The sequence below is a fragment of the Pseudomonas sp. RW407 genome (assembly GCF_003176655.1).
Taxonomy (GTDB): Bacteria; Pseudomonadota; Gammaproteobacteria; order Pseudomonadales; family Pseudomonadaceae; genus Pseudomonas; species Pseudomonas delhiensis.
This window is the reverse complement of the sequence record NZ_QGSL01000088.1, coordinates 164138-257348: the sequence shown is the minus strand read 5'-3', so window position 1 is coordinate 257348 and position 93211 is coordinate 164138. Positions and strand designations below refer to the sequence as shown.

At 66.8% G+C, this 93211-nt stretch carries 81 protein-coding genes, 5 tRNA genes and 1 pseudogene; 74 read left to right on the top strand and 13 right to left on the bottom strand.

What is annotated here, in order from left to right; translation table 11 throughout:
- Both DK254_RS07750 and DK254_RS07745 read left to right on the top strand, forming a co-directional pair.
- The coding region (locus DK254_RS07750) for a carbohydrate porin (RefSeq protein ID WP_177412034.1) at positions 1-436 on the top strand (436 nt) is incomplete at its 5' end.
- Positions 437-825: 389 nt separating this feature from the next.
- Positions 826-1671, top strand: a complete 846-nt coding sequence (locus tag DK254_RS07745) for a D-hexose-6-phosphate mutarotase (RefSeq protein ID WP_109933311.1) — start codon at positions 826-828, stop codon at positions 1669-1671.
- Between the two features lie 354 nt (positions 1672-2025).
- Here the strand turns inward: DK254_RS07745 and DK254_RS07740 are convergent, their stop codons facing one another.
- Positions 2026-2883, bottom strand: a complete 858-nt coding sequence (locus DK254_RS07740) for a MurR/RpiR family transcriptional regulator (RefSeq protein ID WP_089393826.1) — start codon at positions 2881-2883, stop codon at positions 2026-2028.
- Between the two features lie 200 nt (positions 2884-3083).
- Here DK254_RS07740 and zwf point away from each other — a divergent pair, with 200 nt between their 5' ends.
- Genes zwf through DK254_RS07725 form a run of 3 tightly spaced genes read left to right on the top strand, consistent with a single transcriptional unit; the run spans position 3084 to position 5926 of the window.
- Positions 3084-4553, top strand: coding sequence for a glucose-6-phosphate dehydrogenase (gene zwf / locus DK254_RS07735; protein WP_109933310.1), 1470 nt, complete (start codon positions 3084-3086; stop codon positions 4551-4553).
- A complete protein-coding gene (gene pgl, locus DK254_RS07730; protein ID WP_109933309.1) occupies positions 4540-5256 on the top strand; it encodes a 6-phosphogluconolactonase in 717 nt (238 codons plus the stop codon). Before zwf ends, pgl begins: the two co-directional genes overlap by 14 nt.
- Positions 5257-5275: 19 nt before the next feature.
- Positions 5276-5926, top strand: coding sequence for a bifunctional 4-hydroxy-2-oxoglutarate aldolase/2-dehydro-3-deoxy-phosphogluconate aldolase (locus DK254_RS07725; protein ID WP_109933308.1), 651 nt, complete (start codon positions 5276-5278; stop codon positions 5924-5926).
- 280 nt (positions 5927-6206) lie between these two features.
- Here the strand turns inward: DK254_RS07725 and DK254_RS07720 are convergent, their stop codons facing one another.
- On the bottom strand, positions 6207-6677 hold the full coding sequence (locus DK254_RS07720; RefSeq protein ID WP_109933307.1) for an NUDIX hydrolase: 471 nt from the start codon (positions 6675-6677) through the stop codon (positions 6207-6209).
- Between the two features lie 138 nt (positions 6678-6815).
- On the opposite strand from DK254_RS07720, the pseudogene rluB reads away from it, so the two are divergent.
- A pseudogene (gene rluB / locus DK254_RS07715) lies at positions 6816-8003 on the top strand (23S rRNA pseudouridine(2605) synthase RluB); the annotation flags it as partial.
- A gap of 342 nt (positions 8004-8345) precedes the next feature.
- Here rluB and DK254_RS07710 read toward each other — a convergent pair.
- The 5 genes from DK254_RS07710 to DK254_RS07690 all read right to left on the bottom strand — a co-directional run bounded on the left by DK254_RS07710 (position 8346) and on the right by DK254_RS07690 (position 13191).
- Positions 8346-9275, bottom strand: coding sequence for a GGDEF domain-containing protein (locus DK254_RS07710; RefSeq protein WP_109933305.1), 930 nt, complete (start codon positions 9273-9275; stop codon positions 8346-8348).
- A 246-nt stretch (positions 9276-9521) separates the two neighbouring features.
- Positions 9522-10265, bottom strand: coding sequence for a YciK family oxidoreductase (locus DK254_RS07705; RefSeq protein ID WP_074976243.1), 744 nt, complete (start codon positions 10263-10265; stop codon positions 9522-9524).
- Positions 10266-10373: 108 nt separating this feature from the next.
- On the bottom strand, positions 10374-11054 hold the full coding sequence (gene mupP / locus DK254_RS07700) for an N-acetylmuramic acid 6-phosphate phosphatase MupP (protein WP_109933304.1): 681 nt from the start codon (positions 11052-11054) through the stop codon (positions 10374-10376).
- Complete coding sequence (ubiG, locus tag DK254_RS07695; RefSeq protein ID WP_109933303.1) at positions 11051-11749, bottom strand: bifunctional 2-polyprenyl-6-hydroxyphenol methylase/3-demethylubiquinol 3-O-methyltransferase UbiG; 699 nt, start codon at positions 11747-11749, stop codon at positions 11051-11053. Before ubiG ends, mupP begins: the two co-directional genes overlap by 4 nt.
- 116 nt (positions 11750-11865) lie before the next feature.
- Positions 11866-13191 carry a TRZ/ATZ family hydrolase gene (locus tag DK254_RS07690; RefSeq protein WP_109933302.1) on the bottom strand — a complete coding sequence of 442 codons (1326 nt, stop codon included), beginning with the start codon at positions 13189-13191 and terminating at the stop codon, positions 11866-11868.
- A gap of 157 nt (positions 13192-13348) precedes the next feature.
- On the opposite strand from DK254_RS07690, the gene mtnA reads away from it, so the two are divergent.
- The 39 genes from mtnA to DK254_RS07495 all read left to right on the top strand — a co-directional run bounded on the left by mtnA (position 13349) and on the right by DK254_RS07495 (position 57803).
- Positions 13349-14425: an S-methyl-5-thioribose-1-phosphate isomerase gene (mtnA, locus tag DK254_RS07685; RefSeq protein WP_109933301.1), complete on the top strand. Its 1077-nt coding sequence runs from the start codon at positions 13349-13351 to the stop codon at positions 14423-14425.
- A 212-nt stretch (positions 14426-14637) separates the two neighbouring features.
- Positions 14638-17397: a DNA gyrase subunit A gene (gene gyrA / locus DK254_RS07680; RefSeq protein WP_109933300.1), complete on the top strand. Its 2760-nt coding sequence runs from the start codon at positions 14638-14640 to the stop codon at positions 17395-17397.
- A gap of 15 nt (positions 17398-17412) precedes the next feature.
- Positions 17413-18498, top strand: a complete 1086-nt coding sequence (gene serC / locus DK254_RS07675; protein WP_109933950.1) for a 3-phosphoserine/phosphohydroxythreonine transaminase — start codon at positions 17413-17415, stop codon at positions 18496-18498.
- Positions 18498-19595 carry a prephenate dehydratase gene (gene pheA / locus DK254_RS07670; protein ID WP_109933299.1) on the top strand — a complete coding sequence of 366 codons (1098 nt, stop codon included), beginning with the start codon at positions 18498-18500 and terminating at the stop codon, positions 19593-19595. Before serC ends, pheA begins: the two co-directional genes overlap by 1 nt.
- Before the next feature lie 88 nt (positions 19596-19683).
- Entirely contained in the window at positions 19684-20796 is a 1113-nt protein-coding gene (hisC, locus tag DK254_RS07665; RefSeq protein WP_109933298.1) for a histidinol-phosphate transaminase, read from the top strand.
- A gap of 4 nt (positions 20797-20800) precedes the next feature.
- A complete protein-coding gene (locus DK254_RS07660) occupies positions 20801-23014 on the top strand; it encodes a bifunctional prephenate dehydrogenase/3-phosphoshikimate 1-carboxyvinyltransferase (protein WP_109933949.1) in 2214 nt (737 codons plus the stop codon).
- On the top strand, positions 23014-23718 hold the full coding sequence (cmk, locus tag DK254_RS07655; protein WP_109933297.1) for a (d)CMP kinase: 705 nt from the start codon (positions 23014-23016) through the stop codon (positions 23716-23718). Before DK254_RS07660 ends, cmk begins: the two co-directional genes overlap by 1 nt.
- A gap of 183 nt (positions 23719-23901) precedes the next feature.
- On the top strand, positions 23902-24714 hold the full coding sequence (locus DK254_RS07650) for an ABC transporter permease (RefSeq protein WP_109933296.1): 813 nt from the start codon (positions 23902-23904) through the stop codon (positions 24712-24714).
- The gene (locus DK254_RS07645; RefSeq protein ID WP_109933295.1) at positions 24704-26440 is read left to right on the top strand and encodes a GspE/PulE family protein; all 1737 of its coding nucleotides are present in this window, start codon (positions 24704-24706) and stop codon (positions 26438-26440) included. The genes DK254_RS07650 and DK254_RS07645 overlap by 11 nt, the downstream gene beginning before the upstream one ends.
- A gap of 4 nt (positions 26441-26444) precedes the next feature.
- The gene (locus DK254_RS07640; RefSeq protein WP_109933294.1) at positions 26445-27635 is read left to right on the top strand and encodes a type II secretion system F family protein; all 1191 of its coding nucleotides are present in this window, start codon (positions 26445-26447) and stop codon (positions 27633-27635) included.
- Positions 27636-27707: 72 nt separating this feature from the next.
- On the top strand, positions 27708-28145 hold the full coding sequence (gene gspG, locus DK254_RS07635) for a type II secretion system major pseudopilin GspG (protein ID WP_109933293.1): 438 nt from the start codon (positions 27708-27710) through the stop codon (positions 28143-28145).
- Positions 28114-28527 carry a prepilin-type N-terminal cleavage/methylation domain-containing protein gene (locus DK254_RS07630; RefSeq protein ID WP_109933292.1) on the top strand — a complete coding sequence of 138 codons (414 nt, stop codon included), beginning with the start codon at positions 28114-28116 and terminating at the stop codon, positions 28525-28527. The genes gspG and DK254_RS07630 overlap by 32 nt, the downstream gene beginning before the upstream one ends.
- Complete coding sequence (locus DK254_RS07625; protein WP_256595826.1) at positions 28503-28961, top strand: type II secretion system protein J; 459 nt, start codon at positions 28503-28505, stop codon at positions 28959-28961. The genes DK254_RS07630 and DK254_RS07625 overlap by 25 nt, the downstream gene beginning before the upstream one ends.
- On the top strand, positions 28958-29560 hold the full coding sequence (locus DK254_RS07620; protein WP_109933290.1) for a prepilin-type N-terminal cleavage/methylation domain-containing protein: 603 nt from the start codon (positions 28958-28960) through the stop codon (positions 29558-29560). The genes DK254_RS07625 and DK254_RS07620 overlap by 4 nt, the downstream gene beginning before the upstream one ends.
- Complete coding sequence (locus tag DK254_RS07615; protein ID WP_109933289.1) at positions 29550-30569, top strand: hypothetical protein; 1020 nt, start codon at positions 29550-29552, stop codon at positions 30567-30569. The genes DK254_RS07620 and DK254_RS07615 overlap by 11 nt, the downstream gene beginning before the upstream one ends.
- 19 nt (positions 30570-30588) lie before the next feature.
- On the top strand, positions 30589-31587 hold the full coding sequence (locus DK254_RS34310) for a hypothetical protein (RefSeq protein ID WP_177412033.1): 999 nt from the start codon (positions 30589-30591) through the stop codon (positions 31585-31587).
- A 12-nt stretch (positions 31588-31599) separates the two neighbouring features.
- Positions 31600-32181: a hypothetical protein gene (locus tag DK254_RS07605; protein ID WP_256595825.1), complete on the top strand. Its 582-nt coding sequence runs from the start codon at positions 31600-31602 to the stop codon at positions 32179-32181.
- 175 nt (positions 32182-32356) lie between these two features.
- Positions 32357-32842: a hypothetical protein gene (locus DK254_RS34305; protein ID WP_177412032.1), complete on the top strand. Its 486-nt coding sequence runs from the start codon at positions 32357-32359 to the stop codon at positions 32840-32842.
- Entirely contained in the window at positions 32826-35138 is a 2313-nt protein-coding gene (locus tag DK254_RS07595; RefSeq protein WP_109933287.1) for a type II secretion system protein GspD, read from the top strand. The genes DK254_RS34305 and DK254_RS07595 overlap by 17 nt, the downstream gene beginning before the upstream one ends.
- 681 nt (positions 35139-35819) lie before the next feature.
- Positions 35820-37628 carry a hypothetical protein gene (locus tag DK254_RS07590; RefSeq protein WP_109933286.1) on the top strand — a complete coding sequence of 603 codons (1809 nt, stop codon included), beginning with the start codon at positions 35820-35822 and terminating at the stop codon, positions 37626-37628.
- An 88-nt stretch (positions 37629-37716) separates the two neighbouring features.
- On the top strand, positions 37717-38724 hold the full coding sequence (gene galE / locus DK254_RS07585) for a UDP-glucose 4-epimerase GalE (RefSeq protein ID WP_109933946.1): 1008 nt from the start codon (positions 37717-37719) through the stop codon (positions 38722-38724).
- Entirely contained in the window at positions 38721-39878 is a 1158-nt protein-coding gene (locus DK254_RS07580; RefSeq protein ID WP_109933285.1) for a glycosyltransferase family 4 protein, read from the top strand. Before galE ends, DK254_RS07580 begins: the two co-directional genes overlap by 4 nt.
- 42 nt (positions 39879-39920) lie before the next feature.
- Positions 39921-41144 (top strand): ABC transporter ATP-binding protein, encoded by a 1224-nt coding sequence (locus tag DK254_RS07575; RefSeq protein ID WP_109933284.1) that lies wholly within the window; start codon positions 39921-39923, stop codon positions 41142-41144.
- A complete protein-coding gene (locus tag DK254_RS07570) occupies positions 41141-42859 on the top strand; it encodes a sulfotransferase (RefSeq protein WP_109933283.1) in 1719 nt (572 codons plus the stop codon). Before DK254_RS07575 ends, DK254_RS07570 begins: the two co-directional genes overlap by 4 nt.
- Positions 42849-43640, top strand: coding sequence for a glycosyltransferase family A protein (locus tag DK254_RS07565; protein WP_109933945.1), 792 nt, complete (start codon positions 42849-42851; stop codon positions 43638-43640). Before DK254_RS07570 ends, DK254_RS07565 begins: the two co-directional genes overlap by 11 nt.
- Before the next feature lie 25 nt (positions 43641-43665).
- Positions 43666-44373, top strand: coding sequence for a glycosyltransferase family A protein (locus tag DK254_RS07560; protein ID WP_158546405.1), 708 nt, complete (start codon positions 43666-43668; stop codon positions 44371-44373).
- Positions 44374-44382: 9 nt separating this feature from the next.
- Positions 44383-45834: a glycosyltransferase family 4 protein gene (locus tag DK254_RS07555; protein ID WP_109933281.1), complete on the top strand. Its 1452-nt coding sequence runs from the start codon at positions 44383-44385 to the stop codon at positions 45832-45834.
- A 201-nt stretch (positions 45835-46035) separates the two neighbouring features.
- Positions 46036-47157, top strand: coding sequence for a glycosyltransferase family A protein (locus tag DK254_RS07550; RefSeq protein WP_256595849.1), 1122 nt, complete (start codon positions 46036-46038; stop codon positions 47155-47157).
- Positions 47114-48400 carry a sulfotransferase family protein gene (locus tag DK254_RS07545; RefSeq protein WP_146219581.1) on the top strand — a complete coding sequence of 429 codons (1287 nt, stop codon included), beginning with the start codon at positions 47114-47116 and terminating at the stop codon, positions 48398-48400. The genes DK254_RS07550 and DK254_RS07545 overlap by 44 nt, the downstream gene beginning before the upstream one ends.
- 229 nt (positions 48401-48629) lie before the next feature.
- Positions 48630-50312: a 30S ribosomal protein S1 gene (gene rpsA, locus DK254_RS07540; protein ID WP_109933278.1), complete on the top strand. Its 1683-nt coding sequence runs from the start codon at positions 48630-48632 to the stop codon at positions 50310-50312.
- Between the two features lie 135 nt (positions 50313-50447).
- Positions 50448-50732 (top strand): integration host factor subunit beta, encoded by a 285-nt coding sequence (ihfB, locus tag DK254_RS07535; protein WP_009621012.1) that lies wholly within the window; start codon positions 50448-50450, stop codon positions 50730-50732.
- Positions 50733-50760: 28 nt separating this feature from the next.
- On the top strand, positions 50761-51063 hold the full coding sequence (locus DK254_RS07530) for a lipopolysaccharide assembly LapA domain-containing protein (RefSeq protein WP_089393788.1): 303 nt from the start codon (positions 50761-50763) through the stop codon (positions 51061-51063).
- 6 nt (positions 51064-51069) lie between these two features.
- The gene (locus DK254_RS07525) at positions 51070-52224 is read left to right on the top strand and encodes a tetratricopeptide repeat protein (RefSeq protein ID WP_256595824.1); all 1155 of its coding nucleotides are present in this window, start codon (positions 51070-51072) and stop codon (positions 52222-52224) included.
- 57 nt (positions 52225-52281) lie between these two features.
- Entirely contained in the window at positions 52282-53241 is a 960-nt protein-coding gene (locus DK254_RS07520) for an SDR family oxidoreductase (RefSeq protein WP_109933277.1), read from the top strand.
- Positions 53238-54260, top strand: a complete 1023-nt coding sequence (locus tag DK254_RS07515; protein WP_109933276.1) for a glycosyltransferase family 4 protein — start codon at positions 53238-53240, stop codon at positions 54258-54260. The genes DK254_RS07520 and DK254_RS07515 overlap by 4 nt, the downstream gene beginning before the upstream one ends.
- 61 nt (positions 54261-54321) lie before the next feature.
- A complete protein-coding gene (locus DK254_RS07510; RefSeq protein WP_109933275.1) occupies positions 54322-56316 on the top strand; it encodes a nucleoside-diphosphate sugar epimerase/dehydratase in 1995 nt (664 codons plus the stop codon).
- A 189-nt stretch (positions 56317-56505) separates the two neighbouring features.
- The gene (locus tag DK254_RS07505) at positions 56506-56829 is read left to right on the top strand and encodes a helix-hairpin-helix domain-containing protein (protein WP_109933274.1); all 324 of its coding nucleotides are present in this window, start codon (positions 56506-56508) and stop codon (positions 56827-56829) included.
- Positions 56830-57145: 316 nt separating this feature from the next.
- The gene (locus DK254_RS07500; protein WP_109933273.1) at positions 57146-57454 is read left to right on the top strand and encodes a type II toxin-antitoxin system HigB family toxin; all 309 of its coding nucleotides are present in this window, start codon (positions 57146-57148) and stop codon (positions 57452-57454) included.
- Positions 57444-57803, top strand: coding sequence for a type II toxin-antitoxin system HigA family antitoxin (locus DK254_RS07495; protein WP_109933272.1), 360 nt, complete (start codon positions 57444-57446; stop codon positions 57801-57803). The genes DK254_RS07500 and DK254_RS07495 overlap by 11 nt, the downstream gene beginning before the upstream one ends.
- 151 nt (positions 57804-57954) lie before the next feature.
- Here the strand turns inward: DK254_RS07495 and DK254_RS07490 are convergent.
- Together DK254_RS07490 and DK254_RS07485 are read right to left on the bottom strand one after the other, a co-directional pair.
- Positions 57955-58030 (bottom strand) — tRNA-Asn (locus tag DK254_RS07490).
- 69 nt (positions 58031-58099) lie between these two features.
- Positions 58100-59296, bottom strand: a complete 1197-nt coding sequence (locus DK254_RS07485) for an amino acid aminotransferase (RefSeq protein WP_109933271.1) — start codon at positions 59294-59296, stop codon at positions 58100-58102.
- Positions 59297-59479: 183 nt separating this feature from the next.
- Between DK254_RS07485 and uvrB the strand changes: the two genes are divergently transcribed.
- Entirely contained in the window at positions 59480-61495 is a 2016-nt protein-coding gene (uvrB, locus tag DK254_RS07480; protein ID WP_109933270.1) for an excinuclease ABC subunit UvrB, read from the top strand.
- A gap of 18 nt (positions 61496-61513) precedes the next feature.
- On the opposite strand, the gene DK254_RS07475 is transcribed toward uvrB, so the two are convergent.
- Positions 61514-63019, bottom strand: a complete 1506-nt coding sequence (locus DK254_RS07475) for an MDR family MFS transporter (protein WP_256595848.1) — start codon at positions 63017-63019, stop codon at positions 61514-61516.
- 43 nt (positions 63020-63062) lie between these two features.
- On the bottom strand, positions 63063-64097 hold the full coding sequence (locus DK254_RS07470) for an HlyD family secretion protein (protein WP_109933269.1): 1035 nt from the start codon (positions 64095-64097) through the stop codon (positions 63063-63065).
- Positions 64098-64204: 107 nt separating this feature from the next.
- On the opposite strand from DK254_RS07470, the gene DK254_RS07465 reads away from it, so the two are divergent.
- From DK254_RS07465 to DK254_RS07420, 10 genes are all read left to right on the top strand, one after another.
- Positions 64205-65125, top strand: coding sequence for a LysR family transcriptional regulator (locus tag DK254_RS07465; protein ID WP_109933268.1), 921 nt, complete (start codon positions 64205-64207; stop codon positions 65123-65125).
- A gap of 49 nt (positions 65126-65174) precedes the next feature.
- Positions 65175-66659 (top strand): glutamate--tRNA ligase, encoded by a 1485-nt coding sequence (gltX, locus tag DK254_RS07460; protein WP_109933267.1) that lies wholly within the window; start codon positions 65175-65177, stop codon positions 66657-66659.
- Between the two features lie 277 nt (positions 66660-66936).
- Positions 66937-67012 (top strand) — tRNA-Ala (locus DK254_RS07455).
- A gap of 53 nt (positions 67013-67065) precedes the next feature.
- Positions 67066-67141, top strand: a tRNA-Glu gene (locus DK254_RS07450).
- A gap of 45 nt (positions 67142-67186) precedes the next feature.
- Positions 67187-67262 (top strand) — tRNA-Ala (locus DK254_RS07445).
- 42 nt (positions 67263-67304) lie between these two features.
- Positions 67305-67380: transfer RNA gene (locus DK254_RS07440), tRNA-Glu, on the top strand.
- 195 nt (positions 67381-67575) lie between these two features.
- Positions 67576-68115, top strand: a complete 540-nt coding sequence (locus DK254_RS07435) for a TetR/AcrR family transcriptional regulator (RefSeq protein ID WP_109933942.1) — start codon at positions 67576-67578, stop codon at positions 68113-68115.
- Positions 68116-68137: 22 nt separating this feature from the next.
- Entirely contained in the window at positions 68138-68983 is an 846-nt protein-coding gene (locus DK254_RS07430; protein WP_109933266.1) for an alpha/beta hydrolase, read from the top strand.
- 97 nt (positions 68984-69080) lie between these two features.
- Positions 69081-69524, top strand: a complete 444-nt coding sequence (locus DK254_RS07425) for a thioesterase family protein (RefSeq protein WP_089393777.1) — start codon at positions 69081-69083, stop codon at positions 69522-69524.
- 66 nt (positions 69525-69590) lie between these two features.
- Positions 69591-70550 carry a tRNA-dihydrouridine synthase gene (locus DK254_RS07420; RefSeq protein WP_109933265.1) on the top strand — a complete coding sequence of 320 codons (960 nt, stop codon included), beginning with the start codon at positions 69591-69593 and terminating at the stop codon, positions 70548-70550.
- Positions 70551-70975: 425 nt separating this feature from the next.
- Here the strand turns inward: DK254_RS07420 and DK254_RS07415 are convergent, their stop codons facing one another.
- A complete protein-coding gene (locus DK254_RS07415) occupies positions 70976-71722 on the bottom strand; it encodes an SDR family oxidoreductase (protein WP_109933264.1) in 747 nt (248 codons plus the stop codon).
- 145 nt (positions 71723-71867) lie between these two features.
- On the opposite strand from DK254_RS07415, the gene DK254_RS07410 reads away from it, so the two are divergent.
- On the top strand, positions 71868-72314 hold the full coding sequence (locus DK254_RS07410) for an Hsp20 family protein (protein WP_109933263.1): 447 nt from the start codon (positions 71868-71870) through the stop codon (positions 72312-72314).
- A 53-nt stretch (positions 72315-72367) separates the two neighbouring features.
- On the opposite strand, the gene DK254_RS07405 is transcribed toward DK254_RS07410, so the two are convergent.
- Complete coding sequence (locus DK254_RS07405; protein ID WP_074984799.1) at positions 72368-73261, bottom strand: LysR family transcriptional regulator; 894 nt, start codon at positions 73259-73261, stop codon at positions 72368-72370.
- 206 nt (positions 73262-73467) lie between these two features.
- Here DK254_RS07405 and leuC point away from each other — a divergent pair, with 206 nt between their 5' ends.
- The 17 genes from leuC to DK254_RS07320 all read left to right on the top strand — a co-directional run bounded on the left by leuC (position 73468) and on the right by DK254_RS07320 (position 93203).
- Positions 73468-74895: a 3-isopropylmalate dehydratase large subunit gene (gene leuC / locus DK254_RS07400; protein ID WP_109933262.1), complete on the top strand. Its 1428-nt coding sequence runs from the start codon at positions 73468-73470 to the stop codon at positions 74893-74895.
- Between the two features lie 11 nt (positions 74896-74906).
- The gene (gene leuD, locus DK254_RS07395) at positions 74907-75551 is read left to right on the top strand and encodes a 3-isopropylmalate dehydratase small subunit (protein WP_109933261.1); all 645 of its coding nucleotides are present in this window, start codon (positions 74907-74909) and stop codon (positions 75549-75551) included.
- A gap of 27 nt (positions 75552-75578) precedes the next feature.
- Positions 75579-76343, top strand: a complete 765-nt coding sequence (locus tag DK254_RS07390) for a class I SAM-dependent methyltransferase (RefSeq protein ID WP_109933260.1) — start codon at positions 75579-75581, stop codon at positions 76341-76343.
- Between the two features lie 88 nt (positions 76344-76431).
- Positions 76432-77514 carry a 3-isopropylmalate dehydrogenase gene (gene leuB / locus DK254_RS07385; RefSeq protein WP_109933259.1) on the top strand — a complete coding sequence of 361 codons (1083 nt, stop codon included), beginning with the start codon at positions 76432-76434 and terminating at the stop codon, positions 77512-77514.
- A gap of 83 nt (positions 77515-77597) precedes the next feature.
- A complete protein-coding gene (gene asd / locus DK254_RS07380) occupies positions 77598-78710 on the top strand; it encodes an aspartate-semialdehyde dehydrogenase (protein ID WP_109933258.1) in 1113 nt (370 codons plus the stop codon).
- Between the two features lie 228 nt (positions 78711-78938).
- Positions 78939-80093 (top strand): FimV family protein, encoded by a 1155-nt coding sequence (locus DK254_RS07375; RefSeq protein ID WP_256595823.1) that lies wholly within the window; start codon positions 78939-78941, stop codon positions 80091-80093.
- A gap of 104 nt (positions 80094-80197) precedes the next feature.
- Complete coding sequence (locus tag DK254_RS07370; RefSeq protein WP_109933257.1) at positions 80198-81190, top strand: aspartate-semialdehyde dehydrogenase; 993 nt, start codon at positions 80198-80200, stop codon at positions 81188-81190.
- Positions 81191-81358: 168 nt separating this feature from the next.
- On the top strand, positions 81359-84175 hold the full coding sequence (locus DK254_RS07365; protein WP_109933256.1) for a FimV/HubP family polar landmark protein: 2817 nt from the start codon (positions 81359-81361) through the stop codon (positions 84173-84175).
- Between the two features lie 162 nt (positions 84176-84337).
- On the top strand, positions 84338-85192 hold the full coding sequence (truA, locus tag DK254_RS07360) for a tRNA pseudouridine(38-40) synthase TruA (protein ID WP_109933255.1): 855 nt from the start codon (positions 84338-84340) through the stop codon (positions 85190-85192).
- Positions 85193-85250: 58 nt separating this feature from the next.
- Positions 85251-85880, top strand: a complete 630-nt coding sequence (locus DK254_RS07355) for a phosphoribosylanthranilate isomerase (protein ID WP_109933254.1) — start codon at positions 85251-85253, stop codon at positions 85878-85880.
- A 225-nt stretch (positions 85881-86105) separates the two neighbouring features.
- Entirely contained in the window at positions 86106-86981 is an 876-nt protein-coding gene (accD, locus tag DK254_RS07350) for an acetyl-CoA carboxylase, carboxyltransferase subunit beta (RefSeq protein WP_089393764.1), read from the top strand.
- Entirely contained in the window at positions 86978-88258 is a 1281-nt protein-coding gene (gene folC / locus DK254_RS07345; protein WP_109933253.1) for a bifunctional tetrahydrofolate synthase/dihydrofolate synthase, read from the top strand. The genes accD and folC overlap by 4 nt, the downstream gene beginning before the upstream one ends.
- 28 nt (positions 88259-88286) lie before the next feature.
- Positions 88287-88970 carry an SPOR domain-containing protein gene (locus tag DK254_RS07340; protein WP_109933252.1) on the top strand — a complete coding sequence of 228 codons (684 nt, stop codon included), beginning with the start codon at positions 88287-88289 and terminating at the stop codon, positions 88968-88970.
- 91 nt (positions 88971-89061) lie between these two features.
- Positions 89062-89604, top strand: coding sequence for a CvpA family protein (locus tag DK254_RS07335; RefSeq protein WP_109933251.1), 543 nt, complete (start codon positions 89062-89064; stop codon positions 89602-89604).
- A gap of 101 nt (positions 89605-89705) precedes the next feature.
- On the top strand, positions 89706-91211 hold the full coding sequence (gene purF / locus DK254_RS07330) for an amidophosphoribosyltransferase (protein WP_109933250.1): 1506 nt from the start codon (positions 89706-89708) through the stop codon (positions 91209-91211).
- 13 nt (positions 91212-91224) lie between these two features.
- Complete coding sequence (locus DK254_RS07325; RefSeq protein WP_109933249.1) at positions 91225-92436, top strand: O-succinylhomoserine sulfhydrylase; 1212 nt, start codon at positions 91225-91227, stop codon at positions 92434-92436.
- A gap of 5 nt (positions 92437-92441) precedes the next feature.
- Positions 92442-93203 carry an SDR family oxidoreductase gene (locus DK254_RS07320; protein ID WP_089393829.1) on the top strand — a complete coding sequence of 254 codons (762 nt, stop codon included), beginning with the start codon at positions 92442-92444 and terminating at the stop codon, positions 93201-93203.
- Positions 93204-93211: the final 8 nt, after the last annotated feature.

The following is a 93211-nucleotide window of genomic DNA, read 5'->3' as shown; positions in this document are numbered from 1 at the left end:
GGTGGTGGCGCAGCAGCAGGTGACCGCCCACGACGGCGACGCCTCGCGCGGCCTGAGCCTGTTCGCCAACTTCACCGTGCATGACCAGGCGACCAACACGGTGGACAACTACCAGCAGGTCGGCGCCGTCTACAAAGGCCTGTTCGACGCCCGGCCCAAGGACGACATCGGCCTGGCGGTGGCGCGCATCCACATCAACGACGATGTGACCAAACACCAGAAGCAGGTCAATACGGTCTCCGGCATCGACGACTACGACAACCCGCTGTTCCAGCCGGTGCAGCACAGCGAGTACGACGCCGAGCTGTACTACGGCGTGCACGTCACCAACTGGCTGACCGTGCGGCCGAACCTGCAGTACATCAAGCATCCCGGCGGCGTCTACGAGGTGGACAACGCCCTGGTCGCCGGGCTGAAGATCCAGTCCAGCTTCTGACGCGCGCATCGACCCGCTCCTGAGGTGCTGCTGTACTTGGCCCGCCCGCCATCATCGGGGCGGGCTTTTTGTTCGTAGGGTGGATAACCGTTCGCGGTTATCCGCCGATACGCCGGCGTCACAGCCAACGCCCAGGTCAACCTCGGAGCCACCGGGCACCGAGGCTAAACGCCGGATAACGCTTGGGGCGTTATGCGCCCTACGTGGCTGGCGCCCTCATTGCCTCTACAGGGGCTATTGCGCCCCGGGACGAAAAAATCCGCACATGTGACTGGGGTTCTATGCTTTTCAGGTAGAATCTGCGCTTTTTTCACCGACGTGTAGTAAAACTACATAGATGTCATGCCCCGGGAGTGTCCGGGAAGGGATTGATTCAGGACCTCCGGACAATGCTCGAGCATCCGCTGCAGCGCTTCTTCCATTCCATGCGTGCCAAGCGCCCCTTCGACTGGGTGCGCTTCCAGCGCCGCGACCTGCTGCTGATCGATCACCCCCTGTGCCAGGCGGTCTTCAGCCGCCAGGGCGCGCAACTGCTGCACTTCCGCCCCCAGGGCGAGCGCTCCATGCTGTGGTGCGCCAGCCAGTGGCCGGCCCTGAGCACGGCGCCCATCCGCGGCGGCATCCCGGTGTGCTGGCCGTGGTTCGGCAGCCACCCCAGCGAGCCCGACTGGCCGCCCCACGGCTGGGCCCGCCAGCGCGAATGGCGCCTGCTCGACGCCCATGCCGACGAGAGCCTGGTGCAGGTGAGCTGGCAACTGGACATCGAGGACTGGCACGTGCGCCTGGACGCGCGCCTGGGCCGCGAACTGGAGATGGAGCTGTCCAGCTACCACGAGGACGACGGCGACTGCCTGTTCAGCTTCGCCCTGCAGCCCTACTGGCGCATCGGCTCGCTGCGCCGTAGCGTGGTCCACGGCATGGAACTGGAGGGTGCCCAGCGCCCGGCGCCGCCGCTGCCCAATACCTGGACGCCGCGGGGCGCGGTCAAGCAGGTGCTGTACAACACCGGTTCGCTGGTGCTGGAGGACGCTGGCTGGCAGCGCCGCCTGCGCATCGACAAGAACGCCGCCGCCGGCAGCGTCATCTGGCACCCCGGCAGCCGCGCGGTGGAGCAGGTGGAGCCGGGCGAGGCCGACCGCTTCCTGTGCATCGGCGCCGCCGGCTACCGCCCCGGCGGGCTGATCCTGGCCCAGGGCGAGCGCATGCGCCTGCGGCTGAAGGCCGGGTTGGTCTGACGATTTCCGCTGCACGGGTTCGAGCAATCGCGGACGGAGTCCGCTCCTACGCCACATCATCCGCACCATTTCGATGTAGGAGCGCGCCCTGCGCGCGAATCGCGGGCAGGGCCCGCTCCTACAGCTCCAAGGAGGCTCGATCGTAGGAGCAACTGTCTTGCCGGCTGCGCCGATGTGCTCTTCGTAGGAGTGAGCTTGCTCGCGAATAAGCCCCGCAGCGGAGCCTGTTCGCGAGCAAGCTCGCTCCTACGAGAAGCAGTGCCCCCGGCAGGGTAGGACTCCGTCCGCGATCGGTCGATCCCTGCGCCGAAATCGCGGATGAATCCGTTCCTACGAAATCACTGTGGCGGGGCGTCAGTCTTCCTCGTCCAGCTGGTACCGCGTCGGCACCAGGCTCTCCTTGATCTTGCGCAGGTGCGGCTGGAAGTCCACGCCGCGGCGCAGGGTCACGCCGGTGGCCAGCACGTCGAGCACCGTCAGCTGGATGATCCGCGAGGTCATCGGCATGTAGATGTCGGTGTCTTCCGGCAGCGGGATGTCCAGGGTGAGGGTGCAGACCTTGGCCAGCGGCGAGTCGGCCGCGGTCAGGCCGAGCACCGAGGCGCCGTTGTCCCGCGCCAGGCGCGCCACGTCCACCAGCTCGCGGGTGCGGCCGGTGTAGGAGATCACCACGAACAGGTCGCCGGTGTGCGCCACCGAGGCGATCATCCGCTGCATCAGCACGTCGCTCTGCGCCGACACCGCCAGGTTGAAGCGGAAGAACTTGTGCTGCGCATCCAGCGCCACCGAGCTGGAGGCGCCGAGGCCGAAGAAGTGGATCTGCCGGGCCTGGATCAGCAGGTCCACGGCGCGGTCCACGGCGCGTGCGTCGATCAGCTTGTAGGCGGCGTCCAGCGAGGCGATGGTGCTGCCGAAGATCTTCCGCGTGTACGCCTCGGGGCCGTCGTCCGCGGCCACCGCCTGGGTGACGAAGGCCGCGCCGCTGGCCAGGCTCTGCGCCAGCTGGATCTTCAGCTCCGGGTAGCCGCTCATGCCGAAGGAGCGGCAGAAGCGGTTCACCGTCGGTTCGCTGACGCTCGCGGCCTGGGCCAGCGCGGCGATGCTGAAGCGGGTGGCCTGCTGCGGGTTCTGCAGGATCACCTCGGCGACCTTGCGTTCGGCCTTGTTCAAGTCTTCCAGGCGCGTCTGGATCTGCTCCAGCAGGTTCTTCATCCGTTCTCCTTGGTGGCCCCTGTGGGGCAATCGACGGCCGGGGACGTGCCCGCGGCCAGCGGCGCTATCCTAACGTCAGGTCGGCAGACGACCAACCGGACCGTGCCTTGGGAAAAATATGTTGTTTAATTACTACATTTTTGCCTTAATGGCGCGGTGTATTCGGCAAATGTTCCTCAAAATCTGTTTGGTAACAACAAATGCCTGATGTCCGCGTTCTGCCTTGCACCCTGGCGCTGTTCGGCGCGCTGGGCGACCTCGCCCTGCGCAAGCTGATCCCCGCCCTCTACCAGCTCGACCGCGAAGGCCTGCTGCACGGCGACACCCGCATCCTCGCCCTGGCCCGCGAGGACGGCGACCCCGCCGCCCACCTGGCCACCCTCGAGAAGCGCCTGCGTCTGGCCGTGCCGGCGCGCGAATGGGACGACGCCGTGTGGGTGCGCTTCCAGCAGCGCCTCAGCTACCTGAGCATGGACTTCCTCGACGCCGCTTCCTACCCGGCGTTGCGCGACGCGGTACCGGCCGGCCTGCCGCTGGTGGCCTACTTCGCCACCCCGGCGGCGGTCTACGGCGGTATCTGCGAGAACCTCGCCGCCCTCGGCCTGGCCGAACGCACCCGGGTGGTGCTGGAGAAACCCATCGGCCACGACCTGGCGTCCTCCCGCGCGGTCAACGAGGCGGTGGCGAAATTCTTCCCGGAGAACCGCATCTACCGGATCGACCACTACCTGGGCAAGGAAACCGTACAGAACCTCATCGCCCTGCGCTTCGCCAACAGCCTGTTCGAGACGCAGTGGAACCAGAACCACATCTCCCACGTGGAGATCACCGTGGCCGAGAAGGTCGGTATCGAGGGCCGCTGGGGCTACTTCGATCAGGCCGGCCAGCTGCGCGACATGGTGCAGAACCACCTGCTGCAGCTGCTCTGCCTGATCGCCATGGACCCGCCCAGCGACCTTTCCGCCGACAGCATCCGCGACGAGAAGGTCAAGGTGCTGCGCGCCCTGGAGCCGATCCCGCCGGAGCAACTGGCCAGCCGCGTGGTGCGTGGCCAGTACACCGCCGGCTTCATCGACGGCAAGGCGGTGCCCGGCTACCTGGAAGAGGAGCACGCCAACCGCATGAGCGGCGCCGAGACCTTCGTCGCCCTGCGCGTGGACATCCGCAACTGGCGCTGGTCCGGCGTGCCCTTCTACCTGCGCACCGGCAAGCGCATGCCGCAGAAGCTGTCGCAGATCGTCATCCACTTCAAGAACCCGCCGCACTACATCTTCGCCCCGGAGCAGCGCTCGCTGATCAGCAACCGCCTGATCATCCGCCTGCAGCCGGACGAGGGCATCTCCCTGCAGGTGATGACCAAGGACCAGGGCCTGGGCAAGGGCATGCAACTGCGCACCGGGCCGCTGCAGCTGAGCTTCTCCGAGGCGTACCAGGCCGCGCGCGTGCCGGACGCCTACGAACGGCTATTGCTGGAGGTGATGCAGGGCAACCAGTACCTGTTCGTGCGCAAGGACGAGGTGGAGTTCGCCTGGAAGTGGTGCGACCACCTGATCGCCGGCTGGGAACGCCTGGGCGATGCCCCCAAACCCTATGCCGCGGGCACCTGGGGACCCCAGGCGGCCGTGGCGCTGATCGCGAGAGACGGGAAGGACTGGTATGGCGACCATTGATCCGAATCTGCCGGCCGGCGTGCGCTGGACGGCCTGGGAAAGTCCGATGGCGCAGGCCCGCGGCCTGGCCGCCAGCGTGGCCGAGCAACTGCGCGGGGCCATCGCCGAGCGTGGCCGCGCGCTGCTGGCGGTGTCCGGCGGGCGCAGCCCGGTGGCCTTTCTCGAAGCCCTGAGCGGCGAAGCCCTCGACTGGGGCAAGGTGACCGTGACCCTCGCCGACGAGCGCTGGGTGCCGGAAGTCCATCCAGACAGCAACGCCGGCCTGGTGCGCCGCCACCTGCTCAAGGGCGCGGCGGCCAGGGCACTGTTCTGCGGCCTGTACCACTCGGCGCCGAGCCTGGAAGAGGCGGCAGCCATCGCCGACCGCCAGGTCGCCGAGCTGGCCCTGCCCATCGATGTGCTGGTGCTGGGCATGGGCGACGACGGCCACACCGCCTCGTTGTTCCCGGCCAGCCCGGGCCTGGCCGAGGCCCTCGACCCTGCCGGCGCGCGCCATTGCCTGCCGGCCTGGGCGCCGAGCGTGCCGCACCAGCGCCTGACCCTCAGCCGCGCGCTGCTGGCCGCCGCGCGGGTGCAACTGCTGGCGATCCAGGGCGAGGCCAAGCTGGCCACCCTGAAGGCCGCGCTGGCCGTCGAAGACGAAGCAAGCATGCCGGTGAGCGCCTTCCTCCGCGCTCCCCTGTCGATCCACTGGTGCCCCTGAGGCACGGAGTTACCGCAACATGAGCCTTGATTCCCACATCCAGCGCATCGACGCCCTCGCCGAGCGCGCCCGCATCCTGCCGGTGATCACCATCGAGCGCGAGCAGGACATCCTGCCCATGGCCGACGCCCTGGCCGCCGGCGGCATCACGGTGCTGGAAGTGACCCTGCGCACCCCGTTGGGCCTGACCGCCATCCGCACCCTGGCCGCGCAGCGCCCGCAACTGTGCGTGGGCGCCGGCACCGTGCTGGACCCGCAAACCTTCCGCCAGGCGGAAGAGGCCGGCGCGCAGTTCATCGTCACCCCCGGCTGTACCGAGGAACTGCTGCAGCACGCGGTGAGCCGCCCGGTGCCGCTACTGCCCGGCGTAGCCACCGCCTCCGAGATCATGGCCGCCTACCGCCACGGCCTGCGCCGCTTCAAGCTGTTCCCGGCCAAGGTGTGCGGCGGTGTCGAGGCGCTCAAGGCCTTCGCCGGCCCCTTCCCGGAGGTGCGCTTCTGCCCCACCGGCGGGGTAGGGCCGGACAACCTGAACGACTACTACCGCCTGGACAACGTGATGTGCGTGGGGGGCACCTGGATGCTGCCCAAGGCCGCCGTCGCCAGCGGTGACTGGGCCACGGTCGAGCGCCTGTCGCGCGAGGCCCTGGCGCTGCTCGAATCACACTGAGCTGTCCCACGATCGGACGTGCCCGGCCTTGTGCCGGGCTTTTTTATGGAGGCGTATCCGCCCTGCGGGATGCCGCCGAGCGTAGGGCGAATAACCGTTCGCGGTTATCCGCCGCTACACCTTTCTTGTCGGCAACTTCGTGGTTGAGCTTGGTGTGGTTTTGAGGGCGGCTCCGTGCTCGGCAGCGAGTGGCATGTGGCCGAGGTCAAACGGCGGATAACGCGGAGCGTTATTCGCCCTACGCCAAGCCCACCATGGTAGGGCGCATAACCGTTCGCGGTTATCCGCCGTCGGCCGGAACACCGGTGCCCAAGGAAAACGGCGGATGGTCTTCGAGGTAATGCTGCAGGCGCTCCTGCAGATAGGGCACCGCTTCGTTGTGGTCCAGGCCCAGGTACTCCTCCACCGCCATCAGCCGCCAGTACTGCCCCTCGTCGCCGAAGCGGATCGCCGTGAACTCCGCTGCCCGCAGCCGCGCCACCAGGAACCAGGCCCAGGGCGCCGGGCCGTGGGTGGCGCGGTAGCGGCGCTGCCATTCGATACGCTCCTGGCCCAGGCGGATGGAGAATTCCTCCTCCAGCTCGCGCAGCGCGCATTCGGCTGGCGTTTCCGCGCCTTCGCGGCCGCCGCCGGGAAAGTCCCAGCAGCCGGGGAAGGGGATGCCGGGCTTTTCGTCGCGGAGGTAGACCACCAGGTGGCCATCGTGGAACAGCGCCAGCTTGGCGCCGGTGAAGGCAGATTCGTCGTTCAACCCGGTTTTCCCCCTGAAAACGGCGCGAATGCCAAAAGCGGCTAGGCTTTCCCGATCACGGACGGTGCTTTGCCGCGCCCAAGCGCGTATGATGCGCGACCTTTTTCTTCGTTGCATGACACACCGGGAGGTGCCCAGATGAACGACACGCACGAAACTCCAGAAATTTCCCCCGCCGGCGAGAAGCTGCAGAAGGTCCTGGCCCGTCTGGGCGTCGGCTCGCGCCGTGACGTCGAGGCCTGGATCGAGGAAGGCCGGGTCAAGGTCAACGGCGTGGTCGCCAGCCTCGGCCAGCGTGTGGAGGGCCACGACGCCATCGCCGTCGACGAGCACCTGATCCGCCGTGAGCAGGCCGAAGAGCACGTACGCCGCGTGCTGATCTACAACAAGCCCGAGGGCGAGGTCTGCACCCGCGACGACCCGGAAGGCCGCCCGACCGTGTTCGACCGCCTGCCGCGCCTGCGCAGCGGCCGCTGGATCAACGTCGGCCGCCTGGACATCAACACCACCGGCCTGCTGCTGTTCACCACCGACGGCGAACTGGCCAACCGCCTGATGCACCCGTCCTACGAGATGGACCGCGAGTACGCCGTGCGCGTGCGTGGCGAGGTCGACGAGGACATGATCGAGCGCCTGAAAGCCGGCGTGATGCTGGAAGACGGCCCGGCCAAGTTCAGCGACATCCAGCAGGCGCCGGGCGGCGAAGGCTTCAACCACTGGTACCACGTGGTGGTGATGGAAGGCCGCAACCGCGAGGTACGCCGCCTGTGGGAATCCCAGGGCGTGGTGGTGAGCCGCCTGAAGCGCGTGCGCTTCGGCCCGGTGTTCCTCACCTCCGAACTGACCATGGGCCGCTACCGCGAGATGGACCAGCGCGAACTGGACATCCTCAGCGAGGAAGTCGGCCTGAAGCCGGTGAAACTGCCGGAGATGACCACCAAGGCCAAGGACAAGCTCGAACGCCAGCAGCGCAAGCTGGCCAAACCGCTGGCGCGCAGCGAGCGCCCGGATGCCGGTCGTGGCAACCGCCAACGCAAGGCGTCCTTCGAGGGCGAGCGTCCGGCCCGTGGCCAGCGTCCGGCGGCCGACCGCCCGGCCCGTGGTCCGCGCCAGGATACCGATCGTCCGGCCCGCGGTCCGCGCCAGGACTCCGACCGCCCGGCCCGTGGTCCGCGCCAGGACTCCGAGCGCCCGGCCCGTGGTCCGCGCCAGGACTCCGAGCGTCCAGCCCGTGGCCCGCGCCAGGATTCCGACCGCCCGGCCCGTGGCCCGCGCCAGGACTCCGAGCGTCCAGCCCGTGGCCCGCGCCAGGATTCCGACCGCCCGGCCCGTGGTCCGCGCCAGGACTCCGATCGTCCCGCCCGCGGTCCGCGCAAGGACTCCGATCGTCCGGCCCGTGGTCCGCGTCAGGACTCCGACCGTCCGGCCCGCGCGCCGCGACCGGAAGGCCGTGGCAAGGCGCCGGCCGGCGAGGCACCGCGTTCGCGTCCGGCCAAGCCGAGCGCCGAGCGTGACGAGCGCCCGTCCAAGCCGGTGGTGCGCAAGCCGCTGAACAAGCGCCGCCCGCAGCCGGCCGGCGACGGCATGCGCCCGGGCTTCAAGCGCTAAGCGCCAGGCATGAAAAAAGGGCTCCTCGGAGCCCTTTTCTTCGCCTGCGCAAATGTCCGCTCAGCCGGCGCAGGCCAGGCGGTTGCGGCCGTTGCGCTTGGCCGCGTAGAGCGCGGCGTCGGCCCGGTGCAGCAGGTCGTCGACGCGCTCGCCGGCGATCAGGGTGGCGCAGCCGAGGCTGATGGACAGCGGCACGTGCTGGCCGTCGACGGCAAAGTCCAGCTCCTGGATGGCCTGCCGCAGCCTCTCGCCGACCTGGGCGGCGCTGCTGCCCGGGGTGTTGGACAGCAGCACGAGGAACTCCTCGCCGCCGAAGCGGAAGACCATGTCGACGTTGCGCAGGCTGGCCTTGATGGCCCGGGCCACGCAGCGCAGGGCCTCGTCGCCGTGGCTGTGGCCGTGCTGGTCGTTGATGCGCTTGAAGTGGTCCAGGTCGAGCATCAGCACCGACAGCGGCTGCAGGCTGCGCCGCGCCAGCTCGACCTCGCGGCCCAGGGCCTGGTCCATGGCGATGCGGTTGCCGGTGCCGGTCAGCGCGTCGCGCAGGGCTGCCTGGATGGCCGCGCGGTAGAGCAGGGCGTTGCGCAGCGGGTAGAGCAGGCTGGCGATCAGGCTTTCCAGCTGGCCCAGCTCGGCCTCGTCGAAGGGGTGGCGGCGGCGGAAGGCCAGCTCGCCCAGGTATTCCCCGGCATGGTTGAGGTGGTAGGTGGCGCCGTGGCTGGCCACTTCGCCGAACTCCAGGCGCAGGTCGGCGCTGCCGTTCTGGTAGCTCAGGTAATCCAGCGGCAGCAGCGCCTGGATCTCCTGGAAGAACAGGCCCAGGACGCGTTCGGTCTCAAGGCTGGTCTGCAGCTGCACGGCGAGTTGCCGGCGCACATCCGCCAGGCTGGCCGGGCGCCGGCCGCGCGGGCGGCTGTTCTCGCCAAGGCCCAGGCGCTGGAGCTTGGCGGTGTCGAAATCGATGGTGTTGGACTGCTTGGGCGGGGCCATGACGCGTGGCGACCTCTGGCGCAAAAACGGCGACAGTGAGGGCTGAGCTATTTTCGTGCCAACCCGCGGAAAGTTCTGTTCTGACGGCTCAAGGGACCGTCTGGCGCGGGCTTTGGTTCCGCGGGCGGGGGGATGTCGTGGAGAGGGATGTCAAAATGATGGCGACTTTGCCGGGGTGGTCGCTGGTCCTTCCCCCGGGTGGAGCCGGAAAACCGGCGGGGCGGCCGTTGCGCCGCCCCGTGCCGGTCAGGCCTGGGCGTCGAAGGCCTGGCCGTTGACGCCGATGCTGTCCGGGCCCATCAGGTACAGGTAGACCGGCATGATCTCGTCGGGCGCCGGGTTGTTCGCCGGGTTCTCGCCCGGGTAGGCCATGGCGCGCATGCTGGTGCGGGTGGCGCCGGGGTTGACGCTGTTGGCGCGGACGGCGTTGGTGCCGTCGCACTCGTCGGCCATCACCTGCATCAGGCCCTCGGTGGCGAACTTGGACACCGCGTAGGCGCCCCAGTAGGCGCGGCCCTTACGCCCGACGCCGCTGGAGGTGAAGATCACCGAGGCGTCGCTGGCCAGCTTGAGCAACGGCAGCATGGCGTGGGTCAACATGAACACCGCGTTGACGTTGACCTGCATGACGCGCATGAAGTTTTCCCCGGAGATCTGCTCGATGGGCGAGCGCAGGCCGAGGATGGAGGCGTTGTGCAGCAGGCCGTCGAGCTTGCCGCATTCCTTCTCGATGGTCGCCGCCAGCTCGTCGTACTGGTGCGGCTGGGCGGTTTCCAGGTTGAAGGGGATGACCACCGGCTGCGGGTGGCCGGCGGCCTCGATCTGGTCGTAGGTCTGGTTGAGGTTTTCCTCGCTCTTGCCCAGCAGCAGCACGGTGGCGCCGTGGGCGGCGTAGGCCCGCGCGGCGGCGGCGCCGATGCCGCGGCCGGCGCCGGTGACCAGGATCACCCGGTCCTTGAGCAGGTCGGGGCGGGCGGAATATTGGAACATGCTTTCTCCTTCGGAGGGCTGCAGGCTTCAGGCTATAGGCTGCAGGCCTAAAGATAAGTGCGTGACATCATCGTGGCCTGCCGCCTGCCGCCTGCCGCCTGCCGCCGTTCAGCAGGAACAGAGCGCGCGGTCGAGCACCGCCAGCAGGTCGCGGGGGTGGTCGACGATGACGTCGGCGCCCCAGTGCGCGGGGTTGTCCTCGGGGTGGATGTAGCCGTAGCGCACCGCCGCGGTCTTGGTACCGGCAGCGCGGCCGGATTCGATGTCGCGCAGGTCGTCGCCGATGAACAGCACCTGGGCCGGGTCGATGCCCAGCTGGCTGCAGGCCAGCAGCAACGGCTCCGGGTCGGGCTTGCTGTTGGTCACGTGGTCCGGGCAGACCAGCACCGCCGAGCGCTCGGCCAGGCCCAGCTGCTGCATGATCGGTTCGGCGAAGCGCACCGGCTTGTTGGTCACCACGCCCCAGATCAGGTTGGCCCGCTCGATGCTCTCCAGCAGCTCCGGCATGCCGTCGTACAGGCGGCTGTAGACCGCGCAGTGGTCCTGGTAGCGGTCGAGGAATTCCTGGCGCAGCGTCTCGAAGCCGGGGGCCTCGGGGTCCATGTCGAAGGTCGCGGCGACCATGGCCCGGGCGCCGCCGGAGACCACGTCGGCGATGCGCTGCTCGTCGATCGGGGCGCGGCCGTGGGCGGCGAGCATGGCCTGGCACACGGCGATGAAGTCCGGCGCGGTGTCCAGCAGGGTGCCGTCCATGTCGAAGAGAACCGCTCTGAGCTGCATCGGCGTCATTCCTCGCGCAGGGTCTGGATCATGTAGTTGACGTCGACGTCGTCGGCCAGCTTGTAGTGCTTGGTCAGCGGGTTGTAGGTCAGGCCGACGATGTCCTTGACCGCCAGACCCGCATCGCGCGACCAGGCGCCCAGCTCGGAGGGGCGGATGAACTTCTTGAAGTCGTGGGTGCCGCGCGGCAGCAGGCGCATGACGTACTCGGCGCCGACGATGGCGAACAGGTAGGCCTTGGGGTTGCGGTTGATGGTGGAGAAGAACACCTGGCCGCCGGGCTTGACCATCCTGTGGCAGGCGCGGATCACCGAAGCCGGGTCGGGCACGTGCTCGAGCATCTCCAGGCAGGTGACCACGTCGAACTGCCCGGGCATCTCCTCGGCCAGCTGCTCGGCGGTGGTGCGCCGGTATTCCACCGGCACGCCGGATTCCAGCTGGTGCAGCTGGGCCACCGCCAGCGGCGCCTCGCCCATGTCGATGCCCATCACGGTGGCGCCGCGCTGGGCCATGGCCTCGCTGAGGATGCCGCCGCCGCAGCCGACGTCCAGCACCTTCTTGCCGGCCAGGCTGGCGCGCTCGTCGATCCAGTTGATGCGCAGCGGGTTGATGTCGTGCAGCGGCTTGAACTCGCTCTCGCGGTCCCACCAGCGATGGGCCAGTGCCTCGAATTTGGCGATCTCGGCGTGGTCGACGTTGCTCATGGCGTACCTTCGTTGCAAATCATGGGAAATCGTGGCGCGCAGGCCGACTATGATGCCAGCTTCGCGCGGCGGATGGGCGCGGCATGACAGATTGTCGCAGCCGCGCCCGGCGGTGTTCAGGCGCCGGCGATGCGCCGGCCCCAGGCGCCGACCTCGGCGGCCAGGCGGCCCTCGTCCAGGCGCGTCAGGCGGCCGGCGTCCAGCAGCTGCTTGCCGCTGACCCAGAGGTGGCGCACGCAGTCGCGGCCGCTGGCGTAGATCAGTTGCGAAACCGGCTCGTAGACCGGCTGCTGGGCCAGTCCGGAGAGGTCGAAGGCCACCAGGTCGGCGGACTTGCCCAGCTCCAGCGAGCCGATCTCCTGCTCCAGGCCCAGGGCGCGGGCGCCGTTCAGGGTGGCCATGCGCAGCGCGCGGTGAGCGTCCAGGGCGGTGGCCTGGCCGGCCACGGCCTTGGCCAGCAGGGCGGCGGTGCGGGTTTCGCCGAGCAGGTCGAGGTCGTTGTTGCTGGCCGCGCCGTCGGTGCCGATGGCCACGTTGACCCCGGCCTGCCAGAGGCGTTCCACCGGGCAGAAGCCGCTGGCCAGCTTGAGGTTGGACTCGGGGCAGTGGATAACCGAGCTGTTGGTCTCCACCAGCAGCTCCAGGTCCTCGTCGCTCACCTGGGTCATGTGCACGGCCTGGAAGCGCGGCCCCAGCAGGCCCAGGCGGTGCAGCCGGGCCAACGGGCGCTCGGCGTGCTTCTCCAGGGCCTGCTGGACCTCGAAGGCGGTCTCGTGGACGTGCATCTGGATGCCGGCGTCGAGTTCCTCGGCCAGCATCAGCACGTTCTCCAGCTTGTCGTCGCCGACCGTGTAGGGCGCGTGCGGGCCGAAGGCCACGCGGATGCGCGGGTGGTGCTTGAGGTCGTCGTGCAGGGCCACGCCCTGGCGGATCGCCTCCTCGGCGTCGCGGGCGCCGGGCATGGGGAAGTCCAGCACCGGCACGCACACCTGGGCGCGGATGCCGCTGTCGTGGACCGCCTCGCAGGTCACCCGCGGGTGGAAGTACATGTCCGAGAAGCAGCTGATGCCGCCCCTGATCTGCTCGGCGATGGCCAGCTCGCTGCCGGTGCGCACGAAGTCCTCGTCCACCCATTTCGCCTCGGCCGGCCAGATGTGCTCCTGCAGCCAGGTCATCAGCGGCAGGTCGTCGGCCAGGCCGCGGAACAGGCTCATGGCAGCGTGGCCGTGGGCGTTGACCAGGCCCGGGGCGAGCAGCATGCCCGGCAGCTCGCGGGTTTCCGCCGCCGGATGGCGCAGGGCCTCGGCGCGCGGGGCGAGCAGGGCGATGCGGCCGTCGCGGACGCCCAGCGCATGGTCGCGCAGGACCACGCCGGCGGGTTCCACCGGGACGATCCAGGTCGGCAGCAGAAGCAGGTCGAGAGGGGCTTTGGCGTCGGGCATGGGGCGCTTCCTGCGGCGCGGGAACGGGTGTTCGGCAGTATACCCGAGCGCCTTGGCCTGCGGCTCGTTATACTCGCGGGTTTTCCCGGCCCTGGCCGGGCTCGATATCGGCGTGCCGCCCGGCGCGCCCGGACCTGATAGAAGAAAGAGGTGTTCCATGCGTGAGCGACTGTTGGCGGCCGAGCGGGTCACGGCCATTGATTGGCGCAAGGGCACCCTCCGTCTGCTCGACCAGCGCCTGCTGCCGCTGGAGGAAACCTGGCTGAGCTACGACAGCGCCGCCGGCGTCGCCGAGGCCATCCGCCAGATGGTGGTGCGCGGCGCCCCGGCCATCGGCATCGCCGCGGCCTATGGCCTGGTACTGGGCCTGCAGGCCCGCCTGAACAACGGCGGTGCCTGGCGCGAGGCCCTGGAGGACGACTTCCGCGTGCTGGCCGAGTCGCGGCCCACCGCGGTCAACCTGTTCTGGGCGCTGAACCGCATGCGCGAGCGCCTCGACCGCCTGAAGCCGGGCGACGACCCGCTGCAGGTGCTGGAGGCCGAGGCCATCGCCATCCACGAGAGCGACCGCGAGGCCAACCTGACCATGGCCCAGCTCGGCGTCGAGCTGATCCGCAAGCAGCACGCCGGCCCGCAGAAGATCCTCACCCACTGCAACACCGGCGCCCTGGCCACTGGTGGCTTCGGCACCGCCCTGGGGGTGATCCGCGCGGCGCACCTGGAGGGCCTGGTCGAGCGCATCTACGCCGACGAGACGCGCCCCTGGCTGCAGGGCGCGCGCCTGACCGCCTGGGAGCTGGCCAACGAGGGCGTGCCGGTGACGCTCAACGTCGATGCCGCGGCGGCGCACCTGATGAAGACCGAGAGCATCACCTGGGTCATCGTCGGCGCCGACCGCATCACCGCCAACGGCGACGTGGCGAACAAGATCGGCACCTACCAGCTGGCGGTCAACGCCATGCACCACGGCGTGCGCTTCATGGTGGTGGCGCCCAGCTCGACCATCGACATGAACCTGGAGAGCGGCGAGGACATCCCGATCGAGGAGCGCGACGGCCGTGAACTCCTGGAAATCGGCGGCAAGCGGGTGGCGGCCGAGGTGGATGCCTACAATCCGGTGTTCGACGTGACCCCGGCGGACCTGATCGATGCCATCGTGACCGAGCGCGGCGTCGTCGAGCGCCCCGATGCCGAGCGCATGGCCCAGTTGATGAGCCGCAAGCGCCTGCATTGAGGGCGCCGGGCGGGGATAGGTGTTCCCCCTGGCTTGTGGTAAGCTCCGACGGTTCTCAGTGGGGCCTTTTTGGGGCCCCGTCGATTGCGCGGATCATTGACCTAAGTCGTTGATTTGTTGTGAGTCGATGGCGTTCTGATGGCGCCGTCGCACTCCGCCGGGCTCGGGATGGGCGAGGCGGAGTTCCATCTGCAAAAGGAACCAGGCTTCTCATGGGCGAACTGGCCAAAGAAATCCTCCCGGTCAACATCGAAGACGAACTCCGACAGTCCTACCTCGATTACGCCATGAGCGTGATCGTCGGTCGTGCCCTGCCCGATGCACGCGATGGCCTCAAGCCCGTGCACCGCCGCGTCCTGTACGCCATGAGCGAACTGGGCAACGACTGGAACAAGCCCTACAAGAAATCCGCCCGTGTGGTCGGCGACGTGATCGGTAAATACCACCCGCACGGCGACACCGCGGTGTACGACACCATCGTGCGCATGGCGCAGCCGTTCTCGCTGCGCTACATGCTGGTGGACGGCCAGGGCAACTTCGGTTCGGTGGACGGCGACAACGCCGCGGCCATGCGATACACCGAAGTGCGCATGGCCAAGCTGGCCCACGAGCTGCTGGCCGACCTGGACAAGGAAACCGTCGACTGGGTGCCCAACTACGACGGCACCGAGCAGATCCCGGCGGTCATGCCGACCAAGATCCCCAACCTGCTGGTCAACGGTTCCAGCGGCATCGCCGTGGGCATGGCGACCAACATCCCGCCGCACAACCTCGGCGAGGTGATCGACGGCTGCCTGGCGCTGATGGACAACCCCGAGCTGACCGTCGACGAGCTGATGCAGTACATCCCCGGTCCGGACTTCCCGACCGCCGGCATCATCAACGGTCGCGCCGGCATCATCGAGGCCTACCGTACCGGCCGCGGGCGCATCTACATCCGTGCCCGCGCCGACATCGAGGACATGGAGAAGGGCGGCAACCGCCAGCAGATCATCATCACCGAGCTGCCCTACCAACTGAACAAGGCGCGGCTGATCGAGAAGATCGCCGAGCTGGTGAAAGAGAAGAAGATCGAAGGCATCACCGAGCTGCGCGACGAGTCCGACAAGGACGGCATGCGCGTGGTCATCGAGCTGCGCCGCGGCGAAGTCGGCGAGGTGGTGCTGAACAACCTCTACGCCCAGACCCAGCTGCAGAGCGTGTTCGGCATCAACGTGGTGGCCCTGGTCGACGGCCAGCCGCGCACGCTGAACCTCAAGGACATGCTCGAAGTGTTCGTCCGCCACCGCCGCGAAGTGGTGACCCGGCGGACCGTGTACGAGCTGCGCAAGGCCCGCGAGCGCGGGCACATCCTCGAAGGCCAGGCGGTCGCCCTGTCGAACATCGACCCGGTGATCGAGCTGATCAAGAACTCGCCGACCCCGGCCGAGGCCAAGGAACGCCTGATCGCCACGCCCTGGGAATCCAGCGCCGTGGAAGTCATGGTCGAGCGCGCCGGCGCCGACGCCTGCCGCCCGGAAGACCTCGACCCGCAATACGGCCTGCGCGACGGCAAGTACTTCCTGTCGCCGGAACAGGCCCAGGCCATCCTGGAACTGCGCCTGCACCGCCTGACCGGCCTGGAGCACGAGAAGCTCCTGTCCGAATATCAGGAAATCCTCGCCCTGATCGGCGAGCTGATCCGCATCCTGACCAACCCGCAGCGCCTGATGGAAGTCATCCGCGAGGAGCTGGAGAAGGTCAAGGCCGAGTTCGGCGACGCCCGCCGCACCGAGATAGTCGCGTCCCAGGTGGACCTGACCATCGCCGACCTCATCACCGAGGAAGAGCGCGTGGTGACCATCTCCCACGGCGGCTACGCCAAGTCGCAGCCGCTGGCCGCCTACGAGGCCCAGCGCCGTGGCGGCAAGGGCAAGTCGGCGAGCGGGGTGAAGGACGAGGATTACATCGAACACCTGCTGGTGGCCAACAGCCACGCCACCCTGCTGCTTTTCTCCAGCAAGGGCAAGGTCTACTGGCTGCGCACCTTCGAGATTCCTGAAGCCTCGCGTACCGCGCGCGGCCGTCCGCTGGTCAACCTGCTGCCGCTGGACGAGGGCGAGCGCATCACCGCCATGCTGCAGATCGACCTGGAAGCCGTGCGCGCCCAGTTCGCCGGCGACGAGGGCGATGACGACGACGTGGTCGCCGAGCAGATTGCCGAGGTGGTGGAAGCCGAAGAGGCCGAAGAGGGCGACGATGCCGACTTCAGCCAGGACGAGCCGACCGGCGCGTACATCTTCATGGCCACCATGAAAGGCACCGTGAAGAAGACCCCGCTGATCCAGTTCACCAAGCCGCGCTCCAACGGCCTGATCGCGCTGAAGCTGGAGGAGGGCGACTCGCTGATCGCCGCCGCCATCACCGACGGTTCGAAGGACGTGATGATGTTCTCCGACGCCGGCAAGGTGATCCGCTTCAAGGAAAGCAAGGTGCGCATCATGGGCCGCAACGCCCGTGGCGTGCGCGGCATGCGCCTGGCCGAAGAGCAGCGCATCATCTCCATGCTGATCCCGGAATGCCGCGAGGCGCAGATCCTCACCGCTTCCGAGCGCGGTTACGGCAAGCGGACTCCGCTGGCCGACTACCCGCGCCGCGGCCGTGGCGGCCAGGGCGTGATCGCCATGGTCATCAACGAGCGCAACGGCAAGCTGGTGGGCGCCGTCCAGGTGCTGGACGGCGAGGAGATCATGCTGATTTCCGACCAGGGCACCCTGGTCCGTACCCGCGTCGACGAAGTCCGTGGCGCGGGCCGGAATACCCAGGGCGTGATCCTCATCAAGCTGGCCGCCGACGAGACGCTGGTGGGCCTGGAGCGGGTGCAGGAGCCGACCGTCGTCGAGGGCGAAGTCGTGGACGACGAGCAGTTCGACGAGAACCCGGAAGCAGACGAAGCCGCGGCCGAGGAAGCGCCGCAGGCCAGCGAAGACTGACTAGCGAGAGTGGATGTGAGCAAGCGAGCCTATAACTTCTGCGCAGGTCCCGCTGCGCTTCCCACCGAGGTGCTGGAGCGCGCCCGCGAAGAGCTGCTCGACTGGCAGGGCAAGGGCCTGTCGGTCATGGAGATGAGCCACCGCAGCGACGACTACGTGGCCATCGCCGAGAAGGCCGAGCAGGACCTGCGCGACCTGATGGGCGTGCCGTCGAACTACAAGGTGCTGTTCCTGCAGGGCGGCGCCAGCCAGCAGTTCGCCGAGATTCCGCTGAACCTGCTGCCCGAGGACGGCGTGGCCGACTACGTGGAAACCGGCATCTGGTCGAAGAAGGCCATCGAGGAAGCGCGCCGCTTCGGCAACGTCAACGTGGTCGCCAGCGCCTCGAAGTACGACTACTTCGCCATTCCCGGGCAGAACGAGTGGAGCCTGACCCCGGGCGCCGCCTACCTGCACTACGCGTCCAACGAGACCATCGGCGGCCTGGAGTTCGACTGGGTGCCGGAAGTGGGCGACGTGCCGCTGGTGGTGGACATGTCCTCGGACATCCTCTCGCGCCCCGCCGACGTGTCGAAGTTCGGCCTGATCTACGCCGGCGCGCAGAAGAACATCGGCCCGTCGGGCCTGGTGGTGGTCATCGTCCGCGAAGACCTGCTGGGCCGCGCCCGCAGCATCTGCCCGACCATGCTCAACTACAAGGTCGCGGCCGACAACGGCTCCATGTACAACACCCCGGCCACCTACTCCTGGTACCTCTCCGGCCTGGTCTTCCAGTGGCTGAAGGAACAGGGCGGCGTCGAGGCCATGGAGAAGCGCAACCGCGCGAAGAAGGACCTGCTGTACTCCTTCATCGATGCCAGCGATTTCTACACCAACCCGATCCAGCCCAGCGCCCGTTCCTGGATGAACGTGCCCTTCCGCCTGGCCGACGAGAAGCTCGACAAGGCCTTCCTCGCCGGCGCCGATGCCCGTGGCCTGCTCAACCTCAAGGGCCACCGCTCGGTGGGCGGCATGCGCGCCTCCATCTACAACGCCCTGGGCCTGGATGCCATCGAGGCCCTGGTGGCCTACATGGCCGAGTTCGAGAAGGAGCACGGCTGATGAGCGACGCCGACCAGCTCAAGGCTTTGCGCGTACGCATCGACAGCCTCGACGAGAAGATCCTCGAGCTGATCAGCGAACGCGCCCGCTGCGCCACCGACGTGGCGCGGGTGAAGATGCAGTCCCTGCCCGCGGGCGAGAAGCCGGTGTTCTACCGGCCCGAGCGCGAGGCCTGGGTGCTCAAGCACATCATGGAACTGAACAAGGGCCCGCTGGACAACGAGGAAGTGGCGCGGCTGTTCCGCGAGATCATGTCCTCCTGCCTGGCCCTGGAGCAGCCGCTCAAGGTCGCCTACCTCGGCCCCGAGGGCACCTTCACCCAGGCCGCCGCGCTCAAGCACTTCGGCCACGCGGTGATCAGCACGCCGATGACGGCGATCGACGAGGTGTTCCGCGAGGTCGCCGCCGGTGCGGTGAACTTCGGCGTGGTGCCGGTGGAAAACTCCACCGAGGGCGCGGTCAACCACACCCTGGACAGCTTCCTCGAGCACGACATGGTGATCTGCGGCGAGGTCGAGCTGCGCATCCACCACCACCTGCTGGTGGGCGAGAACACCAAGACCGACAGCATCACCCGCATCTATTCCCACGCCCAGTCCCTGGCCCAGTGCCGCAAGTGGCTGGACGCGCACTACCCGAACGTCGAGCGCGTGGCCGTGCCGAGCAACGCCGACGCCGCCAAGCGGGTGAAGAGCGAGTGGAACAGCGCGGCCATCGCCGGCGACATGGCGGCCAGCCTGTACGGCCTGGACAAACTGTTCGAGAAGATCGAGGACCGCCCGGACAACTCCACGCGCTTCCTCATCATCGGCAACCAGGAAGTGCCGCCGACCGGCGACGACAAGACCTCGATCATCGTCTCCATGCGCAACAAGCCCGGCGCGCTGCACGAGCTGCTGGTGCCGTTCCACACCAACGGCATCGACCTGACCCGCATCGAGACCCGTCCCTCGCGCAGCGGCAAGTGGACCTACGTGTTCTTCATCGACTTCGTCGGCCACCACCAGGACCCGCTGATCAAGGACGTGCTGGAGAAGATCAACAGCGAAGCCGTGGCGCTGAAAGTGCTGGGCTCCTATCCCAAAGCGGTACTTTAACTGCGGCGGCAGGCGGCAGGCGGCAGGCTACAGGCGGTGAAGAGCGTCTATGCCTGGGGCCTGGGGCCTGCAGCCTGAGGCCTCAGATATGTCTTGCGACTTCCTCGCCCTGGCCCAGCCGGGCGTACAGAAACTCTCGCCCTACGTGCCGGGCAAGCCGGTCGACGAACTGGCCCGCGAGCTGAACCTGGACCCGGCGAAGATCATCAAGCTGGCCAGCAACGAGAACCCGCTGGGCCCCAGCGCCAAGGTGCTGGAAGCGATCCGCGGCGAACTGGCGGAAATGACCCGCTATCCCGACGGCAACGGCTTCGAACTGAAGAGCAAGCTGGCGCAGCGCTGCGGCGTGACCACCGCCCAGGTGACCCTCGGCAACGGCTCCAACGACATCCTCGACCTGGTCGCCCGCGCCTACCTGGCGCCGGGCCTGAACGCCGTGTTCAGCCAGTACGCCTTCGCCGTCTACCCGATCTCCACCCAGGCCGTCGGCGCCGAGGGCAGGGCGGTGCCGGCCAGGGACTGGGGCCATGACCTGGAAGCCATGCTGGCGGCCATCGACGCCGATACCCGCGTGGTCTTCATCGCCAACCCGAACAACCCCACCGGCACCTGGTTCGGCCCGGACGCCCTGGAGCGCTTCCTCGCCCGCGTACCGGAAAACGTCCTGGTGGTGCTGGACGAGGCCTACATCGAATACGCCGAGGGCGACGAACTGCCCGACGGCCTGGCCTACCTGGCCCGCTATCCGAACCTGCTGGTCTCGCGCACCTTCTCCAAGGCCTACGGCCTGGCCTCGCTGCGCGTCGGCTACGCCATCTCCTCGGCGCAGATCGCCGACGTGCTGAACCGCGTGCGCCAGCCGTTCAACGTCAACAGCCTGGCCCTGGCCGCCGCCTGCGCCGCGCTGGATGACGCCGAGTACCTGGCCGAAGGCAAGCGCATCAACGACGCCGGCATGCAGCAGCTGCAGGACGGCCTGCGCGCCCTGGGCCTGGCCTGGATCCCGTCGAAAGGCAACTTCCTCGCCGTCGACCTGCAGCGCGACGCCGGCCCGGTCTACCAGGCCTTGCTGGCGGAAGGTGTGATCGTCCGTCCGGTGGGTGGCTACGGCATGCCGCAGCACCTGCGCATCTCCATCGGTCTGCCGGAAGAGAACGCGCGCTTCCTCGAAGCCCTGGCCAAGGTGCTCGCCCGTGCCTGAGGTGATGCCGCACAAGCTCCGCCGCCTGGTGGTGGTGGGGCTGGGCCTGATCGGCGGCTCCTTCGCCAAGGGGCTGCGCGAGAAGGGCCTGTTCGAGGAAGTGGTCGGCGTCGACCGCGACCCGCAGACCCGCCGCCTGGCGGTGCAGCTGGGCGTGGTCGACCGTTGCGAGGAAAGCCTGCGCGAAGGCTGCCGCGACGCCGACGTGGTCCAGCTCGCCGTGCCCATCCTGGCCATGGAGAAGGTGCTGGCGGAACTCGCCACCTTCGACCTCGGCCATGCGGTGCTCACCGACGTCGGCAGCGCCAAGGGCAACGTGGTTCGCGCGGCGAAGGCCGCCTTCGGCGAGATGCCGGCGCGCTTCGTTCCCGGCCATCCCATCGCCGGTTCCGAGCAGAGCGGGGTGGAAGCGGCCAACGGCAAACTGTTCCGCCGTCATAAAGTCATCCTCACGCCGCTGGATAATGCCGATGCGGACGCGGTCCAGTGCGTCGAGGCGCTGTGGCGCGAGCTGGGCGCGGACGTCGAGCTGATGGAAGTCGAGCACCACGACGAAGTGCTCGCCGCCACCAGCCACCTGCCGCACCTGCTGGCCTTCACGCTGGTCGACTCGCTGGCCAAGCGCAGCGAAAATCTGGAAATCTTCCGTTATGCCGCCGGCGGCTTCCGCGACTTCACGCGGATCGCCGGCAGCGACCCGACGATGTGGCACGACATCTTCCTTGCCAACCGCAAGGCGGTGCTGCGCATCCTCGACGTTTTCCGCGACGACCTCGACGCCCTGCGCGAGGCCGTCGATGCAGGGGACGGGCAGCAACTGATGGGCGTCTTCACCCGCGCCCGCGTCGCCCGTGAACATTTCAGCAAAATCCTGGCCCGCCGGGCCTATGTGGACGCCATGCACAACAACGACCTGATTTACCTGGCCCAGCCGGGTGGCCGCCTGTCCGGGCGCGTACGCGTTCCGGGCGACAAGTCCATCTCCCACCGCTCGATCATGCTCGGCTCCCTGGCCGAAGGCACCACCGAGGTGGCCGGCTTCCTCGAGGGCGAGGACGCCCTGGCCACCATTCAGGCGTTCCGCGACATGGGCGTGGTCATCGAAGGCCCGCACCATGGCCGCGTCACCGTGCACGGCGTCGGCCTGCATGGCCTGAAGCAGGCGCCGGGGCCCATCTACCTGGGCAACTCCGGCACCTCCATGCGCCTGCTCAGCGGCCTGCTGGCGGCGCAGCCGTTCGACAGCGTGCTGACCGGCGATGCGTCGCTGTCCAAGCGCCCGATGAACCGCGTGGCCAAGCCGCTGCGGGAGATGGGCGCGGTAATCGAGACCGCTCCTGAAGGGCGTCCGCCGCTGACCATCCGCGGCGGCCAGAAGCTGACCGGCATGCACTACGACATGCCCATGGCCAGCGCCCAGGTGAAGTCCTGCCTGCTGCTCGCCGGCCTCTACGCCGCCGGTGAAACCTCGGTGACCGAGCCGGCGCCGACCCGCGACCACACCGAGCGCATGCTACGCGGCTTCGGCTACCCGGTGGACGTCGAAGGCAGCACCGCCAAGGTCGAAAGCGGCCACAAGCTCAGCGCCACCAGCATCGAAGTCCCGGCCGACATTTCCTCGGCGGCGTTCTTCCTGGTTGCGGCGAGCATCGCGGAAGGTTCGGAGATCGTCCTCGAACACGTCGGCATCAACCCGACCCGCACCGGCGTCATCGACATCCTCAAGCTGATGGGCGCCGACATCACCCTGGAGAACCAGCGCGAAGTCGGCGGCGAGCCGGTGGCCGACCTGCGCGTGCGCTCGGCCAAGCTGAAGGGCATCGATATCCCCGAGGACCTGGTGCCCCTGGCCATCGACGAATTCCCGGTGCTGTTCGTCGCTGCCGCCAATGCCGAAGGCCGCACCGTGCTGCGCGGCGCCGAAGAGCTGCGGGTGAAGGAATCCGACCGCATCCAGGTCATGGCCGACGGCCTGCTGGCCCTGGGCGTGAAGTGCGAGCCGACCCCGGACGGCATCATCATCGACGGTGGCGCCTACGGCGGCGGCGAAGTCTGGAGCCACGGCGACCACCGCATCGCCATGTCCTTCAGCGTCGCCTCGCTGCGCGCCTCGGCGCCGATCCGCATCCACGACTGCGCCAACGTCGCCACCTCCTTCCCGAACTTCCTCGGCCTGGCCTCGGGCGCCGGCATCCGCGTGGCGGAGGAGGGCAACTGATGGCCGCCTCCGACTTCGCCGCGGCCTGGCCGGTGGTCGCCATCGACGGCCCCAGCGGCTCCGGCAAGGGCACCGTGGCCGGCATCCTGGCCAAGCGCCTGGGCTGGAACCTGCTGGATTCCGGCGCGCTGTACCGCCTGCTGGCCTTCGCCGCCGGCAACCACGGCATCGACCTGACCAACGAGGAAGCCCTCAAGGTCCTGGCCGCGCACCTGGACGTGCAGTTCACCCACGCCAAGGGCGGCGAGGGCCAGCACATCATCCTCGAAGGCGAAGACGTCACCGACACCATCCGCACCGAGCAGGTCGGTGCCGGCGCCTCCCAGGTCGCCGCGCTGCCGGCGGTGCGCGACGCCCTGCTGCAGCGCCAGCGCGCCTTCCTCGAAGCCCCGGGCCTGGTGGCCGACGGCCGCGACATGGGCACCGTGGTGTTCCCCGGCGCGCCGCTGAAGATCTTCCTCACCGCCTCGGCCGAGGAGCGCGCCCGCCGCCGCTACCTGCAGCTCAAGGGCAAGGGCGTGGACTGCGACATGGCCGCGCTCACCGAGGAAATCCGCGCCCGCGACGAACGCGACAGCCAGCGCAGCGTAGCCCCGCTGAAGCCGGCCGAAGGCGCCATCGTGGTCGACTCCACCAGCATGAGCATCGAGGCGGTGGTGGACAGCATACTGGCCGAAGTCGAGAGGCTCGGTCTGACCGACTGAACCCTGGGAATCCTTCAGCCACGGCCGTTTTCGGTACGACGTGGTTGAAGAGATTTCTGAGGATGTTTCCTCCTGATGCTGAGGACGTTTCTTCTAGAGACGTCTTGCCCGGGCTGCCAAAATTCCGCGCTGTCCAATAGCGCCCGCTCCCCCTGAGCGGGCCGGGAACAGCGTGGAGGCCCCTTGTCCGACCATCCCGTACCCGCCGCACTGCACGCTTCGCAGGGCGCGTGGGTCCAGTTGTTGCTCGCACTGACCCGGCGGGAAATCCTGGCGCGCTACCAGGGCGCCCTGTTCGGGCGGCTGTGGCTGCTGCTGTCGCCGTTCCTGCTGCTGGCGGTCTACACCTTCGTATTCGGCCATGTGCTCAAGTCGCGCTGGGGGACTGGGCAGAGCACGGGCTCCTTCGCCTTGACGCTCTTCGCCGGGCTGCTGCTCCATAGCATGCTGGCGGACAGCCTGTCGCGCGCGGTCACGGTGATGCACAACCACCGCAACCAGGTGAAGAAGCTGGTCTTCCCGCTGGAAATCCTGCCGCTGTCGCTGGCCCTTTCCGCCCTGTCGAACGCCGTCATCGGCTTTCTCGTGCTGCTCCTGCTGATGCCCTGGCTCGGGCAACCGCTGGGCTGGAGCATCCTCTACCTGCCGCTGGCGCTGTTGCCCTTCCTGCTGTGCGTGTGCGGCCTCAGCTGGATCATCGCCGTGTTCGGCACCTATTTCCGCGATACCAGCCAGTTCATCCAGTTCCTGCTGGTGCTGCTGCTGTTCCTCAGCCCGGTGTTCTATCCCGTGAGCGCCTTGCCGGAAGCCCTGCGTCCCTACCTGCTGCTCAATCCGCTGAGCGTCCCGGTGGAGGCGGTGAGGGCCAGCCTGTTCGGCATGCCCATGCCGCCGGCGGGCGTTCAGCTGGGATATGCCGCCATCGCCTGCCTGTTGGCGGTGCTGGGGTGGCTGTGGTTCCGGCGCATGAAGGATGGCTTCGCCGATGTCCTCTGAACGGCTCGCCGATACCGCGCCGGCGGTGGTCGCCGAGGCCCGCCCGCTGGGGCAGATGCTCGTCGGGCGCGGCTTGTGCAGCGCCCAGGAACTGGAGCGGGCGCTGGAACTGCAGGCCCGGATCGGCGGGCGCCTGGGGGCGATACTGCTGCGCTCGGGAGGCGTTTCGGAGGCGGCGCTGCTGGAGGTGCTCGCCGAACAGCTGCGCATGCCCCTGGTGGGAACGGACCTGGAGGCCCCGGGCAACGCCGAGCTTCTGGCCTTTCTCGAGGCGACCTCCCTCGGCGTGGAATGGTTCGTCGCCGAGCAGGTGGTCGTCTGGGGCGATGCCCGGGGGACGCTGCTGATCGCTTCCCGTGACCCGCTGGCGCCCTTCGTCCTGGAGGTCCTGCGCTATTTCCATCCCGGCCAGCCGTCGTGCACGGTGCTGTGCCGCTCCCAGGACCTCGACGCCTGGCTGGAGCTGCTCAAGGAGCGCCTGCAGCAGGAAAGCCGCGAGGAACTGCGCTTCGCCTCCGATGACATCCGACAGCTGCGGGAGATGGCGGAGGAAGCGCCCATCGTCGAGCTGGTCAACAACGTCATGAGCCAGGCGGTGGAAAAACGCGCCTCGGACATCCACATCGAGCCGCGCGAGTTCAATTTCCACATCCGCTTCCGCATCGATGGCGTCCTGCAATCGCAACTGAGCCTGCCGCGGGAGCGCTTCGCCGCGGTGGTGTCGCGGATCAAGCTGATTTCCGCCATCGACATCGCCGAACGGCGCCTGCCCCAGGATGGGCGGATGAGCACGAGGGTCGGCGGGCAGGACATGGACATCCGGGTTTCCACCCTGCCCGGGGTGCACGGCGAGTCGGTGGTGATGCGCCTGTTGCCCAAGGCCCGCGAGGGCCTGCGCCTGGACCGCCTGGGGATGCTGGCGGACCACCTGGAGCTGATGCGCGCCTGGATCGGCGAGCCGCACGGCATCGTGCTGGTCACCGGGCCGACCGGCTCCGGCAAGTCGACGACCCTCTACGGCACGCTCGAAGCCATCAACGATGGCATTCGCAAGATCATCACGGTGGAGGACCCGGTCGAGTACCAGGTACCGAACATCACCCAGGTCCAGGCCCATGCCGATATCGGCCTGACCTTCGCCGCCGCCCTGCGCTCGATCCTGCGCCAGGACCCGGACGTGATCATGATCGGCGAGATCCGCGACCTGGAAACGGCGGAGATCGCCGTGCAGTCCTCCCTGACCGGGCACCTGGTCTTCTCGACGCTGCACACCAACGATTCGCTCAGCGCCTTCACCCGCCTCATCGACATGGGCATCGAGCCTTTCCTGGTGGCCTCCCCGGTGCGCGGTGTCCAGGCCCAGCGCCTGGTGCGAACCCTGTGCCGGCATTGCGCGGAGCCCCATGAGCCGAGCCTGGCGGCCGAAGACCAGGCCGCGCTCGACGCGGCGATCCTGCGCCTCTACCCGGGGCAGGCCCCGAACTGGCATCGCGCCAAGGGTTGCGAGCTGTGCCAGGGCACGGGCTACCACGGGCGCCTGGGGATCTACGAAATGGTGGATGTCAGCCCCGAATTGCAGACGCTCATCCTGCAGCAGGCGCCCCTCGATCAGATGCGCCGGCTGGCGGCCGGCCAGGGGTTCCGCAGCATGCGCGAGGACGGCTTCATCAAGGCCTGGCTGGGCCTGACCTCGCTGGACGAGGTACATCGGGTCACCAGCGGTTAACGCCATGCGCTTCGAATACCAGGCAGTGGACCGGCAGGGCCGGCGTTGCAGCGGCGACCTCGATGCCGGCTCCCGCGGTGACGCGCTTCGCCAGCTGGAGGCACAGGGCATGACCCCCCTGAGCCTGGAGTCGGGCCAACGGGCGCCGCAACCCGGACGCCGGCGGCTGCGCGCGGAAGAGCTGAACATGGCGCTGCACGAGCTGGCGACCCTGCTGGCGGCTGGTGTGGCCCTGGCCGACGCGGTTTCCGCCCAGGAGCGTTCGAGCAGCCATCCGCGCATTGCCGCGGCGCTGCGGAGCATGAGCGAAGGCCTGCGCCAGGGCCGTTCCTTCCCCCAGGTGCTGGAGAGTGCCGGCCTGCCGCTGCCGCGTTACGCCTACCAGTTGGTGGCGGCAGGGGAGTTGACCGGCAACCTGGCGGCGGCGCTACGGGATTGCGTGACGCAGATGGAGTACGAGCGGCGTACCCGCGAGGAAGTGCGCAATGCCCTGATCTACCCGAGCGTGCTGGTGCTCAGCGGCGTCGGGGCGGTCATGGTGATGTTCGTCTTCGTCGTGCCCAAGTTCGCCAACCTGCTGGAACACGCCGACAAGTTGCCGTGGCTGGCCTGGGCGGTGCTCAGCACCGGCGTCTGGAGCAAGGCCAATGCCTTGCCGCTGCTGCTCGCTGGCCTGCTGCTGGGAGCCCTGGTGCTGCCCCTGGCCAGGAGCGAGAAGGTTCGCGGCCGGGTCCTGAACGCCCTGCTGCGCCTGCCGTTGCTCGGCGACTGGCTGCTGCAGGCGGAGATCGCCCAGTGGGCCAAGGTCCTCGGCACCCTGCTGGGCAATCGCGTGGCGCTGGTCGAGGCCCTGCGCCTGGCCAGCGCGGGCGTGCGCATCGGCCACCAGCGCGACCTGCTGGAAAGGGTGACCCAGGACGTGAGGGGCGGAACCGCCCTGTCCGAGGCGCTGGAGCTGCGCAGGGCGATCACGGCCACAGGCGGCAACCTGGTGCGGGTCGGGGAGCGGTCCGGCCGCCTGGCCGAGATGCTCGACAGCCTCGCCGGGCTCTACGAGGAACTGGGGCGCTCGCGCATGCGCAAGGTCCTGGCGCTGATCGAGCCGCTGGCGATCCTGCTGATCGGTGCGCTGTTCGGCGTGATCATCACCGGCGTGGTGCTGGCCATCACCAGCGCCAACGACATCGTGTTCTGAACGAAGGGGAAGAGAATGGACAACGGGCAGAAGGGCGGGCGGCCCCGGCAAGGGAGGCACAAGCCGCCGGCCATGGGGGGCAGCCGCGGCGAACGCGGCTTCACCCTGCTGGAAATGATCGTGGTGCTGGTGATCATCGGGTTGCTCATGGGGCTGGTCGGGCCACGCCTGTTCAGCCAGGCCGACAAGGCCAAGGTGCAGACCGCCGATACCCAGGTGAAGATGCTCAAGGGCGCGCTGATGACCATGCGCCTGGACATCGGCCGCCTGCCCAGCGAGCAGGAGGGGCTGGCGCTGCTCAACGCGGCGCCGGCGGATGAGCGGATCAAGGCCTTCTGGAAAGGTCCCTACCTGGACGGCGGGGTGCCGCTCGATCCCTGGAACCGCTCATACATGTACAGCAACGCGCCCAGCGCCGAACAGCCGTTCTCGCTGTACAGCCTGGGCGCCGACGGGCAGCCCGGCGGGGAAGGGGAGAATGCTGACATCGGCTACCTGCCCAGGCAGTGAGCGCAGCGGCGGTTTCACCCTGCTCGAACTGCTGGTGGTGCTGGCCCTGGTCGCCGCGCTGGGCGCCATCGTCATGCCCAGCCTGCTGAACATGCAGGAGGCCTGGCGCCGTCGTGTCGAACTGCAGGACATCACCAACCAGTTGCAGACGCTGGGCTATCGGGCCCGGCTGGAGGCCCAGCAGACCCTCATCGGCCCCGCCGGCGTCGAGCCGTCGCGGATGCTCAGGCTGCCGGATGGCTGGGTGTTGAGCGCAGGCGTGCCGGTCATCTACCTGGCCAATGGCGCCTGCCTGGGTGGGCTGCTGCAACTGCGAAGGGAAGAGGCCATCCGGGAGCTACGCCTGGAGCCGCCGCAATGCCTGCCGGAGTTCGACGGGTGAAGCGGGGGCGGCAAGCCGGTTTCACGCTGCTCGAGGCGGTGGTCGCCCTGACGCTCCTGGCGGTGGTGGGAAGCGCCCTGCTGGCGTGGCTGGGGACGGGCTTCAGAACCCTGGAGCGCATGAACGACGTCCAGCGCCGCCTCGATGCGACCCGCACCGGCCTGGCCTACCTGGAGGGCCTCAACCCGATGCTCCAGCCCAGCGGCAGCGTCACGCTGGGAAGCTACCGGCTGGACTGGGAAAGCCATCTGCTTGCCGCCCCGCGGCCTGTCGTCAGCCGCTACAACGGCCATCCCGGTCCTTTCGACAGTGCCTTGTACCGGGTCCAGGCGCGTGTGCTTGGCGAAGACCTGCCACCGCTGCCCGTCAGCCTGGAGCTGGCGGGGTACCGGTTGGCCCGCCCGGCCGATGGTGACCAGGGGAGCGAGCCATGAACCGGCGCTTTGCGGGGCAGCGACAGCAGGGCTTCACGCTGCTGGAGCTCATCGTGGTCCTGTTGCTGGCGACGATGGTCACCACCCTGCTGATGCAAGGGATGGATTATGTCTCGCGGGCCAACGACAGCTTCCTGCGCCAGGGCGAGTCGCGCCAGTTGCGCGTCTTGGCGTTCGGCTGGTTCGGCGATTCGGTGTCGCAATTGGCGGCGCCGGCCAAGGGCGAGGCGGCGGCCCGTTTCAGGGGCGATGCGCTCAGTTTCGAAGGCGTCACCCTGGCCAGCGCCGAGCGTATCGAGGGTGTCCCGGTGCCCTTCGCCTTTCGCCTGGAAAGGCTAGGCGAACAAGGCCGGGAGCGGACCGGGCTGATCTACGTGCGCCGGCTGCAGGCCAGCCGCTGGCCGCTGCTGGAACTGCAGGGGGGCGCGCACTTCCTCTATCGCGACGAATCGGGGGGATGGCACGACAACTGGCCGCCCCTGCCGGCACTGGCCGACAGCCTTCCCGCGGCGGTGGCCTTGAACGCGCCGGCCGAGCGCCTGTTCCGCCTGGCCAGGGTAGCGACGCCGCTTCGCCAGGTGAGCGTGGATGCGTACTGAGCGCGGTGGCCGGCGTGGCGCCGGAAACCAGCGCGGCTTCGTGCTGGTCGGCGTCATCTGGTTTCTCGCCGTCATGACCCTGGTGGTGGCCTCGGCCGTGACCTGGATCGAACGCTCGCTGGATGGCATCGAGCAGGAACGCCAGGGGCTGCTGCGCGACATGGCGGAGCGCTCCCTGCTCAGCCGGCTGACGTGGCTGGCATCGACCCAGCGCCTGACCCTGGCCGGCCTGACCACGCCCGACAGCCCGGCGCCAAGCCTCGCCGACATGGACCTGTCGACCCTCCCGGTGGGGGCCGAGCTGGCCCTTGATGGCCGCGAATACTGCCTGGCCAATGGCTGGTGCTTCGCGCTCATCGATCGCGCCTCGCGCCTCGGCCTGGAGCAGGCGCCACCGGTGACGCTGGCCTTGGTACTGGAAGGGCTGGGGGTGGCGCCGGAAAGGATAGCGCCCATGCTGGCGGAACTCGCCGGCTACCTGCGCAGCCAGCCGGGGCGCGCGGTGGTGCGCAGCCTGTACGCCCCGCAGGAAGTGTTCGTCCTCGATAGCTGGCAGCCCTGGGAGGCCAGGCTGCGGGCCGCGGGCTGGGATGACCTGGTGACCGTCGGCGAACCGGCCCTGAACGTGAATACCGCCAGCGGGCAGCTCCTGCGCCTGGCCTGGAGGCTGCCGGAAGACAACCTGGCGCTGTTGCTCGCCGCGCGCCGCGAACGGCCGCTGCAGGGCATGGGCGACCTCGCGGGGGTGCTGGGCATCTACCTGCAGCAATTGCCTGCGGAGAACTGGTCGCGCCTGGCAAGCGCCACCCTCTTCATCCGCCTGCGTCCCGTGGATGCCGCGGCGCGCTACGAATACCAACTGCGACTCGAGAGCGACGACCTGCAAGGGTCGCCCTGGCAATTCCTGCAACGGAGGTCCCTGCCGCGCAATGTCCCCGATACCGACACCGCGTCAATCCATCATGAGGCGCCTGGACTGCTTGCCGCCCCGCTTGTGGCAAGGCCGTGACGAGGAGGGCTCGCCATGCGTGGAATGGCGCCGCCAGCCCCGTGGCCTGGGGCGGATGCTCCGCCCGCAATGGGTCATCGAGCGTTCGCAATGCCTGTACCGCTGCCTGGACCTGTCCCATGTGCCGTCCAGCGGGAGGGCCCAGGCCCTGGCCCTGAAGCTCGCCGGCCTGTCGCCGTTCCGCTTGCCGGGGCACTACGCGGTCTGGCGTGACGGCTGGGTACAGCTGTGGCTCTGGGACGAACAGCAGCGCCAGGGGCTTGCCGCTTCGCAGGAGGCCATGTCCGGCTGCTTCTGTTTGCCGGAAACGCTGCTGCAGGTGCCGCCGGCAACGACTCCGGAGTCCGTCGTTCGCCTGGTGTGCGTCCAGGGGGGCGTGGACCTGCAGGTCTGGCGGGCCGGCGTGCTGCGGGCGAGCGTCTTCCAGGATGGCCTGCCGCTGTCCATTGGCGCCTGGCAGGCGCTGCGAGGGGTTCCCGGCGTGCATGTGCCCGAGCGACTGGAGGCAGAAGTGGTACCCAGCCTGGAACGTCCCTGGGCTTCCGGCGCCAGCCTGGCGGGGCGGGACTGGGAGCGCTGGCTGCCCTACGGCATGGCGGCCACCCTGCTGGCGGGCAGCGCTTTCAACCTGACGCAGGGGGCGCAGTGGTGGTGGGCCGAGCGTGGTGTGGCGGGGCAGCAGGCCGCACTGGCCCAGCAGGTCGAGCCGGTGCTGGCGGCGCGCACCCGCGCCACGCAGGCCGAAAGCGAAATCCAGGCCCTGCTGCGCTTGCAGGATGCGCCGTCGCAGGTCGAGCTGCTGCGCACGGTGGCGGGGTTGCTGCCGGAGGATAGCCGCTTGCTGAGCTGGCGTTATCGGGAAAACACCCTGGAGCTGCTCATCGATACCCGCCGGGCCGACCCGCGGTTCTTCGTCCAGCGTCTCCAGGAGGGCGGCAGGTTCCAGGACGTCAGGGTGGAGCCGTCGCCCAGGGCCGACGGCTTGCAGTTGGCCATGAGCATTCGCCAGGGGGAATAGATGGACGTTCGCTTGAAAGACGCATTGCCCCACTGGACCCGGCTGCGCGAGCAGTGGCGGGAGCAGCCCCGCCTGCGCCTGGCGGGCTGGCTGGTCCTGGCGCTGCTGGCCGCCCACCTGCTGTTGCTGGGCAGCGACTGGCGCGATGCCCGCCGCCAGGCGTTCGAGGAATCGGCCAGGCGCCTGGCTCAGATGCGTGCGCTGGCCAGCCAGGGGGATTGGCCGGACCGCGCCGTCCAGGCCGAAGACGTGCGCAGCGCCTTGCGAAAGCGCCTGTGGCAGGCACGGAACCCCTCGTTGGCCCGGGCCGACGTACAGGCCTGGCTGGATGCCCAGGCCAGGCAGAGCGGCCTGCAGGATGCGCGCATCTCGGTATTGCCGCCCCTGGACTTCGACAAGGAGGATGTCGGCGCGCGGGTTCAGGCGCAGTTGCGCGGACGCTTCGAGCCGAAGAGTTTCGGCCGCTTGCTGCATGCGCTGGAAAGCGCGGAGCACTGGGTGAGCATCGTCGCACTCGAGTTGAACGACCGCGGTTCGCCGTCGGTGAACCTGCAGCTCACTTTCCATTTTCGTCCGGACGGAACGCCCCCTTGATCGGATTAGGGCGAATGCTCAGGCCATGCCGGCACCGCCAATCGTTCGTATTCCCTGGTTGGGAAACTTCCTTCATGGAAAACGGCAAAGGCAGCATTTCCGTAGTGACAGAATTCCGCGCTCAACATGCTTCGAATGCACCCTTTCCTTCGCGGTATCGATTCATCGGTTTCCTATGACTTCCTCCCACTTCCGATTGGCCGGGGCAGCGCTTGCCAGCGGCATCCTGCTGGCGCTGCTCTGGCAGCCACCGGCAGAGGTACCGGAGGCCCCGGTCGAGGCTGCGCAGTGGCGGCTACCGGAGGTCCGAGCGGTCTCCCGCAACGCCGGCGTTCCCGCGCAGATCGCCGGCATGCCCTGGTGGGGCAGCGCCGGGAAGGCGGCCGAACAACCGCGCTCGGCGCGCATCAGCGTGGACGAGAAGGGCGTGGCCCGGGTCAAGGTCCAGTGGCTGTTCCGTGGGGTGGTCACCGAGGGCGAGCAGCGCTTCGCCCTGATCGCCAAGGACGCCGCTGCACCTCTGTTGCGCTATGCGCCCGGCGACCTGCTGCCGGGAGACGAGCGCCTCGAGCGGATCGAAGGGCAGGGCATTCGTTTCTCGCTGTCCGAGGATGGCGCCACCCAGGACTTTGAAAGGAAACTCTATGCCCCCCTCGAATGACGCCCTCGCAGGCTTTCCCCGGCGCCCCCTGCTGCTCGCGATCTGCCTGGGGTTGTTGGGCGGCTGCAGCACGGCACCGCTCCAGTTGCCCGCGCCCTTGCTGGAGCAAAGCCAGGCGCGGGAGGAGAGCCAGCCGCAGGATGCGGCCGCAGGGCCTTCGCAGCGCCCGCGGCAATCCACGGGGCCGCAGGTGGGCCCGACGCCGGCGCCGCCGGCCGGGCCCGTTGGCGGGCTGGTGGACAAGGCCGATCGCCTGGTGCTGGACGACAAGAATGCCGACCTGCAGGTGAGCGTCGAGGACACTGCGCTGCCGAGCTTCATCAACGAAGTCTTCGGCAACCTGCTGGGGCTGTCGTTCGAGATCGACGACAGCCTGAAGAAGCGCAACGACAGGGTCACCCTGCGCCTGGAGCAGGCGCAGACCCGGCAGACGGTCTACGACATCGCCTCGCAGGTCATGGCCAATTACGGCATCGAGATCGTCAAGCAGGGCGACATCCTGCGCTTCCAGATCAAGCAGATCGGCCTGAGCCCCGAGGAGCCGCCGATCCTCGTCAGCGGCGAAGCGCTTCCGGACGTGCCCAATGCCTACCGGCCCGTGTTCCAGTTCATCCCCCTGCACAACGTCGATCCCAAGGACGTGATTCCCTGGCTGAACAATGCATACGACAAGTCCGGGCTGTCGGCCACCGCGGACAACCCGCGCGGCGGGCTGATGCTCAAGGGCATGGCCTCCCTGGTCAAACAGGCGGCGCAGGCCGTGCGGCTGCTCGACCAGCCGTTCATGCGTGGGCAGCACAGCCTGCGCATCGACCCGGCATTCATCACCTCGGCGGAGATGGCCAAGCAACTGAAGACCCTGCTCCAGGCCCAGGGCTACAGCGTCGGCATCGGCGAGGCTTCCGGAAGCGTCGTGCTGGTGCCGCTGGAAAGCTCCAATGGCCTGATCGTGTTCTCCAACCAGCGTCCCTTGCTGGACCTGGCCCGCGACTGGGCCGGACAGGTGGACCGGGTGCCGCTGGCCAGCGCGGTGGATTCCGCAGGGGCGGGGGCGGAAAGCGAAGGATTGTTCTTCTACGAAGTGCGTAACACCCGCGCCACCGAAGTGGCCCGCTCGCTGCGGGCATTGGTCTCCGGCCTGGGGGGCAGCGGCGCCTACGGGCTGACGCCGGGCCTGGGCAGCAGTGCCTCGAGCCGCGCTGCGGCCGCCTCTGGCAGCAATGCCGCACCGACAAGCCCGGTGCCCGGTCGCGGTGCTGGCGACATGGGCGGTGGCCAGCCCGGCGTCGCGCCGCTCGTCCGCCTCGCTGGCGCCCAGGCCCTGTTGTCTGGCGGTAGTAGTAGCCTGATGGATAGCCTGGCGGCTGGCATATCGGGCGGCGGCACCATCGTCGAAGACCAGAACCGCAACGCCATCCTGTTCCGTGGCCCGGCCAGGGTCTGGCAGCAGATGCAGCCGCTGCTGCGGCAACTGGACAAGCCGGCGCGCCAGGTGCTGATCGAGGTGACGATCGCCAGCGTGACCCTGGGTGCTAACCAGAACGCAGGCCTGGAATGGTCCTTCCTTGGAGGCGCGGCAAATACCGATTCCAGGTTCAGCCGTGAAATATCAGGAGGAGCCGGGGGCTTCAAATACCTGATCAATACCGCCGGTGGCGCCAAGGCGGAACTGACGGCGCAGGCCAACGACTCCCGTACACGGATCCTGGCTACGCCACGCATCCTCGTGAAAAGCGGCGAGCAGGCCAACATCAACGTCGGTACCGATATTCCCATCGTGACCGGTCGGCAGACCGATGGCAGCAACACCGGCGGAAACTCCAACCTGCTGCAATTGATCTCCTATCGTTCCACTGGCGTCATCCTCAATGTTTCCCCGGTCGTCTACTCGAACAACCGGGTGGACCTGACGGTCAGCCAGGAGGTCAGCGATGGCGGCGCCGCAGGGGCCAGCGGGGGCGAGGGCGGCGACATTTCCTCTCCGCCGATCAAGCGGACGTCGCTGGAAACTTCGCTGACCCTGCAGAGCGGCGGCTCCATCTTCATGGGCGGCTTGATCAACGAAAACCATGTGGACAGCAACGCAGGCGTACCGTGGTTCAAGGACCTGCCGGTCCTGGGCTACCTGTTCGGCAAGCAGTCCCGGACGACGTCCAAGGACGAGGTGGTGATGCTGATCCAGCCCTATGTCATCGATGGGACGGAAGACGCCAGGGAGATCACCGAGAAGCTGCGGCGGATGATCGAACCTGCGATCGGCTGCGACAGGCCGCTGGCGGAATGTCGTAGCTTGTGAATGGTCGCCCCGAGTGCAGCGGGGCACTGTCCGTACGGCGGCTTCATGCGCGCAGGGGGTGCTGTCCGTGAAGTCGCCCGTCTTTCCGGTCTGATCCGCTTTCGGCGGGCTCCGCCGCAGAGACGTCGATGCCTGGGTGGGCTGCTGCATCCTTTCCTTCTATCACACGAAGTTCCGCTACATGGGCGAGTACATGGCTCGCGGCGGGCTGGAGGTGCTTTTCGTTCAGAAATACTTCATTTGGCTCTGAGAGTCGTTGAACTTTCCGAGACTTTTCTTCGGCTTTTCTTAGGACTTTGATTCCTTGCTATGTAGGTATTTTCCATATTTTTGGTATTTGGGTGTTTGCAAGGCTTTGTCCGTTGTTTTGAGGAAAACCCGAATATATAAAGCTGCCTGAAGCTAGTGCTGTCTTGGTGTTGGCTTGCGCTGTTCCCACATTCAGTCAGGCATGGCTGTAAGTTGTGGAAGGGCGCGAAATAAATCATATGGCCGTATTGCGTTTTCCTTGTTCTGCCCGGTCGGAATTGGCTGGGTGGTATTCGGCGAGCCTTGCCCGGCGCGGAGCTCAGGGTGTCATTTCCGCTTCAGGTACGAAAATAAGGTCCGTATGTAATTTGTCGTCGGCGACCCAGTCGACCGGCTGAATGGAAATTCCAGAAAAGTTAGGAGCTTGAAATAATGTTGAAAAGAACACTGCTGAGCGCGGCTATCGTCTCTGCCATGTTCGCCGGTGCGGCCAATGCCGGCGTCGTCAGCATCGTCGTTGGTCAGAGTTCCAACGGGACCATTCTCCAGAACTCTCCGGGGGCCGATGATCAATATGCTCCGGGCCAAGCCAACTACAAGGAGGGCGTGAGTATCGAGACCGGTGCGAACTACGTCAGCCGCGCCGCAAACATCACCATCGCGCAGGAAGTCTTCGGCAACCTTTCCGAAACCACCCAATTCGACTTGCCCGATCTCAAATACGCCATCGACCTGGCCAAGGCGGACAAGGTCGCCGTCGGCCATACCGTCAAGCTGACCCTGGATCGTACCGTGGCGCAGTTCGCCAACACGATCACCCCCAACCAGATCCAGATCGGTACGCTGCCGGCCGGCGAAGGCTTCGCCATCACCAGCGGCACCGGGGTCAACACCCTCAGCCTCACGCTGGACAGCGCCGGCGCCGCGGAAATCGCGAAAGCGGTGGCCGAGAGTTCCATCGTTCACTTCAACTTCCGCACCAACAACACCTCCAACGAGCAGCCTGCGCGGGTCGATCGCCTGCGTGCCGCCCTGCAGGGGGACGCGACCTTCCTGAGCCAGTCCAACGTCGACATGCTGGACGATCCGCTGAACGAGCGCCGCTTCAACGTCACCGTTTCCGCCCAGCTGGACACCACCACCGGCCCGAACGGCGGCGACGCGAAGAACAACGACTCCGCTCCGCCGCTGATGGTATTCACCTCCCTGCCGGCGGTCTATTGGGATGTCCTTAATGTCAACGCATGGGGGCAGTACCAGGTTCTCCACTCGCTGGACCTGGCCAACCAGGACAAGAGCTTCGACACCAGCGTTTCCGCCCAGCCGGAACTGACCGATCCCACCAACTACGGCGTCAATTACGCTCGTCTGGGCAGTGTGCGCCTGGGTGTCAACCAGGACGTGCTGAACGAAGACGGCCGCAACGTGTTCGGCTTCAACGGCAGTGACAAGCTGTCCAGCTACGTCAGCGGCAACTTCAGCGGCATCGACTCGGTGGGGCTGACTGCCGGCACCTGCCAGGGGTTTGCCGATGGTAGCGCCGCTGCCGCTCACTCCTGGAGCGCTGCCGATATCCTGGCGAACACGGGGGCCAATGGCGTAGCCAGGCTGCCGCTGAGCCTGGTGAATGGCGACGTCAATCAGACCTACAACGTCTGCGTGAAGTCCAATGGCGTCGACGCGATGGTTGCCCAGCAGAGCTTCGCCGTAGGTCCGCTGAGCATCGACTTCGGTAACGTCCGCTACGTCGACCGGGTGATCAACGGTGGTGAAATCGACCACTTCTGGAAGAGCAGCTGCGTCGCCAGCCTGTTCAACCTGCCGGCCGCCAACAACGCCGATGCGTTCTTCATCCGTCTGACCAACACCAGCGACAGCGGTCGTTCCGGCAAGGTCCGCGGCGTACTGTTCGACCAGAACGGCAAGCGCTACCCGGAAGTCGGCAGTGCCTACATCGTCGACCAGAGCGGCAAGGAAGTCCTCCAGGCCCACGAAACCGGCGTTTACAGCGTGGAGCAGGTCGCTTCCGCCTTCGGTGTCAATGGTAACGACTGGAATGGCGTAGGTGGCCGTGCCCGCCTGGTGATCGAAGGCGAGTTCCCCACCTGCGAGGCGCTCGGTCTGATCCGTACGCCGAATGGCACCCTGGTGAACATGACTTCCACCACCCAGGGCAACTTCAACGGCGATTCCGGTCCGTCCACCACTGTCAACCATCGCGGTGGCAACAACCGCAACTGATCTCCGGCTTATGCCATGAGGTCGTGGAGAGGCGATGCGAATCGCCTCTCCACTTTTTTCGATGCGCGATGTTTTCACTGGTGTAGCGATGAATGTGTTGGTGACAGGCGGAGCGGGCTTCATTGGCTCCCACGTGGTCGTGCACTTGCTGGAATGGGGGGCCGATGTCGTTGTTCTGGATAGCCTGGCCAACAGTTCCCAGGCCACCCTCGACACAATAGAGGCCCTGACCGGCAGGTCCCTGCGTTTCGTGAAGGGGGACGTTCGAGATATCTCACTGCTTCGGGAGCTTTTCTCCGAACACACCATCGATGCCGTCATCCATCTGGCGGGGCTGAAGTCCGTGGAGGAAAGCGTAAGGCTGCCACTGGACTACTACTCCACCAACGTCGGCGGCATCCTGACGTTGCTGGAAGCGATGGAGGAGGCGGGAACCCGTCGCCTTGTCTTCAGTTCGTCCGCCACCGTCTATGGCGATCCCGAAAGCGTCCCCGTTGCTGAAACGCATGCGGCAGGGCGGGCGGTCAATCCCTATGGCCGAAGCAAGTTCTTCGCCGAGGAAGTGATCAGGGACTTCGCTGCGACCGACCCAGGCTGGGCGGTAGCGATACTGCGCTATTTCAATCCCGCGGGTGCCCACGCCAGCGGCCTGATTGGCGAAGACCCCAAAGGCCAGCCGAACAACCTGTTGCCCATCGTTGGCCGTGTCGCCGTAGGCCAGCAGCCGACCGTGGGGGTATATGGAAACGATTACCCCACGGCCGACGGTACGGGGGTACGCGACTACGTGCACGTCTGCGACCTGGCCCAGGGGCACGTGCAGGCCCTGGACTTTCTTTTCCGGCACGCCGGCGCGCATGTCTGGAACATGGGCGTGGGCCGGGGATACTCGGTTCTGGAGGTCCTCAAGGCATTCGAATCGGCATGCGGCAAACCGATACCTTATGAGGTTCGCGACCGTCGCTCGGGGGACATTGCGGAAAGCTGGGCGGATGTCGCCAAGGTGGAGAGGGAACTGGGTTGGAAATCCCGCAAGGACATCGGGCAGATAGTGGCCGATGTCTGGCGCTGGCAGACGTCGGGCCTGGACGCATGACGCTTTCAGGCCGGCCCGACGCGGGCGACCTCGGCTTCCGACGGTTGGCGCTGGTTTCGAACCAGGCCTTCTCGATCGTCAACTTTCGCGGCGAGCTGATTCGCGACATGGTTGCCAGGGGCGTGGAGGTATACGCCTTTGCGCCCGATCACGACGATCACACCAGAAGGCAGCTTCGCCAACTGGGGGCGACGCCGGTGCGGGGTTGCATCGGGCGCAGCGGCATGAATCCGCTCACGGCGCTGTGGGCAGTCGTGAAAACCGCATGGCAGCTACGTTCCTGCCGGGTGGATGCCGTGTTCAGCTACTTCCCCATGCCGGTGATCCTCGGCGGCCTGGCCGCCAGGTTGGCCGGGGTTCGTATCGTCTATTCGATGATCGAGGGGGCTGGCTACGTCTTCTCGGAAGTCGACGCATCGAGCCCGGCCAGAGGATTGTTGCGCAGACTCGTGCGCCAGCTCTATCGCATCACCCTGAAATCATCCCGGCGCGTTTTTCTGCTGAATGCCGATGACTACGCGCTTTTCGTGCATGGCGGCCTGGTAGCGGCGGAAAAGGTCGTGCTGTTGCCAGGCATCGGCCTCGACCTGACGCATTTCCTTCCATCGCGTCCGCCGGTGAGCCCGGTCGTCTTCATCTTCGTCGGCCGCCTTCTGCAGCAAAAGGGTATCCAGGACTTCGTCGAGGCTGCCCGCGCCCTGAAGGCGGAGCACCCCGAGATCGAATGCATCGTCCTTGGCGACACGGACGTGAATCCGGACTCCATCCGGCGGGAGGAAATTCTCCGCTGGAACGAGGAAGGCTCCGTGCGTTGGGTCGGCTGGGTGAGGGATGTGCGGGGCTGGCTGAACGAGTCCAGCGTCCTGGTGCTGCCCTCCTATTACCGCGAGGGCATTCCGCGGTGCATCCAGGAGGCAATGGCACTGGGGCGGCCCGTGATCACCACGGACTGGGTGGGCTGCCGGGAAAGCATCGTCGACGGCGTCAACGGCTTTCTGGTGCCGATCCGCAGCCCTGCGGCCCTGAAGCAGGTGATGGCTCGTTTCATCCATGACCCCGGACTCATTCTGCGGATGGGAAAGGAGAGCCGGCGGATTGCCGAAGCGCGTTACGACGTTCGTGAAATCAACAGGAAAGTGCTGGCGAGCATGTAGTCGCCGGCCAATGGTAACGAGATGAGTGTTGAGCGATACCCCATGATCCAGGTCGCCGGGCTTGGGAAGTGTTTCCATCTGTTCGACAGCCCCGGCAAGCGTTTCCTGCAGGCGCTGTTCGGCAAGCGTTTCAGCTTTCACCGCGAGTTCTGGGCCTTGCGTGACGTTTCGCTCCAGGTGTCGGCAGGTGAGGTGGTGGGCATCATCGGCCGGAATGGCTCAGGAAAGTCGACCCTGCTGCAGATCATCGCGGGGACCTTGCGCGCGTCCCGGGGCAAGGCGCAGGTCCATGGTCGGGTAGCCGCGCTGCTGGAACTGGGGATGGGGTTCGACCCCGAGCATAGCGGGCGGGACAACGTGATCTTCAACGCCATGCTGCTCGGCATGAGCCGTGAGGAAATCGCCGGAAAACTGGAAGAGATCATCGCGTTCGCCGACATAGGCCCCTTTATCGACCAACCGGTCAAAACCTACTCGAGCGGGATGTACGTCCGCCTGGCTTTCGCCCTGAATGCCCATGTCGACGCCGACCTGCTGATCGTCGACGAGGCCCTTGCGGTTGGCGACGCCGCCTTCCAGTTCAAATGCCTGAGCAGGCTGGACGAGTTGTTGGCCAGGGGCGTGACCATCTTGCTGGTCTCCCATGATGCGCAGTTGATCAAAGGCTATTGCAGCCGGGCTATCTACCTTAGGGATGGTCAGGTTGCATTCGACGGCGATTGCGAGACGGCTTGCGAACTCTACCAGCGCGATAGCCAGGCGGGTGCTGCTGTAGACCGTGTGGGTGAACGCGGTACCGACCTTGCGCTTGGTAATGGAGGTTTGGCGTTTGGCAACGCCAAGGGGCGGATTCAGCAATTGCGTCTGGGAACCGCCGGAGAGTGGCGTGAATCTTTCGATAGCGGTGAACGGATAGTGGTCGAGGTGGTGGCCAGGCTATTCCAGCCTGTATCGAGGCCGAGGATCACCTTGGTTCTTCGTGATCTGCGGGGATACAACCTTTACGCATTCAACAATTCGCATCAGGGCATCGAGTTGCCGACGGGGGACGATGGACTTCTGCATGTACGCATCAGCTTCGCTGGCGATCTGCAGGCAGGCGACTATGCCCTGACGGTACGCCTGGATGACGCGTTGACGGATGAACTCTGCGAACTGCTGGACAAGCAGGTGAACGCAGCGACTTTCCGAATCAACAATCCCATCAAGCGTTTCGATGCCGTGGTCAACCTGCATGGCTCCTTCGAGTTGCTGCACGCACCATGACCCATTCACTTCCTGATCGAGTCGCTCCTGGCTTCTGCGTGGTATTCGTTACCCATGGCGGTGCGCTCGAGTACAAGGCAGCGTTGCTGGCGACCTCTCTCAGAGCAAGGCTTGGAGAAAAGGTCCCCATCCTGGCCGCCCTGGCCACTCCCGCGTCGTCCTGGGGCGCGCTCAGCGAAGCTTCGCACAACCTGTACGACCGCCTCGCCATTCCTATTCGGGAGATCGAGAACCCCTTCGGTACGGCGTACCCCATCGGCAATAAGTTCGCCGCTCTGGCCCTGGGGGAGGGGTATGAGCACACCTTGTTTCTCGATACGGACATGTACTGCCTGCACGCGCCGGATTTCGATGCGCTTCGTCAGGCCGAAGCGGCGCTGAAGCCTGCGGATATGGCTCTGGTACCCACCGACGCCAACTACTGGGGGCGTCTGTACGGGGTGCTGGGGCTCGATCTTCCGCAGATGCGAGTACTGGCCAGCCATGATCAGGAGGTCATGCCCGGGTATTTCAACGCCGGCTTCATCTGGGTGCGCGATGCCGGGCAATTCGCCGCATCCTGGTTAAGGGTGGCCAAGCGCCTCGTCGAAGAGCCGGGGCTTGAGCACAAATGGCCCTGGCTGGACCAGTTGGCACTGCCGCTTGCCCTGGTGCAATTGCAGAAGCGGATACGCTCACTGGATGAGCGCTACAACTTTCCATTGCACCTGAAACCATTGGGCAAGTCGGGGAGGGGGCCTTTCTTCTGCCACTATCACGACCTTCCGGTGCTGGCGCGTGAACCTGAGTTGCTGGGCGACATGCAAGGGCTCCAGCAACGTTTCCCCGAACTGGCCGAGGTGCTCCGGCAATCCGTGGATGTGCGGGCCTATTCACCCGCCTGGTTCGCCGGTTCTGGTGTCAGCCCGTGCCTGGAGGATGCTGGGCGTGATCTGCTGATTACCGGCCTGCCACGTAGCGGTACCAGCCATCTGTGTCGGCTGCTGTCGGAACGTCGGGACACCGTGATCATCAATGAGCCCGCCGAGGTGTTTCCGGCACTGGCGAGCGGTGCCACTCCGTGGGGAATTCCGCGGCTGTATGGCGAACTGCGTCGTGACCTGCTGGCGGGGTTGCCTGTGCCGAACAAGCACGTGGAGGGGCGTCTGGTGGACGATACCGCCCGCGAGTTCGACCACCGACTGCCTTATCGGGCGCAACTCCAGAGCAGGTCTTTCACCCTGGGGACCAAGAACACCTTGGCGTACCTGTCGCGTCTCCCGGAGTTGCATCGGGTTATGCCCGACGCCACCTGCATCGCGCTTGTTCGCCACCCCTACGACAGTCTGTCTTCCTGGAAGCGGACCTTCGAACACCTGCGTACGGCGGCGGTGCAGGCACAGCCAGTCGGCCATCCGGACGATCCCGGCCTGAGCGGCTGGCAGCGCAAGATGCTGCGGGAAGTCGTGGCATGCGATTGCCTGCCTGTGCGCCGGGCGCTCTGGTGGCGCTACCTCGCCTGCCAATTGCTGGAAATGGAGCAGCATCTGCGCTGGATGCGATACGAGGATCTGGTCAGCGAGCCTTCCGGCATGCTCGATCGCTTGCTGGGGAGCGCTTCTCTGCCGGATCAGGCTCCACTGTCCTGCCTTGGTAACGAGATGGACGAGCATGAGCGTGAGCTGGTCGCCGCCGTGGTGAGTGACGTTGCCGGGAGTCTGGGATATGTACTTTGACGGTCGTACCGATATGGGGGAAATAAAAGGGCACGAGATGGACGCCATGCCGCCGGTGATCAGCCTTGTGGGCGTATTCGGCAGCGAAGGCATACGGGCCCAATGGAGTCTATGGGCCTGTCAGCGCATGCGTCGATGGACTGCTTTCCATGGCCTGTCGGTCCAGTTGGTGGTGGTACTCGACCGTCCTGACTACGATACCCGGCGGATCGTCAATGAGCATCCGGCTCTGCAGCCGACGGACCGACTGCTGGAGGTCGAGCACGGTGACCTGTCCCTGGCCCGCAATGCCGGCATAGGCCTGGCGGAGGGCGAGTGTCTCGGTATCTTCGATGGCGACAGCTACTGCAGCGCCAATTGGCTGGTAGAGGCGCAGAGAGTCGTACGGCGTTGTGGAGGTCGGGTGGTGGTGCACCCCGAGTATCTCCTGCATCACGACCAGGCCTTCTCCTATGCCCGTTGCATCGATCAATTGGTGGATGCTTACAGCTCGGCGAGCTGCTTCAAGAGTTATCCATGGGGCGCCATGGTTTTTGCCCGTCGCGAGGTATTCGAGGCCGTGCCCTATCAGCCTGTGTTCACCGAGCAGACGGGCTTCGCTTTTCCTGACTGGCACTGGGGGCTGGAGGTCATCGCTTCCGGTCGCGCCCACACCCTGGCTAGCGGTACTGCCGCCTTTTGTCGCGGAGCACCCGAGGCGCTCCCTGTCCAGCGCAAAGGGACAGCCGGCGTACCCAGGCCGGGTGTCTTCTTTTCTCGTCACTTGTCGGAGGTCGGTTGAGACCATGTCCAGGTCCTGCGTGGTTATGACCTTCCATCGCGAGCGCACACTGGGACAGTGGTCGCTGTTCGGCTTCGAACGCATGCGTAGCCATGCCGAGCTGTTCGGGCACGAAGTACAACTGTTGGCAGTACTGGACCATGCCGATCCGTTCACGCTGCGAATGGTCCGCGAGCATCCGGTATTGCGTCCGACGGATCGAGTCATAGAGGCATCCCTGGGGGATCCTGGCCTGGCGCGCAACCTGGGAGTCAGTGAGGCGGACGGCGAACTGATCGGCATTCTCGATGGCGACGACTATTGTTCGGCGAACTGGATTACCGAGGCATCGAGCGCCCTGGCTGCGCAGTCTGGCGAGGTAGTCGTGCATACCGATTATCTGCTGACTTTCGGCGAGTCCTGGGAGTTTTCCCGGCAGAGCGATCAGTTAACCGGGAAGGGGAGCCCTGAGACCTGTTTCAAACACCATCTGTGGGCCTCGACGGTGTTCGCGTCTCGGGAACTGTTCCTGCGTTGCCCCTATCGGGAGGCGAACATGGCCAGGACCGGCTTCGGCTACGAGGACTGGGACTGGAGCCTCGCTACCCTGGCCGCCGGAGCGCGCCATACCACAGCGCCGCAGACGGCGTTGTTCTATCGGCGCAAGCCTGCCGGTTCCCGGCAGAGCGCCGGCTTGCGACAGCAGGTCGTCGTGCGCCCGGGGCCATTCTTCGCCGATGGATTCTGGAAGTAAGAGGTTTTGATGTCCGTACGTCTGAAGAAACTCCTCGCATGGCTTGCCTGGCACGCCTACAGATGGATGTTCGCGCTTCTGCGATGCTGCCTGAATGAGCGACAGCTGCAGCAGTTCGTGGTGTCCTGCCGCCGTCTCAAGTATCGCTACTTTCCGGAGGCTGCGCCGATTCAGGGCGCTGCAGCGGCAGCGCTGCCGCATTGGATAGTCGAGGAATTACGCGAACTGTCGCATATCGAGCCGGCGCTATATCCCAGCGATGAGCTGCTCGGCCGCTTCCGTTCCTGGCAGCCAGGCGAGGATCCTCATGCAGCGGCGCTCTACCGGGAATTGCTGGCTGATTTCGTCGACAGCCGGCCTCAAGTGATTTTCCTCATTCCCCACATGATGCGAGGTGGGGCCGATCTGGGCACTTTGCACCATGTTCACCTTTGTGTGGAGCAGGGGTTGCGGGTGACGGTGGTGATCACCCGGGATGTCCTCTCACCTTGGATCAATCGCCTGCCGGCAGCGGCCAGGGTGGTCGAGTTCGGACGCCTGACGCGACATGCCGGCGACGAGGATCGTGAACTGGTGTTGCTGCGGCTGCTGCTGCAGAGTCCGGCCAGTACGCTGCACCTGATCAATTCGTTGCTGGGTTGGCAATTGTTCGAGCGATTCGGCAAACCGCTGGTTAGCAGTGGCAAGCGCCTGTTTGCCAGCGTCTACTGCGACGATGTCGACCGCAACGGGGTGCGTTGTGGCTATGCCACAGAGTTCCTGCCGAAGGCATGGATGCACCTGGCTGGTGTTTTCACTGACAACCAGCACTTTCTCGAGCTCATCCAGCGGCGTGACGGCCTTCCGCGGGAGCGTCTGCATGCTTTGTATTTCCCCTTCATCGGCGAGATCGTCAGCGCGCCTGGAGTGGGTAGGAAGGTGCTGTGGGCGGGACGGTTGGCCGCTCAGAAGCGCCCCGAGCTGCTTTATGAAATCGCCCGGGCCATGCCGGAGGTGGGCTTCGATGTCCATGGTGAAGCCGACCCCGCCTACGACTCAAATGTGCTGCAGCGCCTGAAGGCATTGCCGAACGTTTCCCTGGTTGGCCGCTTCGACAGTTTCGCGGCAATCGCCCAGGCGGGTGATTATGGCGTTTTCCTTTATACCTCCGCCTACGACGGTTTGCCGAACGTCCTGCTCGAGGCTACTGCCGCAGGCCTTCCCATAGTCGCGCCGACGGTGGGCGGTATAGCGGAGCTGGTCGAGGAGGACAGCGGCTATCCCCTCGATGCTGCGGCAGGGCCGCTTGCCTTTGTCGAGATGATCAGGCGAGTGCTGGAGGATCCTCAGCGGGCCGAAAGGAAAGTGACCAATGCCCAGGCCCGAATGCGCGGGCGGCATGTCTGGGCCACTTTTACGCGAGAGGTTGCCGCCGTGCCGGGATACTTGCCGACATGTGCCGCACCGCAGCTGGTCGAGTGAGTGCCATTTATGTCGATGGCAGAGGCGATTCGTTCGGGAGCAGAGCGGTTCTGGTTCCTGTGCCGGCCCGCATTACGGCGTATGACGGGGAATCCGGGCCGAGCTGCGCTCCATTGGATGCTGGGCTCGCGCCCATGCGGAAGTCTGCCTGGCGAACCTGCTACGGCTGAACCCTGGGCCTCTGAATTGCCTTTGGTCAGTGTGGTCATTCCCTGCTTCAACTATGGCCGTTATCTGTTGCAGGCGCTGCGCAGTTTGCGCGAGCAGACATTGCAGGACTTCGAGGTCATCCTGGTAGACGATGGTTCCGATGATCCCGCCACTCGTCGTCTGCTCGTGTTGCTCGAGCGGCTCACCTCATTGACCGTTCTCCGGCAAGCCAATGTCGGCCCCGGGGCTGCACGCAATGCGGGCATCGCTAAGGCTCGAGGGCGGTATGTCTGTTGCCTGGACGCCGATGACCTTCTGGCTCCGTCTTACCTGGAGAAGTGTGTGGTCATGCTGGAGGCGGATGCAGGCCTGGGGCTGGCCCATAGCTGGCTGCAACTGTTCGGAAGGGAGCGGCGGTTGGTCAAGACCCGAGACCTCGATCCGGTGTTGCTGGCCCACGTCAATCACCTTGGGGTCTCGGCTGTGTTCTCGCGTTCTGCCTGGGCGGCTGTGGGCGGTTTTTCCGAGGTCCGGAGTGCCTTGTACGAGGACTGGGATTTCTGGATCCGCCTGGCGAGCTTGGGAGTACGGGGCAGGGTGATAGGCGAGGCGCTGATGTTCTATCGGAGGCACCCCAGGTCGCGACTGGGGCATGCCAACCGTCGCCCGCGCCAGGCCTGCCGAGAGTTGCGCCTGGCGCATCGGGAGTTTTGCGCCAACTCGGCTTGGCGAAAATCGCTGGCCGATGGATATCGCCGCCGGCTGGTGGATGAACCGCTGCTCAATTTGTCACGGCCGGGCCAGTATCGGCGTCCGCCGGTACGGATTTTTGTGGTTTGCCTGCAACGAGGCTGCGATATCAAGCAATGCTCTCGACCGGAACTGGAGGTTCTCATCGGAAAGGCGACGCTGCACTTGCTCATCGAGGATTGCGCTGAGCCACCCGGCTGGTTGGTCGAGCGCGCCGCCACCGTCTATCGGTTGTCCGGACTCCTGGATGAGAGTCAATGCGCTGCGTTCGTGAGCAACTACTTCGCGACCCGGGATTGGCTTGGCGCTCTGGTCGTGCCCCAGGCGCCCGGCGCTGCCCGGTTTCTCCATCCGCAAGACGTCGTAGTCGAACGTGGAGATGGACCGGCTCGATGGGATCGTTGTCAGTCAGGTAGGAAATGAATTGAAAACGGTAGTCATGACACTTGGCATGCATCGTTCCGGTACCAGCCTGTTGTCCGCGGCGCTGGAGTGCCTGGGGGTGGACTTCGGGGAGCACCTCATCGCGCCGAGGCCGGACAATCCCAGGGGGTTTTGGGAGGACAGCGCGATTGTCGAACTGAACGAACAGGTATTCGCGGCGCAAGGCTCTTCGTCTTCCTGTGTTGGTGTCGATGGCGCCGGCCTGCTGGGTAGCGAGGCTGGCAAGGTTCTGCAGCGGCGAATGGGTCTGTTGCTGGATCAACGCCTGGCTTGCCATGACCTGTTTGGCATCAAGGATCCGCGCCTGCCGCGTCTTATGGATTTCTGGATGCCGCTGCTGGATGCCAGAAGGGTGGATGTTGCACTGGTGGTCCCCGTCCGCCATCCGTTGAGCGTGGCCGCCTCGTTACAGGCGCGCGACGGCTTTTCCACGGCGAAGAGCCTGATGCTGTGGTACGAGCACATGTATAGGGCCTTGCGATTCGCGGTTACCAGGCGCATGGTCGTAGTCGACTACGACATGTTCATGGCGCAGCCGCGTGAATCCCTGCTGCGGATTGCCGATCGTCTGGGCCTGCCATTCTCGGAGGCGTCGTTCCAGTGTTTCTCCGTGGGCATCCTGGACCGTTCCCTGCGGCATACGTGCTTCGACGCATCGCTTCTGCGAGAGCATGCAGATGCCTTTCCGGCCCTGGTTGAACTCCATGACCTGCTGTGCGGGCTGGCCAGGGATGAAGAACAGGTCTGCGTTCGTCGGATCGAGGCCATGGAACGCCAATTTGCCGACGTATGGCCATTGCTGCGACATTTCGGACAAATGGACCAGGAGTCCTGGAGGACCGCCCAGTGGTACCTCAGCGACCATAAGCGTTTGGTTGCCCGAGAGGCAGAACTGGTCGGTTGGATATCTCGCCTGGAATCCACCGTCCAGGCGGGTGAGACTGCACATCGGCAGGCGGCGGCCTGGTTCGAGGCACAGGAGCAAGCGTATCTGGCCCGGCTCCAGGCAGTGGAGCGGGAGCGCGATGCTCTTCTGGTGTCGATGGAGGGCCTGCGTGGAGCGCTTGCCTCCTCGGAGGCCACGCAGTCTGACTTGCGCGCAGAGCTTTCTGCAACTCTTGGGCGCCTCGAGTCGATCCTGTCCAGCAGGTCCTGGCGAGCGACGGAGCCCCTGCGGCGTTGCGCCGAATGGGTGGGGAGAATAGGCACCAAGCCTATTTGACGCTATCGACAGTGATTGCTACCATTCCAGACCTTGTATTGGGAGGCTTTCGTCCCTATCTGGCGGAGCAACCCGTAAAAACTGAATGTGGAGTGCCCGGCTTCGGCCGGGCGCGGCCAGGGGCCGGCAGGATACCAGTCTCGATCCTGCTGGCTTCTTTTTCATCACTTGACCGCGTTCGCTGGTGGCGCGGAGCCGGGCCTACAGGCCTTTGACTACAGGTATAAACATGAGCGAAAGCTTCGCAGAACTCTTTGAAGAAAGTCTGAAATCCCTCGACATGCAGCCGGGTGCCATCATCACCGGCATCGTGGTCGACATCGACGGTGACTGGGTCACCGTGCATGCCGGCCTGAAGTCCGAGGGCGTCATCCCGGTCGAGCAGTTCTACAACGAACAGGGCGAGCTGACCATCAAGGTGGGTGACGAAGTCCACGTTGCGCTGGACGCGGTTGAAGATGGCTTCGGTGAAACCAAGCTGTCCCGCGAGAAAGCCAAGCGTGCCGAATCCTGGCTGGTTCTGGAAGCTGCCTTCAACGCTGATGAAGTGGTCAAGGGCGTTATCAACGGCAAGGTCAAGGGCGGCTTCACCGTCGACGTCAGCGGCATCCGCGCGTTCCTGCCGGGTTCCCTGGTCGATGTCCGTCCGGTGCGTGATACCACTCACCTGGAAGGCAAAGAGCTCGAGTTCAAGGTCATCAAGCTGGACCAGAAGCGCAACAACGTTGTCGTTTCCCGTCGTAGCGTCCTGGAAGCCGAGAACAGCGCCGAGCGCGAAGCCCTGCTGGAATCCCTGCAGGAAGGCCAGCAAGTCAAGGGTATCGTCAAGAACCTCACCGACTACGGCGCATTCGTGGACCTGGGCGGCGTAGACGGCCTGCTGCACATCACCGACATGGCTTGGAAGCGCATCAAGCACCCGTCGGAAATCGTCAACGTCGGCGACGAGATCGATGTCAAGGTTCTGAAGTTCGACCGCGAGCGCAACCGCGTATCCCTGGGCCTGAAGCAACTGGGCGAAGACCCGTGGGTTGCCATCAAGGCTCGTTACCCGGAAGGCACCCGCGTCATGGCCCGCGTCACCAACCTCACCGACTACGGCTGCTTCGCCGAGCTGGAAGAGGGCGTGGAAGGCCTGGTACACGTCTCCGAAATGGACTGGACCAACAAGAACATCCACCCGTCGAAAGTCGTTCAGGTTGGCGACGAAGTGGAAGTTCAGGTTCTGGACATCGACGAAGAGCGTCGTCGTATCTCCCTGGGCATCAAGCAGTGCAAGTCCAACCCGTGGGAAGATTTCTCCAGCCGCTTCAACAAGGGCGACAAGATCTCCGGCACCATCAAGTCGATCACCGATTTCGGTATCTTCATCGGCCTGGAAGGCGGCATCGACGGTCTGGTTCACCTGTCCGACATCTCCTGGAACGAAGCCGGTGAAGAAGCCGTGCGTCGCTTCAAGAAGGGCGACGAGCTGGAAACCGTCATCCTCTCCGTCGATCCGGAGCGCGAGCGCATCTCCCTGGGCATCAAGCAACTGGAAGACGATCCGTTCTCCAGCTACGCCGGCCAGCATGAGAAGGGCAGCATCGTCCGCGGTATCGTCAAGGAAGTTGACGCCAAGGGCGCTGTCATCAGCCTGGGCGACGACATCGAAGGCATCCTGAAAGCCTCCGAAATCAGCCGCGACCGCGTCGAAGACGCCCGCAACGTGCTGAAGGAAGGCGAAGAAGTCGAAGCCAAGATCATCAGCATCGACCGCAAGAGCCGCGTCATCAGCCTCTCCATCAAGTCCAAGGACGTCGATGACGAGAAGGATGCGATGAAAGAGCTGCGTAGCAAGCAGGAAGTAGAAAGCACCGGTCCGACCACCATTGGTGATCTGATTCGTGCGCAAATGGAGAACCAGGGCTAAGTCCTGATTCTTCCAAGAAAAAGGGCGACTTCGGTCGCCCTTTTTCGTTTTCCCTCCTTTAGGCTGTTCAAAGCTTGAGCTGCGTGCTAAAAGAACCTAGAGCTGATCTAGCCGCTTGAAAAAGAAGGGAAAACCATGACCAAGTCGGAGTTGATCGAGAGAATCGTCACCCATCAGGGGCAGCTTTCCGCAAAGGACGTGGAGCTGGCGATCAAGACCATGCTTGAGCAGATGTCCCAGGCTCTGGCGACCGGCGATCGCATCGAGATCCGTGGGTTCGGCAGTTTCTCTCTGCATTACCGTGCACCGCGCGTCGGCCGGAATCCGAAGACCGGCGAATCGGTGCGCCTGGATGGTAAATTCGTTCCGCACTTCAAGCCGGGCAAGGAATTGCGCGATCGGGTGAACGAGCCCGTGTAGCCGGCTAGAGAACGATCGAGGATTTTTCATGCTTCGGCTCAAACGCTTTCTGGCCTTCCTGGCTGCCATCCTGCTATGCGCAGTGATCGTCGTCTTCGTCCTGGAGAACCTGCAGAAGGTCCAGCTGGCCTTCCTCGGCTGGCAGACGCCTGAGTGGCCGCTGGTGGTCTTCATCACCCTGTCCTTCGTCCTGGGTGGCGTCATCGGCCTGCTGCTGAGCATTCCGTTCCGGGCGCGCACGCGCCTGCATCTCTCGGGGCTGCGTTCCGAGGTATCGCGCTTCCGCAAGGAAAACCAGGCCCTGCGCGACCAGTCGCTGAAGACCCAGTGATCCGGGATGTCCAGCGTTGTAGCGATGCTGCTGTTCGTCCTGGCCCTGGCCGTCGGTTGGTGGCTGGGGCGCCGCTCGTTGCGCCCGGGGTCTCGGCCGGCTTCTGCTGACGAGGCGTTGCGCGAACGGGTGCGCAACATGCACAACCTGCTCGACCGGCATTCCGACGACGCACTGGAGCGCCTTTCCCAGGGGCTTTCGCTGAACGAGGAGACGCTCGAAAGCCACGTTCATGTCGGCAACCTGTTCCGCCGCCGTGGGGATATCGAGAAGGCCATCCAGATCCACCAGGAATTGCTGGGCAAGGCGTCCGCCAACACCGAGCTGTCCGCGCAGATCAGCCTCGAACTCGCCCGTGACTACATCGCCGGCGGGTTGCTTGGCAGCGCCGAGCAGTTGCTGGACGAGCTGATGCGGCGCGACGGCCAGGCCACCTCGCTGGAGGCGCTGGACGAACTGCGTCGCATCGCCGAACGCGAGAAGGACTGGGCGCGTGCAGTGGAGCTTGCAGCGCGCCTGGTGGGGCGGCGGCCCCAGTTGAAGACGGTGCTGGCCAACTATTATTGCGAGCAGGCCCAGGAGCGCATCCGTGGGGGTGACCGCGACAGCGCCCGCGAGCTGCTCAAGGAGGCCCGGCGGGTCGATCCCCAGTGCGTACGCGCCTTGCTGATGCGCCTGGATTGCGAGCTGTGGCAGCGCAACTTCCAGTCTGCCGACGCTTCCATCACCGAGCTCTGCGCGGCCGATGCCGGTTTTCTCGGCGAGCTGTTGCCCATGCTGCGGCGCCGCGAGTGTTGCGTCGAGCCGGCGATCCTCGCCTGCCTGCGCCGTCTGGCCGAGGCGCCGGATGCGTCGCCGGCGCTGCTGGCGATCCTGGCCCAGCTCGACGCGGACGGGCAGGGCTGGCGCGGCCGGTTGCTGGCCAAGGTCCAGCAGCAGCCTTCCTGGCGAGGGTTGCTGGACATGCTCGGTACGCTGGGCGGCGGAAGGGCGGACCAGGAGCTGTTCACCCACATGCAGCCGATCATCCTCGGCCTGTATCGATCGATGCCGCACTATCGCTGCGGCAATTGCGGTTTCGCCGGGCGCGAGTTGCACTGGCAATGCCCGGGCTGCCACGGGTGGAATACGCTCAGGCCGATCGCTGCTCCCCAGCAGTGATGCCAGTGCCCGAAATCATGGACGGTGCCCCGGCGCCTTGAATCTCTAGGAGTGGTGTTGAAAGTACTTCTGACCGGTGCCACCGGTTTTGTCGGGCGTGGCGTTCTCGAAGCCTTTGCCGCGATACCGGAGTTGCGCCTGGCGGTGGCGGTGCGTTCCCGCCTGCCCGGCGAGTTCCCCGGCGTGGAGGTCCACTCCATCGATGGCCTGAGCGCCACCCAGGACTGGAGCGGTGCACTGGCCGGCGTGGACGTCGTGGTCCATGCCGCGGCCCGGGTGCATGTCATGTGCGAAACCGCGGACGATCCCCTGGCCGAGTTCCGCGCGGTCAACGTCGAGGGCACCCTCAACCTGGCACGCCAGGCCGCCGCGGCAGGGGTGCGGCGCTTCATCTTCATCAGCTCAATCAAGGTCAATGGCGAATCGACGCCGCCCGGCCGGCCGTTCCGTGCCGAGGACGCGCCGGCGCCGGCCGACCCCTACGGCCAGTCGAAGCTGGAAGCGGAGCGGGCGCTGTCGCGCCTGGCCGAAGACTGTGCAATGGAATGGGTGGTCATCCGCCCGCCGCTGATCTATGGCCCGGGTGTGGGGGCCAACTTCGCCAGCCTGATGCGTGCGGTGCAGCGGCAATTGCCCTTGCCGTTCGCGCGGGTGCGCAACCGGCGGAGCCTGGTGGCTAGGGACAACCTGGTCGACCTGCTGCGGGTCTGCCTGGGGCACGAGCGTGCCGCCAACCAGGTCTTCCTGGTCAGCGACGACCAGGACCTTTCCAGCGCCGAGCTGTGCCGCCGCCTGGCCGCGGCACTGGGCGTACGTTCGCGGCTGCTGCCGGTGCCGGTCGCCTTGCTGCAGGGGCTGGCCGTGTTGTTCGGGCGGGGAGCCCAGGCGCAGCGCGTGCTGGGCTCGTTGCAGGTGGATATCGGCAAGACCCGCGAGCTGCTGGGCTGGCGCCCGCCGGTGGGCGTCGACCAGGCGCTGGCGGCGACGGCTCGCTGGTACCGGGAGGCCCGGCGATGATCTTCCTGTTGCCGTTTCTCGCCCTGCTGCTGGCCTGGGCCGGCACCGCCGGGGTTCGCCACTACGCCCTCGCGCGCAGTGTGATGGACGTGCCCAACGAGCGCAGCTCCCACAGTGTCCCGACGCCCAGGGGCGGTGGGGTGGCGATAGTCCTGAGCTTCCTTCTGGTGCTGCTGCTGTCCTGGGGAATGGGCCTGACCGATACGCGCGGCATGCTTGCCCTGCTGCTGTCGGGCGGCTGGATCGCCCTGGTGGGCTTCGTCGACGACCATCGCCACGTCCCGGCCCGCTGGCGCCTGCTCGGCCACTTCCTGGGGGCGGGGTTCCTGCTCTACATGCTGGGTGGCGTGCCGGCCCTGCCGTTCGCCGGCAGCCATTGGGACCTGGGCCTGTTCGGTTCGCTGCTGGCGCTGTTCTACCTGGTGTGGCTGCTGAACCTCTACAACTTCATGGACGGCATCGATGGCATCGCCAGCCTGGAGGCGATCACCGTCTGCGTCGGTGCGGCGCTCTGTTGCTGGCTGGCAGGGGTGGGCTCGGCCGCCTGGCTGCCGCTGCTGTTAGCCGCGGCCACCGCGGGGTTCCTGGCCTGGAACTACCCGCCTGCGCGAATCTTCATGGGCGACGCCGGCAGCGGCTTCCTCGGCATCGTCCTGGGAGGGTTGTCCTTGCAGGCGGCTTGGCAGGCTCCGCAGCTGTTCTGGTCGTGGCTGATCCTGTTGGGCGCCTTCGTGGTCGACGCCACCTGGACCCTGGCGCGCCGCTTGCTGCGTGGCGAGCGGGTGCATGAAGCGCACCGCAGCCATGCCTACCAGCGTGCTTCGCGGCGTCTGGGCCAGCATCGCGCCATCAGTCTGTCCGTGGCTGCGATTAATCTGATATGGCTGTCGCCGATCGCCGTTTTCGTGGCGTTGGGCTGGATCGACGGCGTGACCGGACTGATTCTTGCCTATGCTCCATTGGTGCTGGTCGTGGCAGTGCTGGGTGCCGGTGGGCCTGAAAACGGCCAACCGAAGTGAACTCCATGGGAAATGGTGGTCAATGTAACGGGAGACTGCGCTCCCGGACTGGGAAGGACGAATGGATATGCTGCGAGAGCGCCTGCTGAGGTTGCCCCGACGTTACAAGCGAATGCTGCAGGTGGTCACGGACGTGTTCCTGGTGTGGCTGGCCCTGTGGCTTTCTTTCGTGGTGCGCCTGGGTACGGACGACCTGACCTACCCCTTCCGCGTGCATGCCTGGCTGTTCATCGCCGCGCCCCTGATCGCGATACCGCTGTTCATCCGCTTCGGCATGTACCGGGCGGTCATGCGCTACCTGGGCAACGATGCGCTGATCGCCATCTGGAAGGCGGTGACCATCTCGGCCCTGGTGCTTTCGCTGGTGGTCTACTGGAACCGCTCGGTCGTCGAGGCGGTGCCGCGTTCCCTGGTGCTCAACTACTGGTGGCTGAGCCTGCTGATGGTCGGCGGCCTTCGCCTGGCCATGCGCCAATACTTCATGGGCGACTGGTACAGCGCAGTCCAGGTCGTGCCCTTCTTCAAGCAGGACGATGGCCTGACCAAGGTCGCGGTCTACGGCGCGGGTACCGCGGGCAACCAGCTGGTGGCCGCCCTGCGCCTGGGGCGGGCGATGCGCCCGGTGGCGTTCATCGATGACGACGACGAGATCGCCAACCGGGTGATCGCCGGCTTGCGGGTATTCAAGCCCAAGCATATCCAGCAGATGATCGAGGAGACCGGCGCCCAGGAGGTCCTCCTGGCGATTCCCTCGGCCTCGCGGGCGCGCCGCCGCGAGATCCTCGGGCTGCTGGAACCCTATCCGCTGCACGTGCGCAGCGTGCCCGGCATCATCGACCTGGCCAACGGCCGGGTGAGGGTGGACGACATCCAGGAAGTGGACATCGCCGACCTGCTGGGTCGCGACCCGGTGGCTCCGCGCAGGGAGCTGCTGGAGCACTGCATCCGCGGCCAGGCGGTGATGGTCACAGGGGCGGGCGGCTCCATCGGCTCGGAATTGTGCCGGCAGATCCTGAGCTGCGGCCCGACGGTGATGGTGCTGTTCGAGCACTGCGAGTTCAACCTCTACCGCATCCACCAGGAACTGGAGCAGCGCATCCGCCGCGAGTCCCTGCCGGTGCAGCTGGTGCCCATCCTGGGCTCGGTGCGCAGCGCCGAGCGCCTGCTGGAGGTGCTGGGCAGTTGGAAGATCAACACCGTCTACCATGCGGCCGCCTACAAGCACGTGCCGATCGTCGAGCACAACATTTCCGAGGGCGTGCTCAACAACGTGCTGGGCACGTTGCAGGCGGCCCAGGCTTCGATCCAGGCCGGAGTGCAGAACTTCGTGCTGATCTCCACCGACAAGGCGGTGCGCCCGACCAATGTCATGGGCGGCACCAAGCGCCTGGCCGAGATGATCCTGCAGGCGCTCAGCCAGGAGCCGGCGCCGGTGCTCTTCGGCGACAAGGCCGGCGTGCACCATGTGAACAAGACCCGTTTCACCATGGTGCGCTTCGGCAACGTCCTGGGTTCATCCGGCTCGGTCATTCCGCTGTTCCGCGAGCAGATCAAGCGCGGCGGCCCGGTGACCGTCACCCATCCGGCGATCACCCGCTACTTCATGACCATACCCGAGGCCGCGCAACTGGTGATCCAGGCGGGCTCCATGGGGCGCGGCGGCGATGTCTTCGTGCTGGACATGGGGCAGCCGGTGAAGATTCTCGAGCTGGCCCAGCGCATGATCCACCTGTCGGGGCTCAGCGTGCGCTCGGAGAGCACGCCCCATGGCGACATCGCCATCGAGTTCAGTGGCCTGCGCCCGGGTGAGAAGCTCTACGAGGAGCTGCTGATCGGTGACGACGTGGGCACTACCGAGCACCCGATGATCATGAAGGCAAACGAGGAAATGCTGCCCTGGGATGCGTTCAAGGCGGTGCTGGGCTCGCTGCTGAAGGCGGTGGAGCGGGGTGACTACGCCCAGGTGCGCATGCTGCTGCGCGATTCGGTCAACGGCTACTGCCCGGATGGCGACATCGTCGACCTGGTCCACCAGCAGCGCCGTATGGAACCCTGACAGATCAAGGCCGGCACTCGGTCGGACGCTGCCTTGTTGCAGGAGGGGCTCTTCGTCCAATCGGCGAGGAAGCCCCTGATTCATTCAAAGTGTGATTTTCCCTTCTTCCCCTTGCCCCACTCCTGTCGCTAAAGGTGAATGGCGAGCCCGTTCTGGCTCGCCATACCCAGTGATTAAAAGGAGTTATTCATGCATAAGGCATTCGCGCTACTGCTGGTCGTGCTTTCTTCCCTTTCCCTCTCGGGCATGGCTGCCGCCGCCTCTGCGCCGGAGAAGCTGACGCCGGCGACGGTCGCCATGCACGACGAGAAGGAAGGGCTAGTCAGCCTCAACACCGCCGACGCAGAGATGCTGCAAAAGCGGCTCAAGGGAATCGGCAAGGCCAAGGCCGAAGCCATCGTGGCCTACCGGCAGGCCAATGGCCCCTTCACCAGCCTGGATCAGTTGCTGGAAGTGAAGGGCATCGGCAAGGCGATCCTGGAGAGCAACCGGGAGGCGATCAGCCTCGACTGAGGCGCTCCGCGATGGAAAGGCCGGTCCGGGCGACCGGCCTTTTTCATTGTTGCGTTGGTGGGGTGATGCTTGACCATGGCCAGCAGCGAGCATGGGGCGATTACCTTGGAAGGACAGGCCGAGATGGTGACCGAGGAGATGGAGCAGGCGTTGGGGCGCCTGAGCGACGAACCTGCACCGTTCTCAAGGCAAGGTGGAGGGCCTGCACCGGCGGGCTCAGGATTGATGTCTGGCGGGAGAGGGATGGGAGGAGGCCGCCCTTGGCAGGCGACCGACTCTCGATCTAGAATCTCCCGTAATGGGAGATTCGGGACGGATGCGAGTCATTGCAAAGAGCACGTTGGTGAAGTTCTGGGAGATTCCTGGCCAGGAAGACGCCAAGGCTCCTTTGGAGAGTTGGTACGACGCGGCGACCAACGCTGAATGGAAGACTCCACAGGACGTGAAGAATCAATTCGGCAGCGCGAGCATCTGCGGCAACAGCCGCGTGGTGTTCAACATCGGTGGCAACAAGTACCGTCTGGTTGTGGAAATGCAGTATCGCTGTGGCATCGCCTGGGTGAAGTTCATCGGCACCCATGCCTGGTACGACCAGATAGACGTGGAGACGGTGAATGAATATTAAGCCCATCCGAAACGACGAGGACCTGCGCGCGACCTTCCAGCGCCTGGAATCCATCTTCCAGGCGGAAGAGGGCACGGCTGAGGCTGACGAAATGGAAGTGCTGGTGACGCTGATCGAGGCGTATGAGAACAAGCACTACCCGATAGGTCCGGCCGATCCCGTCGAGGCCATCAAGTTCAGCATGGAGCAACGAGGGCTGACCCCGCGCGACCTGGAACCCTTTATCGGCAGCAGCGGCCGTGTCTCAGAGGTGCTGAATCGCAAGCGTGGCCTCAGCCTGGCGATGATCAAGCGCCTGCATGATGGCTTGAATATCCCCTATGAGAGCCTGCTGGCCGGGGCTGCCTAGTCTGGCTCCGGCGTTCTGCCATGGTTCGTTGAGGGTAGGCGTGCTGGGCCTGGGAAGCTATTGAAGGGTGTTGGGCCCCGCGACCTGGACTCGACGGTCCGGGGCCCTTACAAAGAAAAAGCCCCCGGCATGTGCCGAGGGCTTTTGAATTTGGCTCCGCGACCTGGACTCGAACCAGGGACCCAATGATTAACAGTCATTTGCTCTACCGACTGAGCTATCGCGGAACAACGGGGCGTATCTTACTGATTAAAAAGGGGAAGTCAACATTCTACCGATGACTTCCCCGATTTTTTTCAGAGCACCTGGACGATGGCGTGGGTGACGGTTTCCAGGTTGCCGTTGTTCAGCGCGGCGACGCAGATGCGGCCGGTGCCGACGGCGTAGATACCGAACTCGTTCTTCAGGCGCTCCACCTGCTCGGCGGTCAGGCCGGAGTAGGAGAACATGCCGCGCTGCTGGGCGACGAAGCCGAAGTCGCGCTTGGCGCCCTGGGCGGCCAGTTGCTCGACCATGGCCACGCGCATGTTACGGATGCGGCTGCGCATTTCGCCCAGTTCCTCTTCCCACAGGGTGCGCAGTTCCGGGCTGTTGAGCACGGCGGAGACGACGCTGGCGCCGTGGGTCGGCGGGTTGGAGTAGTTGGTGCGGATCACCCGCTTGACCTGGGACAGGACGCGGGCGGACTCCTCGCGGCTGTTGGTGACCACCGACAGCGCGCCGACGCGCTCGCCGTACAGCGAGAACGACTTGGAGAAGGAGCTGGAAACGAAGAAGTTCAGGCCGGACCGGGCGAACAGGCGCACGGCGGCGGCGTCTTCGTCGATGCCGTCACCGAAGCCCTGGTAGGCGATGTCGAGGAAGGGCACGTGGCCCTTGGCCTTGAGCACCTCCAGGACCTGTTTCCAGTCGTCCAGGCTCAGGTCGACGCCGGTCGGGTTGTGGCAGCAGGCGTGCAGCACCACGATGGACTGCGAGGGCAGGGCGTTGAGGTCCTCCAGCAGGCCGGCGCGGTTCACGCCGTGGCTGGCGGCGTCGTAGTAGCGGTAGTTCTGCACCGGGAAGCCGGCGGCCTCGAACAGCGCGCGATGGTTTTCCCAGCTCGGGTCGCTGATGGCCACGGTGGCGTTGGGCAGCAGGCGCTTGAGGAAGTCGGCGCCGGTCTTCAGCGCGCCGGTACCGCCCACCGCCTGGGTGGTGACCACGCGGCCTTCGGCCAGCAGCTCGGAGTCGGCGCCGAACAGCAGCTTCTGCACGCCCTGGTCGTAGGCGGCGATGCCTTCGATCGGCAGGTAGCCGCGCGGGGCGTGGGCTTCGATGCGGGCTTTCTCCGCGGCCTGTACGGCACGCAGCAACGGGAGGCGACCCTCCTCGTTGTAGTACACGCCGACGCCCAGGTTGATCTTGCCGGGGCGGGTGTCGGCGTTGAAGGCTTCGTTCAGGCCCAGGATGGGGTCGCGGGGGGCCATTTCGACAGCGGAGAACAGACTCATTTTGGCAGCAGCTCTAAGGCGGGAGTGAGAATGCAAATGCAACCCCCGCGCACGGCGCTGGGGGATGCGTCGACGGGCCGGTATTATATAGGCCTCTATGGCACGCTGCGAGTTGATCGCGCATGCTTTCGCCTGGTTTGACGCCGCAATTCTGCCCGCGTCACACCCCACAGCGAGGTTCCCATGTCGATTTTCCAACTGGATTCGCGCTTCAAGCCGGCGGGCGACCAGCCCGAAGCGATCCGACAAATGGTGGAGGGGCTGGAGGCCGGACTGTCGCACCAGACCCTGCTGGGGGTGACCGGCTCCGGCAAGACCTTCAGCATCGCCAACGTCATCGCCCAGGTGCAGCGCCCGACCATGGTCCTGGCGCCGAACAAGACCCTGGCCGCGCAGCTCTACGGCGAGTTCAAGACCTTCTTCCCGCACAACGCGGTGGAATACTTCGTCTCCTACTACGACTACTACCAGCCGGAGGCCTACGTCCCGTCCTCCGACACCTATATCGAGAAGGATTCGTCGATCAACGACCACATCGAGCAGATGCGCCTGTCGGCGACCAAGGCCCTGCTGGAGCGTGAGGACGCGATCATCGTCTGCACCGTGTCGTCCATCTACGGCCTGGGCGATCCGGCGTCCTACCTGAAGATGGTCCTGCACCTGGACCGCGGCGACCGCATGGACCAGCGCGAGTTGCTGCGCCGCCTGACCAGCCTGCAGTACACCCGCAACGACATGGACTTCGCCCGCGCCAGCTTCCGCGTGCGCGGCGACGTCATCGACATCTTCCCGGCGGAATCGGAGCTTGAGGCCATCCGCGTCGAGCTGTTCGACGACGAAGTGGAGAACATCTCCGCCTTCGACCCGCTGACCGGCGAGGTGATCCGCAAGCTGCCGCGCTTCACCTTCTACCCCAAGAGCCACTACGTGACGCCGCGGGAAACCCTGATGGAGGCGGTGGAGCAGATCAAGGAAGAGCTCAAGGTGCGCCTGGACTACCTGCGCAACGACAACAAGCTGGTGGAAGCCCAGCGCCTGGAGCAGCGCACCCGCTTCGACCTGGAGATGATCCTCGAGCTGGGCTACTGCAACGGCATCGAGAACTACTCGCGCTTCCTCTCCGGGCGCGGCCCCGGCGAGCCGCCGCCGACCCTCTACGACTACCTGCCGGCCAACTCGCTGCTGGTGATCGACGAATCCCACGTCAGCGTTCCCCAGGTCGGCGCCATGTACAAGGGCGACCGTTCGCGCAAGGAAACCCTGGTGGAATACGGCTTCCGCCTGCCCTCGGCGCTGGACAACCGGCCGCTGCGCTTCGAGGAGTGGGAGGCGATCAGCCCGCAGACCATCTTCGTCTCCGCCACCCCCGGCCCCTATGAAGAGCAGCACGCCGGGCGCGTGATCGAGCAGGTGGTGCGGCCCACCGGCCTGGTCGACCCGCAGATCGAAGTGCGCCCGGCCTCGACCCAGGTGGACGACCTGCTCTCGGAAATCCGCCGGCGCGTGGCCAGCGAGGAACGCGTGCTGGTCACCACCCTGACCAAGCGCATGGCCGAGGACCTCACCGACTACCTCGGCGACCACGACGTGCGCGTGCGCTACCTGCACTCGGACATCGACACCGTCGAGCGCATGGAGATCATCCGCGACCTGCGCACCGGCGCCTTCGACGTGCTGGTGGGCATCAACCTGCTGCGCGAGGGCCTGGACATGCCCGAGGTGTCCCTGGTGGCCATCCTCGACGCCGACAAGGAAGGTTTCCTGCGTTCCGAGCGCTCGCTGATCCAGACCATCGGCCGCGCCGCGCGCAACCTCAACGGCAAGGCGATCCTCTATGCCGACAACGTCACCGGCTCGATGCAGCGAGCCATGGACGAGACCGAGCGGCGGCGCAACAAGCAGATCGCCTTCAACGAAGCCAACGGCATCGTGCCCAAGGGTGTGAAGAAGGACATCAAGGACATCCTCGAGGGCGCCAGCGTGCCGGGCGCCAAGGGCAAGCGCCGCGGCGTGGCCAAGGTGGCGGAGGAGAGCGGGCGCTACGAGGGCGAACTGCGCTCGCCGAACGAGATCAGCAAGCGCATCCGCCAGCTCGAGGAGAAGATGTACCAGCTGGCCCGCGACCTGGAGTTCGAAGCCGCCGCCGCGGTGCGCGACGAGATCCACAAGCTGCGCGAACGCCTGGTGGAGGTCGGCTGACCTCCACCCGCGCTTGGGTCAGTGCGCGGCAGCGCTGGCCTGGGCGCCGAAGCCCTTCGGCAGCGGGCGGGTCAGCAGCACGGCGATCATGCTGATGGCGAGGACGATGCCGATGGCGTGGAAGGCGTCGTTGTAGGCCATGATCGTCGCCTGTTGGTGGACGATCACGCTGATTTCCCCCAGCGCCGCCTGCTGGCTGCCGAGTTGCGCGGTCAACTGCGCGAGGCGCTCGTCCACCGCGCCGTTGACCGGCACCACCGCTTCGCGCAGGTAGTCGTAATAGACCTTGGCGCGGCTATCCAGCAGCGTCGCCAGCAGGGCGATGCCGATGGCGCCGCCGAGGTTGCGCAGGATGTTGAACAGGCTCGAGGCGGAGCCGGCGTCCTGCGGCTGCAGGTAGATGGTGGCGATCAGCGAAATGGTCACCATCACCATCGGCTGGCCGAGGGCGCGCAGCAGCTGGATCTGGTTGAACTGCGGGCCGGCGAAGTCCGGGTTGAGCACCCCCGAGCAGAAACTCGCCAGGCCGAACAGGCCGAAGCCGATGGCGCACAGCAGGCGCGGCTCGATGATCTTCATCAGCTTGGGGATCAGCGGGATCAGGAACAGCTGCGGCACGCCCATCCACATGATCACCTCGCCGATCTGCATGGCGTTGTAGCCCTGGATCTGCGCCAGGTACAGCGGCAGCACGTAGATCGAGCCGTACAGGCCCATGCCCAGGCCGACGCTGGAGATGCTCGACAGGCCGAAGTTGCGGTTGCGCAGGATGCCCAGGTTGATCAGCGGGTTGGGCCGCGAGGTCTGCAGGATGATGAACAGGATCAGGCTGACCAGGGCGATGCTGCCCAGGCTGACGATCAGGTTGGACTCCAGCCAGTCCTTGCGGTGGCCCTCCTCGAGGAACACCTGCAGGCAGCCCAGGCCGATGGCCATGCTGACGATGCCGGCGTAGTCGGTGCTCTTCAGCAGCTCCCAGTGCGGCGGCTTCTTCTCCAGGCCGTAGAGCAGCCCGGCGATCATCAGCAGGCCCGGCGGGATGTTGATGTAGAAGATGTATTCCCAGCCGAAGTTCTCGGTCAGCCAGCCGCCCAGGGTCGGGCCGATCGACGGGGCGAAGGTGGCGGTGATGGCGAACAGCGCCATACCCTTGGGCCGGTGGTGCTCTGGCAGCTTGATCAGGCTCAGGGTGAAGGCCAGGGGAATCAGCGCGCCGCCGGTGAAGCCCTGCATGGCGCGGAACACGATCATGCTCTCCAGGTTCCAGGCGAAGGAGCAGAGCAGCGAGGAGAACAGGAAGCCGATCGACACCATCACCGCCAGGCGCCGCGCCGAGAGCAGCTGCACCAGCCACGCGGTGAGCGGGATCATGATGATCTCCGCGACCAGGTAGGAGGTGGAGATCCACGAGCCTTCCTCCAGGGTCGCGGCCAGCGCGCCCTGGATGTCCTTCAGCGAGGAGTTGGTGATCTGGATGTCGAGCACCGCCATGAACGCGCCGAGCATGGCCGCCAGTACCGCGATCCAGTCGCGCCGCGTAGGTTCGCCGGCGGGGCGCAGGAGCGGGTCAGCGCTCACCGATCTGCACCTCGGCCTCGACCGACATGCCCGGGCGGATCAGACCCTTGAGCGGGTTGTCGGCGGCGAAGGTGATCTTCACCGGGATGCGTTGCACCACCTTGGTGAAGTTGCCGGTGGCGTTGTCCGGCGGCAGCAGGCTGAACTGGGCGCCGGAGGCGGCGAAGAGGCTGTCCACGCAGCCTTCGATGGGCGTGTCGGGGAAGCTGTCGAGGATCAGCCGGGCCTTCTGCCCCGGGCGCATGTGGCCGACCTGGGTCTCCTTGAAGTTGGCCTGCACCCAGATGCCTTCGTCGGGCACCAGCGCCAGCAACTGGCTGCCGACCTGCACGTACTGCCCCACCCGCGCGCCGCGCTGGCCGACCAGGCCGGCCACCGGGGCGCGGATCTCGGTGCGCGCCAGGTTGATCTCGGCCTGGGCGATCTCCGCCCGGGAGGCGTCGATCTGCGCCTGCAGGCGCTTGATGTCGGCGTTCAGGGCGTCGACCTGGATGCGCTGGGCCTGCAGGTCGGCCTGGGCCTTGGCCACTTGCGAGCGGGCGACGTGGGAGTCGGCGGTCAGGGTGGTGACGCGTTCCTCGGAAACGTAGCCGGGCTTGCGCAGGGTCTGGGCGCGGTTGAGGTCGATCTGGGTGCGGCCGAAGGTGGCCTGGGTGGCGTTCAGGTCGGCCTCGCTGGCGGCGATCGTGCTGCCCTGGCCCTTCAGCTTGCTGCGCGCCTGGGCCAGCTCCGCCTCGTGGGTGGCCAGGGCGGCCCTGGCGCGGTCCAGGGCCAGGCGGAAGTCGGCGTCCTCCAGCTTGACCAGCAGTTGGCCCTTTTCCACGTGCTGGTTGTCGGTGACCAGCACCTGGTCGATGCGCGCGCCCAGCTGGCTGGCGATGCGGGTGATCTCGCCCTGGACGTAGGCGTTGTCAGTGGTTTCCTGGAAGCGGCCGATGAAGTACCAGCGCGCCAGGAAGGCCAGGGCGACCAGGCAGAAGAGGGCGAAGAAGATGCTCAGGCGGCGTTTCAATTGTGCAGGCATGATAAACGAGCGTTTGTTTGGCGGAATTTTTCCGCCAATGTAACAGTGTTCCCGGCCGGGGCGCAGTCGCTACAATTCGGAAACTTTGTTGTTTATAGGGAACAATAATGGGGCTGGATGATGCGCTGATCTTCACCCGGGTCGTGGAGTTCCACAGTTTCACCCAGGCCGCCCACAGCCTGGGCATGCAGAAGTCCACGGTGAGCCGGCGCATCGCGCTGCTGGAAGAGCGCCTGGGCGTGCGCCTGCTCAACCGCACCACGCGCAAGCTGCGCCTGACCGAGGTGGGGCAGGCCTACTACGACCGTTGCCGGCAGATCATGCTCGACTTCGCCGAGGCCGAGCAGGCGGTGATGCAGCTGCAGCAGGAACCGTCCGGCCTGCTGCGCATCACCGCGCCCATCGAGTTCGGCCAGATGTACCTGGGCGAGGTGCTCGGCGACTTCATGCGCCTCTATCCGCAGATCACCGCCGAGGTGGAGCTCAGCTCGCGCACCGTCGACCCGCTGGAGGAGGGCATGGACATCGCCATCACCGTCGGCCAGCCGGAGGACTCGACGCTGATCGCCCGCCGCCTGCTGGTGACCAGCCGCTGCCTGTGCGCCAGCCCCGGCTACCTGGAGCAGCACGGGCGGCCGCTGCATGTCGAGGACCTGGCCGGGCATCGCGCGGTGCTGCTGGCCCAGGACTCGCAGCGCTACTGGCCGCTGCTGAACGAGAGCGTGCCCTGCCAGCGGGTGCTGTCCTGCAACAACATCTCCTTCGCCCGCGAGGCGGTGCTGGCCGGGGCGGGCATCGCCTCGCTGCCGGAGCTGATCGTCGACGCGGCGCTGGAAAGCGGCCGCCTGGAACGCCTGCTGCCGGAGGTGCAACTGCCGATCGGCGAGCTCTATGCGGTCTACCCCTCGCGGCGCTTCCAGGCCATGAAGGTGAAGACCTTCCTCGACTACCTGATCCACCGCCTGCCCATCGACGAGGCCCATCGGCTGGAGCCGGGGGCGGCGCGCCTGATAACATCGCCCCCATGAATGCAGGCTATTGCCCGCATCTTTCATTCCGGTTTTCACGAGAGCTTTCATGACCACTGTCCGCACCCGCATCGCGCCGTCCCCCACCGGCGACCCGCACGTCGGCACCGCCTACATCGCGCTGTTCAACCTGTGCTTCGCCCGTCAGCACGGCGGCAAGTTCATCCTGCGCATCGAGGACACCGACCAGGTACGCTCCACCCGCGAGTCGGAACAGCAGATCTTCGACGCCCTGCGCTGGCTGGGCATCGAGTGGGACGAAGGCCCGGACGTCGGCGGCCCCCATGGCCCGTACCGGCAGAGCGAGCGGGGCGCCATCTACAAGCAGTACAGCGATGAGCTGGTGGAGAAGGGCCACGCCTTCCCCTGCTTCTGCTCCTCCGAGCGCCTGGACGCCATCCGCGCCGAGCAGCAGGCGCGCAAGGAAACCCCGCGCTACGACGGCCACTGCATGCACCTGCCGAAGGAAGAGTCGCAGCGCCGCATCGCCGCCGGCGAGTCCCACGTGGTGCGCATGAAGGTGCCGACCGAAGGCGTCTGCGTGGTCCCGGACATGCTCCGCGGCGACGTCGAGATCCCGTGGGACCGCATGGACATGCAGGTGCTGATGAAAGCCGACGGCCTGCCCACCTACTTCCTGGCCAACGTGGTCGACGACCACCTGATGGGCATCACCCACGTGCTGCGCGGCGAAGAGTGGCTGCCCTCGGCGCCCAAGCTGATCAAGCTGTACGAGTACTTCGGCTGGGAGCAGCCGGTGCTCTGCTACATGCCGCTGCTGCGCAACCCGGACAAGAGCAAGCTGTCCAAGCGCAAGAACCCCACCTCCATCACCTTCTACGAGCGCATGGGCTTCCTGCCCCAGGCGCTGCTGAACTACCTGGGCCGCATGGGCTGGTCGATGCCCGACGAGCGCGAGAAGTTCAGCCTGCAGGAGATGATCGACAACTTCGACCTGTCCCGCGTGTCCCTCGGCGGGCCGATCTTCGACATGGAGAAGCTGTCCTGGCTGAACGGCCAGTGGATCCGCGAGCAGTCGGTGGAGGAGTTCGCCCGGGAAGTGCAGAAGTGGGCGCTCAACCCCGAGTACCTGATGAAGATCGCCCCCCACGTCCAGGGCCGGGTGGAGAACTTCAGCCAGATCGCCCCGCTGGCCAGCTTCTTCTTCAGCGGCGGCGTGCCGCTGGACGCCAGGTTGTTCGAGCACAAGAAGCTCGACGCCACCCAGGTGCGCCAGGTCCTGCAACTGGTGCTGTGGAAGCTGGAAGCGCTGCGCCAGTGGGAGAAGGACAGGATCACCGCCTGCATCCAGGCGGTGGCCGAGCACCTGGGCCTTAAGTTGCGTGACGTCATGCCGCTGATGTTCCCGGCCATCACCGGCCATGCCAGCTCGGTGTCGGTGCTCGACGCCATGGAGATCCTCGGCGCCGACCTGTCGCGCTATCGCCTGCGCCAGGCCCTGGAGCTGCTGGGCGGGGCGTCGAAGAAGGAAGCCAAGGAGTGGGAGAAGATCCGCGACGCCATCGCCGGCTGACGGAAGCCTCCTGACAAAAGGCCGGCCGCCTCCGGGCGCCCGGCCTTTTTCATGTCCATAATCCGGGGGCGAATCCGCCATGCGCGGGGCCCGAAGTACCGGGCGAAGGACGGGGGAAACCTGGGGGCTTTCCTAAGTGATTGTTCTTTGGGAGAAAAAATTTAAAAAAGTCGAAAATTCTTGTTGACAGGGTTACGCCTCACTCTTAAGATGCGCCCCGTTCCAGCGACGAACTGAACCACAGGGCGAAGCGGAACGGTAGATGTAGCGGTACTTTGGGGCTATAGCTCAGCTGGGAGAGCGCTTGCATGGCATGCAAGAGGTCGACGGTTCGATCCCGTCTAGCTCCACCAAATTACCAGTAGGTTTCGCCGCTTCGCGGCGGAGCCGAAAATCGAAGGTTTGCGTCCCCTTCGTCTAGTGGCCTAGGACACCGCCCTTTCACGGCGGTAACAGGGGTTCGAGTCCCCTAGGGGACGCCACTTATTCCAGCGACGATGCGTTCGCGTCGTCCGCCAGAGTCATCTGGGGCTATAGCTCAGCTGGGAGAGCGCTTGCATGGCATGCAAGAGGTCGACGGTTCGATCCCGTCTAGCTCCACCAAATCGCCAGGGTCCGCCAAGTGCGGATTTCCTCGAAGGTTACGTCCCCTTCGTCTAGTGGCCTAGGACACCGCCCTTTCACGGCGGTAACAGGGGTTCGAGTCCCCTAGGGGACGCCAATTTTCCCGCTCTGCGGGGCCTATAGGGTCACTCAATTTTCGAGTGGCCCTTTTGTTTTTCCCCTTCCGAAAACCTTGCTGCCCGACCGACGGTCGTCTTCGCCGCTTGCCGATTTTTATTATGAGCATAATATTTTACTCATAATATTTTTGGAGGCCGCCATGAGCCGCAAGACCGCCAGCAGTGAAAAGGCCGTGAGTGAGAAGAAGGCCCAGACCCGCGAGCGCATCCTCTGCGCCGCGGCCGACGCCCTGGTCCGCCGTGGGCCGCTGGAGCCCAGCGTCAGCGAAGTGATGGGCGCCGCCGGGCTGACCGTCGGCGGCTTCTACGCGCACTTCCAGAGCAAGGACGCGCTGATGCTGGAGGCCTTCCGCCACCTGCTGTCGACGCGCCGGGCCAAGCTGAAGCACTTCGACCCGGACATGCCGTTCAGCGAGCGCCGGCAACTGGTCGCGGCCTTCTACCTGTCGCGCAGGCACCGCGACAGCGAGGAGCCGGGCTGCCCCATCCCCAGTTCCCTGGGCGACATGGCGCAATTGCCGGAGAGCTTCCACGAAGCCCTGGCCGAACATCTCGAACTCATGGTCGCCGAGCTGGCCGAGCGTCCCGAGGACGCCGACACCGTGCTCGCCGACATCGCCCTGATGGTGGGCGGACTGGCATTGGCGCGGGCCCTGGGCCCGGGCGACCTGTCCGACCGTGTCCTGCGTGCCGCCAAGAAAGCGGTGAATTGAGACCTCTAAGGAGGACCTGGCAATGAGCAGCTTGACCTGGATCCGTGGCGTCAACGCCACCCTGGGGCGTGTGGCGCCGGAATGGGCGGCGCGGCGCATGCGTGAAATCTTCATGAGCCCGCGGGCGCTGCCGCCGCGCGACTGGGAGCTGCCGCTGCTGGCCAGTTCCGAGCGCATCACCCTGCGCTTCGGCCTCTCCGCGCTGCGCTGGGGCGAAGGCCCGGCGGTGCTGCTGATGCACGGTTGGGAGGGGCGGCCGACACAGTTCGCCCACCTGATCCGCGAGTTGGTCGGCGCCGGTTATGCCGTGGTGGCGCTGGATGGCCCGGCCCATGGCCGTTCGCCGGGGCGCGAAGCCCATCCGCTGCTGTTCGCCCGCGCCTTGCTGGAGGCCGCCAGCGAGCTGCCGCCGCTGCGCGCGGTGATCGGTCACTCCATGGGCGGCGCCAGTGCCTTGCTGGCCACCCAGATGGGGCTGCGCACCGAGGCGCTGGTCAGCATAGCCGCGCCGAGCCGGGTCATTTCCGTGTTGCGCCGCTTCGGCAGCTTCATGGGGTTGCCGACCGAGGCGCGGTATCGCTTCATCCGTCAGGTCGAGGCCTACACCGGCATGCCGGCGGCGCAGCTGGACGTAAGCCGCTACACGCTGGGCATGCCCGGCCTGGTGGTGCACGCCGAAGACGATCCGCAGGTGCCGGTGGAAGACGCCCAGGACATCCATGCGGCCTGGCCACGCAGCCGCCTGCTGCGCCTGGAAGGCGGCGGCCACCAGCGCGTGCTGGCCGACCCGCGCCTGAGCGACGCCGTGCTGGCGCTGCTGGAGGGCCAGGAAGAGCAGCACCTGCTGCCCCTGGCGCTGGCCTCCTGACGACAGGGGAGGGGCAGGACGCCGCCGAGCCCTGTAAACTGCCGGCTTCGATCATGCGGCCGGGTCCCCGGACCCGGCCCCGGAATGGAGCAAGCGCATGGCCTGGGACCTGCCCGAACCCTTCGTCATCGACATCAGCGTGGGCGCCGAGGACATCGACGGCCTCGGCCACGCCAACAACGCCGTCTACGTCAGCTGGCTGGAGCGCTGCGCCTGGCGCCACTCGCAGCGCCTGGGCCTGGACCTGGCCGAATACCGCCGCCTCGACCGCGCCATGGCGGTGGTGCGCCACGAAATCGACTACCTCGCCGCCGCCTATGAGGGCGAGGAACTGCAGATGGGCACCTGGATCGTCGAGTCCGACCAGAAGCTGCGCATGGACCGCCGCTTCCAGCTGGTGCGCCCGGCCGACGGCGTGACCCTGTTGCGCGCCCGCACCACCTTCGTCTGCATCGAGCTCTCCAGCGGCAGGCCCAAGCGCATGCCGGCCGAGTTCATCGAAGGCTATGGTCGCGCGCTGCTCGGCGCCACGCCGGCCTGACGGCGCTTTGCGCGGGCGGTGACTGCCCCTAGAATTCGCCGCCTTCGATACTAAAGGTTCCCTGCCGTGCAAATTGCCCTGGCCCCGATGGAGGGGCTGGTCGACGAAATCCTCCGCGACGTGCTTACCCGCGTCGGCGGCATCGACTGGTGCGTCACCGAGTTCATCCGCGTCACCGACCGCCTGCACCCGCTCGCCACCTACGAGAAGCTGGCGCCGGAACTGCTGCACGGCAGCCGCACTCGCGCCGGCACGCCGATGCGTGTGCAGTTCCTCGGCTCTGACCCGCAGTGCCTGGCGGAAAACGCCGCCTACGCCTGCGAGCTGGGCGCGCCGGTGATCGACCTGAACTTCGGCTGCCCGGCGAAGACGGTGAACAAGTCCCGCGGCGGCGCCGTCCTGCTCAAGGAGCCGGAGCTGATGTTCGCCATCGTCGAGGCCGTGCGTCGCGCGGTGCCGGCGCACATCCCGGTGACCTCGAAGATGCGCCTGGGCTACGAGACCCCCGACGGCGCGCTGGATTGCGCCCGCGCCCTGGCCGACGGTGGTTCCGCCCACGTGGTGGTCCACGCGCGGACCAAGACCGATGGCTACAAGCCGCCGGCGCACTGGGAATGGGTGGCGAAGGTGGCGGACGCGGTGAAGGTGCCGGTGTTCGCCAACGGCGAGGTCTGGACTCTCGATGACTACCTGCGCTGCCGCGCCATCAGCGGCGTCGACGACATCATGCTCGGCCGCGGCCTGGTCTCGCGCCCCGACCTGGCCCGGCAGATAGCCGCCTGGCGCGAGGGCAGGGACGTGCAGCCGATGCCCTGGCACGAAGTGCGCGTGCTGCTCGACGACTTCTGGCGCCAGGCCCGGCGCAAGCTGGCGCCACGCTACGCGCCGGGGCGCCTGAAGCAGTGGCTGGGCATGCTCACCCGCAGCTATCCCGAGGCGCTGGAACTGTTTGCGCAGATCCGCCGCGAGAGCGACTGCGAGCGGATCGACCGGCTGCTGCAGGTCGAGGTGGAAGAGGCCGCGTAGCCGAGGCGTTTCCGGTAGTGGCGAGCGGGTTGTCCGGCATAGGTGGGAAATTCGGCGCCAACCTGTAGGAGCGGGCCCTGCCGCGCGATTCGCGCGCAGGGCGCGCTCCTACAAGGGCACGGTGTATGGGGGGATCTCATCCGCGAACCGTGCCGGAACCCCCGGCTATCGCGGACAGGGTCCTACGACGGGTGCCTTTCGTAGGGCGGATAACCGTTCGCGGTTATCCGCCGTTGGCTGGAGCGCCGATGTCTGCCGAGCGGCGGATAACGCCATAGGCGTTATGCGCCCTACGCGGGAGCCCGATAGGCCATGGCGATGGGTATCGCTTCGCTCAACGCCATCCTGCGAGGTGTTCCTTGTAGGCGCGGACTCCGTCCGCGATATGTCGATCCCGGGCACCGCAATCGCGGATAAATCCGCTCCTACCGCCCACCACTGACATCGATGAAGCTCCCGGTGCTGTAGCTCGACTCGTCCCCGGCCAGGAACAGGATCGCCCGCGCCACTTCCTCCGCCTGGCCGCCGCGGCCCAGCGGAATGGCGCTCTTCAGCCGTTCCACGCGCCCCGGCTCGCCGCCGCTGGCGTGGATTTCCGTGTCGATCAGTCCCGGGCGCACGGCGTTGACGCGAATGCCCTCGGCCGCCACTTCCTTGGCCAGGCCGATGGTCATGCTGTCGATGGCGCCCTTGGCCGCGGCGTAGTCGATGTACTCGTTGGGCGAGCCCAGGCGCGAGGCCATGGAGGACACGTTGACGATGCTGCCGCCCGCGCCACCATGGGACCTGGCCATGCGCCGCACCGCCTCGCGGGCGCAGAGGAAGCTGCCGGTGACGTTCACCGCGAACACCCGCTGCAGGCGCGCCGCGTCCATCTCCTCCAGGCGCATCTGGCGCTCCAGCATGCCGGCGTTGTTCACCAGCACGTCGAGGCGGCCGAAGGCCTTGTCGACGGCCAGGAACAGCCGCACCACCTCGGCCTCCTCGGCGACGTCCGCGGCGAAGGCCTCGGCCCGGCCGCCGGCCTCGCGAATGCGCCGGACCAGGGCTTCGGCCGCTTCACCGCGTTGGCGGTAGTTGATGGCAACGGCATAGCCGCGTTCCGCGGCGAGCAGCGCAGTGGCGGCACCGATGCCGCGGCTGGCGCCGGTGATCAGCATGACTTTGCGCATGTGGCGGTTCCTTCTGCTAGGGGGCTTGAAAGGCGCCATTGCGCCCCTATCTGTATTCGTGCGGGAGGCCGAAACCGGGTCCCGCTCCCGGAGTCCTGCAGACAGGCTCCATAGATGACCTTGCTGAATTATTCAGGAGATTCGCATGAGCAACGTACTTTCTCTCGCACCGCTGTTCCGCCAGTCCGTCGGTTTCGATCGTTTCAACGATCTGTTCGAGTCCGCCCTGCGCAGCGAAAGCGGCAGTTCCTACCCGCCCTACAACGTCGAGAAGCATGGTGACGACCAGTACCGCATCGTGGTCGCCGCCGCCGGCCTGCAGGAAGAGGACCTGGAGCTGCAAGTGGAGCGTGGCGTGCTGACCGTCACCGGTGGCAAGCGCGAGAAAGCTTCCGAGGGTGTCACCTACCTGCACCAGGGTATCGCCCAGCGCGCCTTCAAGCTGTCCTTCCGCCTCGCCGACCATATCGAGGTCCAAGGTGCATCGCTGAAGAACGGCCTGCTGAGCATCGAACTGGTACGCATCGTTCCCGAGGAAGCCAAGCCCAAGCGGATTGCCATCAACGGCCAGCGCCCGGCGCTGGAGGGTTGATGGTCCAGCCATGAAAAAGGCGCCGAAAGGCGCCTTTTTTCTTTTCCGCCGTTTCAGACCACGCAGGCCATGGGCGCCACCGCCTGGGCGTCGAGCAGCGCCATGAAGGCGCGCGCGGCGTTGGACAGGGTGCGCTCGGTGTGCAGGATGTAGCCCAACTGACGGCTGAGCTGGATGTCCTGCAGCGGCAGGCGCACCACGGTCTCGTCGAGCATGGTGCGCGGCAGCACGCTCCAGGCCAGGCCGATGGAAACCATCATCTTGATGGTCTCCATATAGTTGGTGCTCATGCCGATGTTCGGCGTCAGCCCCTCGGCCTCGAACATGCGCCGCACGATATGGTGGGTGAAGGTGTTGCCGCCGGGGAACACCGCCGGGTGCCGCGCCACGTCGGCGAGGAACACCGGGCCCTGCATGGCCAGCGGGTGCTCGGGGGCGGCGACGAAGTCCAGCGGGTCGTCCCACACCGGCACCGCGCGCACCGGCTCGGCGGTTTCCGGGGCCAGGGTGATGACCGCCAGTTCGGCGCGGCCGTGGAGGATTTCCTCGTAGGCCACTTCCGAGTCACAGAACTGGATATCCAGCGCCACCTGCGGGTGCGCCCGGGTGAAGGCGCGCAGCAGCGTCGGCAGGCGGTGCAGGCCGATGTGGTGGCTGGTGGCGAGCACCAGGCGGCCGCTGACCTCGCCACTGAGGTTGGTCAGTGCGCGGCGAGTGTCGTCCAGCACGTTGAGTATCTGGTAGGCACGCGGCAGCAGGGCGCGGCCGGCTTCGGTCAGGCTCACCTCGCGGCCGACGCGGTCGAACAGACGTACGCCCAGCTGGCTCTCCAGGGCGGCGATGCGCTTGCTCACCGCCGGCTGCGTCAGGTGCAGGCGCTCGCCGGCCTCGGAAAAGCTGCCGGACTCGGCGATGGCGAGGAAGGTGTTGAGGCTGGTCAGGTCCATTTTTTGGAGCTCCAAGCGGCAAGCCGCAAGCTTCAAGAAAAGCTGCGGCGTTCGCTTGCAGCTTGTGGCTTGAAGCTTATAGCTGGATGGATTCCATTTGGGAATCCTTCGGATGAAAAATATGAATTTGAGTTATTCGTCGACAGACCATAGCATCATCCCCACAAGCCCAAGGGGCATAGAAATACGCTGATGAGGAATCTCTGATGGCCGGCAAGACGCTCTACGACAAACTCTGGGAACTGCACGAGGTGAAGCGCCGCGATGATGGTTCGTCGCTGATCTACATCGACCGCCACATCCTCCACGAAGTGACCTCGCCGCAGGCCTTCGAAGGCCTGCGCCTGGCCGGCCGCAAGCCGTGGCGCATCGACGCCAACATCGCCACCCCGGACCACAACGTGCCGACCACCCAGGCCGAGCGCAAGGGCGGCCTGCAAGCCATCGCCGACGAAGTCTCGCGCATCCAGGTCATGACCCTGGACGAGAACTGCGACGACTTCGGCATCCTCGAATTCAAGATGAACGACGTGCGCCAGGGCATCGTCCACGTGGTCGGCCCGGAGCAGGGCGCGACCCTGCCGGGCATGACCGTGGTCTGCGGCGACTCGCACACCTCCACCCACGGCGCCTTCGGTGCGCTGGCCCACGGCATCGGCACCTCCGAGGTCGAGCACGTGCTCGCCACCCAGTGCCTGGTGGCCAAGAAGATGAAGAACATGCAGGTGCGCGTGGAGGGCAAGCTGCCCTTCGGCGTGACCGCCAAGGACATCGTCCTCGCGGTGATCGGCAAGATCGGCACCGCCGGCGGCAACGGCCATGCCCTGGAGTTCGCCGGCAGCGCCATTCGCGAGCTGTCCATGGAAGGCCGCATGACCATCTGCAACATGTCCATCGAGGCCGGTGCCCGCGTCGGCATGGTGGCCTGCGACGAGAAGACCATCGCCTACGTGAAAGGCCGGCCGTTCGCCCCGCAGGGCGCCGACTGGGACAAGGCCGTGGAAGCCTGGAGCGACCTGGTCTCCGACGCCGACGCCCACTTCGACACCATCGTCGAGCTGCGCGCCGAGGACATCAAGCCGCAGGTCAGTTGGGGCACCTCTCCGGAAATGGTCCTGGCCGTCGACCAGAACGTGCCGGACCCGGCCGTCGAAGCCGACCCGGTCAAGCGCGACTCCATCGTCCGCGCCCTCAAGTACATGGGCCTGAGCGCCAACCAGGCGATCACCGACATCCAGCTCGACCGGGTGTTCATCGGCTCCTGCACCAACTCGCGGATCGAAGACCTGCGCGCCGCCGCCGCCGTGGCCAAGGGCCGCAAGGTCGCCGCCACCGTCAAGCAGGCGCTGGTGGTGCCGGGCTCCGGCCTGGTCAAGGCGCAGGCCGAACAGGAAGGCCTGGACAAGATCTTCCTCGAAGCCGGCTTCGAATGGCGTGAACCGGGCTGCTCCATGTGCCTGGCGATGAACCCGGACCGCCTGGAGAGCGGCGAGCATTGTGCGTCCACCTCCAACCGCAACTTCGAGGGCCGCCAGGGCGCCGGTGGCCGCACCCACCTGGTGAGCCCGGCGATGGCCGCCGCCGCCGCGGTGACCGGCCGCTTCATCGACGTCCGTGAATTGATGCAGGCCTGAGGAGACCGAACATGAAAGCCTTTACCCAGCACACCGGTCTCGTCGCGCCGCTCGACCGCGCCAACGTCGATACCGACCAGATCATTCCCAAGCAATTCCTCAAGTCGATCAAGCGCACCGGCTTCGGCCCCAACCTGTTCGACGAGTGGCGCTACCTGGACGTCGGCCAGCCGAACCAGGACAACTCCAGGCGCCCGATCAACCAGGACTTCGTGCTGAACTTCCCGCGCTACCAGGGCGCCAGCGTGCTCCTGGCCCGCGAGAACTTCGGTTGCGGCTCCTCCCGCGAGCACGCGCCCTGGGCGCTGGACGAGTACGGTTTCCGCACCGTGATCGCGCCGAGCTTCGCCGACATCTTCTTCAACAACAGCTTCAAGAACGGCCTGCTGCCGATCATCCTGAAGGACGAGGAAGTCGACGAACTCTTCCAGCAGTGCGAGGCCACCGAGGGCTACCAACTGACCGTCGACCTCGCCGCGCAGACCGTGACCCGCCCGGACGGCAAGCAGTACCACTTCGAAGTGGATGCCTTCCGCAAGCACTGCCTGCTCAACGGCCTGGACGACATCGGCCTGACCCTCCAGGCCGCGGACGCCATCCGCGACTTCGAGACCGGCTACAAGCAGCGCCAGCCCTGGTTGTTCCGCGACGCCTGAATGGCGTCGCACCACGAGGAGAAAACCATGACCCAGAGTCGCCATGAAGCCGTGGTCGAGCGCCAGTTCGGCGCCCAGGCCAACGCGTACCTGAACAGCGCCGTGCACGCCCAGGGCGAGGAGTTCGCCCAACTGCGCGAGCGACTGTCGGCGACCCGCGGCGCCCGCGTGCTGGACCTGGGTTGCGGGGCGGGGCACGTGAGCTTCCATGTCGCGCCGCTGGCCGGCGAAGTGGTGGCCTACGACCTCTCCGAGCAGATGCTCGCCGTGGTGGCCTCGGCCGCTGCCGAGCGCGGCCTGGGCAACATCCTTACGCACCAGGGCGTGGCCGAGCAGCTGCCGTTCGAGGACGGCGAGTTCGACTTCGTCTTCAGCCGCTACTCGGCCCACCACTGGCGCGACGTCGGCCAGGCCCTGCGCGAAGTGCGCCGGGTGCTGAAGCCGGGCGGCACGGCCTGCTTCATCGACGTGGCAGCCCCCGGGCTGCCGTTGCTGGACACCCACCTGCAGGCGGTGGAAGTGCTGCGCGACACCAGCCACGTGCGCGACTATTCGCCGTCCGAGTGGGCGCGCCTGGTCGGCGAGGCGGGGCTGGCGGTCAGCGCCTGCACGCGCCAGCGCCTGCGCCTGGAGTTCACTTCCTGGGTCGAGCGCATGCGCACGCCGGAAGTGATGCGCCAGGCCATCCGCGCCCTGCAGCTTTCCGTGGGCGACGAGGTGCGCGAGTATTTCGAGATCGACGCCGAGGGTTCCTTCAGCACCGACGTGCTGGTGCTCTGGGCGACAAAATAACGGCTGCAGGCGGCAGGCTATAGGCGGCAGGAAAAAGCCTGAAGCCTGTGGCCTGCAGCCTGTAGCCTCTTTTCGAAGGAAAAAATTGATGAGCAAACAGATTCTGGTTCTCCCCGGCGACGGCATCGGCCCGGAAATCATGGCCGAGGCGGTCAAGGTTCTCGAACTGGCCAACGACAAGTTCCAGCTGGGCTTCGAGCTGACCGAGGACGTCATCGGCGGCGCCGCCATCGACAAGCACGGCGTGCCGCTGGCCGACGAGACCCTGGAGCGCGCCCGCGCGGCCGACGCCGTGCTGCTGGGCGCCGTGGGCGGGCCGAAGTGGGACAGGATCGAGCGTGACATCCGCCCCGAGCGCGGCCTGCTGAAGATCCGTTCGCAACTGGGCCTGTTCGCCAACCTGCGCCCGGCCATCCTCTACCCGCAACTGGCCGACGCCTCCAGCCTGAAGCCGGAAATCGTCGCCGGCCTGGACATCCTCATCGTCCGCGAGCTGACCGGCGGCATCTACTTCGGCGCCCCGCGCGGCACCCGCGAGCTGGACAACGGCGAGCGCCAGTCCTACGACACCCTGCCGTACAGCGAAAGCGAGATCCGCCGCATCGCCCGCGTCGGCTTCGACATGGCCCGCGTGCGCGGCAAGAAACTGTGCTCGGTGGACAAGGCCAACGTCCTGGCCTCCAGCCAGCTGTGGCGCGAGATCGTCGAAGAAGTGGCCAAGGACTACCCGGACGTCGAGCTGAGCCACATGTACGTCGACAACGCCGCCATGCAACTGGTGCGCGCGCCCAAGCAGTTCGACGTGATGGTCACCGACAACATGTTCGGCGACATCCTGTCGGATGAGGCTTCCATGCTCACCGGTTCCATCGGCATGCTGCCTTCTGCGTCCCTGGACGCCAACAACAAGGGCATGTACGAGCCGTGCCACGGCTCGGCGCCGGACATCGCCGGCAAAGGCATCGCCAACCCGCTGGCGACCATCCTCTCGGTGTCCATGATGCTGCGCTACAGCTTCAACCAGGGCGCCGCGGCGAGCGCCATCGAGCAGGCGGTGAGCCAGGTCCTCGACCAGGGCCTGCGCACCGGCGACATCTGGTCCGAAGGCTGCCAGAAGGTCGGGACCCGCGAAATGGGCGATGCGGTAGTCGCCGCGCTGCGGAATCTGTAATCTCTCCGGTTCGCCCGCCCCTGGGCTCCCGCAAAGAACGGGTAGGGGCGGCGGTCCACCACTTATTCGAAGGTGTAGTAGCGATGAAGCGTGTAGGTCTGATCGGTTGGCGTGGCATGGTGGGGTCGGTGCTCATGCAGCGGATGCTGGAAGAGCGGGACTTCGACCTGATCGAGCCGGTGTTCTTCACCACCTCCAACGTCGGTGGCGAAGGTCCGTCCATCGGCAAGGACATCGCCACCCTCAAGGACGCCTACAGCATCGAGGAACTCAAGACCCTCGACGTCATCCTGACCTGCCAGGGCGGCGACTACACCAACGAAGTCTTCCCCAAGCTGCGCGAAGCCGGCTGGCAGGGCTACTGGATCGACGCCGCCTCCAGCCTGCGCATGCAGGACGACGCGGTGATCGTCCTCGACCCGGTGAACCGCCGCGTCATCGACCAGTCGCTGGACGCCGGCGCCAAGAACTACATCGGCGGCAACTGCACCGTCAGCCTGATGCTGATGGCCCTGGGCGGCCTGTTCGAAGCCGGCCTGGTCGAGTGGATGAGCGCCATGACCTACCAGGCCGCCTCCGGCGCCGGTGCGCAGAACATGCGCGAGCTGATCAAGCAGATGGGCGCGATCAACGCCGCCGTGGCCGACGACCTGGCCAACCCGGCCAGCGCCATCCTCGACATCGACCGCAAGGTCGCCGAGGCCATCCGCAGCGAAGCCCTGCCCACCGAGCACTTCGGCGCGCCCCTGGCCGGCAGCCTGATCCCCTGGATCGACAAGGAACTGCCCAACGGTCAGAGCCGCGAGGAATGGAAGGGCCAGGCGGAGACCAACAAGATCCTCGGCCGCTTCAAGAACCCGATCCCGGTGGACGGCATCTGCGTGCGCATCGGCGCCATGCGCTGCCACAGCCAGGCGCTGACCATCAAGCTGAACAAGGACGTGCCGCTGACCGATATCGATGGCCTGATCAGCCAGCACAACCCCTGGGTCAAGCTGATCCCCAACCAGCGCGAGATCAGCATGCGCGAGCTGACCCCGGCCGCCGTCACCGGCACCCTGAGCGTCCCGGTGGGCCGCCTGCGCAAGCTCAACATGGGCTCGCAGTACCTCGGCGCCTTCACCGTCGGCGACCAACTGCTGTGGGGCGCGGCCGAGCCGCTGCGGCGCATGCTGCGCATCCTGCTGGAGCGCTGATCGCCTCCCGCCCCGAAGACGCCGGCCCAGTGCCGGCGTCTTGCTTTGTACAGGCGGAAAAAGTCGATCACTCGACAGAACGGCGAAGTCGCCGGCGCCGGCGTCGTTTTCTGTGACGGAGCGCGGGCTGGCGCCCGGCGCCCTGTGATTATCCTCGCTGCCCGGCCCGTTGGGGCCGGCCGGCGGGCAGGGGCCGCCGGAGGGAGTCATCGACAGCAGGGGATGGGGATGTTCCGCTTCGCGCATTTGTTTCTGGCCGCCGCCGTCGCGGCCGCTTTCCTGCCGGCGCGCGCCAGCGCGCTGGAACTGGGGGATATCGCTTCGCAGGCCGCGCTGGGCCAGACGCTGGATGCACGGATCGAGCTACGCGGCATGGGCGACCTGGGCAGCGAGGACCTCAAGGTCAGCCTGGTGCCGCAGCAGGAGGCCGAGCGGCTGGGCATGGAGCCCAACTACGTCTTCCTTTCCGGGTTGCGCTTCACTCCGGAAGTCGGGCGCAACGGCCGCGGGGTGATCCGCGTGCGGTCCAGCGCCCCGGTGCGCGAGCCCTACGTCAACTTCGTGCTGCAGGTGGTCTGGCCGCAAGGGCGGGCCATGCGCGAATACACCCTGCTGCTGGACCCGCCGAACTACCAGGCCGTCGCCCAGGCGCCCAGCGCGCCGGTCGTATCCGCCGTACCGTCGGCGGCTATCGCACCGCCGGCGCAGCAGGTGCCCGTCAGTGCCGCGCCGGAGCCTTCGGGCGGCCACCGCATCGCTGCCGGCGATACCCTCTGGGCCATCGCCTCCCGCCACCGGCCGGCCGGGGATGCCTCGGTGATGCAGACCATGCGGGCGATCCAGGCGCTCAACCCGCAGGCCTTCCTCGACGGCAACGCCAACCGGCCGCGGGTCGGCGCCGTGCTGCGCCTGCCCGACGCCAGCCAGGTCCGTGCCCAGGGGCACGCCGCGGCGGTGAGCCACTTCCAAGCCCAGGAAGCCCGCTGGCGCGAACGCCCCCGCGCACTGGACGCCACCCGCAAGGCGGCGCCCGGCGCCGCGCCGGCCGTGGCGGAGGTTCGTGACAACCTGCGTCTGCTTTCCGGGCAGGCCTCGAAGCAGCCTCAGGCGAAGGCCGCCGCGGAGCGCCTGGCGCTGCTGCAGGAAGACCTGGACAGCGCGCGCCGCCAGGGCGAGGAGCTGACCAGCCGGATCGGCGACCTGCAGAGCCAGTTGGACAAGCTGAACAAGCTCATCGAACTCAAGGACGCGCAGATCGCCACCCTGGTGGCGCGCCTGGCGGCGCAGTCGCGGCAACAGGCCGCGGCCGAGCCGCCGGTCGCCGTGGCGGGCACCCCAACGCCGCAGGCGGCGCCGGCTGCCGCGCAGGAGACGGCCCGATAGGGTGAGGGCGAACGGCGATCGACGGCCGCGGGCGCGATTGCCTGGGCGGGGAAGGGGGCAGTAAAGTGCTGCGTCTTGTTTCCTTCTAGCCCATGGGATTTTCGATGTCCGTCGATGTTGCTGTAGTAGGGGCCACCGGTCTGGTTGGCGAAGCGCTGGTCGAGTTGCTGGAGGAGCTGGACTGCCCCGTGGCCGAGCTGCACCTGCTGGCCAGCGGCGAGTCCGCCGGCAAGAGCGTGCCCTTCCGTGGCCGCAACCTGCGGGTGCGCGAGCTGGACGGTTTCTCCTTCGCCCAGGTGAAGCTGGCGCTGTTCGCCACTTCGGCCGAGGTGGCCGGCGAGCACGCCGCGCGCGCCCTGGCCCAGGGCTGCACGGTGATCGACCTGAGCGGCAGCGTGGAAGGCGCCCTGGTGCTGCCTGCGCTGAACCCGGCCCGCCTGGGCGAGCTCAGCTTCCCGGCGCTGCTGCGCGTGCCCTGCGCCCCGGCCGCCGAGGTGGCCGAAGTGGTCGCCGCCCTGCGCGGCTGCGTCGAGTTGCAGGAGCTGTCGCTGACCGCCTGTCTGTCCGCCTCGCAGCTGGGCCGCGAAGGCGTGCAGGAACTGGCGCGGCAGACCGCCGAACTGCTCAATGCGCGCCCCGTGGAGCCGCGCCTCGTCGACCGCCAGTACGCCTTCAACCTGCTGGGCCAGGTCGGTGCGGCCGACGCCTCGGGCTACAGCGCCATCGAGCGGCGCCTGAACGCCGAGCTGAACGAACTGCTGCCGGAGCTGCAGGGCAGGGTGCAGGCGGATTGCCTGCTGGCCCCGGTGTTCTTCGGCGACGCCCTGAACCTCAACTTGCGCAGCGCCGTGCCGATAGCCTTGTCGCAGGTGCGGGCCGCTCTGGAGGCCGCCGAAGGCATCGAGCTGGTCGAGGACGATTACCCGACGGTGATCGGCGATGCCCTGGGCCAGGATGCCATCCAGGTCGGGCGGGTGCGTCAGGGGGCCGCTGGCCCCTGCAACCTCAATTTGTGGATTGCGTCTGATAATGTGCGAAAAGGCCTGGGGCTGAATGCTGCGGGCCTGGCTGCATTATTGATAAAACACTATCTGTAAAAGATACTTATCGAATATTTGAAGAAGCATTCTAGCTTGGCAATACTGGCTTGGACGGCCCTGGCGGGGGGAGATCACGGTGTTTTCGACGCCGCGATCGCAGGCGCCAGGCGCTCGGTCCGAAACGCACGAATCCAGAAGAAAGCTGTTAAAACAAGGGATTAGATTATGGTCCGGCTTCGTAAACTGGTGCAGGCAATTGCGGCTGCTTCTGCGTTGACCACCGGCATGGCTCACGCGCTGGGGTTGGGGGACATCCACCTGCACTCGGCGCTGAACCAGCCGCTGAATGCCGATATCGACGTGACGGACGTCCGCGACCTGTCAGCCGGCGAGATCATTCCCAAGCTGGCTTCGCCGGAGGACTTCAGCAAGTCCGGCGTCGATCGCAACTTCTTCCTCACCGGGCTCAAGTTCACCGCGGTGGTCCAGCCCAACGGCAAGAGCGTCATCCATGTGACCTCCGACAAGCCGGTGCAGGAGCCCTACCTGAACTTCCTCGTGGAGGTGCTCTGGCCCAGTGGCCGGGTGCTGCGCGAATACACCGTGCTGCTCGATCCGCCGCTGTACTCGCCGCAGGTGGCTGCCGCCGCCGCGCCGCGTGCCCCGGTTGCGGCGCCCGCACCCATCGCGCGCCAGCCCGTGGCCGCCGCCCCGGCCGCACCCCGCGCCGTGGAGCCGGCCCCCGCGGCCAGCGCGCCGCGCCAGGCCCGCCTGGACGGTAACGAGTACCGCACCGGTTCCCGCGACACCCTGTGGGAAATCGCTTCCCGCGCGCGTCCGGATGGCAGCGTGACCGTCAACCAGACCATGCTGGCCATCCAGGACCTCAACCCCGACGCCTTCATCGACGGCAACATCAACCGCCTGAAGAGCGGCCAGGTGCTGCGCCTGCCAGATGCCGAACAGATCCGCAGCCGCTCCGCCGGCGATGCCGACGTGCAGGTGCGCGAGCAGCGCAGCGCCTGGCGCGAGGGCCGCAGCCTGGCCGGTTCCTCCCGCCAGCTGGACGCCACCCGCCGCGCCAATGCCGGTGCGGCGCCCGAGCAGGCCGAGAGCAAGGACAACCTGCGCCTGGTCTCCGGCGAAGCCGGCAAGAACAAGGGTTCCGATAAGGGGGCGAAGAACGGCAAGGCGCTTTCCGACAAACTGGCCGTGACCCAGGAAAGCCTGGACAGCACCCGCCGCGAGAACGACGAACTGCAGGGCCGCATGACCGACCTGCAGAGCCAGCTGGACAAGCTGCAGAAGCTGATCCAGCTGAAGGACGCGCAGCTGGCTAAGCTCCAGGGCGAGCTGGCGACTCCGCCGCAGCCGGCCGCGCCGGGTGGCCAGCCGCCGGCGCCCGCTGCCGAAGCCCCTGCCGTGCCGGCTCCGGCTGCGCAGCCCGATGCCGCGCCTGCCGCCCCCGCTCAACCGGCACCGCCGACGGCCGCCAAGCCGGCCGAACCCAAGCCGGCGGCGCCCAAGCCTGCCGCACCGGCCCCGGCCGCCGAGAACCAGCCGGGGCTGATCGAGGAACTGCTGGCCAACCCGACCCTGCTGGCTGCCATCGGCGGCAGCCTGGTGCTGGTCCTGCTGCTGGTGCTGCTCCTGCTGCGCCGCCGCGCGGCCCAGGCCGAGGCCGCCAAGGTCGAGCCCGCGGTGAGCGGCCCGAGCGGGACGGACGAGCCGCTGGAACTGGCTGCCGGCGAATTCGACAGCCTGAGCCTGGCCGACGAGGACGTGACCCCGGCCAGCACGCCGGCCGTCGGCGAGAAGGTCGCCGCGCAGACCGGCGACCCGCTGGGCGAGGCCGACATCTACATCGCCTACGGCCGTTTCAACCAGGCCGCCGAACTGCTGCAGGGCGCCATCTACGACGAACCGCAGCGCGCCGACCTGCGCCTGAAGCTGATGGAAGTCCTGGCCGAGATCGGCGACCGCGAAGGTTTCGCCCGCCAGGAAAACGAACTGCGCGAACTGGGTGGCGCCGAGCCGCAGGTGGAGCAGCTGAAATCGCGCTACCCGGGCATGGTCGCGGCGGCTGCCGTGGCTGGTGGCCTGGCGGCAGCCGCCGCCAGCAGCGACGAACTGGAACACTTCAGTCTCGACGACCTCGACCTGACCCAGGACCACGCCGCGCCCGCCGAGCCTGTCGCGGCGGCCGCCGGTGACCTGGACGATGCCTTCGACCTGGGCCTGGACGACCTGCAGCTGGACGACGACCAGCCGCACCCCGCCACCGAGCCGCAAGCCAAGGCCGACGAGCTGACTCTCGAGGACTTCGACCTGGAAGCCGACCTGGGCCTGGATGCGCCCGCCGCGGCGGCCCAGCCGGCCCGGCCGGACGACGACTTCGCCTTCGACCTCGACCTCGACGACGACCTGGCGAAGGCCGCCCCCGTGGCGCCCACGGCCAGCGACGCGCTGGACGACTTCACCCTGGACCTGCCGGACGAGCCGGCGGCCCCCGCGGCCAAGGACGAGGACTTCCTCTTCGACCTGGGCGAGGAAGGCGCCGGGCTCGCCGCGAGCGCCGACGACGACTTCAGCTTCGACCTGGGGCCCGAGCCTGAGGCCAAGCCGGTCGAGGGCCTGGCGGACGACTTCGACCTGTCGCTGCCCGAAGAGGCCCCGCAGGAGCTGCCGGCCGACGACAGCTTCGCGGCGCAGCTGGACCAGGTCAGCGCCGAGCTGGACAAGCTCGCCAGCGACCTCGAGCGGCCGGCCAGCCCGGCGGCGCCGCTGGAAGACGGGATCGAGGCCGAGCCGTCGCTGGAGGCCGCTTCGCTGGACGCGTCCTCGCTGGATGAGGACGCGCTGGACGACGAGTTCGACTTCCTCTCCGGCGCCGACGAGGCCGCCACCAAGCTCGACCTGGCCCGCGCCTACATCGACATGGGCGACGCCGAGGGTGCCCGCGACATCCTCGACGAGGTCATCAGCGAAGGCAGCGACCAGCAGCAGAAGGAAGCCCGCGAGCTGCTCGAACGCCTGTCCTGAGCGCGGTGCGGGTGAAACGATGGCAGCCTCCGGGCTGCCATCGTCGTTTCGGCGGGGCGCAAATGCTGCGCCCGGTGGCGCGCCGGTCGAGGCGCATCGCCCAGGCGCGGCAATCCAGGCAGAATAGCGCGCTGGATTGCCTTTTCGGGATGGCCTGAGCAGTTGAACGAGTTCGAGAGCGCGGTGGGTGAGGTCGCCACCGCTGACGTCACCAGGATCGCCCTGGGCGTCGAATACAAGGGCGCGCGCTACCGCGGCTGGCAGCGCCAGGAGGACGGCGTGCCGTCGGTGCAGGGAGCGCTGGAGCGGGCCCTGTCCAAGGTCGCGGCAGAGCCGATCGGGGTGATGTGCGCCGGCCGCACCGACGCCGCGGTGCACGGCAGCGGCCAGGTGGTGCACTTCGACACCCGCGTCGAGCGGCCGCTGAAGGCCTGGGTGATGGGCAGCAACGCCAACCTGCCGGCGGACATCAGCGTGACCTGGGCCAAGGTCATGCCGGCGGACTTCCATGCGCGCTTCTCGGCGATGGCGCGGCGCTACCGCTACGTCATCTACAACGACCCGATCCGCCCGGCGCACCTGGCCGAGGAAGTCACCTGGAACCACCGGCCGCTGGACGTCGCGCGCATGCGCGCGGCGGCGGCGAAGCTGGTCGGCACCCATGACTTCACCTCGTTCCGCGCCGTGCAGTGCCAGGCCAAGTCGCCGATCAAGACGGTGCACCACCTGCAGGTGCTGGAGCACGGCCGCTTCATCGTGCTGGACGTGCGCGCCAACGCCTTCCTCCACCACATGGTGCGCAACTTCGCCGGGGTGCTGATGACGGTGGGGGCGGGCGAACGCGAGCCGGAGTGGGTCGACGAGGTGCTGGCGGCGCGCGACCGCCGCGCCGGCGGAGTGACCGCGCACCCCTTCGGGCTTTACCTGGTGCGGGTGGAGTACCCCGAGGCCTTCGAGCTGCCGCAGCGCTACCTGGGGCCACATTTCCTTTCATCTTTGCCCGATACGCTCGGCTGACGCTGTCCGGGGCATTTGCTACCATCGACGGATTGCTTTGAAGGAAGGTCGCCGCATCTTGTCCGCCGTTCGCATCAAAATCTGTGGCATTACCCGTGTCGAGGACGCCCTGGCCGCGGCCGAGGCGGGCGCCGACGCCATCGGCATGGTGTTCTACGCCAGGAGCCCGCGCGCGGTCAGCGTGCAGCAGGCGCGCGCCATAGTCGCGGCGCTGCCGCCCTTCGTCACCAGCGTGGGCCTGTTCGTCAACGCCAGCCGCTGCGAACTGGGCGAGATCCTCGATGCGGTGCCGCTGGACATGCTGCAGTTCCACGGCGACGAGAGCGCCGCGGACTGCGAGGGTTACCACAAGCCCTACCTGAAGGCGCTGCGCGTCAAGGCCGGCGACGACATCGCCGCGCAGGCCGCGCGCTACCCGGGGGCCGCCGGCATCCTGCTGGACACCTACGTCGAGGGCGTTCCCGGCGGAACCGGCGCGGCCTTCGACTGGTCCCTGATTCCCGAGGCCCTGCCGCGCCCGCTGGTGCTGGCCGGCGGCCTGAACGCCGGCAACGTCGCCGCGGCGATCCGCCAGGTGCGCCCCTACGCCGTGGACGTCAGCGGCGGGGTGGAGGCGGGCAAGGGGATCAAGGACGCCGGGAAGATCCGCGCCTTCATCCGCCAGTGCCGCGAGGCGGATTCGCGGTGAGGTGCATGTGACGGCGGGCGGTCTGCCGCCGTCATTAGGAGCTGTTGACGTTTTTGTCACGCCAGCGCCGACCCGTGTCGGCCTGGCGAAGGCGCCGCCCAGGGCGCGCCGCGATTTCGAGGGGCCGTGGCCGAGCCGCGGCGCCGATGGTGATTTTTTCTGCTCACGGGCAGGCGCAAGGCTTCGGGCCGCTGAGCGCACTGGCCCCGCATTGGAGAACAGAGCATGAGCAACTGGCTGGTAGACAAGCTGATCCCTTCCATCATGCGTTCCGAGGCGAAGAAGAGCTCGGTACCGGAAGGCCTGTGGCACAAGTGCCCGTCCTGCGACGCCGTGCTGTATCGGCCGGAGCTGGAAAAGACCCTGGACGTCTGCCCCAAGTGCGACCACCACATGCGCATCGGCGCGCGCACCCGCCTGGACATCTTCCTCGACGAGGAAGGCCGCGAGGAACTGGGCGCCGAGCTCGAGCCGGTGGACCGCCTGAAGTTCCGCGACACCAAGAAGTACAAGGACCGCCTGGCCGCCGCGCAGAAGGACACCGGCGAGAAGGACGCGCTGATCGCCATGAGCGGCAAGCTGCACGGCATGCCGGTGGTGGCCGCGGCCTTCGAGTTCTCGTTCATGGGCGGCTCCATGGGCTCCATCGTCGGTGAGCGCTTCGTGCGCGCCGCCAACTACGCCCTGGAGCACCGCTGCCCGATGATCTGCTTCTCCGCCTCGGGCGGCGCGCGCATGCAGGAAGCGCTGATCTCGCTGATGCAGATGGCCAAGACCTCCGCCGCCCTGGCGCGCCTGCGCGAGGAAGGCATCCCGTTCGTCTCGGTGCTGACCGACCCGGTCTACGGCGGCGTTTCCGCAAGCCTGGCCATGCTCGGCGACGTGATCGTCGGCGAGCCCAAGGCCCTGGTCGGCTTCGCCGGCCCGCGGGTGATCGAGCAGACCGTGCGCGAGAAGCTGCCGGAAGGCTTCCAGCGCAGCGAGTTCCTCCTCGAGCACGGCGCCATCGACATGATCGTGCACCGTGCGCAGATGCGCGACCGCCTGGCCAGCCTGCTGGCCAAGTTCACCCACGCTCCCAGCCCCGCCCTCGCAGGATGAGCCAGCGTTCCCTGGCCGACTGGCTCGGCTACCTCGAACAGCTGCATCCCTCGGCCATCGACATGGGCCTGGAGCGCTCCCGCGAGGTGGCCGCCCGCCTCGGCCTGGGGCGCCCGGCGCCGCGCGTGGTGACCGTCACCGGCACCAATGGCAAGGGTTCCACCTGCGCCTTCCTCGCCGAGTTGCTCGGCGAGCAGGGCCTGAAGGTCGGCGTGTACGCCTCGCCGCACCTGCTGCGCTACAACGAGCGTGTCCTCATCGAGGGCCGCGAGGCTTCCGACGAGGCGCTCTGCGAGGCCTTCGCCGCGGTCGAGGCAGCGCGCGGCGAAACCTCCCTGACCTACTTCGAGATGGGCACCCTGGCGGCCTTCTGGCTGTTCGAGCGCGCCGGTCTCGATGCCGTGGTCCTGGAAGTCGGTCTTGGCGGCCGGCTGGACGCGGTCAACCTGGTGGACGCCGACGTCGCCGTGGTCACCAGCATCGGCCTCGACCATGCCGAATGGCTGGGCGACACCCGCGACAGCGTGGCCTTCGAGAAGGCCGGCATCTTCCGCGCCGGCAAGTCGGCCGTGTGCGGCGACCTGGAACCACCGCAGCCGCTGCTGGACCAGGCCCGCGCCCTGGGCACGCCGCTGCTGCTGCGCGGCCGCGACTTCGACCTGGCCATCGGCGAGCACGACTGGCACTGGCACGGCCGCGGCGCCGACGGCACACCGCTGCGCCTGCACCACCTGAGCCTGCTCGACCTGCCCATGGAGAATGCCGCCCTGGCGCTGCAGGTCTATGCGCTGCTGGACCTGCCCTGGCAGCCCGAGCGCCTGCTCGCGGCCCTGCAGCGGACCCGCGTGAGCGGCCGCCTGGACCGCCGCGTGGCGCACCGCCAGGGGCAGCCGCGGCACCTGCTGCTGGACGTCGGGCACAACCCCCATGCCGCCGACTACCTGGCCCGCCGCCTTGCCGCGCGGCCGCCGAAGGGGCGTCGCCTGGCGGCTTTCGGCCTGCTTTCGGACAAGGATCTGGGCGGGGTGCTGGAACCCTTGCTCGGCTTGGTGCAGGATTGGGCCGTCGCCCCCTTGCCCACGCCGCGCTCGCGCCCGGCCGGCGAGCTGGCGGCAGCCTTGCTTGCGCGTGGCGCGCAGGCCAGTGTGCATGAGGACATCGCCACGGCGCTCGAGGCACAGTGCGCCAAGGCGACGGCGGACGACGAGATCCTGGTGTTCGGCTCCTTCTACAGCGTGGCGGATGCCCTGAGCTGGCTGGACGGCAACCAGGACTGACAAGCGGTCAAGAAACGGGGGAGTGGCAATGGCTTTGCTGGATAAGGGGCTCAAGCAGCGGATCGTCGGTGCGCTGGTGTTGCTGGCGCTGGCGGTGATCTTCCTGCCGATGCTGTTCAGCCGCCAGGACGAGGTGCGCCAGGTGACGGTCGACGCCCCGGCGATGCCGAAGACGCCGGCCATGCCCCCGGTAGACGTGCAGCCGACCGCGGTGCCGGAGCCCCAGGCCCCGGTGGCTGAAGCCTCGCAGGCGCCCGCCGCCCAGGCCCAGGTCGAGGCGCCGGTGATCAGCCCCGCCCCAGCCGTGCCGGCCACCGCGCCCTCGACACCTATCGCCAGTCTGCCGCAGGCACCGGCCCAGCAGCCCGCCGCCCCGGCGCCGCGCCCGGCCGCGCCGGCCCAGCAACCGGCCACGCCGCCGGCCCAGGCCAGTGCGCCCGCCGCCCCGGCCCAGCGCCTGGATGCCGACAAGCTGGCGGTGAGCTGGTCGGTGCAACTGGCCAGCCTGTCCAACCGCGCCCGCGCCGAGGAACTGCAGAAGTCCCTCCGCAGCCAGGGCTACAACGCCTACGTGCGCAGCTTCGACGGCATGAACCGGGTCTTCGTCGGGCCGGTGATCGAGCGCGCCGAGGCCGACCGCCTGAAGGAGCAACTGAGCAAGCAGCAGAAGCTCAACGGCTTCGTGGTGCGCTTCCAGCCCGAACGCGGCTGACACCGATGAGCGGCTCCCGATGCATCGGGGGCTCCGCTAAAGCCCGGGGCTCTGCTAAAATGCGGGGCCTTTTTCGTTTCTGGGCCGCAACGTGGCATTTACCTGGGTCGATTGGACGATGGTCGGCATCGTCGTCATTTCCAGCCTGATCAGTCTGAGCCGCGGCTTCGTCAAGGAAGCCCTGTCCCTGCTCACCTGGATTGTCGCGGGTGCGGTCGCCTGGATGTTCGGCGGCGCACTGGCCGAGCATCTCGCGCCTTACATCCAGCTGCCGTCCGGCCGCATCATCGCTGCCTGCGCGCTGCTTTTCGTGGTCACCCTGCTGCTGGGGGCGCTGGTCAATTTCCTCATCAGCGAACTGGTCCGGGTGACCGGCATGTCCGGCACCGACCGCGTGCTCGGCATGGCCTTCGGCGGCGCCCGTGGCGTGCTGCTGGTGGTGCTGCTGGTCGGCCTGCTGAGCCTGGCGCCGGTGCAACAGGACCCGTGGTGGCAGCAGTCGGTGCTGCTGCCGCACTTCCTGCTGGTCGCCGACTGGTCGAAGAACATCGTCCTCAACCTGGCCGGGCACTGGTTCGCCAGTGGCCAGCTGGCACCGCCGGTCGGGATGGGGAGTATGCTGCCCGGCCAGTGATGGCCGGGCCAGGGTGGCGCCGAGGCGCCGCCCGACGCCGGCCCCGATGGGGCGGCGGGAACGGATTTTTTAGCCTGTAAACCAACTAGGGGTTGCGTCGCATGTGTGGCATCGTCGGTATCGTGGGCAAGTCGAACGTCAATCAGGCGTTGTATGACGCGCTCACCGTTCTCCAGCATCGCGGCCAGGACGCTGCCGGCATCGTCACCTGTCAGGACGACAGGCTCTACCTGCGCAAGGACAACGGCCTGGTCCGTGACGTCTTCCAGCAGCGCCACATGCAGCACCTGGTGGGCAAGGTCGGCATCGGCCACGTGCGCTACCCGACCGCCGGCAGCTCCAGCTCGGCCGAGGCCCAGCCGTTCTACGTCAACTCGCCCTACGGCATCACCCTGGCGCACAACGGCAACCTGACCAACGTCGAGCAACTGGCCAAGGAGATCTACGAGTCCGACCTGCGCCACGTCAACACCAACTCCGACTCGGAAGTGCTGCTCAACGTCTTCGCCCATGAGCTGGCGGTGCGCAACAAGCTGCAGCCCACCGAGGAAGACGTCTTCGCCGCGGTGGCCGGCGTGCACGCCCGCTGCGTCGGCGGCTACGCCGTGGTGGCGATGATCACCGGCTACGGCATCGTCGGCTTCCGCGACCCCAACGCGATCCGCCCGATCGTCTTCGGCCAGCGCCACACCGAGAACGGCGTGGAATACATGATCGCCTCGGAAAGCGTGGCCCTGGACGTCCTCGGCTTCACCCTGATCCGCGACCTGGCCCCGGGCGAGGCGGTGTACATCACCGAGGAAGGCAAGCTGTTCACCCGCCAGTGCGCGGCCAACCCGAAGTACTCTCCGTGCATCTTCGAGCACGTCTACCTGGCCCGCCCGGATTCGCTGATGGACGGCATCTCGGTGTACAAGGCGCGCCTGCGCATGGGCGAGAAGCTGGCCGAGAAGATCCTCCGCGAGCGCCCGGAGCACGACATCGACGTGGTCATCCCGATCCCGGACACCAGCCGCACCTCCGCCCTGGAACTGGCCAACCGCCTGGGCGTGAAGTTCCGCGAGGGCTTCGTCAAGAACCGCTACATCGGCCGCACCTTCATCATGCCCGGCCAGGCCGCGCGCAAGAAGTCGGTACGCCAGAAGCTCAACGCCATCGAGCTGGAGTTCCGCGGCAAGAACGTGATGCTGGTGGACGACTCCATCGTCCGCGGCACCACCAGCAAGCAGATCATCCAGATGGCCCGCGAGGCCGGGGCGAAGAAGGTCTACTTCTGCTCCGCAGCTCCAGCCGTGCGCTACCCCAACGTCTACGGCATCGACATGCCGAGCGCCCACGAACTGATCGCCCACGACCGCAGCACCGAAGAGGTGTGCGAGCTGCTCGGCGCCGACTGGCTGGTCTACCAGGACCTGTCGGACCTGATCGACGCGGTCGGCGGCGGCAAGATCAAGATCGAGCACTTCGACTGCGCGGTCTTCGATGGCCAGTACGTGACCGGCGACGTCAACGAAGCCTATCTGAACCGGATCGAGCAGGCGCGCAACGACGCGACCAAGGCCAAGGCCAACGCGGTCAGCGCCATCATCGACCTGTACAACGACTGAAGGAGAGCAGGGGATGGCACAGGAATGGGAAGCCGGTCGCCTGGACAGTGACCTGGAAGGCGCGGCCTTCGACACCCTGGCGGTACGCGCCGGGCAGCAACGCACCCCGGAGGCGGAACACGGCGAAGCCCTGTTCCCCACCTCCAGCTACGTGTTCCGCAGCGCCGCCGACGCCGCCGCGCGCTTCGCCGGCGAGGTGCCGGGCAACGTCTACTCGCGCTACACCAACCCGACCGTGCGCACCTTCGAGGAGCGCATCGCCGCCCTGGAAGGCGCCGAGCAGGCGGTGGCCACCTCCACCGGCATGTCGGCCATCCTCTCGCTGGTGATGACCCACTGCAGCGCCGGCGACCACGTGCTGGTCTCGCGCAGCGTATTCGGCTCGACCATCAGCCTGTTCGAGAAGTACTTCAAGCGCTTCGGCGTGCAGGTGGACTACCCGCCGCTGAGCGACCTCAAGGCCTGGGAAGCGGCCATCAAGCCGAACACCCGGCTGCTGTTCGTCGAGTCGCCGTCCAACCCCCTGGCCGAGCTGGTGGACATCGCCGCCCTGGCCGAGATCGCCCACGCCCATGGCGCGCTGCTGGCGGTGGACAACTGCTTCTGCACCCCGGCGCTGCAGCAGCCACTGAAGCTCGGCGCCGACGTGGTGATCCACTCGGCGACCAAGTACATCGACGGCCAGGGCCGCAGCATGGGCGGCGTGGTCGCCGGCAGCCGCAAGCTGATGGAAGGCGTGGTCGGCTTCCTGCGCACCGCGGGCCCGACCCTCAGCCCGTTCAACGCCTGGATCTTCACCAAGGGTCTGGAAACCCTGCGCGTGCGCATGCAGGCGCATTGCGCCGCGGCCCAGGACGTGGCCGAGTGGCTGGAACAGCAGCCGGGCATCGAGCGCGTCTACTACGCCGGCCTTGCCAGCCACCCGCAGCATGAGCTGGCCAAGCGCCAGCAGAAGGGCTTCGGCGCGGTGGTCAGCTTCGAGGTGAAGGGCGACAAGGCCGCGGCCTGGCGCTTCATCGACGCCACCCGGATGATCTCCATCACCACCAACCTGGGTGACACCAAGACCACCATCGCCCACCCGGCGACCACCTCCCACGGCCGCCTGTCGCCGCAGGAGCGCGCGAACGCCGGCATCCGCGACAACCTGATCCGCGTCGCGGTGGGCCTGGAAGACGTCGACGACATCAAGAAGGACCTGGCACGAGGCCTGGCGGCACTGTGAGCGACCTGGCATCGATCATCGGCAACGGCAAGGTCGCGCTGGTCACCGGCGCGGCGCGGGGCATCGGCCTGGGGATCGGCGCCTGGCTGATCGCCGAGGGCTGGCAGGTGGTGCTGGTCGACCAGGACCGCGAGCGCGGCGCCAAGGTCGCCGAGGCGCTGGGCGACAAGGCCTGGTTCATCGCCCTGGACGTGTCCCAGGAGAGCCAGGTGGCGCAGACCGTGGCCGAGGTGCTCGGGCAGTTCGGCCGCCTCGACGCCGTGGTGTGCAACGCGGCCATCGCCCGCCCGGGCATCACGCCCCTGGAGAGCCTGACGCTCAACGAGTGGAACCGCACCCTGGCGGTGAACCTCAGCGGCCCGATGCTGCTGGCCAAGCACTGCGCGCCCTACCTGCGGGCGCACCAGGGCAGCATCGTCAACATCGCCTCGACCCGCGCGCACCAGTCCGAACGCAGCTCCGAAGCCTACGCGGCGAGCAAGGGCGGCCTCCTGGCGCTGACCCACGCGCTGGCCATGAGCCTGGGCCCGGAAATCCGCGTCAACGCGGTCAGCCCCGGCTGGATCGACGCCCGCGATCGCCACGAGCGCGAAGCGGTGCCGCTCACCGAGCTGGATCACGACCAGCACCCGGTCGGCCGCGTCGGCACGGTGGAAGACGTCGCCGCGCTGGTGGCCTGGCTGCTGGGCGACAACGCCGGCTTCGTCAGCGGCCAGGAGTTCGTCGTCGACGGCGGCATGACGCGCAAGATGATCTATCTCGACTGAGGCCGGGA

Coding starts and splice junctions, on each gene's coding strand:
- DK254_RS07745 (WP_109933311.1), top strand. CDS start 826: ATGCTCGAGCATCCGCTGCAGCGCTTCTTCCATTCCATGCGTGCCAAG.
- DK254_RS07740 (WP_089393826.1), bottom strand. CDS start 2,883: ATGAAGAACCTGCTGGAGCAGATCCAGACGCGCCTGGAAGACTTGAAC.
- zwf (WP_109933310.1), top strand. CDS start 3,084: ATGCCTGATGTCCGCGTTCTGCCTTGCACCCTGGCGCTGTTCGGCGCG.
- pgl (WP_109933309.1), top strand. CDS start 4,540: ATGGCGACCATTGATCCGAATCTGCCGGCCGGCGTGCGCTGGACGGCC.
- DK254_RS07725 (WP_109933308.1), top strand. CDS start 5,276: ATGAGCCTTGATTCCCACATCCAGCGCATCGACGCCCTCGCCGAGCGC.
- DK254_RS07710 (WP_109933305.1), bottom strand. CDS start 9,275: ATGGCCCCGCCCAAGCAGTCCAACACCATCGATTTCGACACCGCCAAG.
- DK254_RS07705 (WP_074976243.1), bottom strand. CDS start 10,265: ATGTTCCAATATTCCGCCCGCCCCGACCTGCTCAAGGACCGGGTGATC.
- mupP (WP_109933304.1), bottom strand. CDS start 11,054: ATGACGCCGATGCAGCTCAGAGCGGTTCTCTTCGACATGGACGGCACC.
- ubiG (WP_109933303.1), bottom strand. CDS start 11,749: ATGAGCAACGTCGACCACGCCGAGATCGCCAAATTCGAGGCACTGGCC.
- DK254_RS07690 (WP_109933302.1), bottom strand. CDS start 13,191: ATGCCCGACGCCAAAGCCCCTCTCGACCTGCTTCTGCTGCCGACCTGG.
- mtnA (WP_109933301.1), top strand. CDS start 13,349: ATGCGTGAGCGACTGTTGGCGGCCGAGCGGGTCACGGCCATTGATTGG.
- gyrA (WP_109933300.1), top strand. CDS start 14,638: ATGGGCGAACTGGCCAAAGAAATCCTCCCGGTCAACATCGAAGACGAA.
- pheA (WP_109933299.1), top strand. CDS start 18,498: ATGAGCGACGCCGACCAGCTCAAGGCTTTGCGCGTACGCATCGACAGC.
- hisC (WP_109933298.1), top strand. CDS start 19,684: ATGTCTTGCGACTTCCTCGCCCTGGCCCAGCCGGGCGTACAGAAACTC.
- DK254_RS07660 (WP_109933949.1), top strand. CDS start 20,801: ATGCCGCACAAGCTCCGCCGCCTGGTGGTGGTGGGGCTGGGCCTGATC.
- cmk (WP_109933297.1), top strand. CDS start 23,014: ATGGCCGCCTCCGACTTCGCCGCGGCCTGGCCGGTGGTCGCCATCGAC.
- DK254_RS07645 (WP_109933295.1), top strand. CDS start 24,704: ATGTCCTCTGAACGGCTCGCCGATACCGCGCCGGCGGTGGTCGCCGAG.
- DK254_RS07640 (WP_109933294.1), top strand. CDS start 26,445: ATGCGCTTCGAATACCAGGCAGTGGACCGGCAGGGCCGGCGTTGCAGC.
- gspG (WP_109933293.1), top strand. CDS start 27,708: ATGGGGGGCAGCCGCGGCGAACGCGGCTTCACCCTGCTGGAAATGATC.
- DK254_RS07630 (WP_109933292.1), top strand. CDS start 28,114: ATGCTGACATCGGCTACCTGCCCAGGCAGTGAGCGCAGCGGCGGTTTC.
- DK254_RS07625 (WP_256595826.1), top strand. CDS start 28,503: ATGCCTGCCGGAGTTCGACGGGTGAAGCGGGGGCGGCAAGCCGGTTTC.
- DK254_RS07620 (WP_109933290.1), top strand. CDS start 28,958: ATGAACCGGCGCTTTGCGGGGCAGCGACAGCAGGGCTTCACGCTGCTG.
- DK254_RS07615 (WP_109933289.1), top strand. CDS start 29,550: ATGCGTACTGAGCGCGGTGGCCGGCGTGGCGCCGGAAACCAGCGCGGC.
- DK254_RS34305 (WP_177412032.1), top strand. CDS start 32,357: ATGACTTCCTCCCACTTCCGATTGGCCGGGGCAGCGCTTGCCAGCGGC.
- DK254_RS07595 (WP_109933287.1), top strand. CDS start 32,826: ATGCCCCCCTCGAATGACGCCCTCGCAGGCTTTCCCCGGCGCCCCCTG.
- DK254_RS07590 (WP_109933286.1), top strand. CDS start 35,820: ATGTTGAAAAGAACACTGCTGAGCGCGGCTATCGTCTCTGCCATGTTC.
- galE (WP_109933946.1), top strand. CDS start 37,717: ATGAATGTGTTGGTGACAGGCGGAGCGGGCTTCATTGGCTCCCACGTG.
- DK254_RS07580 (WP_109933285.1), top strand. CDS start 38,721: ATGACGCTTTCAGGCCGGCCCGACGCGGGCGACCTCGGCTTCCGACGG.
- DK254_RS07575 (WP_109933284.1), top strand. CDS start 39,921: ATGATCCAGGTCGCCGGGCTTGGGAAGTGTTTCCATCTGTTCGACAGC.
- DK254_RS07570 (WP_109933283.1), top strand. CDS start 41,141: ATGACCCATTCACTTCCTGATCGAGTCGCTCCTGGCTTCTGCGTGGTA.
- DK254_RS07565 (WP_109933945.1), top strand. CDS start 42,849: ATGTACTTTGACGGTCGTACCGATATGGGGGAAATAAAAGGGCACGAG.
- DK254_RS07560 (WP_158546405.1), top strand. CDS start 43,666: ATGACCTTCCATCGCGAGCGCACACTGGGACAGTGGTCGCTGTTCGGC.
- DK254_RS07555 (WP_109933281.1), top strand. CDS start 44,383: ATGTCCGTACGTCTGAAGAAACTCCTCGCATGGCTTGCCTGGCACGCC.
- DK254_RS07545 (WP_146219581.1), top strand. CDS start 47,114: ATGGACCGGCTCGATGGGATCGTTGTCAGTCAGGTAGGAAATGAATTG.
- rpsA (WP_109933278.1), top strand. CDS start 48,630: ATGAGCGAAAGCTTCGCAGAACTCTTTGAAGAAAGTCTGAAATCCCTC.
- ihfB (WP_009621012.1), top strand. CDS start 50,448: ATGACCAAGTCGGAGTTGATCGAGAGAATCGTCACCCATCAGGGGCAG.
- DK254_RS07530 (WP_089393788.1), top strand. CDS start 50,761: ATGCTTCGGCTCAAACGCTTTCTGGCCTTCCTGGCTGCCATCCTGCTA.
- DK254_RS07525 (WP_256595824.1), top strand. CDS start 51,070: ATGTCCAGCGTTGTAGCGATGCTGCTGTTCGTCCTGGCCCTGGCCGTC.
- DK254_RS07515 (WP_109933276.1), top strand. CDS start 53,238: ATGATCTTCCTGTTGCCGTTTCTCGCCCTGCTGCTGGCCTGGGCCGGC.
- DK254_RS07510 (WP_109933275.1), top strand. CDS start 54,322: ATGGATATGCTGCGAGAGCGCCTGCTGAGGTTGCCCCGACGTTACAAG.
- DK254_RS07505 (WP_109933274.1), top strand. CDS start 56,506: ATGCATAAGGCATTCGCGCTACTGCTGGTCGTGCTTTCTTCCCTTTCC.
- DK254_RS07500 (WP_109933273.1), top strand. CDS start 57,146: ATGCGAGTCATTGCAAAGAGCACGTTGGTGAAGTTCTGGGAGATTCCT.
- DK254_RS07495 (WP_109933272.1), top strand. CDS start 57,444: ATGAATATTAAGCCCATCCGAAACGACGAGGACCTGCGCGCGACCTTC.
- DK254_RS07485 (WP_109933271.1), bottom strand. CDS start 59,296: ATGAGTCTGTTCTCCGCTGTCGAAATGGCCCCCCGCGACCCCATCCTG.
- uvrB (WP_109933270.1), top strand. CDS start 59,480: ATGTCGATTTTCCAACTGGATTCGCGCTTCAAGCCGGCGGGCGACCAG.
- DK254_RS07470 (WP_109933269.1), bottom strand. CDS start 64,097: ATGCCTGCACAATTGAAACGCCGCCTGAGCATCTTCTTCGCCCTCTTC.
- DK254_RS07465 (WP_109933268.1), top strand. CDS start 64,205: ATGGGGCTGGATGATGCGCTGATCTTCACCCGGGTCGTGGAGTTCCAC.
- gltX (WP_109933267.1), top strand. CDS start 65,175: ATGACCACTGTCCGCACCCGCATCGCGCCGTCCCCCACCGGCGACCCG.
- DK254_RS07430 (WP_109933266.1), top strand. CDS start 68,138: ATGAGCAGCTTGACCTGGATCCGTGGCGTCAACGCCACCCTGGGGCGT.
- DK254_RS07425 (WP_089393777.1), top strand. CDS start 69,081: ATGGCCTGGGACCTGCCCGAACCCTTCGTCATCGACATCAGCGTGGGC.
- DK254_RS07415 (WP_109933264.1), bottom strand. CDS start 71,722: ATGCGCAAAGTCATGCTGATCACCGGCGCCAGCCGCGGCATCGGTGCC.
- DK254_RS07410 (WP_109933263.1), top strand. CDS start 71,868: ATGAGCAACGTACTTTCTCTCGCACCGCTGTTCCGCCAGTCCGTCGGT.
- DK254_RS07405 (WP_074984799.1), bottom strand. CDS start 73,261: ATGGACCTGACCAGCCTCAACACCTTCCTCGCCATCGCCGAGTCCGGC.
- leuC (WP_109933262.1), top strand. CDS start 73,468: ATGGCCGGCAAGACGCTCTACGACAAACTCTGGGAACTGCACGAGGTG.
- leuD (WP_109933261.1), top strand. CDS start 74,907: ATGAAAGCCTTTACCCAGCACACCGGTCTCGTCGCGCCGCTCGACCGC.
- DK254_RS07390 (WP_109933260.1), top strand. CDS start 75,579: ATGACCCAGAGTCGCCATGAAGCCGTGGTCGAGCGCCAGTTCGGCGCC.
- leuB (WP_109933259.1), top strand. CDS start 76,432: ATGAGCAAACAGATTCTGGTTCTCCCCGGCGACGGCATCGGCCCGGAA.
- asd (WP_109933258.1), top strand. CDS start 77,598: ATGAAGCGTGTAGGTCTGATCGGTTGGCGTGGCATGGTGGGGTCGGTG.
- DK254_RS07375 (WP_256595823.1), top strand. CDS start 78,939: ATGTTCCGCTTCGCGCATTTGTTTCTGGCCGCCGCCGTCGCGGCCGCT.
- DK254_RS07370 (WP_109933257.1), top strand. CDS start 80,198: ATGTCCGTCGATGTTGCTGTAGTAGGGGCCACCGGTCTGGTTGGCGAA.
- DK254_RS07365 (WP_109933256.1), top strand. CDS start 81,359: ATGGTCCGGCTTCGTAAACTGGTGCAGGCAATTGCGGCTGCTTCTGCG.
- accD (WP_089393764.1), top strand. CDS start 86,106: ATGAGCAACTGGCTGGTAGACAAGCTGATCCCTTCCATCATGCGTTCC.
- folC (WP_109933253.1), top strand. CDS start 86,978: ATGAGCCAGCGTTCCCTGGCCGACTGGCTCGGCTACCTCGAACAGCTG.
- DK254_RS07340 (WP_109933252.1), top strand. CDS start 88,287: ATGGCTTTGCTGGATAAGGGGCTCAAGCAGCGGATCGTCGGTGCGCTG.
- purF (WP_109933250.1), top strand. CDS start 89,706: ATGTGTGGCATCGTCGGTATCGTGGGCAAGTCGAACGTCAATCAGGCG.
- DK254_RS07325 (WP_109933249.1), top strand. CDS start 91,225: ATGGCACAGGAATGGGAAGCCGGTCGCCTGGACAGTGACCTGGAAGGC.